This window comes from Pseudomonas sp. LF-5 (genome assembly GCF_037626295.1).
GTDB classification, from domain to species: domain Bacteria; phylum Pseudomonadota; class Gammaproteobacteria; order Pseudomonadales; family Pseudomonadaceae; genus Aquipseudomonas; species Aquipseudomonas monsensis.
In genome coordinates this window covers 57,672-171,508 of the sequence record NZ_JARKMT010000004.1, presented here as the reverse complement: position 1 = coordinate 171,508, position 113,837 = coordinate 57,672, and the positions used below count along the sequence as shown (strand labels likewise).

General features: G+C 60.7%; 110 protein-coding genes, 6 tRNA genes and 1 pseudogene (2 of these 117 cut by a window edge). 26 read left to right on the top strand and 91 right to left on the bottom strand.

What is annotated here, in order from left to right; genetic code table 11:
• The 9 genes from PseuLF5_RS15600 to PseuLF5_RS15560 all read right to left on the bottom strand — a co-directional run.
• Window positions 1-151 carry the 5' end (the start) of an START domain-containing protein gene (locus tag PseuLF5_RS15600; protein WP_123466714.1) on the bottom strand. Its footprint begins 455 nt before the window's first position, so the window shows 151 of its 606 coding nt (coding positions 1-151); the start codon lies at window positions 149-151; its stop codon lies beyond the left edge, outside the window.
• A gap of 41 nt (window positions 152-192) precedes the next feature.
• Window positions 193-447: a YkgJ family cysteine cluster protein gene (locus PseuLF5_RS15595; protein WP_340133948.1), complete on the bottom strand. Its 255-nt coding sequence runs from the start codon at window positions 445-447 to the stop codon at window positions 193-195.
• Between the two features lie 166 nt (window positions 448-613).
• Window positions 614-1,093 carry a translation initiation factor 2 gene (locus tag PseuLF5_RS15590; RefSeq protein WP_123466718.1) on the bottom strand — a complete coding sequence of 160 codons (480 nt, stop codon included), beginning with the start codon at window positions 1,091-1,093 and terminating at the stop codon, window positions 614-616.
• Window positions 1,094-1,171: 78 nt separating this feature from the next.
• On the bottom strand, window positions 1,172-2,611 hold the full coding sequence (locus tag PseuLF5_RS15585; RefSeq protein WP_123466720.1) for an aminotransferase-like domain-containing protein: 1,440 nt from the start codon (window positions 2,609-2,611) through the stop codon (window positions 1,172-1,174).
• Window positions 2,612-2,813: 202 nt separating this feature from the next.
• Window positions 2,814-3,626, bottom strand: coding sequence for an OmpA family protein (locus PseuLF5_RS15580; protein ID WP_340133947.1), 813 nt, complete (start codon window positions 3,624-3,626; stop codon window positions 2,814-2,816).
• Window positions 3,623-3,979, bottom strand: coding sequence for a DUF4398 domain-containing protein (locus PseuLF5_RS15575; protein WP_123466724.1), 357 nt, complete (start codon window positions 3,977-3,979; stop codon window positions 3,623-3,625). The genes PseuLF5_RS15580 and PseuLF5_RS15575 overlap by 4 nt, the downstream gene beginning before the upstream one ends.
• Window positions 3,980-3,988: 9 nt before the next feature.
• Window positions 3,989-4,810 carry a substrate-binding periplasmic protein gene (locus PseuLF5_RS15570; protein WP_222832311.1) on the bottom strand — a complete coding sequence of 274 codons (822 nt, stop codon included), beginning with the start codon at window positions 4,808-4,810 and terminating at the stop codon, window positions 3,989-3,991.
• 79 nt (window positions 4,811-4,889) lie between these two features.
• A complete protein-coding gene (locus PseuLF5_RS15565) occupies window positions 4,890-5,819 on the bottom strand; it encodes an electron transfer flavoprotein subunit alpha/FixB family protein (protein ID WP_340133944.1) in 930 nt (309 codons plus the stop codon).
• Complete coding sequence (locus PseuLF5_RS15560; protein WP_003226982.1) at window positions 5,820-6,569, bottom strand: electron transfer flavoprotein subunit beta/FixA family protein; 750 nt, start codon at window positions 6,567-6,569, stop codon at window positions 5,820-5,822.
• Between the two features lie 551 nt (window positions 6,570-7,120).
• On the opposite strand from PseuLF5_RS15560, the gene PseuLF5_RS15555 reads away from it, so the two are divergent.
• The gene (locus PseuLF5_RS15555) at window positions 7,121-8,785 is read left to right on the top strand and encodes an electron transfer flavoprotein-ubiquinone oxidoreductase (RefSeq protein WP_186744905.1); all 1,665 of its coding nucleotides are present in this window, start codon (window positions 7,121-7,123) and stop codon (window positions 8,783-8,785) included.
• 93 nt (window positions 8,786-8,878) lie between these two features.
• Here the strand turns inward: PseuLF5_RS15555 and PseuLF5_RS15550 are convergent, their stop codons facing one another.
• Entirely contained in the window at window positions 8,879-9,769 is an 891-nt protein-coding gene (locus tag PseuLF5_RS15550; RefSeq protein ID WP_123467312.1) for an AraC family transcriptional regulator, read from the bottom strand.
• Window positions 9,770-9,959: 190 nt separating this feature from the next.
• On the opposite strand from PseuLF5_RS15550, the gene PseuLF5_RS15545 reads away from it, so the two are divergent.
• On the top strand, window positions 9,960-11,012 hold the full coding sequence (locus PseuLF5_RS15545; protein WP_123466732.1) for an NAD(P)-dependent alcohol dehydrogenase: 1,053 nt from the start codon (window positions 9,960-9,962) through the stop codon (window positions 11,010-11,012).
• Between the two features lie 4 nt (window positions 11,013-11,016).
• Here PseuLF5_RS15545 and PseuLF5_RS15540 read toward each other — a convergent pair whose 3' ends face one another.
• The 6 genes from PseuLF5_RS15540 to PseuLF5_RS15515 form a co-directional block, all read right to left on the bottom strand.
• A complete protein-coding gene (locus PseuLF5_RS15540; protein WP_123466734.1) occupies window positions 11,017-11,820 on the bottom strand; it encodes an IclR family transcriptional regulator in 804 nt (267 codons plus the stop codon).
• A gap of 60 nt (window positions 11,821-11,880) precedes the next feature.
• On the bottom strand, window positions 11,881-13,191 hold the full coding sequence (locus tag PseuLF5_RS15535) for an MFS transporter (RefSeq protein WP_186744911.1): 1,311 nt from the start codon (window positions 13,189-13,191) through the stop codon (window positions 11,881-11,883).
• Between the two features lie 170 nt (window positions 13,192-13,361).
• Window positions 13,362-14,510 (bottom strand): galactonate dehydratase, encoded by a 1,149-nt coding sequence (dgoD, locus tag PseuLF5_RS15530; protein WP_016770960.1) that lies wholly within the window; start codon window positions 14,508-14,510, stop codon window positions 13,362-13,364.
• Between the two features lie 47 nt (window positions 14,511-14,557).
• Entirely contained in the window at window positions 14,558-15,178 is a 621-nt protein-coding gene (locus PseuLF5_RS15525; RefSeq protein ID WP_123466738.1) for a 2-dehydro-3-deoxy-6-phosphogalactonate aldolase, read from the bottom strand.
• A 19-nt stretch (window positions 15,179-15,197) separates the two neighbouring features.
• Window positions 15,198-16,187 (bottom strand): 2-dehydro-3-deoxygalactonokinase, encoded by a 990-nt coding sequence (locus PseuLF5_RS15520; protein ID WP_340133941.1) that lies wholly within the window; start codon window positions 16,185-16,187, stop codon window positions 15,198-15,200.
• Between the two features lie 303 nt (window positions 16,188-16,490).
• Complete coding sequence (locus PseuLF5_RS15515; protein WP_123466742.1) at window positions 16,491-16,970, bottom strand: GNAT family N-acetyltransferase; 480 nt, start codon at window positions 16,968-16,970, stop codon at window positions 16,491-16,493.
• Between the two features lie 227 nt (window positions 16,971-17,197).
• Between PseuLF5_RS15515 and PseuLF5_RS15510 the strand changes: the two genes are divergently transcribed.
• From PseuLF5_RS15510 to PseuLF5_RS15500, 3 genes are all read left to right on the top strand, one after another.
• Window positions 17,198-17,851 carry an HD domain-containing protein gene (locus PseuLF5_RS15510; RefSeq protein ID WP_340133939.1) on the top strand — a complete coding sequence of 218 codons (654 nt, stop codon included), beginning with the start codon at window positions 17,198-17,200 and terminating at the stop codon, window positions 17,849-17,851.
• A 97-nt stretch (window positions 17,852-17,948) separates the two neighbouring features.
• Window positions 17,949-18,293: a hypothetical protein gene (locus PseuLF5_RS15505; RefSeq protein ID WP_128614936.1), complete on the top strand. Its 345-nt coding sequence runs from the start codon at window positions 17,949-17,951 to the stop codon at window positions 18,291-18,293.
• 44 nt (window positions 18,294-18,337) lie between these two features.
• Window positions 18,338-18,601: a hypothetical protein gene (locus PseuLF5_RS15500; protein WP_123466748.1), complete on the top strand. Its 264-nt coding sequence runs from the start codon at window positions 18,338-18,340 to the stop codon at window positions 18,599-18,601.
• A gap of 134 nt (window positions 18,602-18,735) precedes the next feature.
• Here PseuLF5_RS15500 and PseuLF5_RS15495 read toward each other — a convergent pair whose 3' ends face one another.
• The 27 genes from PseuLF5_RS15495 to PseuLF5_RS15365 form a co-directional block, all read right to left on the bottom strand.
• Complete coding sequence (locus tag PseuLF5_RS15495) at window positions 18,736-19,665, bottom strand: PfkB family carbohydrate kinase (protein ID WP_340133937.1); 930 nt, start codon at window positions 19,663-19,665, stop codon at window positions 18,736-18,738.
• Window positions 19,658-21,124, bottom strand: a complete 1,467-nt coding sequence (locus PseuLF5_RS15490; protein WP_123466752.1) for a purine-cytosine permease family protein — start codon at window positions 21,122-21,124, stop codon at window positions 19,658-19,660. Before PseuLF5_RS15490 ends, PseuLF5_RS15495 begins: the two co-directional genes overlap by 8 nt.
• 211 nt (window positions 21,125-21,335) lie before the next feature.
• Complete coding sequence (locus PseuLF5_RS15485) at window positions 21,336-22,334, bottom strand: ADP-ribosylglycohydrolase family protein (RefSeq protein WP_123466754.1); 999 nt, start codon at window positions 22,332-22,334, stop codon at window positions 21,336-21,338.
• On the bottom strand, window positions 22,331-23,044 hold the full coding sequence (locus PseuLF5_RS15480) for a GntR family transcriptional regulator (RefSeq protein WP_123466756.1): 714 nt from the start codon (window positions 23,042-23,044) through the stop codon (window positions 22,331-22,333). The genes PseuLF5_RS15485 and PseuLF5_RS15480 overlap by 4 nt, the downstream gene beginning before the upstream one ends.
• A 669-nt stretch (window positions 23,045-23,713) precedes the next feature.
• Window positions 23,714-24,682, bottom strand: coding sequence for an L-arabinose ABC transporter permease AraH (araH, locus tag PseuLF5_RS15475; protein ID WP_285420712.1), 969 nt, complete (start codon window positions 24,680-24,682; stop codon window positions 23,714-23,716).
• A gap of 12 nt (window positions 24,683-24,694) precedes the next feature.
• A complete protein-coding gene (gene araG, locus PseuLF5_RS15470; protein ID WP_340133936.1) occupies window positions 24,695-26,245 on the bottom strand; it encodes an L-arabinose ABC transporter ATP-binding protein AraG in 1,551 nt (516 codons plus the stop codon).
• A gap of 32 nt (window positions 26,246-26,277) precedes the next feature.
• Window positions 26,278-27,282 (bottom strand): substrate-binding domain-containing protein, encoded by a 1,005-nt coding sequence (locus PseuLF5_RS15465; RefSeq protein WP_123466760.1) that lies wholly within the window; start codon window positions 27,280-27,282, stop codon window positions 26,278-26,280.
• Window positions 27,283-27,418: 136 nt separating this feature from the next.
• On the bottom strand, window positions 27,419-28,237 hold the full coding sequence (locus PseuLF5_RS15460) for an SDR family oxidoreductase (protein ID WP_123466762.1): 819 nt from the start codon (window positions 28,235-28,237) through the stop codon (window positions 27,419-27,421).
• Window positions 28,238-28,508: 271 nt separating this feature from the next.
• Window positions 28,509-29,384: an SMP-30/gluconolactonase/LRE family protein gene (locus PseuLF5_RS15455; protein WP_340133935.1), complete on the bottom strand. Its 876-nt coding sequence runs from the start codon at window positions 29,382-29,384 to the stop codon at window positions 28,509-28,511.
• 132 nt (window positions 29,385-29,516) lie between these two features.
• Complete coding sequence (locus PseuLF5_RS15450; protein WP_123466768.1) at window positions 29,517-30,233, bottom strand: FadR/GntR family transcriptional regulator; 717 nt, start codon at window positions 30,231-30,233, stop codon at window positions 29,517-29,519.
• 129 nt (window positions 30,234-30,362) lie between these two features.
• Complete coding sequence (locus PseuLF5_RS15445; protein WP_123466770.1) at window positions 30,363-30,923, bottom strand: DUF1285 domain-containing protein; 561 nt, start codon at window positions 30,921-30,923, stop codon at window positions 30,363-30,365.
• Between the two features lie 15 nt (window positions 30,924-30,938).
• Window positions 30,939-31,544, bottom strand: a complete 606-nt coding sequence (locus tag PseuLF5_RS15440) for a DUF4823 domain-containing protein (protein ID WP_123466772.1) — start codon at window positions 31,542-31,544, stop codon at window positions 30,939-30,941.
• Window positions 31,545-31,665: 121 nt separating this feature from the next.
• On the bottom strand, window positions 31,666-32,634 hold the full coding sequence (locus PseuLF5_RS15435) for a GTP 3',8-cyclase MoaA (RefSeq protein ID WP_123466774.1): 969 nt from the start codon (window positions 32,632-32,634) through the stop codon (window positions 31,666-31,668).
• A 137-nt stretch (window positions 32,635-32,771) separates the two neighbouring features.
• Complete coding sequence (locus PseuLF5_RS15430; protein ID WP_007908276.1) at window positions 32,772-33,410, bottom strand: TetR/AcrR family transcriptional regulator; 639 nt, start codon at window positions 33,408-33,410, stop codon at window positions 32,772-32,774.
• Between the two features lie 436 nt (window positions 33,411-33,846).
• Window positions 33,847-34,638 (bottom strand): TatD family hydrolase, encoded by a 792-nt coding sequence (locus PseuLF5_RS15425; protein WP_123466776.1) that lies wholly within the window; start codon window positions 34,636-34,638, stop codon window positions 33,847-33,849.
• Window positions 34,639-34,652: 14 nt separating this feature from the next.
• Window positions 34,653-35,009 carry a PilZ domain-containing protein gene (locus PseuLF5_RS15420; RefSeq protein WP_123466778.1) on the bottom strand — a complete coding sequence of 119 codons (357 nt, stop codon included), beginning with the start codon at window positions 35,007-35,009 and terminating at the stop codon, window positions 34,653-34,655.
• 42 nt (window positions 35,010-35,051) lie between these two features.
• Complete coding sequence (locus PseuLF5_RS15415; protein ID WP_340133933.1) at window positions 35,052-36,035, bottom strand: DNA polymerase III subunit delta'; 984 nt, start codon at window positions 36,033-36,035, stop codon at window positions 35,052-35,054.
• On the bottom strand, window positions 36,028-36,660 hold the full coding sequence (gene tmk, locus PseuLF5_RS15410; RefSeq protein ID WP_123466782.1) for a dTMP kinase: 633 nt from the start codon (window positions 36,658-36,660) through the stop codon (window positions 36,028-36,030). The genes PseuLF5_RS15415 and tmk overlap by 8 nt, the downstream gene beginning before the upstream one ends.
• 19 nt (window positions 36,661-36,679) lie before the next feature.
• On the bottom strand, window positions 36,680-37,855 hold the full coding sequence (mltG, locus tag PseuLF5_RS15405; protein ID WP_340133931.1) for an endolytic transglycosylase MltG: 1,176 nt from the start codon (window positions 37,853-37,855) through the stop codon (window positions 36,680-36,682).
• A gap of 3 nt (window positions 37,856-37,858) precedes the next feature.
• Window positions 37,859-38,674 (bottom strand): aminodeoxychorismate lyase, encoded by an 816-nt coding sequence (gene pabC, locus PseuLF5_RS15400; RefSeq protein WP_340133930.1) that lies wholly within the window; start codon window positions 38,672-38,674, stop codon window positions 37,859-37,861.
• Window positions 38,674-39,918: a beta-ketoacyl-ACP synthase II gene (fabF, locus tag PseuLF5_RS15395; RefSeq protein WP_123466788.1), complete on the bottom strand. Its 1,245-nt coding sequence runs from the start codon at window positions 39,916-39,918 to the stop codon at window positions 38,674-38,676. Before fabF ends, pabC begins: the two co-directional genes overlap by 1 nt.
• Before the next feature lie 108 nt (window positions 39,919-40,026).
• Window positions 40,027-40,263: an acyl carrier protein gene (acpP, locus tag PseuLF5_RS15390; RefSeq protein WP_003175607.1), complete on the bottom strand. Its 237-nt coding sequence runs from the start codon at window positions 40,261-40,263 to the stop codon at window positions 40,027-40,029.
• Between the two features lie 196 nt (window positions 40,264-40,459).
• A complete protein-coding gene (gene fabG, locus PseuLF5_RS15385; RefSeq protein ID WP_340133929.1) occupies window positions 40,460-41,200 on the bottom strand; it encodes a 3-oxoacyl-ACP reductase FabG in 741 nt (246 codons plus the stop codon).
• Window positions 41,201-41,216: 16 nt separating this feature from the next.
• Window positions 41,217-42,155 (bottom strand): ACP S-malonyltransferase, encoded by a 939-nt coding sequence (gene fabD / locus PseuLF5_RS15380; RefSeq protein ID WP_123466792.1) that lies wholly within the window; start codon window positions 42,153-42,155, stop codon window positions 41,217-41,219.
• Between the two features lie 123 nt (window positions 42,156-42,278).
• The gene (gene plsX / locus PseuLF5_RS15375) at window positions 42,279-43,289 is read right to left on the bottom strand and encodes a phosphate acyltransferase PlsX (protein ID WP_186744935.1); all 1,011 of its coding nucleotides are present in this window, start codon (window positions 43,287-43,289) and stop codon (window positions 42,279-42,281) included.
• Between the two features lie 4 nt (window positions 43,290-43,293).
• Window positions 43,294-43,476 carry a 50S ribosomal protein L32 gene (rpmF, locus tag PseuLF5_RS15370; protein ID WP_003179396.1) on the bottom strand — a complete coding sequence of 61 codons (183 nt, stop codon included), beginning with the start codon at window positions 43,474-43,476 and terminating at the stop codon, window positions 43,294-43,296.
• Between the two features lie 13 nt (window positions 43,477-43,489).
• Window positions 43,490-44,017, bottom strand: a complete 528-nt coding sequence (locus PseuLF5_RS15365) for a YceD family protein (RefSeq protein ID WP_123466796.1) — start codon at window positions 44,015-44,017, stop codon at window positions 43,490-43,492.
• A 105-nt stretch (window positions 44,018-44,122) separates the two neighbouring features.
• Between PseuLF5_RS15365 and PseuLF5_RS15360 the strand changes: the two genes are divergently transcribed.
• On the top strand, window positions 44,123-44,701 hold the full coding sequence (locus tag PseuLF5_RS15360; RefSeq protein WP_340133927.1) for a Maf family protein: 579 nt from the start codon (window positions 44,123-44,125) through the stop codon (window positions 44,699-44,701).
• An 84-nt stretch (window positions 44,702-44,785) separates the two neighbouring features.
• Here PseuLF5_RS15360 and PseuLF5_RS15355 read toward each other — a convergent pair whose 3' ends face one another.
• From PseuLF5_RS15355 to rluC, 3 genes are read right to left on the bottom strand one after another with little or no spacing between them, the layout of a single operon-like run.
• On the bottom strand, window positions 44,786-45,775 hold the full coding sequence (locus PseuLF5_RS15355; RefSeq protein ID WP_123466800.1) for a S49 family peptidase: 990 nt from the start codon (window positions 45,773-45,775) through the stop codon (window positions 44,786-44,788).
• 24 nt (window positions 45,776-45,799) lie between these two features.
• A complete protein-coding gene (locus PseuLF5_RS15350; RefSeq protein ID WP_267802636.1) occupies window positions 45,800-46,462 on the bottom strand; it encodes an HAD-IA family hydrolase in 663 nt (220 codons plus the stop codon).
• A complete protein-coding gene (gene rluC, locus PseuLF5_RS15345; protein WP_007950779.1) occupies window positions 46,449-47,411 on the bottom strand; it encodes a 23S rRNA pseudouridine(955/2504/2580) synthase RluC in 963 nt (320 codons plus the stop codon). Before rluC ends, PseuLF5_RS15350 begins: the two co-directional genes overlap by 14 nt.
• Window positions 47,412-48,110: 699 nt before the next feature.
• Here rluC and rne point away from each other — a divergent pair.
• A complete protein-coding gene (rne, locus tag PseuLF5_RS15340; protein ID WP_340133924.1) occupies window positions 48,111-51,362 on the top strand; it encodes a ribonuclease E in 3,252 nt (1,083 codons plus the stop codon).
• Window positions 51,363-51,467: 105 nt separating this feature from the next.
• On the opposite strand, the gene PseuLF5_RS15335 is transcribed toward rne, so the two are convergent.
• From PseuLF5_RS15335 to PseuLF5_RS15280, 12 genes are all read right to left on the bottom strand, one after another.
• Window positions 51,468-52,064, bottom strand: coding sequence for a nucleotidyltransferase family protein (locus PseuLF5_RS15335; protein ID WP_340133923.1), 597 nt, complete (start codon window positions 52,062-52,064; stop codon window positions 51,468-51,470).
• Complete coding sequence (locus PseuLF5_RS15330) at window positions 52,061-53,041, bottom strand: XdhC family protein (RefSeq protein ID WP_186744942.1); 981 nt, start codon at window positions 53,039-53,041, stop codon at window positions 52,061-52,063. The genes PseuLF5_RS15335 and PseuLF5_RS15330 overlap by 4 nt, the downstream gene beginning before the upstream one ends.
• A complete protein-coding gene (locus tag PseuLF5_RS15325) occupies window positions 53,041-55,362 on the bottom strand; it encodes a xanthine dehydrogenase family protein molybdopterin-binding subunit (RefSeq protein WP_340133921.1) in 2,322 nt (773 codons plus the stop codon). Before PseuLF5_RS15325 ends, PseuLF5_RS15330 begins: the two co-directional genes overlap by 1 nt.
• Window positions 55,359-55,829 (bottom strand): (2Fe-2S)-binding protein, encoded by a 471-nt coding sequence (locus PseuLF5_RS15320; RefSeq protein ID WP_123466814.1) that lies wholly within the window; start codon window positions 55,827-55,829, stop codon window positions 55,359-55,361. Before PseuLF5_RS15320 ends, PseuLF5_RS15325 begins: the two co-directional genes overlap by 4 nt.
• Before the next feature lie 310 nt (window positions 55,830-56,139).
• Entirely contained in the window at window positions 56,140-57,159 is a 1,020-nt protein-coding gene (gene murB / locus PseuLF5_RS15315) for a UDP-N-acetylmuramate dehydrogenase (protein WP_222832299.1), read from the bottom strand.
• On the bottom strand, window positions 57,156-57,620 hold the full coding sequence (locus tag PseuLF5_RS15310; protein ID WP_123466818.1) for a low molecular weight protein-tyrosine-phosphatase: 465 nt from the start codon (window positions 57,618-57,620) through the stop codon (window positions 57,156-57,158). Before PseuLF5_RS15310 ends, murB begins: the two co-directional genes overlap by 4 nt.
• Window positions 57,620-58,384 (bottom strand): 3-deoxy-manno-octulosonate cytidylyltransferase, encoded by a 765-nt coding sequence (gene kdsB, locus PseuLF5_RS15305; protein ID WP_186744947.1) that lies wholly within the window; start codon window positions 58,382-58,384, stop codon window positions 57,620-57,622. Before kdsB ends, PseuLF5_RS15310 begins: the two co-directional genes overlap by 1 nt.
• Entirely contained in the window at window positions 58,381-58,566 is a 186-nt protein-coding gene (locus PseuLF5_RS15300) for a Trm112 family protein (RefSeq protein WP_003174668.1), read from the bottom strand. The genes kdsB and PseuLF5_RS15300 overlap by 4 nt, the downstream gene beginning before the upstream one ends.
• Window positions 58,567-58,587: 21 nt before the next feature.
• Window positions 58,588-59,598 (bottom strand): tetraacyldisaccharide 4'-kinase, encoded by a 1,011-nt coding sequence (lpxK, locus tag PseuLF5_RS15295; protein ID WP_186744949.1) that lies wholly within the window; start codon window positions 59,596-59,598, stop codon window positions 58,588-58,590.
• The gene (locus tag PseuLF5_RS15290; RefSeq protein WP_123466824.1) at window positions 59,598-60,026 is read right to left on the bottom strand and encodes an ExbD/TolR family protein; all 429 of its coding nucleotides are present in this window, start codon (window positions 60,024-60,026) and stop codon (window positions 59,598-59,600) included. Before PseuLF5_RS15290 ends, lpxK begins: the two co-directional genes overlap by 1 nt.
• Window positions 60,023-60,658 (bottom strand): MotA/TolQ/ExbB proton channel family protein, encoded by a 636-nt coding sequence (locus tag PseuLF5_RS15285; RefSeq protein ID WP_123466826.1) that lies wholly within the window; start codon window positions 60,656-60,658, stop codon window positions 60,023-60,025. The genes PseuLF5_RS15290 and PseuLF5_RS15285 overlap by 4 nt, the downstream gene beginning before the upstream one ends.
• Window positions 60,659-60,759: 101 nt before the next feature.
• On the bottom strand, window positions 60,760-62,994 hold the full coding sequence (locus PseuLF5_RS15280) for a DNA internalization-related competence protein ComEC/Rec2 (protein WP_340133916.1): 2,235 nt from the start codon (window positions 62,992-62,994) through the stop codon (window positions 60,760-60,762).
• A gap of 136 nt (window positions 62,995-63,130) precedes the next feature.
• Here PseuLF5_RS15280 and PseuLF5_RS15275 point away from each other — a divergent pair, with 136 nt between their 5' ends.
• Window positions 63,131-63,649 carry a DUF2062 domain-containing protein gene (locus tag PseuLF5_RS15275; protein WP_123466830.1) on the top strand — a complete coding sequence of 173 codons (519 nt, stop codon included), beginning with the start codon at window positions 63,131-63,133 and terminating at the stop codon, window positions 63,647-63,649.
• Between the two features lie 163 nt (window positions 63,650-63,812).
• On the opposite strand, the gene PseuLF5_RS15270 is transcribed toward PseuLF5_RS15275, so the two are convergent.
• From PseuLF5_RS15270 to PseuLF5_RS15255, 4 genes are all read right to left on the bottom strand, one after another.
• Window positions 63,813-64,592 carry an ABC transporter permease gene (locus tag PseuLF5_RS15270; protein WP_222832296.1) on the bottom strand — a complete coding sequence of 260 codons (780 nt, stop codon included), beginning with the start codon at window positions 64,590-64,592 and terminating at the stop codon, window positions 63,813-63,815.
• A complete protein-coding gene (locus PseuLF5_RS15265) occupies window positions 64,589-65,521 on the bottom strand; it encodes an ABC transporter ATP-binding protein (RefSeq protein ID WP_123466834.1) in 933 nt (310 codons plus the stop codon). The genes PseuLF5_RS15270 and PseuLF5_RS15265 overlap by 4 nt, the downstream gene beginning before the upstream one ends.
• Window positions 65,522-65,654: 133 nt before the next feature.
• A complete protein-coding gene (locus tag PseuLF5_RS15260; RefSeq protein WP_340133915.1) occupies window positions 65,655-66,278 on the bottom strand; it encodes a glutathione S-transferase family protein in 624 nt (207 codons plus the stop codon).
• 43 nt (window positions 66,279-66,321) lie between these two features.
• Window positions 66,322-66,981, bottom strand: a complete 660-nt coding sequence (locus PseuLF5_RS15255; protein ID WP_128616055.1) for a transglutaminase-like domain-containing protein — start codon at window positions 66,979-66,981, stop codon at window positions 66,322-66,324.
• A 248-nt stretch (window positions 66,982-67,229) separates the two neighbouring features.
• Between PseuLF5_RS15255 and PseuLF5_RS15250 the strand changes: the two genes are divergently transcribed.
• Together PseuLF5_RS15250 and PseuLF5_RS15245 are read left to right on the top strand one after the other, a co-directional pair.
• On the top strand, window positions 67,230-69,677 hold the full coding sequence (locus tag PseuLF5_RS15250) for an acyl-CoA dehydrogenase (RefSeq protein WP_340133914.1): 2,448 nt from the start codon (window positions 67,230-67,232) through the stop codon (window positions 69,675-69,677).
• A gap of 74 nt (window positions 69,678-69,751) precedes the next feature.
• On the top strand, window positions 69,752-70,159 hold the full coding sequence (locus PseuLF5_RS15245) for a PA2817 family protein (protein WP_007967565.1): 408 nt from the start codon (window positions 69,752-69,754) through the stop codon (window positions 70,157-70,159).
• Window positions 70,160-70,238: 79 nt separating this feature from the next.
• Here PseuLF5_RS15245 and PseuLF5_RS15240 read toward each other — a convergent pair whose 3' ends face one another.
• Complete coding sequence (locus PseuLF5_RS15240) at window positions 70,239-71,237, bottom strand: LysR family transcriptional regulator (protein ID WP_128616053.1); 999 nt, start codon at window positions 71,235-71,237, stop codon at window positions 70,239-70,241.
• Between the two features lie 90 nt (window positions 71,238-71,327).
• Between PseuLF5_RS15240 and PseuLF5_RS15235 the strand changes: the two genes are divergently transcribed.
• From PseuLF5_RS15235 to PseuLF5_RS15225, 3 genes are all read left to right on the top strand, one after another.
• The gene (locus PseuLF5_RS15235; RefSeq protein WP_123466844.1) at window positions 71,328-71,954 is read left to right on the top strand and encodes an alanyl-tRNA editing protein; all 627 of its coding nucleotides are present in this window, start codon (window positions 71,328-71,330) and stop codon (window positions 71,952-71,954) included.
• Window positions 71,955-72,043: 89 nt separating this feature from the next.
• Complete coding sequence (locus tag PseuLF5_RS15230; protein WP_123466846.1) at window positions 72,044-72,814, top strand: 2OG-Fe(II) oxygenase; 771 nt, start codon at window positions 72,044-72,046, stop codon at window positions 72,812-72,814.
• A 1-nt stretch (window position 72,815) separates the two neighbouring features.
• Complete coding sequence (locus tag PseuLF5_RS15225; RefSeq protein WP_340133913.1) at window positions 72,816-73,454, top strand: LysE family translocator; 639 nt, start codon at window positions 72,816-72,818, stop codon at window positions 73,452-73,454.
• 51 nt (window positions 73,455-73,505) lie between these two features.
• On the opposite strand, the gene PseuLF5_RS15220 is transcribed toward PseuLF5_RS15225, so the two are convergent.
• From PseuLF5_RS15220 to PseuLF5_RS15190, 7 genes are all read right to left on the bottom strand, one after another.
• Window positions 73,506-74,867, bottom strand: a complete 1,362-nt coding sequence (locus PseuLF5_RS15220; protein ID WP_340133912.1) for an MATE family efflux transporter — start codon at window positions 74,865-74,867, stop codon at window positions 73,506-73,508.
• Window positions 74,868-75,058: 191 nt separating this feature from the next.
• Window positions 75,059-75,134: transfer RNA gene (locus PseuLF5_RS15215), tRNA-Gly, on the bottom strand.
• 2 nt (window positions 75,135-75,136) lie between these two features.
• Window positions 75,137-75,212 (bottom strand) — tRNA-Glu (locus tag PseuLF5_RS15210).
• A 59-nt stretch (window positions 75,213-75,271) separates the two neighbouring features.
• Window positions 75,272-75,347 (bottom strand) — tRNA-Gly (locus PseuLF5_RS15205).
• A 3-nt stretch (window positions 75,348-75,350) separates the two neighbouring features.
• Window positions 75,351-75,426: transfer RNA gene (locus tag PseuLF5_RS15200), tRNA-Glu, on the bottom strand.
• A 104-nt stretch (window positions 75,427-75,530) separates the two neighbouring features.
• Window positions 75,531-75,606: transfer RNA gene (locus PseuLF5_RS15195), tRNA-Gly, on the bottom strand.
• 2 nt (window positions 75,607-75,608) lie between these two features.
• Window positions 75,609-75,684: transfer RNA gene (locus tag PseuLF5_RS15190), tRNA-Glu, on the bottom strand.
• A 382-nt stretch (window positions 75,685-76,066) separates the two neighbouring features.
• On the opposite strand from PseuLF5_RS15190, the gene PseuLF5_RS15185 reads away from it, so the two are divergent.
• Window positions 76,067-76,825 carry a hypothetical protein gene (locus PseuLF5_RS15185; RefSeq protein WP_177490681.1) on the top strand — a complete coding sequence of 253 codons (759 nt, stop codon included), beginning with the start codon at window positions 76,067-76,069 and terminating at the stop codon, window positions 76,823-76,825.
• Between the two features lie 451 nt (window positions 76,826-77,276).
• A complete protein-coding gene (locus PseuLF5_RS15180; RefSeq protein ID WP_123466855.1) occupies window positions 77,277-77,540 on the top strand; it encodes a hypothetical protein in 264 nt (87 codons plus the stop codon).
• A 309-nt stretch (window positions 77,541-77,849) separates the two neighbouring features.
• Here the strand turns inward: PseuLF5_RS15180 and PseuLF5_RS28195 are convergent, their stop codons facing one another.
• From PseuLF5_RS28195 to PseuLF5_RS15165, 4 genes and pseudogenes are all read right to left on the bottom strand, one after another.
• Window positions 77,850-78,713: a methyl-accepting chemotaxis protein gene (locus PseuLF5_RS28195; RefSeq protein WP_445262418.1), complete on the bottom strand. Its 864-nt coding sequence runs from the start codon at window positions 78,711-78,713 to the stop codon at window positions 77,850-77,852.
• A pseudogene (locus PseuLF5_RS28190) lies at window positions 78,711-78,935 on the bottom strand (HAMP domain-containing protein); the annotation flags it as partial. The pseudogene PseuLF5_RS28190 and the gene PseuLF5_RS28195, both read right to left, overlap by 3 nt.
• A 990-nt stretch (window positions 78,936-79,925) precedes the next feature.
• Entirely contained in the window at window positions 79,926-81,326 is a 1,401-nt protein-coding gene (locus PseuLF5_RS15170) for an aminotransferase-like domain-containing protein (protein WP_186744963.1), read from the bottom strand.
• A 189-nt stretch (window positions 81,327-81,515) separates the two neighbouring features.
• The gene (locus PseuLF5_RS15165; protein WP_123466861.1) at window positions 81,516-82,277 is read right to left on the bottom strand and encodes an SDR family oxidoreductase; all 762 of its coding nucleotides are present in this window, start codon (window positions 82,275-82,277) and stop codon (window positions 81,516-81,518) included.
• A 238-nt stretch (window positions 82,278-82,515) separates the two neighbouring features.
• Between PseuLF5_RS15165 and PseuLF5_RS15160 the strand changes: the two genes are divergently transcribed.
• Complete coding sequence (locus PseuLF5_RS15160) at window positions 82,516-83,520, top strand: NADP-dependent oxidoreductase (protein ID WP_336347329.1); 1,005 nt, start codon at window positions 82,516-82,518, stop codon at window positions 83,518-83,520.
• Window positions 83,521-83,644: 124 nt separating this feature from the next.
• Here the strand turns inward: PseuLF5_RS15160 and pyrF are convergent, their stop codons facing one another.
• Complete coding sequence (gene pyrF / locus PseuLF5_RS15155) at window positions 83,645-84,343, bottom strand: orotidine-5'-phosphate decarboxylase (protein ID WP_177490680.1); 699 nt, start codon at window positions 84,341-84,343, stop codon at window positions 83,645-83,647.
• Window positions 84,344-84,638: 295 nt separating this feature from the next.
• Here pyrF and PseuLF5_RS15150 point away from each other — a divergent pair, with 295 nt between their 5' ends.
• The 3 genes from PseuLF5_RS15150 (at window position 84,639) to xopAW (ending at window position 87,429) form a co-directional block, all read left to right on the top strand.
• Complete coding sequence (locus PseuLF5_RS15150; RefSeq protein WP_123466867.1) at window positions 84,639-85,388, top strand: response regulator; 750 nt, start codon at window positions 84,639-84,641, stop codon at window positions 85,386-85,388.
• The gene (locus tag PseuLF5_RS15145) at window positions 85,388-86,437 is read left to right on the top strand and encodes a sensor histidine kinase (protein WP_123466869.1); all 1,050 of its coding nucleotides are present in this window, start codon (window positions 85,388-85,390) and stop codon (window positions 86,435-86,437) included. Before PseuLF5_RS15150 ends, PseuLF5_RS15145 begins: the two co-directional genes overlap by 1 nt.
• Before the next feature lie 143 nt (window positions 86,438-86,580).
• Window positions 86,581-87,429, top strand: coding sequence for a XopAW family type III secretion system calcium-binding effector (xopAW, locus tag PseuLF5_RS15140; protein ID WP_340133909.1), 849 nt, complete (start codon window positions 86,581-86,583; stop codon window positions 87,427-87,429).
• A 1,312-nt stretch (window positions 87,430-88,741) separates the two neighbouring features.
• Here xopAW and PseuLF5_RS15135 read toward each other — a convergent pair.
• From PseuLF5_RS15135 to PseuLF5_RS15095, 9 genes are all read right to left on the bottom strand, one after another.
• Window positions 88,742-89,794 carry an AI-2E family transporter gene (locus tag PseuLF5_RS15135; RefSeq protein WP_340133907.1) on the bottom strand — a complete coding sequence of 351 codons (1,053 nt, stop codon included), beginning with the start codon at window positions 89,792-89,794 and terminating at the stop codon, window positions 88,742-88,744.
• A 71-nt stretch (window positions 89,795-89,865) separates the two neighbouring features.
• Window positions 89,866-90,672 (bottom strand): DUF4892 domain-containing protein, encoded by an 807-nt coding sequence (locus PseuLF5_RS15130; RefSeq protein ID WP_340133905.1) that lies wholly within the window; start codon window positions 90,670-90,672, stop codon window positions 89,866-89,868.
• A 115-nt stretch (window positions 90,673-90,787) separates the two neighbouring features.
• Complete coding sequence (locus tag PseuLF5_RS15125; RefSeq protein ID WP_123466876.1) at window positions 90,788-91,642, bottom strand: alpha/beta hydrolase; 855 nt, start codon at window positions 91,640-91,642, stop codon at window positions 90,788-90,790.
• Window positions 91,639-92,445 (bottom strand): alpha/beta fold hydrolase, encoded by an 807-nt coding sequence (locus tag PseuLF5_RS15120; RefSeq protein WP_123466878.1) that lies wholly within the window; start codon window positions 92,443-92,445, stop codon window positions 91,639-91,641. Before PseuLF5_RS15120 ends, PseuLF5_RS15125 begins: the two co-directional genes overlap by 4 nt.
• 289 nt (window positions 92,446-92,734) lie before the next feature.
• On the bottom strand, window positions 92,735-93,178 hold the full coding sequence (locus PseuLF5_RS15115) for a hotdog fold thioesterase (protein WP_186744970.1): 444 nt from the start codon (window positions 93,176-93,178) through the stop codon (window positions 92,735-92,737).
• Between the two features lie 31 nt (window positions 93,179-93,209).
• Window positions 93,210-94,865 (bottom strand): AMP-binding protein, encoded by a 1,656-nt coding sequence (locus tag PseuLF5_RS15110; RefSeq protein WP_123466882.1) that lies wholly within the window; start codon window positions 94,863-94,865, stop codon window positions 93,210-93,212.
• Window positions 94,866-94,993: 128 nt separating this feature from the next.
• A complete protein-coding gene (gene sixA / locus PseuLF5_RS15105; RefSeq protein WP_123466884.1) occupies window positions 94,994-95,446 on the bottom strand; it encodes a phosphohistidine phosphatase SixA in 453 nt (150 codons plus the stop codon).
• Window positions 95,443-95,790, bottom strand: a complete 348-nt coding sequence (locus PseuLF5_RS15100) for a DUF4389 domain-containing protein (protein ID WP_003227139.1) — start codon at window positions 95,788-95,790, stop codon at window positions 95,443-95,445. The genes sixA and PseuLF5_RS15100 overlap by 4 nt, the downstream gene beginning before the upstream one ends.
• A gap of 18 nt (window positions 95,791-95,808) precedes the next feature.
• A complete protein-coding gene (locus tag PseuLF5_RS15095) occupies window positions 95,809-96,834 on the bottom strand; it encodes an NAD(P)H-dependent glycerol-3-phosphate dehydrogenase (RefSeq protein WP_128613915.1) in 1,026 nt (341 codons plus the stop codon).
• 196 nt (window positions 96,835-97,030) lie between these two features.
• Between PseuLF5_RS15095 and PseuLF5_RS15090 the strand changes: the two genes are divergently transcribed.
• The 6 genes from PseuLF5_RS15090 to PseuLF5_RS15065 all read left to right on the top strand — a co-directional run bounded on the left by PseuLF5_RS15090 (window position 97,031) and on the right by PseuLF5_RS15065 (window position 104,561).
• Window positions 97,031-99,154: a TonB-dependent receptor plug domain-containing protein gene (locus tag PseuLF5_RS15090; RefSeq protein ID WP_128613914.1), complete on the top strand. Its 2,124-nt coding sequence runs from the start codon at window positions 97,031-97,033 to the stop codon at window positions 99,152-99,154.
• The gene (locus PseuLF5_RS15085) at window positions 99,155-100,087 is read left to right on the top strand and encodes an ABC transporter substrate-binding protein (protein ID WP_123466890.1); all 933 of its coding nucleotides are present in this window, start codon (window positions 99,155-99,157) and stop codon (window positions 100,085-100,087) included.
• A complete protein-coding gene (locus PseuLF5_RS15080) occupies window positions 100,084-101,988 on the top strand; it encodes an ATP-binding protein (protein ID WP_340133902.1) in 1,905 nt (634 codons plus the stop codon). Before PseuLF5_RS15085 ends, PseuLF5_RS15080 begins: the two co-directional genes overlap by 4 nt.
• A 247-nt stretch (window positions 101,989-102,235) precedes the next feature.
• Complete coding sequence (gene fabA / locus PseuLF5_RS15075) at window positions 102,236-102,751, top strand: 3-hydroxyacyl-[acyl-carrier-protein] dehydratase FabA (protein WP_003227150.1); 516 nt, start codon at window positions 102,236-102,238, stop codon at window positions 102,749-102,751.
• An 11-nt stretch (window positions 102,752-102,762) separates the two neighbouring features.
• Window positions 102,763-103,983, top strand: coding sequence for a beta-ketoacyl-ACP synthase I (gene fabB, locus PseuLF5_RS15070; RefSeq protein ID WP_007968959.1), 1,221 nt, complete (start codon window positions 102,763-102,765; stop codon window positions 103,981-103,983).
• A gap of 389 nt (window positions 103,984-104,372) precedes the next feature.
• The gene (locus tag PseuLF5_RS15065) at window positions 104,373-104,561 is read left to right on the top strand and encodes a hypothetical protein (RefSeq protein WP_003227153.1); all 189 of its coding nucleotides are present in this window, start codon (window positions 104,373-104,375) and stop codon (window positions 104,559-104,561) included.
• Between the two features lie 69 nt (window positions 104,562-104,630).
• Here the strand turns inward: PseuLF5_RS15065 and PseuLF5_RS15060 are convergent, their stop codons facing one another.
• From PseuLF5_RS15060 to PseuLF5_RS15030, 7 genes are all read right to left on the bottom strand, one after another.
• The gene (locus PseuLF5_RS15060; RefSeq protein ID WP_340133901.1) at window positions 104,631-105,173 is read right to left on the bottom strand and encodes a DUF2058 domain-containing protein; all 543 of its coding nucleotides are present in this window, start codon (window positions 105,171-105,173) and stop codon (window positions 104,631-104,633) included.
• 25 nt (window positions 105,174-105,198) lie between these two features.
• On the bottom strand, window positions 105,199-106,032 hold the full coding sequence (gene mazG, locus PseuLF5_RS15055) for a nucleoside triphosphate pyrophosphohydrolase (RefSeq protein WP_123467314.1): 834 nt from the start codon (window positions 106,030-106,032) through the stop codon (window positions 105,199-105,201).
• A 129-nt stretch (window positions 106,033-106,161) separates the two neighbouring features.
• Window positions 106,162-108,405, bottom strand: coding sequence for a GTP diphosphokinase (gene relA, locus PseuLF5_RS15050; protein ID WP_123466896.1), 2,244 nt, complete (start codon window positions 108,403-108,405; stop codon window positions 106,162-106,164).
• Window positions 108,406-108,506: 101 nt separating this feature from the next.
• Window positions 108,507-109,880 (bottom strand): 23S rRNA (uracil(1939)-C(5))-methyltransferase RlmD, encoded by a 1,374-nt coding sequence (rlmD, locus tag PseuLF5_RS15045; protein WP_322376217.1) that lies wholly within the window; start codon window positions 109,878-109,880, stop codon window positions 108,507-108,509.
• A complete protein-coding gene (gene cysM / locus PseuLF5_RS15040) occupies window positions 109,880-110,782 on the bottom strand; it encodes a cysteine synthase CysM (RefSeq protein WP_177490603.1) in 903 nt (300 codons plus the stop codon). Before cysM ends, rlmD begins: the two co-directional genes overlap by 1 nt.
• A gap of 212 nt (window positions 110,783-110,994) precedes the next feature.
• On the bottom strand, window positions 110,995-112,419 hold the full coding sequence (locus PseuLF5_RS15035; protein WP_340133900.1) for a sensor histidine kinase: 1,425 nt from the start codon (window positions 112,417-112,419) through the stop codon (window positions 110,995-110,997).
• Window positions 112,406-113,131 carry a response regulator transcription factor gene (locus PseuLF5_RS15030; protein ID WP_340133899.1) on the bottom strand — a complete coding sequence of 242 codons (726 nt, stop codon included), beginning with the start codon at window positions 113,129-113,131 and terminating at the stop codon, window positions 112,406-112,408. Before PseuLF5_RS15030 ends, PseuLF5_RS15035 begins: the two co-directional genes overlap by 14 nt.
• A gap of 220 nt (window positions 113,132-113,351) precedes the next feature.
• On the opposite strand from PseuLF5_RS15030, the gene PseuLF5_RS15025 reads away from it, so the two are divergent.
• Window positions 113,352-113,837 carry the beginning of a response regulator gene (locus tag PseuLF5_RS15025; protein ID WP_123467316.1) on the top strand. 2,268 nt of this gene lie beyond the right edge of the window, so 486 of the gene's 2,754 nt are visible here — the first part of the coding sequence; the start codon lies at window positions 113,352-113,354; its stop codon lies beyond the right edge, outside the window.

Here is a 113,837-nt window from a genome sequence, read left to right as displayed (position 1 = left end):
AGGACTTGTAGTCCGACCCCGGCACTTCGCTCAGGGAAACCTTGATGCCGTCTTCGTTCTTGGCGACCTTCCAGTCTTCAGCCTGAACCGCCGAAGTAGCCAGCACGGCAGTCAAACCACACAACACAGCGATACGATGCAGCGAACCCATAGTCTTATTCCTTATTGTTGAAGTTCCGTTCGTTTGACACATCACGCCGCCGTCATTTGCTCCCACCAGCCGATCAACCTGATCGCCTCTTCCGAGTTGCTGCCACAGACTTCGATATCGGCGGCAAAACCGGAACAGACAGCGGGACGCTCCGGCTGGCCGAAAATGCTGCACAGGTTTTCGACCGAGAGTTGCACGCAACGTTCGCCGGCAGGTTTGCCATCAGGCATGCCGGGAATCGCCGAACTGATGGAAGGGGCAATGCAGCAAGCGCCACAGCCTTCACGGCATTTCATGACGGACAAATCCTCACGACGGGTAATGTGCTAAAGAGACGCGGAACAGAGTAACCGCTAAAACGGCTGTTTAAAATTCCCTGATCCGGGGTTTTTACCGATAAGTGAATGTGACTGACCAGTCTCCGACAAAGCGTCTGGTCTGCGGGTCACAGGTGAGCAGGAATTACTGCTTGAATTCGAAATCCAGCGCCGCGCCTTCGATTTCCCGGCGGTCTTCGTTGCGCAGTTGCAACTGCATTTCGTTGCTGAGCAAGCGGCCGTTGAGCTGGAATCCATTGTTTTTCTCGCCAAAAAACTGCGGCAGGATCTGATCGTGCTTCGGCAGCACCACGGTGCCGGGCGGTTTCAGCTCCTGAACCATCTCCTTGGGCAGACTCAGGTCGAGCCTGGCGGGCGGCAGCGGAGTGTTCACCAGTTCTTTGGCCGACTTTGATTTCGACGCAATCGGCGGGCGCTTCTTCACCGGGGCGGCTTTCTTCTGCTGCGATTTTTTGTCCGGGGCCGCTTTTGCGCTCGTTGCAGGCTTTTTTTCTGCGGTAGCCGTTGCCGGCTTTTCTTGAACGGCTGCCGCCAAGGCACTCGGCGCATGACTGATCAGTAGCAAACCCAAGATGACTCCGGCGGCAGAAAAAATCGCTTTCATGGACCCTACAACACTAACGGCAGAGGGCCATATGCTCGCTTGTTGAACGCTACAAGACAAGCACGAGCCACTGCTGGCTTAAAATCCGCCCGCCGTTTCCTGACACAGCTGAGTCGCCAGCAGGCCGAGCGTCATCAACGCCCGCTCCGCCTCGCGGTTCCACGGAATGCCGCAATTGAGGCGGATACAGTGGTTGAATTGCTCGGTATTACTGAAGATCAGCCCCGGTGCAATGCTGATGCCCTGCTGCAAGGCGCGGACATGCAATTCCTGGGTGTTGACCCTGCCCGGCAAGCTTACCCACAAGATGAAACCGCCCGTGGGCCGGGTCATTTGCGTGCCTTCGGGGAAGTACTGCTGCACTGCCAGCTGGAAGGCGCTGAGGTTTTTCCGGTATTCCTGGCGGATGTACCGTAAATGCCGGTCATAACCACCGTTTTCCAGATAAGCGGCGATCGCCATCTGCGTCACGCTGCAGGCCGAATGGGTGCTGAAGGTCTGCAGACGCTGGATTTCCTGCTGATACTTGCCGGCAATCATCCAGCCGATGCGCACCCCCGGCGACAAGGTCTTGGAGAAACTCGAGCAGTAGATCACCCGGTCAAGACGGTCATAGGCCTTAAGTGCCTTGGTGCGCCCCTGTTCAAACATCAACTCGCCATAGATGTCGTCTTCGACGATCTGGATGTCGAAGTCCGACGCCAGACGTAATAGCTGTTTCTGGCGCTCCTCCGGCATGGTCCCGCCCAGTGGATTGCTCAGGCGCGTGGTCAGCACCAGGGCCTTGATCGACCACTGGTTGGCGGCCAGTTGCAATGCTTCGAGGCTCATGCCGGTAGCGGGATCGCTGGGGATTTCGATGACTTTCAGACCGAGCAGATCGGCCAGTTGCAACAGCCCGTAATAGGTCGGCGATTCGGCGGCGATCAGATCGCCCGGACGGGTCAGCACCCGCAACGACATCTGCAAGGCATCGACGCAGCCGTGAGTGATCACCACTTCCGACGGGTCGATGACCACGCCAGCGTCGCGCATGCGGATCGCCACCTGCCGGCGCAGCGGTTCGAAGCCGGGGCTGAACATGTAGCTGAACGCCCGCGGGCTATGGAAACGCGTGACCTTGGCCAGTTGCTGATGCAGTGCGCGCACCGGCAGATAATCGACGCTTGGCACCGCAGCGCCGAGCGGGAAGACGCCTTCACGGCGTGACTCGACCAGAACCTGCTGAATGATGCTGCTGCGGGTGACCAATCCCGGCCGCTCGACCCGGGCAATGTCGGGCGTCGGCGCGGTCAGGGCGGGCGTCTGGTGGACGTAATAACCGGATTGCGGGCGCGCCCGAATCAGCCCCTGATCTTCGAGGTTGGCGTAAGCCTGCAAAACCGTGGCATGGCTGACGTTGAGCTGCGAACTCATCTTGCGCACCGACGGCACGCGTTCTCCCGGTTGATAGACGCCACGACGGATGTCTTCGGCCAGTTGCTGAGCAATACGTTGGTAGAGCAAGAGATTGGTCATGACGCAGCACTCGATTTCACGGGCATTTTATTCTTGTGTGAAACAATACCGGAACAGTTTAGAAGTGTACTGGGACAGTTGCCACATTACTCGACCATACAGTGCGGTGTCTGCCCCCGACTGTACGGATTTGCGAGCCATTCGACACACATAAAAAAGCCCGGCACTGCATGACAGGCCGGGCTTTCCAGAGACGCAACCCTCAGCGGGCGGCGCCGAGCTGGCCTTTTTCATCGGAGAAGACAATTTCCACGCGACGGTTCTGTGCCCGCCCGCGCTCGGAAGCGTTGGCGTCCACCGGGTATTCGTCGCCGTAGCCTTCGACCTGAATGCGTTTGTCGTCGATGCCCAGGTCCATCAGCACGTCGGCCACCGCTTGCGCGCGATCGCGGGACAGCTTGAGGTTTTCCTGCTTGCCGCCGGTGCTGTCGGTGTAACCCTCGATGCGCACCACGCGTTTGGGATTCAGTTGCAGGAACTGGACGATCTTCAGCACGACACGGTTGGCCGAATTCTTCAGCTCTGCTTCACCGGTATCGAACAGCACATCGCCGAGGGTCATCACCAGACCACGGTCGGTCTGGGTGGTGGCCAGCGCAACGATCTGCTCTTCAAGCCACTTGCCTTGCTGCTGCACGCTGAGCAACTTCGACTCACGCAAGGCCAGTTGCAGGCGCTGACGTTCCAGTTCGAGCTTGGCCGCGCGCTCCTCGTTGAGCACCTGATTGGTGTGCTCGCGGGCGATTTCGCTGTAACGCTGGCTCAGGTAGGCGTAATGCACCACGTCCGAACCGCTGCCCCAATAGGTCGACAGGCGATCGGCACGGGCCAGCGACTCACCGGCGCGGATCACGTCTTTCGGCGCGATACGCAAAACGTTGGAATCTTCCTTGACCTTCTGGAAGTCGGCGCTGGCTTCTTGCAAAGCGGATTCACTGTGTTGGCCGGCGCAGCCGTACAGACTGGCGCAACCGGCGAGGATCAGACCGCCGAGCACGTTGGACTTGCGGCTCATTGGGCGTCCCCCAGTTGTTTGCGCAGACGGATGATGCGGGTATTGAGCACGTTCACCTGCTCTTCGCTCTTTTGCGTCAGCACTTTGGCTTCCGCCAGACGCGCATCGAGTTCAGCCTGCTCGGACCGCATGCGTGCGTTGCGGTAAGACTCATCGGCCATGTTGCCTTTGGCGCGGTCGTATTTGGTTTCGGCCAGTTTCATTTCAGGCACTTCATCAGCGGTGGCGCCAACGGCCTTGGCCTGGGTGATGGCCTGCTCGGTCAAACGCATTTGTTCAATGGGTGCCGGATCGGTTGCGCAACCGGCCAGGGCCAGAACGGCCACAGCCGCGAAAAGAGGTCGAATACTCACTAAGAATCCCTACTGTTTTGGGGCGCTGACGGCTTGTTGCGGCTGTTGCTGCTGCGCCTTCCAGCGCTCGATATTGCGTTGCAGCGCGGCTTCCGTCAGTCCGGACGCGGGCAATTCTGTCATCTTTTTGGCCAACTGTCCGCGCAACCACGGATCGTTGCAGGCCGAGTTATGGGAAACCGCGAGGAACAGGCCCGGCCGGTCGATCGGTTGTTCGAAGGCCAACAAGTCATTGGCCATCCCCAGCGCCTGCGCGGCGGCCATGCCCGAGTAGCGGCCAGCGAGGACATATTCCACCTCGCCCAGCAGAAGTTTCTGAAAAGCCTGGGTGAGGTTGGCTGTCCGGGTCAGGGTCAGATTCTGCTCGGCGAAAGTGCCAAATGCCTGGGTCATGCGAGACTTTTCCGACAACGCGCCCGTGTGGCCGTGCAGGTCTTTGGCCTCGCTGTAAACCAGCGTCGAGCCTTTGCGGGTCCACACCAGATAATCGTTTTCCAGCAACGGCGGATGGATGTAGTCGAGGTTTTCCAGCTCATTGAGGGTCAGCGGCGCGTCGGCGAGCATGTCCATGCGCCCGCTGCGCACTTCATCAAGGGCTTGCGAGCGTTTACCGGCGTAGAGCAACTCGACTTTGATACCCAGATCCTTGGCGATCTGCTGTAACAAGTCGGCGCTGGCACCCATCAGTTGTTTGGGATTCTGCGGGTCCTGCCACAGATACGGCGGCGCGTCCGGGCTGCCGGTGACGACGAGGCGCTCACACTTGCCGGCGGCCGCCGCCATTCCCGGCAAGAGGATCAATCCCAATAACAACCTGCGGCGCAGATCCATGGCAACACGCTCCACTCAAATGCGAGACAAAAAAAAGCCCGACCAAAAGGTCGGGCTCTTTATAAGTGAAGCCGCCGGATTAGACCAGCTTCTCCAGCTCAGGAACGGCTTCGAACAGATCCGCCACCAGGCCGTAATCGGCCACCTGGAAGATCGGTGCTTCTTCGTCCTTGTTGATCGCAACGATCACTTTGGAGTCTTTCATACCAGCCAGGTGCTGGATCGCGCCGGAAATACCGACGGCGATGTACAGCTGTGGCGCAACGATCTTGCCGGTCTGACCGACCTGCATGTCGTTCGGGACGAAACCTGCATCGACCGCAGCGCGCGAAGCACCCACCGCTGCGCCCAGCTTGTCGGCCAGGGCGTACAGGTGTTTGAAGTTGTCGCCGTTCTGCATGCCGCGGCCGCCGGAAACGACGATCTTGGCAGCGGTCAGTTCCGGACGATCGGACTTGGCCAGCTCTTCGTTGACGAAGCTGGAAGTGCCGGCGTTGTGCGCAGCAGTAACGGCTTCAACAGCAGCCGAACCACCTTCAGCGGCAACCGGGTCGAAACCGGTGGCACGCACGGTGATCACTTTGATCGCGGCGGTCGACTGTACGGTAGCGATGGCGTTACCGGCGTAGATCGGACGCTTGAAGGTGTCAGCGCTTTCTACCGAGATGATCTCGGAGATCTGGTCAACGTCCAGCTGCGCGGCAACGCGTGGCAGGATGTTTTTGCCGTTGGAAGTAGCGGCAGCCAGGATGTGGCTGTAGCTCTTGCCCAGTTCGGCAACCAGCGGCGCAACGTTTTCCGGCAGCTGATGCGCGTAAGCGGCATTGTCAGCGTTCAGGACTTTGCTCACGCCCGCGATTTTCGCAGCGGCTTCAGCCACGGCGCCAGCGCCTTGACCTGCAACCAGAACGTGGACATCGCCGCCGATTTTGGCAGCAGCAGCCACGGTGTTCAGGGTGGCCGGGGCCAGCACTTTGTTGTCGTGTTCAGCAATAACCAAGATAGTCATTTAGATTACCTTCGCTTCGTTTTTCAGTTTCTCGACCAGTTCAGCCACCGACTTGACCTTGATACCTGCGCTGCGTGCAGCCGGCGCTTCGACTTTCAGGGTCTTGTTGGTAGAGGCGGTGGAAACGCCCAAAGCGTCCGGAGTCAGCACTTCGAGAGGCTTCTTCTTGGCTTTCATGATGTTTGGCAGGGACGCGTAGCGCGGCTCGTTCAAACGCAGGTCGGTGGTGACGATCGCTGGCAGTTTCAGGGAAACGGTCTGCGCGCCGCCGTCGATTTCGCGAGTCACGGCAACGCTGTCGCCGGAGACTTCGACTTTCGAGGCGAAAGTACCCTGACCGTAGCCGCTCAGTGCCGCGAGCATCTGGCCGGTCTGGTTGTTGTCGCTGTCGATCGCTTGCTTGCCAAGGATCACCAACTGCGGCTGTTCCTTGTCGACCACAGCCTTGAGCAGCTTGGCCACGGCCAGCGAAGTCAGGTCTTCAGCCGATTCGACGAGGATGGCGCGGTCGGCACCCAGAGCCAGTGCGGTACGCAGCTGTTCCTGAGCGGTGGACGGGCCGATGGAGACGACGACGATTTCAGTCGCAACGCCTTTCTCTTTCAGGCGTACGGCTTCTTCCACTGCGATTTCGCAGAACGGGTTCATCGACATCTTGACGTTGGCGAGATCGACGCCGGAATTGTCCGCCTTGACGCGAACCTTGACGTTGTAATCCACAACGCGTTTGACAGCTACAAGAACCTTCATGGATTCCTCGTTACTCTCCGGTGAAAAGAAAGTCGCCTAGGCGAACCTGGCGGTTGATGCTCATCAGGCTAAAGGGCACCTCTAAAAACGCCGACGTGGGTGCGGGGTGATTTCACGTTATGAACAGCGCTGACCGTTCGTCAGTGGTGACCGACCAGTCATTGCTCTTCACGCCATGTAAACTGCGCGCCGGACCTGCACTGCGCATCACCTTCTACGGCCTGTGCCCTGTCTTTAGAGGTGCTCTTGAAACCGCCAGTCTGCCTACGACGAGCGCAAAACCGCCCGTATCTTGACCGGAACGCCTATTCCGGTCAATACAGCAAAATGACCATTCATAAGCCGTGCTTCTTTGATTTCTCTGGGCTGGAGCCGATTCAAACAAACGTTTGTATTGGACGCTGAGAGTGGTGTAGATATAATGCGCCGCCTAGAGAGAAAGGTGGTTTGCCCATTATTACCCTTGACGTTAACGTAAAGGCAATAACGGATGCGTCACCGAACCTCCAAATTAGAAAAAAAACTGTTGAGCCTTGAGTAGGAGATAGCCTGTGGAACGCGAATACATGGAATTCGACGTGGTCATCGTCGGTGCCGGCCCCGCTGGCCTGTCCGCCGCCTGCCGTCTGAAGCAGAAGGCCGCCGAAGCCGGTAAGGAAATCAGCGTCTGCGTGGTCGAAAAAGGCTCCGAAGTCGGCGCACACATCCTGTCCGGTGCCGTGTTCGAACCACGCGCTCTGAATGAACTGTTCCCGGACTGGAAAGCACTCGGCGCCCCGCTGAACACTCCGGTTACCCGCGACGATATTTTCGTCCTGAAAAACGCCGACAGCGCGCAGAAAATTCCTGACTTCTTTGTGCCCAAGACCATGCACAACGAAGGCAACTACATTATTTCCCTGGGCAACCTGTGCCGCTGGCTGGCCCAGCAGGCCGAGAACCTGGGCGTGGAAATCTACCCGGGCTTCGCCGCTCAGGAAGCACTGATCGACGAGCAAGGCGTGGTTCGCGGGATCATCACCGGTGATCTGGGCGTCGACCGCGAAGGCAACCCGAAAGAAGGCCTGTACACCCCTGGCATGGAACTGCGTGGCAAGTACACGCTGTTCGCCGAAGGCTGCCGTGGCCACATCGGCAAGCAACTGATCAAGCGCTTCAACCTCGACAGCGATGCCGACGCCCAGCACTACGGCATCGGCCTGAAAGAAATCTGGGAAATCGACCCGGCCAAACATCAGCCAGGCCTGGTGGTCCACACTGCCGGCTGGCCGCTGGACATCATGGGCACCGAAAACACCGGCGGCTCGTTCCTCTATCACCTGGAAAACAATCAGGTGGTGGTCGGACTGATTGTTGACCTGTCCTACAGCAACACCTACCTGTCGCCGTTCGACGAGTTCCAGCGCCTCAAGCATCACCCGGTGCTGGCTCAGTATCTGGAAGGCGGCAAGCGCGTCAGCTACGGCGCCCGCGCGATCTGCAAAGGTGGCCTGAACTCGCTGCCGAAAATGGTCTTCAAGGGCGGTGCGCTGATCGGTTGCGACCTCGGCACCTTGAACTTCGCCAAGATCAAGGGCAGCCACACCGCGATGAAGTCTGGCATGCTCGCCGCTGAGTCGGTGGCTGACGCCCTGTTCGCCGAGAAAGATGGCACCGAAGAGCTGACCACCTACGTCGACGCGTTCAAGAAGAGCTGGCTGTACGACGAACTGTTCGCCAGCCGTAACTTCGGGCCGGCGATCCACAAATTCGGTGCCATTGTCGGCGGTGGTTTCAACTGGCTGGACCAGAACATCTTCGGCGGCAAACTGCCGTTCACCCTGCACGACACCAAGCCGGACTACGCATGCCTGAAGCTGGCCGCCGACTGCAAGAAGATCGACTATCCGAAGCCGGACGGCAAACTCAGCTTCGACAAACTGAGCTCGGTGTTCATCTCCGGTACCAACCACGAAGAAGAACAGCCGTGCCACCTGAAGCTGACCGATCCGAGCATCCCGATCAGCAAGAACCTGCCGCTGTACGACGAACCGGCGCAGCGCTACTGCCCGGCCGGCGTGTATGAAGTGATCACCAAGGAAGACGGCGAGAAGCGTTTCCAGATCAACGCCCAGAACTGCGTGCACTGCAAGACCTGTGACATCAAGGACCCTTCGCAGAACATCACCTGGGTCACGCCGGAAGGCGCTGGTGGCCCGACTTACCCGAACATGTAAGTCGTACCGCTGAACAACGAGGCTCCCGAGATGGGGGCCTTTTTGTTGCCCATGATTTCTGTTTCAACACTCCTACAAGGGATCCGCGCAGACTCAGGCCACGCGTTCGTCGCCAGGGCTGCGCTCGAAGTAACGTTTGTACTCGCGACTGAACTGCGACGTGCTCTGATACCCCACCCGATGCGCCACCTGCGCCACGCCCAGCCCTTCCGCCACCAGCAACGTCTGCGCCTTGAGCAATCGCAAGCGCTTCAGGTACTGCACCGGCGACAGCAACGTGCTGCGTTTGAAGTGCTCGTGAAAGGACGAAACACTCATGTTCGCGCAACTGGCCAGGGTCTCGACATTCAACGGTTCGGTGTAATGCGCATGCAGGTGACTGATCGACGCAGCGACCCGGGCAAATTGTCCTTGCTGCTCCACCAGTGCACGCAACACATCGGCCTGCGGCCCGCGCAGTGCGGTGAACAACAATTCGCGCACCCGCGCCGGTCCGAGAATCTGGCGCTCCAGCGGATCGTGCAGGCAGCGCAGCAAGCGCTCGACACAGCCGCGCATGTCATCATCGAGCACCACCGAGGTCATCGACTCCGGCGTCTGTGCCGGAATGTGCCGCCCCGGCGCCAGCCCCATGGCCAGCACCAACTCGCCGAGCAGCACCCGGTCGATGGCCACCGACACGCCCAGCAACGGCGCATCGGGCAAGGCAAAGGTTTCGCACTCGAACGGCACCGGCAGCGCCTGAATCAGATAGTGCCCGGCGCCATATTCCATGGTGCGCGGGCCGAGGAACGCCAGCTTGCTGCCCTGGGCGATGATCATCAGGCTCGGCTCATAAATATGCGGGCCACGCGCCACGTCGCAACTGGCGCGCAAGACCTGCACGCCCGGCAGCCCGGTCTGGCTGTAACCGTCGCCAAGCGCCAGCGGCTCGATCAGCGAAACCAGCGTGGCATTGGCATCAAGATGGCGGGTCAACTGCATCGGAGAGGTCTTCAAAAAAGTCACGGAAAAAGGCATGCAAGCATCATCGCAGATCCTTTTGCACATGCGTTCGCCGAAACCTGCATGCCGGAGGATTAGGCATGAGACCCGGAGGAATCGTCATGGCCGCCGCGACAGACGACGCCCAGAATGCGCCACCTCACCTGTCACTGCTTCTGCGAGGTTATTCATGTACACCGCTATCGGTTATGCCGCTCAATCGGCCACCACTCCCCTCGCCCCGATGAAATTCGAACGCCGCAGCCCTCGCGCTGACGACGTGGCGATCGAGATCCTGTATTGCGGCGTCTGCCACTCCGACATCCACCAGGCCCGCAACGAATGGGGCATCGCTGTGTATCCACTGATGCCCGGCCACGAGATCGTCGGGAAAGTCACTGCCATCGGTGCGAACGTCACCCAACATAAAGTCGGAGATCTGGTCGGCGTTGGCTGCATGGTCGACTCCTGCCGCACCTGCGCCGCCTGCCAGCAGAACCTCGAGCAATACTGCCTCGAAGGCCCGACCATGACTTACGCCACCCCGGACCGGGTCGACGGCAGCAACACCATGGGCGGCTATTCGGACAGCATCGTCGTCAGCGAGCACTTCGTGGTACGCATCCCGGAAAAACTCGACCTGGCCAGCGCCGCGCCGATCCTCTGCGCCGGCATCACCACCTACTCGCCGCTCAAGCACTACGGCGTGAAGGCCGGTGACAAGGTCGGGATTCTCGGCATGGGCGGCCTTGGCCACATGGGCATCAAATTCGCCAAGGCCCTGGGCGCGGAAGTGACGTTGTTCACCCGTTCGGCGAGCAAGGCCGAAGAAGGTCGTCGTCAGGGTGCCGATCATGTGATCGTCTCCACCGATGCCGAACAGATGGCTGCCGCCGCAGGCCAGTTCGACTTCCTGCTGGACACCATTCCGGTGCAGCACGACCTCAACCCGTACCTGCAAACCCTGCGTTTTGATGGCGTGCATATTCTGGTGGGACTGATCGAGCCGATCGACCCGCCGGTGCATGCCGCCAACCTGGTGCTGGGCCGTCGCGTGCTGGCCGGTTCGTTGATCGGCGGCATCGCCGAAACCCAGGAAGTGCTGGATTTCTGCGCCGAGCACAACATCACCTGCGACATCGAAATGCTCGACATCCGCCAGATCAACGAGGCTTACGCGCGGATGATCGCCGGCGACGTGAAATACCGCTTCGTGATCGACATGGCGACGCTCAAGGTTTAAGGCCTCACACCTTCAAGCCAAGCTCCGCCGACAGCCGGGCTGTGACCCCTTTGATCAGGGGGATCAGCTCGGCCATTTTTTCCAGCGGCATGTACGGCACGGTGCTGGCGATGCTGATCGCCGCCACAATGCGCTTGCTCGCATCACGAATCGGCGCCGCCACGCAGCGGATCGACGGTTCGTTGTCCTCCAGATCGAAAGCGTAGCCGCCGGCCACGTAATCGGTCATGCGCTGCTCAAGCTGTTCCCACGATTGCTGGGGATGTTGCGGCCAGAACTGACTTTTCCCACCCGCCGGCAGGCTGATGTCGTACAGGCGCTGCCAGTCTTGCGGCGAGTCATCGAGCATCAACGCCTTGCCGATCCCGGTTCGCGCCAGCGGCATGCGATGGCCGACCCGCGAACGCATTTCCGGGCCATTGCGCCCCGGATTCTTCAGCAGGTACAGCACCTCGTCGCCTTCACGAATACCCAGATGCACGGTGTCGCCGGTCAGCGCCGACAACTCATCCAGATACGGTCCGGCCAGACTCACCAGCGGCAACTCTTCGCGTGCCTGAAACCCCAGCTCGATCAGCTTCGGCCCCAGCAGATAACCCATTTGCGGGACCACGCGCAGGTAGCGCTCATCCACCAGACAACTGGCCAAGCGATGGGTGGTGCTGCGCGTGGTACCGATCAGCCGGGCAATCTCTTTCAGATCGCGGGCGCCACTGGCCACCGCCTGCACCACACCCAGGCCGCGAAGCAGTGTCTGAGTGCCGGTGGGTGCGGCGTCCTTGGTTTTTTCCGGGGCGTCTTCCTGCATATCCAGCCTTTACCGTTGAGCGAGGGAACGGGCGGCATTATGGTCGCCCGAGGCGGAGCACTACAACTCGATACGTTCGACCTTGCCCACCAGCAGCACATAGGACAACGCACCGATCAGCGCCAGAACCGCGATGTAGGTGATTGCCGGGGCGAACGAATCACCGCTGGCGAGGAAACCGATGACAATCGGCGTGGCAATTGCCGACAGGTTGCCGATGAAGTTGAACACCCCGCCGGTCAAACCGAGCAAACGTGCCGGAGCGAGGGTCGAAACCAGCGACCAGGTGATCGACGCCAGCCCGTTGCCGAAAAACGCCAGCGCCAGGAAGGCAATCACCAGCGGTGTCGATTCAACGAAATTGGCGCCGATGATCGAGGTAGAAATCAGCAGCCCGCCAATGATCGGCAACTTGCGCGCAAATCCGACGCTGCAGCCACGCCGAATCAACAAGTCGGAAAAGAACCCCGAGCACAGCACACCGACGAAAGCAGCCAGAAATGGCAGCGACGCCAGCAGGCCGGACTTGATGAAGTCCATGCCGCGATATTTCACCAGATAGGTCGGGAACCACGTGAGGAAGAACCACAGCGTCGAGTTCAGGCAGAACTGGCCGAGGTAGATGCCCCACAACTTGCGCTTGGTCAGGACGATACCCAGATCAGTCCAGCTGAACCTGGCTTTGACCTTGGCCGTCTCCTGCTGAATATCGACCAGCCCACCGCCCTCACGAATCAGGTCGATTTCGCCTTGGTTGACGCCTTTGAAGTCTCGCGGCTCGCGATACACCGCGTACCAGATCGCCGCCCAGACAATCCCCGCCGCACCGGTGGCGACGAACACCATGTGCCAGCCGAACTCATGTTGCAGCCAGGCCAGTACCGGGGTCAGAAACGCCAGCCCGACAAACTGCCCCGACGTGTAAAAACCAATCGCCGTGGCCCGCTCGCGCTCAGGAAACCAGGTCGTCACCACACGGCTGTTGATCGGATAAGCCGGCGCTTCCAGCGCGCCGACCGCCATGCGCAGCACGAACAGCGCAATGAAGCTGGCTGCAAAGCCGAGCATCACCGTGGCCAGCGACCACAGCAGCAACGCGACGCTATAAAGAATGCGCGGCGGCACGCGATCGACCAGCCAGCCGCCGGGGATTTGCATCGCGGCGTAGGTCCAGCCGAACGCCGAGAAAATCAGCCCGACGTGAACCGGATCAATGCCCAGTTCGCTGGTCAGCGCGGGCGCGGCAATCGACAGGTTGCTGCGATCGAGGTAGTTGATGACCACGGTGATGAACAGCAGCACCATGATGAAAAACCGCTTGCGGCTGGGCGTGACTAAAGACGCCTGCCCGGTGAGGGTTTGCGGTGGCATGGGGGGTGCCTCTTCTTATGATTATTTGAGGTCGGCCTGTGGCCTGCACTGCACCCTGTGGGAGCGAGCTTGCTCGCGAAGACGGCGGCACATCCTGCATCAATCTGACTGACCTGCCGCATTCGCGAGCAAGCTCGCTCCCACAGGGGGGGTGGTGTGTCAGAGACAAATCACCACTCGGCAAAACTGCCATCGGCATGGCGCCAGATCGGGTTACGCCAGCGGTGGCCGACGGCGGCGCGTTCGATCACGTATTCCTCGTTGATCTCGATACCCAGTCCCGGCCCGTTCGGAATCTTCACGAAACCCTGGTCGTAGTCGAACACCCGTGGGTCTTTCACGTAGTCGAGCAAATCGTTGCTCTCGTTGTAATGGATGCCCAGGCTCTGCTCTTGGATAAACGCGTTGTAACAAGCCGCGTCCAATTGCAAACACGCGGCCAGCGCAATCGGTCCCAACGGGCAATGCAGCGCCAACGCCACGTCGTAGGCTTCGGCCATGTTGGCGATCTTGCGGGTCTCGGTGATGCCGCCCGCGTGGGAGGCATCCGGCTGGATGATGTCGACGTAGCCTTCACTCAACACCCGTTTAAAGTCCCAGCGCGAGAACAGCCGCTCGCCGAGAGCGATCGGCGTGCTGGTCAATGGCGCCAGCTCCTTCAATGCTTCGTAGTTTTCGCTGAGCACCGGCTCTTCGATGAACATCAGCTTGTACGGATCGAGTTCCTTCATCAGCACCTTGGCCATCGGTTTGTGCACGCGGCCATGGAAGTCGACACCGATGCCAACGTTCGGCCCGACCGCATCACGCACGGCAGCGACGTTGGCCAGCGCCAGATCGACTTTTTCGAAGGTATCGAGGAATTGCAGTTCTTCGGTGCCGTTCATTTTCACCGCGGTGAAACCACGGCTCACCGCCTCTTTCGCCGCGCGCGCGGTGTCGGCCGGACGGTCGCCACCGATCCACGAGTACACGCGAATTTTGTCGCGCACCTGCCCACCGAGCAGGTCACTGACCGATACGCCGAGGGCCTTGCCCTTGATGTCCCACAGCGCCTGATCGATACCAGCCAGCGCACTCATGTGAATCGCGCCGCCACGGTAGAAGCCGCCGCGATACAGCACCGTCCAGATGTCCTCGATATTGCGTGGGTCTTTGCCGATCAGGTAGTCGGACAATTCTTCGACGGCAGCGGCCACGGTGTGCGCCCGACCTTCAACCACGGGTTCACCCCAACCGGTCACGCCTTCATCGGTTTCGACCTTGAGGAAGCACCAGCGCGGCGGGACGATGAAGGTGGTGAGTTTGGTGATTTTCATCTGTTTGTCTCTCTTGTTAGATGCAGCGCACGCAGCGCCAAAAAGTCTTAACCAAGCGCCTTCCACGCGGCCACGTAGGCCTCGGCGTTCACCGCCACTTGCTGCGGCGTCATGCCCGGTTTGAACAGCCCGGAACCGAGGCCGAAACCTTTCACGCCGGCGTCGGTGAACGCCTGCATGTTGTCCGGCGTGATACCGCCAACCGGCGCCAGAACCGTCCCGGATGGCAACACCGCCAGCCAGGCTTTGACGACCGCCGGGCCCATCTGCTCGGCGGGGAACAGCTTGAGAATGTCTGCTCCCTCCGCCAGCGCCGCGAATGCTTCGGTCGGTGTGGCCACACCTGGCGACAGAAACAGCCCCGCCGCTTTCGCCGCGCGCAAGACCTTGGCGTCGCTGTGCGGCATGACGATCACTTGCCCGCCGGCTTCTTTCACCAACTCGACCTGTTCCGGGGTCAACACCGTGCCGGCACCGATCAGGCAATCGGCGGGCAAGGTCTTGCGCAGGATGCGGATACTTTCGTACGGCGAAGGGGAATTGAGCGGTACTTCGATGACGCGAAATCCAGCTGCATACAGGACTTCTCCGACCGCAGCGGCTTCCTGCGGATGCAGGCCACGCAGGATCGCGATCAGACCGTTTTGCGCCAATGCTTGCTTGAGCATGTCAGGCCTCCAGTCAGGGTTAACGGGATGAGGAATCGAGCAGTCCGGCGGCCAGCGCCAGTTGCCACAAACCACGCTCGGTGGCCTGCTCGGCCAGCGTCACCGCGGCGAAACCGCAGGCGTCGAGGGCACGGCTGTAACGCGCGCAGAGTTGCGCATTGCCGATGAGGATGATCGAAGGAAGCTGCGCGCTGTTGCGGCGGCGGCGCTGAACCGTGGCGAGTGCCGCCAGTTCATGACCGATCAACAGGCCGGACAAATAATCAGGTTGCGCACTGGCGCCGAGTTCGCCGGTCAGCCCCAGGGTGCGGGCACTGAATAGCGTCGATAGAACGCCCAGCTCGCCGTCCACCGACAGCGCCACCTGCACGCCACGGTCGAACGCCGGGCCATCGAAAGCCGCGCTGTGCTGTTGGGTACGGCCAAGGATGCTGTGTTCGCTGAGCACGGCGAACACTTCGCCGGTCATGAAGGTATCGAAATGAGTGATGCAGCCATCGACCACCTCCACCCATTTGGAATGGCTGCCCGGCAGACCGATCAACAGATCGCCGCTCGCCTCGGCCGGCAGATTCTGCAGCACGCCGAGGACCTGGGTTTCTTCGCCGCGCATCACGTTGGGCAGGTGTGAACGCTGAATCACGCCCGGCACGATGTGCACCCGCGTGCCGCGCAGACTGACCAGTGTTTGTAGGGAATTTCCGAGATGGGCGACGTTCGCCGGTGTTTCGCAGTAGGCCGCTTCGCGCCAGCCTTGGGCGCTGCCGACCATGCCGCAGGCGATCACCGGCAGATCCGGCTGCGCGTCGAGCCAGTCGCCGCACGCGTCATCAAAGGCCAGTTCAAAACCGTCAGTGCATTCGCGACCGTTGATGACTCGCGCAGTCGCGGGCAACTGCATGATCCCGGATGCCAGCGCACGCTGCTCCAGCACCACACCACCCGCCGCGAGTTTGTAAGCACGTAATGAGGTCGTCCCCCAATCGAGCGCGATCAATTGCGCCTGCATCGCTTCACCTGTTTTGTTTTTGGCAGTGAGTGCGACGGACTATAGACCTCTCAGACGGTAAATCTCAATATGTAATTTTGCATCCCATATTTTGGGATTAATTCGCCTCACCCTACCTCGAACAGGTTCAGCCATCCCTGCCATCAGAATGCCTGCTTATGCTGTATCGCCTGGATAAAAGCGCTGGCAGGAACATCCATCGACTCTGAGTAATAAGGGCCGTAGGAATAAGCGGCAGTCCTGAACTTACAAACGACAACTTTACGCAGCTTCAAATCAGCACGGGGTCGCCAACATTGTTGTTCAGCCCTCGGCGAACTCGCGCAACACTTTGCCGTCCATGCGATAGCGCACCCATTCTTCCTGCGGCTGCGCGCCGAGGGATTTGTAAAAGTCGATGGCCGGGGTGTTCCACTCCAGCACGCTCCACTCGAAACGGCCGCAGTCGTTGTCGCAGGCGATTTTCGCCAAGTGCCGCAACAGGGTTTTGCCGGCACCGCCGCCGCGTTGCTCCGGGGTGATGTAGAGGTCTTCGAGGTACAGGCAGTTGCTGCCCAGCCAGGTCGAATAGCTGAAGAAGAACACCGCGAAACCGATCGGCAAGCCGTCGCGCAGGCAGATCAGACCGTGGGCGGTGGCGCCTTCGCTGAACAGGCTGCGCTCGATGTCGGTGACGCTGGCGATCACTTCGTGGCGGGCCTTTTCGAAATCTGCCAGTTCGGTGATGAAGGCGAGGATTTGCGGAGCATCGCTGGGGGTCGCCGGGCGGATTTCGATCGTCATGGACGGGCCTTGTCGGAAATGGAAAGCGCCATACTAAAGCTGCATGGCTTTTGTGGCGAGGCAGCTTGCTCCCGCTGGGTTGCGCGCGGCCCCAATTCCATCCAATGTGATCTATCAGACAGGGCTTGTTTTCCAGGTTTTGCGACTGCTGCGCAGTCGCGCGGAACGGCGCGACGATTCGACAAGCTCCCTCGCCACAGAAGCTCAACTCAACTGAAAGAACACTTATGTCCGCCAACGCTTTTGCCCCTCTGATCTCCCTCGCCCGCGAATTGCTGCCCCACGCCCTCGAACCCTCCGAAGACGGCGCCCATGACCTCTCCCACCTGCAACGGGTCTGGCACAACGTGCGCACCTTGCAGGCCGAGGAAGGTGGAGACCTGGAAGTGTTGCTCGCCGCCGTGCTGCTGCACGATTGCGTGTCCGTGGAAAAGAACTCGCCGCTGCGCTCACAGGCTTCGCGTCTTGCCGCAAAGAAAGCCGCCAATGTGCTGGCCGGGCTGGACTGGCCCGAAAGCAAGATCAGCAGCGTCGCCCACGCCATCGAAGCCCACAGCTTTTCCGCCAGCATCAGCCCGCTCACGCTTGAGGCAAAAATCGTCCAGGACGCCGACCGGCTCGACTCATTGGGCATGCTCGGCGTTGCTCGCACGTTCTACGTCGCCGGGCGCATGGGTTCTGCGCTGTATGACCCACATGATCCCGAAGCAAAAGAGCGCGACTACGACGACATGCGCTTTTGCCTCGACCACTTCCAGACCAAACTGCTGCACCTGGCCGAGGGCTTCCAGACCGCTGCCGGTCAAGGTCTGGCGCAGATCCGCCATCAACGCCTGAAGGGTTTCATGGAGCAGTTCAAGGAGGAAATCGGCATCGGCTGATCGTCCTGCGACTCGACCGTTCGTCGTTAATCAGGCACCAATCGGACAAGAGGGCAGACCAACGACAGGTAAGGATTTCAATCACTGGAGACGCCCTATGATCCCGTCAAGGTTGACTGCCCTCGTTTTCGCCGCCCTGCTGAGTCCCGCGGTTTTTGCCGCTTCTACCACCGCAGCGGGCACCGGCCCCACCGATCCGACTCCGGCTCCGCGAGCCCCCGTTATCAACAGTGCCCCCGGCATGAACACCGATGGTTCCGGTGTTCCGTTGATCAACCAGCCACCGGCCACCGGCACCGACCCACGCACCCAAGGCAGCGATCCCGGCCGCCAGGGTGGCATGAACACCCCTGACTCCCCCGCTACACCCGATAACGCCGGCCACGGCATCGGCTCGAAAACCACCACCGGTGGTTCGGGCTCCGAAGGCGGCAGTCAGTAGTTCGCCGACGCGAGCGTCCTGTTCACATCCATGAAGAGGTAACCATGAACGTCGATAAAAACCTGGAAAAAGAAGTCCTCACCCGCCTGCTGCACGCTCACCCCAGTGGTCTGGGCAAGGAGGTGCTGGACAATTATCGCGGCGAAAAAGTCGTCGCCAGCGCCCTCGCCGCCCTGCAGGATCGCGGATTGATCCACCATGGTCATGTGACCTGCAACGAGGCCGGCGAACACTCGTTGAACCTGCCGATCAAGCTCAGTGCGGCCGGGGTTGAAGCGGCGCGAAAGCTCGACGACCCGGCGCGGTGATTGTGTGAACGCGTGATCATGCCGGTGCTGCTGCACGCTGCGATCTTTTGATTTCCGGATCAACGGATCGCAGCCTGCGGCAGCAGTTCACCATCAAAACCTGTGGGAGCTGGCAAGCACGCGATAGCGACAGATCAGTCGCCGAAGGGCTCGCGGATAAACGCATCGACTTCAGCAGCCCCCGGCGAAGTCGCCGGCCCCCACCGGGTCACCGCCAGAGCCGCCGCTGCATTCGCCCTGCGTGCCGCCTCATGCGCGCTCAATCCCTGCGCCAACCCTGCGACAAATACTCCGGCGTGCGCATCCCCAGCGCCATTGCTGTCCAGCGCTTTAACGGCAAACCCCGGCACATGCCGGCGCTCGCCATGCTGTTGAATCCAGCAGCCTTGCGGACCGTCGCGGACCACCATCAACACGTCTTTGGGTAGATGCTCAGAGAGACGATCAAGTGCAGATGCAATCTCTTCAGCGCCGGTAAACCGCAGCGCTTCGACACTGTTGCTGGTCCACACGTCGATGCGCGGCAACAGCGCCTGCATCAGCGGTGAGTCCGGTGATTCGACCAAAGGCCCCGGATCGAACACCACGTTGATCGTATCCGCCAACGCCAACGTCCAGTCGAGTAACGCTTGCGCCTTGCCTTCATGCAGCAGACTGTAACCGCTCACATAAACGTAATCACCCGCCTCGGCTGCCACGCTGTTCAAGTCCTCTTCGGTGACCTCACCTTCAGCGCCGATATAGGAAATGAAACTGCGCTCAGCTGACGCATCGGTCAGTGCCACGCAAATCCCGGTGTCGCGTGGCGCAGGCGTCTGGATGCCGATATGAATGCCTTCGTCATTCATCGCCTGACGCGCCAGGTCACCGAAACGCCCGGTGCCATGGCGACCGAGATAAACCACTGGCAAGCCATTGCGCACGGCAGCGGCCATCACGTTGAAACCGCCGCCGGCTTCGAAACCGGCCGATTGCGCCAGCACATCACCGCCGACCTGCGGCAATTTTTCCACGGCCATGACCAGGTCGATGATGACCTGGCCGGTGTGCAACATCTTAGGCATGAGCACGCTCGACTTGCGCAGCGCGGCGGTCTTTCGCCCCGCCGAGGACGAAGTAAATGCCACCGGCCACCACGAAGGTCACGATCCAGCCCAGACCGTTGTGGCCCAGCCACGAGTCGGACAGAAAGCCCTTGAACCAGACGTTCTCGGCAGTGGTGCCAATGGTGGTGAAACTGAAGCCGAGCACGATGGCAATCGCCCATGCGCCGAACGCACGCCATTCAATGCCGCCGCGATACCAGTAAGCGCTGCTCGGGCTGACGTCGAGCAGGTCTTTGGGGCTGTAGTAGTGGCGGTGAATCAGATCAACCACGAAGATCCCGACCCACGCGGTGATTGGCACTGCCAGCAGGGAAATGAAGGTAATGAACGGGCCGTAGAAGCTATCCGCAATCAGCATGAAGTAGATCGAACCGGCGAAGATCGCGACGATGTCCACCACCACCGCGTAGACGCGTTTGACTTTGAGGCCGAGGGTCAGCGTGGTCAGGCCGGCGGAGTACACCGACAGGTTGTTCGACAGCAGCAGGCCGCCGAATGCAGTGATCAGGTACGGCACGGCCATCCACGTCGGCAGCATGTCGCGGATCGCCACGATCGGGTCAGTCGCCGACGCCAGATCATTGTTGCCTACCGACAACAGGCCGCCGAGGGTAATCAGCAGCACCAGCGGAATCCCGGCGCCGAACGCGGCAGACGCCACCAGACGCACGGCTTTGACGCTGCGGTGCTGATAGCGCGACATGTCGGCACCGGCGTTGGCCCAACCAATCCCGGTGCCGGCAGCCATGGTGCCGATACCGATGATCATTGCGCTCAGCGGCGCCGGGGTGGCGTTGAACACCGCGCTCCAGTCGATGGTCGCGCAGAGAAAACCGCCGACCAGGATGTTCAGCGCGCCGAACACATAAGTCGCCCACTTCTGGATCACCAGCAGGGTGGCGTGGCCGAGGCCGGAAACCGACAGTGTCAGCAGGACGAAAATCGCGATGAAGATCAGCGTCAGCACTGGCGCACTCTTCGCTTCCACCGGCGAGCCGAACAGGATCGAGCACAGCGACAGCAGCACGAATGCCGCCGTGGTGGTGTTGACGGTTTCCCAGCCCAGTCGCGACATCAGTGAGACCAGCGTCGGGCCAATGTTGCCGCGCACACCGAAGATCGCTCGCGACAAGGTCAGGCTCGGCGCACGGCCACGACGGCCAGCGATCGAGATGATCCCCACCACCGCGAACGAACCGGCTGCGCCGACAATCGCAACGATGATCGCCTGCCAGATCGCCAGCCCGCGAAACGCAACCAGCGTGGCGCCCAGCGGCAGACCGAGAATGGAAATGTTGGCGGCGAACCAGACCCAGAACAGTTGCAGCGGATGGCCGTTGCACTCGGCTTCCGGCACCGGTTCGATACCCCGGGTCTCCAGCTGTCCGGCGCTTTGCCCGGCGTTTGATGAACTCATGAACTGTGCTCCTGTTTGCCTTTATTGTGGTTGTGGCAATGATGCAGAACGACAAGACATCCCGGCCGTCCTCGGCCTGTCTGCGCGATCCATTGCGGGTTGAAAATTCGATTATGCGGTGCGCCTATCGCTGGCAAGCCAGCTCCCACAGGTTCAAAGTTAACCTGCCCAATCCCTGTGGGAGCTGGCTTGCCAGCGTTGGCGTAGCCCGTCAACGCAGGGCCAACAGCCCCTGCACCAACGGCTCAAGCTCCAGATGATTGACCGCTTTCACCGTGGCAATCATCGGCACCGGCCAGCTCTCAAGGCCCAGGCAGGCCCCGAGCATGGCGCCGAGAATCGCCGCGATGGTGTCGGTGTCACCGCCCAGGCTGGCGGCCATGCACAATGCATCGAACGCGCTCATCTCGCCGACCGCCACTTGCTGCGCCAGGGCGAACGACACCACCACCGATTCCTGCGACGCCACCGACGTGCCGATCACGTCGTACAGCAAGTCCGCCAACAACGCCTTGTCACTGTCGACGCTGATGCTGCGCGCCCAACTGATCCGCGAAGCGATACGCCCACCGGCGACCCAGTGCCCGTGCGCTTCGGCCTGTTGCGCAATCTGCTGTCCGAGGTTCAGCGCTTCGCCAAGGTCCATGCCGTTGATCCCGGCCGAGACCACCGCTGCCACCGCCGCGGCACTGGAAATCCCCAGCGTGGTGTTGTGGGTGACCTGACAGGCCTGTACCACGGCGGCGATGAAGCGCTGGGGCTCGGCGACGTCCGCCGCGATCCCTACCGGAGTAATGCGCATCGCTGCGCCGTTGGTGGTGCCGTAGCGCCCGGCCTCTTCGGCCGAATGCCCGGCGAGGATCATCTCGATGGCACGTTTGGTCGAGGGCCCGAGCAAATCCTGCGAACCCTTGGCCTGCATTTCGGCTTCCCACTCGATCAGACGCTGCGCGAGGATCGCCGGCTCGATGCGGCCCTTGCCTTCGATCAGCAACTCACCGACCAGAATCGCCTGTTCGGTGTCATCGGTGATCGACCCCTTGGGCATATTGGCGGCGATCGGTTGCAAGGGACCGGCGTCCTGCAGATCGGTGATCCGGCCGAAGCGGGTCTTGATCGTTTCGCGGTTCAGCGACTGCGTCGGCATGCCCAGCGCATCACCGAGGGCCAGGCCGTAAAACGCACCGAGAGCACGGTTGAACGCGGTCATTTCGATTCTCCAAACTGCAGGTGCAGGCGGAAATGCACCGGATCGAGCAAGCTTTCGACCTGCTCCATGAAACGGTTCTGCCGGTCGTAGGTGGTGCGCAAGGCTTTGAGGAAAACGGTGCCCACCGGACGCCCGAGCAGTTCGGCGTCCACGGCATTCAGCGGTTCGGCGCCGATCCACTGATCGCCGCGCTCGCCGATGTAGCCATAGGCAGCCAGGGTGATGGTCAGGGAATTGTCGATCAGACCGACGCGCGGCAGGCTTTCCAGGCCGCCGGTGGCCGGCATCAACGAACGTTCGAGAGACACCAGCGTGCCGTCATTGGAGCGCCGGCGACGGTCGAGGGTGATGAATTGGTCGGTACCGAAACGCGAGAGCAGATCGGGCCGGGTCACGGCTTCGAGGCGCAGCACTTCGGTGTTGATCAGCGCGCCGCTGTCGGCCAGCGCCTGCGCCCAGCCACTGCGCTGGTCGAGCACCACACCGTCGAACGTGACGATCGAGCCGACCCCGCTTTGCGTGGCGATGTAATTGCGCCGCTTCAGTTCGGCCAGCGCTTCGCGCAGCGTGCCACGGCTGACCTTGAATTCTTGAGCCAACTGATGCTCACCGGGCAACAGAAAGCCGTCCTCCATGAGGCCGCTTTCGATGCGCCGGACGAGTTCGTCGACCACCCGTTGTTTCTTGTCAAATCGTACCTGTCTAATCATGTACAAATTGATACCCGAAACGGATGCGGGCGAGCAAGTTAAATTTAGGGGGGGCGGACAGAAGGCGACAAGATCAAAAGCCCCTCACCCTAGCCCTCTCCCGGAGGGAGAGGGAACTGAATGGGGGATATTTGGGAGATACATCGACTTGAAAGTGGCTTACTGAATCCATAATTGACCCAATCTTTCAGGTCGATGCATGACGAATCCATAATCGACGAGAACTCTCAGGTCGACGGATTACGCAAGACACCTCGGTCGGTCCCCTCTCTGGCCCTCTCCCGGAGGGAGAGGGAACTGAATGGGGGATATTTGGGAGATACATCGACCTGAAAGTGGCTGACCGAATCCATAATTGACCCAATCTTTCAGGTCGATGCATGACGAATCCATAATCGACGAGAACTCTCAGGTCGACGGATCACGCAAGAAACCTCGGTCGGCCCCCTCTCTGGCCCTCTCCCGGAGGGAGAGGGAGCTGAATAGGGGATATTTGGGAGATACATCGACCTGATAGTGGCTTACCGAATCCATAATTGCCCCAATCTTTCAGGTCGATGCATGACGAATCCATAATCGACGAGAACTCTCAGGTCGACGGATCACGCAAGACACCTCGGTCGGCCCCCTCTCCCTCTGGGAGAGGGCTGGGGTGAGGGGCTCTTGATTTTAGCGCTGCTTCAGACGGTCAATCACGACGGCCAGCAACAGAATCGAACCGCGAATCACATACTGGTAGAACGTATCAATGTTTTTCAGGTTCATCGCATTCTCGATGATCGCCAGAATCAACACCCCGGCAATCACATGCCGGATCATGCCGATCCCACCGCTCAGCGACACCCCGCCCAATACGCATGCCGAAATCACCGTCAGCTCGAAACCCTGACCGATCATTGGCTGCCCGGAGGTCATGCGCGAAGCGAGGATCACCCCGGCCAGCGCGCCGATCACACCGTGCACGGCGAAGATGATGATCTTGGTCCGGTCAACGTTGACCCCGGCCAGCAATGCCGCTTCCTGGTTACCGCCGATGGCCATGGTGTTGCGCCCGTAGGTGGTGTAGTTCAGCAGCCAGCCGAAGAACAGGAAGCAGACGATGGTGATCAGGATCGGCACCGGTACGCCAAACAACTGGCCGTTGCCGAAGACGAAGAACGATTCCTGCGACACGCCCACCGCTTTGCCGTTGGCAAAAATGTAAGCCAGGCCACGGACGATCTGCATCGTCGCCAGCGTGGTGATCAGCGCATTGACGCGCAGCTTGGCAATCACGATGCCATTGATCAGCCCGACAATCAGGCCCATTACCAGCGCCGCGCTGACGCCGAGGAACACGCTGTTGGTGTCGCGCATCACCACCGCCGCGACCACCCCGGCGCAGGCAATCACCGAGCCCACCGACAGGTCGAAATGCCCCGACGCCAGGCAATACAACATGGTGCACGCGGCAATGCCGGTGGTGGAAATCGCCAGGCCCAGGCCACGCATGTTCAGTGGCGAAAGGAAGTTGTCGATCAGCAGCGTACAGGCGACAAAGATGCCGATCGCCGCCAGCAACATGACCCAGTCATCGAGGAAACGGCGCAGGTCCAACGGTTTGCGCGCGGTTGGCAGAGTTTCGTTTTGGGTTGTCATCATAGTCACCTCTCAGTTCGCCACGCCGTCAGCGCGGTGGCGCGGCAAAGCCAGTTGCAGCAGGTTGGATTCATTGGCCTGATCGCGGCTGACTTCGCCGCGCAAGGCGCCTTCGCAGAGCACCAGAATGCGGTCGGAAATACCCATCACTTCCATCAGGTCGCTGGACACCACGATCACCGCAATGCCATCGGCGGCGAGGTTATGGATGATCTGGTAGATCTCGGCCTTGGCGCCGATGTCGATGCCACGGGTCGGTTCGTCGAGCAGCAGGACCTTCATCGGCATCGACAGCCAGCGGCCAAGAATGGCCTTCTGCTGGTTGCCGCCGGAAAGGAATTTGATCGGCTGGCCGGCGTGGGGCGTTTTCACTTTCAGTGCCTTGATCTGCTTGTCGGCGTTGCCCTTCTCCCACATTCCGCGCAGCAGGCAGCCAAGGCCGGAGTTGGCGCCACGGGCGCTGATGTTGATGTTCTCGGCCACGCTGGCCAGAGGAATGATGCCCTCCTTCTTGCGGTCTTCCGGGCACAGCAGAATGCCCGCCGCAATCGCGTCGCGCGGTGAGCGCAACTTCAATTCATGGCCGCGTAATTCAAGGCGTCCGGCGGTATTGCGCTGCAGGCCGCTGAGCAATCGAAACAGCTCGGTACGCCCTGCCCCGACCAGACCGAACAGGCCGAGAATCTCGCCCTTGTGCGCCTCGAAACTGACCGGCTCGCGCAGCCCCGGACCCAGCAAGCCATCGACTTTCAGCGCCACTGCGCCACGCGGGCGATGGCGATGGCGATAATCGTAGATGTCCTGAATGTCGCGACCGACCATGCAGGTCACCAGTTGATCGTGGGTCAACTGGCTCATGTCATCGAAGGTGCGCACGTAGCGACCGTCCTTGAACACCGTAACGGCATCGCAGATACGGAACACTTCTTCCATACGATGGGACACGTAAAGCACGACTTTGCCCTCGTCGCGCAGACGCCCGATGATCGCCATCAAACGGTCGATTTCGCGGGCCGAGAGGCTGCTGGTCGGTTCGTCGAACGCAATCACATGGGCACCGCGCGACAGCGCCTTGGCGATCTCGACCAGTTGCCGCTGGCCAAGGGACAAGCGCCCGACCCTGGTCTGCGGATCAATTTCATCGGCCAGGCCTTTGAGGCAATTCAACGCCTGCTGGCGCAGCGTGGCGCGATTGATCAAACCGAAACTGGCCGGCAGATGACCGAGAAACAGGTTCTCGGCCACGGTCATTTCCGGCACCAGATGCAGCTCCTGGTGGATCACCGCGACGCCGTTGCCGATGCTGTCGGCCGTGGACTTGAAAGCCATCGTCCGCTCGCCGATCTGCAACTCGCCGCTGCTCGGAATGTAGGCGCCACCGAGGATTTTCAGCAGGGTCGATTTACCGGCGCCGTTCTCGCCCATCAAGGCGTGAACCTGACCTGGATGGGCGACGAAGCTGATGCCGTCCAGCGCTTTCACCCCGGGAAAGGTTTTGCCGATCCCGTTGAAGCGCAGGCTGCCGGCGCGGCCCTGTTCATGTGTCTGTACTTGCGCGTGCATAAAGCCACCTCTTCACAGCGTTCGAGCAGCCGTCAGTTCCACAGGCCGATTTTTTCCAGCTCTTGCTTGAAGTTCTCGCGGGTGATCAGGGTGACATCGTCCATCGCCGTGTACTTCGGCGGCTCTTTGCCGGTGGTGACCCACTCGTACATCATCTCGGCAGTTTTATAGCCTTCGATGTGCGGGCTCGGCAGCATCGAACCGAAGAAGCCGCTGTTGGGTTTCTTCAGCTCGCCGATGGCGTCAGTGCCGTTGATGCCGATGCCAATGACGTTGGCGGCCGCGAACCCGGCGGCTTCGGTGGCGCGCACGCCGCCGAGCACGGTGTTGTCATTCATGCCGCCGATGATCAGGTTCTTCGCCGCGCTCGGCAGTTTCACCAACGCCGAGTTGGTGGCGTCCATGCTGCCCGGCACATCAAGGGTTTTCAGCGCCGCGAAGAGGATGTGATCCTTCGGCATACCGGCGTCTTCCAGGGATTTGACCGAACCGTCGGTGCGCTTCTTGCCAGTGTCGAGTTCGTTGTAGGTGTTGACCACCGCGTAGGTGTCTTTCCAGTCCCAGTTGCGTTTCTTCGCTTCGGCAACCATGGCGTTACCCTGCTTCTGGCCGACTTCGAACGCGGCCATGCCGAGGTACGGCACGTCTTCCATGAACTTGCCGTTGGCGTCGACGAAGCGGTCATCGACGGCAATCACTTTGAGGTCATTGAGTTTGGCCTTGGCCATGATCGCCGGGCCGAGCGAGACATCCGGCGGGCAGATGACAAAGCCCTTGGCGCCATTGGCCGCCAGGCTGTCGATGGCCGAGAGAGTTTTCTCGCCATCCGGCACGGCGATCTTGATCAGTTCAAAGCCCTTGTCCTTGGCGGCTTTTTCGGCGAAGGCCCACTCGGTCTGGAACCACGGTTCTTCCGCCTGCTTGACCAGAAAACCGATCTTCACGGTGTCGGCGGCGAGCAGCGCACTGCTCAGGCTGAACGCGGTGACCGCCAGGGCAGCACTGCACAGGGTACGAATCCCGAAACGACGTTTCATAAGCTGACTCCTTGTTATTTTTTTTGAGCAATGTTTGAAAAGCGTTAAAGCGTGTTCCTGCAAAACCTGTCGAAAATAGTCATATCGTATGATGATTGGATTTCAAACGGACTTTTCCGCCTGAAAGCCGCTGCGTTCAGTCGTGGTACATCACCGAGCGCCCGCCATCGACGGTGATACACGCGGCGTTGATGAACGGCGCTTCATCACTGGCCAGGAACACCGCCGTCATCGCCACTTCGATCGGCTGGCCGATGCGCTTGGGCGGATGCAGATCGAGTGCGCGCTGGCGTTCGGCCTGCGGGTCGGCAAAGCCGTTCCAGTAATCAATGTTCAGTTGCGTCTCGATGTAGCCCGGGGCGATGGCGTTGACGCGAATGCCCTTCGCCGCGTATTCGATACCGAGGGCGCGGGTCAGGCCAAGCAGGCCGTGCTTGGCCACCGGGTACGGGAAGCAGCCGGGAATGATGTGGCTCGAATGGGTCGAGGCGATGTTGATGATGCTGCCGACACCTTGCTCAATCATCTGCGGCAGCACGGCCTTGCACCCGTACCAGGCGCCGTCGAGGTCGATGGCGAAGCAGCGATGCCAATCGTCCTCGGTCATTTGCAACGGATCGCGGAACACATTGACTCCGGCGCAGTTGACCAGCACGTCGATGCGCCCGTGCCGCTCCACAGCCAGTCTGGCCATCGCATGCAGATCCTCCTGGCGCGACACGTCAGCCTTGAGCGCCTGCACGTCATGGCCCTGCTCGCGCCAGTGCGCGGCGACCCGCTCGACTTTCTCGGCCTGGATATCGCTGATCACCAACCTGGCTTGCTGCGTGGCGAACGCCGCGACGATGGCTTCGCCAATGCCTTGCGCGGCGCCGGTGAGCAGCACAACCTTGTTTTTCAGACGCTCGCCCTTCGGCGGTGCGGGCACCGGCGGCAGGGAAAGGGGTTCAGCCATGGATCAGGACTCCTGTTTCGCAGGCACAAAAAAACCGGGCATCTGCCGATGTCCGGTCTGGAAGGCGTGTGGAACGAAACAGGCAGGCGCCGCTGACGGCTGTGGGCCGTTGCAAGACGCGGACTCCGCTCGGGAGTGCGAGATGGATTCGCTGCATCACTTCACCTGTTTTGTTCTTTTTAAGTGTGAGTGCGTGTTACTGCTGGAGCCGACTATAAACCCGACCGACAAATAATCTCAATATATAATTTTGCATCCCATATTTTGGGATTTATCCCGCAAACCGGGAGCACGGTTTACCGGCCACCTCGACGCGCATCGACAACACCGCGCCGTCCAGCGGGTGGTTGAGCGGGCTACTGGCACTGGTGATGTACAGGGTTTTCAGGTCTTCACCGCCAAACACGCAACTGGTCGGTCGGCTGACGGGCAAATCGATCTTGCGGTCAACGTCGCCATCCGGGGTCAGGCGCAACAGGCAACTGCCATCCCAGCGCGCATTCCACACGTAACCTTCGGCGTCCATCGCCGAACCGTCCGGTCCGCCGTGCTGATCGGGGCCGTACCAGACGTAAGCAGTGTCGAGGTTGCCGTCGGTGTGAATGAAATAGCGATAGAGCGTGCTGTCGAGGCTGTCACCGAACAGCAGCGTGGTGCCGTCATTGCTCCACAACAGCGTGTTGGGAATCCCCAGACCGCGCAGCAAGGGCGTCACACGTTGATCGGCATCGACCCGAAACAGACCGCCAGAGCGCCGAATGATCGGCAGATCCTCGCCCTGCTCGCCGATGTTGTTTTGCATGGTACTCAGCCACAGTCGACCCTGAGCATCGCAACGAGCCTCGTTAGCACGGTTGCCCGGTTGCGGGTCGGCGACGCAGAACAAGGTCAGGCGCGGTTCGAGGCCCGGGGAATCAAGGTCCAGGCGATAGACACCGCTGCTGAGGGTGACCAGGGCATCGCCGCTGGCACAGGGAATGAACGCGGACACGTGCTCCGGCATCTGCCAGATCTGCACGTTCTGGCCGATCAGCCGCAGGGCCTGTTTGCCGGCGATATCGACCCAGTACAACGCCTGGGTCGGCGCGTCCCAGAACGGACCTTCACCAAGTCGGGCGCGGTGTTGGGTTACGGCGGTCCACGTCATGTTGAATCCTTCATGTTGTTGTTTTTACTGTAGGGGCGAGCCTGCTCGCGATGGCGTCGGGTCAGTCGGGATGTCTGGCACTGATAAATCGCTATCGCGAGCAGGCTCGCGCCTACAGGGGGATTTGGGTTGTCAGCTGGCTTTTTTGTCGGCCATCACCTTCGGGTAGAAGCGCTTGATGGCCAGGTCGGCGTTATCAATCAGGGTCATGCACGCCCACACCCCGCGCGCCGAATCCCGGGCAGCGATGGCCTCGGCCATGTCCTTGTGGATCGGCAAGGTACGGCGCAGCTCATCCGGGTCGGCAGCCGAGACCTCGAACGACACCGCCAGCAAGGCGCCGAGGGCCGGGACCATTTGCTCAATGAACTGGTTATGACTCGCCGCGAGAATGGACTCGTGAAACGACTGGTCGGCACGGTTGTAATCAACGCCGCTGTCCACGGCTCGCTCCAGGGCGTTGTAAGCCAGTTGCACCGTCTCGATCTGTTCCACGGTGGCGCGCTCGCAGGCCCAGCGCACGGCCATGGGCTCGATGGTGCGGCGCAGATCGAGCAAGTCATCGACGAAGTTTTCCGGCAAACCATTACGCGACAGCCAACCGACGACTTGCGGATCGAACAGGTTCCAGCGCCGTACCGGCAACACCCGCGTGCCGACCTTCGGCCCGACTTCGAGCATGCCTTTGGCCGCCAGGGTTTTGATCGCCTCGCGGATGACGGTGCGGCTGACGCCAAGTTGTTCACCCAAATCCGCTTCGACCTTGAGGGTCTGCCCCGGTTTGACCTGGCCAGCGGCGATCCAGCTGCCCAGCCAGTCGACGGTCGACACATGAAAGCTGCTGGACATGAACACCTCAAAGCGGTTCGCGATGGGTGTTCACGCTAATGATCATATGATTGGGTGTCAATCAGGATTTACTGCGGAAACGCAAAACAAATGCAGCAGGCGCACTCCTGCAGATTTTTTTGTTTTGGATCAGGGTTCGAGGCCGATGCGGAAGAACTCGCCGCCGCTCCACACGCCAAGCCAGCGTTGGCCATCGACTTCACGACTGACCGCCAGCTCCACCAGTTGGTAGAACACATTGCGATGGATCAGCGCTTCAAGGTTGGTGCGCACATGCACATACGGCGCCGGTTCCTGTGTCGCCGGGTCGATCTCGACGCGGATTGGATGCTCGGGCCCGGCCTCGGTCGTCTCATCGACATTGGTGGTAAATCGCAGCACCTGCGCTTCACCCTCGCCTTCGACTTCCACGGTGATCGCCACGAACGGCGCATCATCGACCTTGATCCCGACCTTCTCGACCGGGGTGATCAGGAAGTAATCATCGCCGTCGCGGCGCATGATCGTGGAGAACAATTTGACCATCGGCTTGCGCCCGATCGGCGTACCCAGGTAATACCAGGTGCCGTCGCGGGCGATGCGCATGTCGATGTCGCCGCAGAAGTCCGGGTTCCACAAGTGCACCGGCGGCAGGCCTTTGGTTTTGGGGATCTGTCCCAACAGGTCATTGGCTTTTTGCGGGCCACTCATGGCGTTCTCCTTGGCTTATTGGTCGCCGACTCCCAGCAGGCTGCGCGCGTATTGCGCCAGTGGCGGGCCGATCAGGTCTTCAGGCTTGTTGTCGTGGAACGTCAGTAAACCGCCACGACTCTTGATCCGTGCAGTATCAATCAAATACTGGGTGCTGGTCTCGATCAACATGATCTGAATCACCCCGCCGTCGATGCCCACGCGATCCACGGCTTCCTGATCGAGCCACTCGTCGGAGTTGCCGATGCGGTCGTCAGCCTTGGCAAAACGGGTGTACAGCAAATAATGCGCGCCAGCATCGCGGGCTTCGCCCATCGCCTGATCGAGGCCTTCCGGCGCACGGGCGCGACGAACCATCGGGAAGTATTCCACAAAGCCCTTGAAGGCTTCTTCGGCGACCACGTTCGGCCGTGGATAGGAACCACCCGGCGGTGCGAACGAACCCTGGGCGATGTAGATGAACGAGTCCGGCTGAATGCGGAAGTTGTTCACCCGGCGGCTGTCGCTGTGATCCAGCAGCCCCGCGTCGCTCATCTGATAGCGAGTGCCCTCGGCCATATCGCTGACAGTCATACAGCCGCCAAGCGCCAAAACGGCCAGCAGCAAAACCAGGCTACGCATCCTCATCCTCCAGAAGCCGGTGACGGAAAACCGGCGAATGGCCGTTGAATGCAGCTTTTGCGCCAGCTCACAGAAATCTACAGGTATCGAATTTGAAATGAGGCTTTTGTGGCGAGGGAGCTCAGCCGCCAATAATCTTCATGACCGTCGCGCCACCGGAAAAAGCCACTTCCTGCTTGTCACCCAACGCCTTGACCAGCAGGCGCTGTAACGCCGGCAGAGCCTGATGGCGCGGCTTGTCGAGCAGATCGCCGACATAGTGGCGGTTGCTCGACGACAGGCAGCCATGCAGCCAACCGGTGGACGACAGGCGCAAACGCGAGCACGTCCGGCAGAATGGCACGCTTTCATTGGCGATTACGCCGAAGTGACCGACGCCCGGGATCGCATAACGCACAGCGGTGGCGTCCACCGGCGCATCGGCCTGGGCGTATTCGTAGCGCTCGCCAATCAGGCTCAGCAGTTGCTGCAGGCTGACAAATTGTTGCAGGAAGGCATTGGAGTCGGTGGCGAGGTGGCCCATGCGCATCAACTCGATGAAGCGCAACTCATAGCCACGTTCCAGGCAGTAATCGAGCAGTGGCATGACCTGATCGAGGTTCTGCCCGCGCAATGGCACCATGTTGACCTTGATCTTCAGCCCCGCCGCTTTCGCCTGGTCCATGCCGTCGAGCACGCTCGCCAGATCGCCGCCACGGGCGATGCTGCGGAACGCACCGGCGTCAAGGGTATCGAGGGACACGTTGATCCGGCGCAGACCGGCATCCACCAGCAGCGGCAGTTTCTTCGCGAGGAGTTGGCCATTGGTGGTCAGGCTGATGTCTTCCAGCCCCATCCGGCCGACGGCAGTCATGAATGACTCGAGTTTGGGGCTGACCAGCGGCTCGCCACCGGTGATGCGCAAGCGCTCGATACCGGCGGCTTCTATCAGATACGCCACACCGCGTGCCATCGCTTCGGCCGACAGCTCATCCTGCGCAGCCACCAGCCGCTTGCCGTTGGGCACGCAGTAGGTACAGGCGTAATTGCAGGCGGAAGTCAGACTGATCCGCAAATTGCGAAAACGCCTGCCTTGACGGTCAACGATCATGATCACTCCGGCGATAGAAATTCGAGCCGCTAAAACTTGACTCACAAATCAAGTTTTAGCAAGCCCTATGCCTGAGTATATTCCTGCGGTACTGCGTCATGTAGCGAAATCATGGCGCTATCAGGTCGCTGAATGATTCAGCTGCTCGGGGTTTCCGGGTCGCGCTTGCGCTTGTTGCCCATCCGCACGCCGATGTCCATCAGGAACTGGAAGAAACCTTCCTGATCTTCCAGCACATTGCTCCAGAACGGCGAGTGATACAGCGCGACCGCGCCGTGCACCAGCGCCCAGGATGCGCAGTAGTGGAAGTACGGCGGCACGTCTTCGAGCTTGCCTTCGCTGATGCGGCCCTTGATCAGCAGGGTCAGGCGTTCGAAGTTCGAGGCACGGATCTTGTGCAGCTCCTCGACCATCTCCGGCACCTGATTGCCTTTAACCACCTTCTCTTCGAGACGGTCGAACAGGCGATAACGCTGCGGGTCGCGCATGCGGAATTCGAAGTAGGCACGGGACAATGCTTCCTTGTCCTTGTCGACATCGGCCGAATGCAGCAGCTCGTTCAAATCGCGCTCGTAATCGAGCATCAGCCGCAGATATATCTCGGCCTTGGACTTGAAATGCTTGTAGATCGTGCCTTTGCCGATACCCACGGCATCAGCAATCATCTCGACGGTGACACTGTCTTCACCTTGATCGAGGAACAGCTTGAGCGCGGTATCGAGAATTTCTTGCTCGCGGCGACGAAACTCACGGACCTTACGAGGTTCTTTGTGCATAAGAAAAGGTCTGAAGGGTCAAAATTCGAAGCCGCGTATTATGCCTAACTTGCACAAAAATGCACGGATCATCCGACCATATCTGTGTTTCCCGTTCGTTTTGAGAACGATTAGGGCGCAATGAGAACTCAACCGAAGCGAACGTATTCCAAATTTGTTTAAAAACCCCGACCGGCTAACTGGACTGAACGCCAGACTGATCAATACTTGAACTGTCGGGCGGCATCTCCCCCAAGTGCCGCGCCGATAAAGGTACCAAGGGACCGCGTGCCTTTGTTTTACTCCTAATGGTCTTAACCCGGATTCACCCCCCAGAACCCGGGTTTTTTTTGCCTGCGATTTGATGATCGCTCACCAGCAGGCGCTGCCGCAGGCTGCAATCTTTTGACTTTATCTCCCAAGAGCAAGATCAACCGATCACAGCCTTCGGCAACGCCTACATGGCAGATTTGACAGAGGCCAGCGGGAACAGCCGCTTGAAATTTTCAGTGGTCTGCTCGGCAAACCGTTCGTAGTTTTCCCCACGCAGCATCGCCAGGAACTCTGCCACTTCGCGCACGTATTGCGGCAGGTTCGGCTTGCCCCGATAAGGAATCGGCGCCAGATACGGCGAGTCGGTCTCCACCAGCAGGCGATCCGCCGGAACCTTGCTCGCGACGTCGCGCAGCGCATCGGCATTGCGGAACGTGACGATGCCCGACAGGGAAATGTAATACCCCATGTCCAGCGCCGCCTTGGCCATGTCCCAGTCTTCGGTGAAGCAATGCAGCACACCGGCCTGAGGCAGTGCCGCTTCGCGCAGCAGCTCAAGGGTATCGGCACGGGCGCCGCGAGTATGGATGATTACCGGTTTGCCGGTCTGCCGGGCGGCTTGCAGGTGCAGGCGGAAGGATTGCTGCTGCAACTCGGCAGCTTCCGGCTCGTAGTGGTAGTCCAGACCGGTTTCACCGATCGCCACCACTTTCGGGTGATTGAGTTCTTCCAGCAGCCAGTCCAGCGCCGGGGCCGCGCCAGGTTGCACGTCCAGAGGATGCACGCCGACCGAGCAATCGACGTCGGCATAACGCTCAGCCAGGGCTTTGACATCGGCAGCATTATCGGCACTCACGCCGATGCACAGAAAGTGCCCGACCCCGCGTGCGCGCGCTGCGTCGAGTGCAGCATCCAGCGAGCCGTCATGGGCGGCGAGGTCGAGGCGATCAAGGTGACAATGGGAATCTACGAGCATAAAAACACGGCTACTTACATCGTATGGGTGGGACGGTCGGACTTCAGGGCTCCGGCCAGATGGGTTTCGATGCGACTGCGGGCGGTGTTGTCGCCCTCGTTGAACTGCACGCCGACACCGGCAGCGCGATTGCCCTGCGCGCCCTTGGGCGTGATCCAGGTGACTCTGCCGGCGACCGGAATCTTTTCGGCCTCGTCCATCAGGTTCAGCAGCATGAACACCTCATCGCCCAACTTGTAGCTTTTGTTGGTCGGGATGAACAGGCCACCGTTCTTGATGAAAGGCATGTAGGCGGCATAAAGCACCGACTTGTCCTTGATGGTCAGGGACAAGATGCCGTTACGCGGCCCCGGGCTGGCGGGTTCATTCATGATGACCTCCACTGCTGATGTTCAGAGTCTAGGTACACATTCTTATCTTTGACCAGGCAATCCCGCCCATTGCACCAAGAGTGCCTCCAGCAGCAGGGCCGGATTGAGGTTGGCCTTGCTCAGGACTTTCTGGCGCTGGGCGAGAATCCAGTCCTGGATATCGAGCACTTTACCCTGGGCACTTTTCTGCGCCAGGTACTGCACGACCTTGCGCATATCGGTCAGGCCGAGGCCGGTTTCATCCTGAGTCAGTTGATAGCGCAGGATCAGGCTCGACCAGTCGCAGAACCAGTCGAACAGGCGCAACATCGGAATGTTTTTCCATTCCTCGGCCAGTTGCGTTGGGGATTGCTGTTGCTTGAGCAGCTTCTTTACACCTTCGACCACTTGCGCGCGTTGTTCGCGCACGCCTTGCGACTGCAGGCTGACCGCCGCCAACGGCGAACCGGCCGCCAGCGTCAGCAATTCGACACGCTCTTCTGCGGAACAGTCCGGCAATGCCTGGGCCAGCCATTGCAGGCTCATCGCCTCACCCGGCAGCGGACAGGCCTGCTGCACGCAACGACTCTTGATCGTCGGCAACAAACGGCTCGGCTGGTGACTGACCAGCAGCAGCACGGTATTGCCGGACGGTTCTTCCAGACTCTTGAGCAAGGCGTTGGCAGCATTGATGTTCATCGACTCGACCGGCTCGATCAACACCACTTTGCGCCCGCCCAGTTGCGCGGTCTGCACCACGAAGCTGACCAGATCACGCACTTGATCAACCTTGATGGCCTTGTCGGCCTCTTCCGGTTCGAGGATGTAATTATCGGGGTGACTGCCGGCCTTGAGCAGCAAGCAGGATTTGCACTCGCCGCAAGCCTCAGGCGTCGGGCGCTGGCACAGCAGACTGGCCATCAAGCGTTCGGCCAGCGCACGTTTGCCGATGCCGGCCCGACCATGCAGCAGGTAGGCGTGGGCGTGCTGGCTACGTCCGGCCAGTTGCTGCCAGAGGCTGTCCTGCCATGGATAGGCCTCAGCCACGGCTCAGCTCCAGCAAATTCGGAATCAGGGTATCCAGCGATTGTTGAACCTTGGCCAACGGCTGACCGGCGTCGATCCGCACGTAGCGCGCAGGATCGGCTTCGGCACGCTTGAGGAACGCGTTACGCACGGCCTCGAAAAATGCCCGGCCTTCCAGCTCGAAACGATCCAGACGGCCACGGGCACTGGCGCGGGCCAGGCCGATTTCCACCGGCAGATCGAAAATCAGCGTCAGGTCCGGACGCAGGTCACCCTGCACGAAGGTTTCCAGCGTGGCGATTCGCTCCAGCGACAAACCACGGCCGCCGCCCTGATAGGCGTAAGTCGAATCGGTAAAACGATCACACAGGACCACGGCGCCGCGGGCCAGTGCCGGGCGAATCACTTCGGCCAGATGCTGGGCACGCGCCGCGAACACCAGCAGCAACTCTGTATCCGGGTTCATGACTTCGTCGGCCGGGGCCAGCAGCACGTCGCGAATCCGTTCAGCCAGGGGCGTACCGCCGGGCTCACGGGTCAGCAACACCTCGACACCTGCGGCGCGCAGGCGCTCGGCGAGGTATTCACGGTTGGTGCTTTTACCGGCGCCTTCCGGGCCTTCCAGGGTAATAAACAAGCCAGTCACAGGCAGTCCTTAATCAAAGTCATTGCGCGTTTTTCGGGGCGGCGGCTTCCGGTTCCGGCGCGGGCTGCGGCGGCGTAACCGGTGGCAGTGCTTGCGGTGCGGTATCCGGTGATGCCGCAGGAATCGCTTCCTCGGTTGTCGGAGCCGCTTCAGGCGCAGTTGCCGGCGCCGGGCTCGAACGGTAATCGGCACGTCGCTTGAGCTGGAACTCGCGCACGGCACTGTTATGCGCATCCAGATCATCGGAGAACACATGGCTGCCATCGCCACGCGCCACAAAGTACAGACTGGTGCCGTCGACCGGATTCAGCGCGGCGTGAATCGCTTCACGCCCGACCATAGCAATCGGCGTCGGCGGCAAACCGGGAATCACGTAAGTGTTGTAAGGCGTCGGCTCTTTGAGATGGGCACGGGTCAGCTTGCCCGTGTAGCGATCGCCCAGCCCGTAAATGACCGTCGGATCGGTCTGCAACTGCATGCCCAGGGCCATACGGCGCACAAAGACGCCGGCAATTTCCCCGCGTTCCTGTGGCACTCCGGTCTCCTTCTCGACCAGCGAGGCCATGATCAGCGCTTGATAGGGCTCGGTGTAGGGTGCATCGGCGGAGCGCTTTTCCCACTCCCTGGCCAGCACTTCATCGAGTCGATCGAACGCCTTCTTCAGCAGCTCGGCATCAGACATCCCGCGCACGAAGCGGTAGGTATCCGGGAAGAACCGCCCTTCCGGGAACACCCCTTTGTGGCCGATCTTTGTCATGACGTCGCTGTCGCTCAAACCGTTGAGGGTCTGCTCGATCTTTCCGTCTTTCGCCAACGCGGCGCGCACTTGATGGAAATTCCAGCCTTCGACCAGGGTCAGGCTGTACTGCACCACTTCACCGCGCTTCCACAAGTCGATCAGGCCGTTGACGGTCATGCCCGGCTGCATGCGGTATTCACCGCTGTGGATCGGCGTGCCGGCGAGATTGAAGCGCCAGTAAATCCGCAACCAGAAGGCATCCTTGATGACGCCATCGGTTTCGAGTTCGAGGAAAGTACGGGTCGGGGTCGAGCCTTTCGGCACATCCAGCAGTTCTTCCTGCGTGATGTTCAGGGGCTGTTCCAGTGCGGAGTGAATCTTCCAGGCGCTGGCGCCCATCAGCAGCCCTGCCAGAACCAGTCCGGTTTCCAGCAGCAGCAAAAGTTTACGTCTCACGAATCAGGCATCCAGTAGGGCGCGGGCAATGGCTTGCAGTTTACGGGTGAGCGGGCCAACCGGCCAGCTCAGCGCAGCATAGGCACGAACCGGCCAGACGCCATACACGCTGTTACAGACAAAAACTTCATCAGCCCATTGCAGCTGTTCGAGGCTGATATCGGCGATTTGGGTGGGAATGGCCAGTGACTTGGCCTGAAACAATATTTCGGCACGCATCACGCCGGCGACACCACAGCGCTTCAGATCCGGCGTGATCAGCACCCCGTCGCGCACCACAAAGACATTGCTGAACACTCCTTCGATGACGCGACCGGCCTGATCGAGCATCAAGCCTTCGGCGTGTTCGCTGTCCTGCCATTCGGCACGGGCGAGAACCTGTTCCAGTCGATTGAGGTGTTTGAGCCCGGCAAGCAACGGCTGCTTTGATAAACGCGTGCTGCACGGAAACAGGCGGATGCCTTGTTCAGCATGAACCACCGGATAAGCCGCAGGAGGATTGCCTTGCAGAATGCGTCGGCCAGACGCCGTCGGATCCGGCGCGTAACCGCGCAAGCCGTCGCCACGGGTGAGGATGAGCTTGAGCACGCCCTCGCCCATCGCCGCCGCATAAACGAGCAGTTCGTGGCGAACCTGATCGAAGTCCGCCGCGATGGCCAGGCGCGCACAGCCATCGGCCAGACGCGTCAGGTGGCGATCCAGCAACAGCGGCTGGCCGCTGCGCACGGCGATGGTCTCGAACAGACCGTCGCCGTAAGCCAGGCCGCGATCTTTCAGCGACAGAGTGTCAGCCGGTTGACCGTCGACCCAGCTGTCCATCAGCCTGCGAACCGGCGGAATGCCAAGGTGCCATTGGTGCCGCCAAAACCGAAGGAGTTGGACAGCACGACATCAATGTCCATGTTGCGCGCCGTGTGCGGAACGAAGTCGAGATCGCAGCCTTCGTCCGGCTCATCGAGGTTGATGGTCGGTGGCGCCACCTGGCTGTTGATCGCCAGCACGCTGAAGATTGCCTCGACCGCACCCGCCGCACCCAACAGGTGACCGGTCATGGATTTGGTGGAGCTGACCGCCATTTTGTAGGCATGGTCACCGAACACGGACTTGATCGCGTTGGCTTCGGCGAGGTCGCCAGCCGGGGTCGAAGTACCGTGGGCGTTGATGTATTGCACTTGATCGACGTTGATCTTCGCGTCGCGCAATGCATTGGTGATGCAGCGCGCAGCACCGGCGCCATCGGCGGGTGGCGAGGTCATGTGGAAGGCATCGCCACTGGTACCGAAACCGATCAGCTCGGCATAGATGGTCGCGCCGCGTGCCTTGGCGTGCTCCAGCTCCTCGAGGACCAGGGCGCCGGCACCATCGGACAGGACGAAACCATCACGGCCCTTGTCCCACGGACGGCTGGCGCGGGTCGGCTCGTCGTTGCGGGTCGACAGCGCACGGGAGGCACCGAAGCCGCCCATGCCGAGGCCGCAAGCAGCCATTTCGGCACCGCCGGCAATCATCACGTCGGCTTCGTCGTACATGATGTTGCGCGCCGCCATGCCGATGCAGTGCGTACCGGTGGTGCACGCGGTGGCAATGGCGTAGTTAGGCCCCTGTGCCCCCAGATGGATGGACAGGAAACCGGAAATCATATTGATGATCGAGCCTGGCACGAAGAATGGCGAGATTCGACGCGGACCCGTTTCATGCAGGGTACGGCTGGTTTCTTCGATGTTGGTCAGACCGCCAATGCCCGAACCCATGGCCACGCCAATGCGTTCACGGTTGGCATCGGTAACTTCCAGCCCGGCATTGCGCACGGCTTGAAAGCCTGCCGCGAGACCGTACTGGATGAACAGGTCGAGCTTGCGTGCTTCCTTGACCGACAGGTATTCCTCGACATTGAAGCCCTTTACCGAGCCGCCAAAGCGGGTGGAATAGGCAGAAAGGTCGGTGTGTTCGATCAGACCAATGCCACTGCGGCCAGCCAGAATGCCCTGCCAACTGCTCGGCACATCCGTGCCCAGTGGCGACAACATACCCATACCGGTGACTACGACGCGTCTACGCGACACAGCACTCTCCTTTTTCAAATGACGATTTTGCATCAGGCCTAAAGAAAAAACCGCACGCCATGATGGCAGTGCGGTTTTTCCATGACAGCAAACAACGATTACAAACTATTACGCCTGGTGGCTAGTAACGTAGTCGATTGCAGCTTGTACAGTAGTGATCTTCTCAGCTTCTTCGTCAGGGATTTCGGTCTCGAATTCCTCTTCCAGAGCCATCACCAGCTCAACGGTGTCAAGGGAGTCGGCACCCAGGTCTTCTACGAAGGAAGCGGTGTTGACCACTTCTTCTTCTTTAACACCCAGTTGCTCGGCAACGATTTTCTTGACGCGCTCTTCGATGGTGCTCATACCTTGTTTTCACTCCTAATGGACAAATTCAGGCAGCTGGCCAGTGGGTAAGTGTATAGAAAGACTTTTCAGCTTTTCAACTGAAAGCTTCACTCCTCAAACCCTGCGGCCCTCTGCCTATAAATAGATTGCAGCTTTATAACGGATTTTAGACAGCTCGTATGACATTTTTTTGAAGCAATCCGTCACATTTTACTTACATGTACATCCCACCGTTCACCGGGATTGTAGCCCCAGTGACGTATGCCGCACCGTCGGATGCAAGAAAAGCGACCACAGATGCGATCTCTTGAGCCTGCCCCAGACGACCCAGCGGAATCTGCGTCTGCAAGGCTTCACGCTGTGCTTCAGGCAGTTCACGGGTCATATCGGTGTCGATGAACCCAGGGGTCACCGAGTTGACCGTAATCGAACGAGAACCGACTTCACGCGCCATCGCCCGGCTGAAACCTTCCAGACCGGCCTTGGCGGCTGCATAGTTTACTTGGCCTGCGTTGCCCATGGCACCCACCACCGAGCCAATACTGATAATTCGACCCCAACGCGCCTTGGTCATGCCGCGCAGAACGCCCTTGGACAGGCGATACAGACTGTTCAGGTTGGTATCGATCACGTCGTACCACTCGTCGTCTTTCATGCGCATCATCAGGTTATCGCGGGTGATGCCGGCGTTATTGACCAGGATCGCCGGCGCACCGAACTGCTCCTGGATGCTCGCCAGCACCTTGCTGACCGATTCGTCGCTGGTGACGTTGAGTTCCAGACCGGTGCCCTGAATGCCGTGCTCTTTCAGCGTGGCGGCAATTGCCTCGGCACCTCTGGCGGAGGTCGCGGTACCCACGACGATGGCGCCCTGACGACCCAGTTCCAGCGCGATAGCCTGGCCGATACCGCGGCTTGCACCGGTGACCAGTGCAACTTTACCTTGCAGACTCATGCAAGCTTCTCCTGATTCAGGCTTGCGCTGCGCGAGCGGCAGCGAAAGCGTCTGGGGTATTGAGGTTGGAAGTCGAAACGCCTTCGGCGCAACGTTTGTTCAGACCGGCCAGGACTTTGCCCGGGCCGCATTCGACCAGACTGGTCGCGCCTTTGGCGGCCAGGGTCTGGACCGATTCAACCCAGCGCACTGGCTTGTACAGTTGTTCGAGCAGATCACGCTTGAGGGTTTCCAGATCAGCCGGCACTTGCGCGCTGACGTTCTGTACCACCGGGATCTGCGGCGCCTGCCAGTCGATGGCGGCGATGGATTCGGCGAAGCGCTCGGCGGCCGGGCGCATCAGTTCGCAGTGCGACGGCACGCTCACCGGCAGCGGCATGGCACGCTTGGCGCCACGGGCCTTGCAGCCTTCGATGGCGCGTTCAACGGCCGCCTTGGCACCGGCGATGACCACCTGGCCTGGCGAGTTGAAGTTGACGGCGCTGACCACCTCGCCCTGCGCTGCTTCAGCACAGGCCGCCAGTACGTCGGCATCTTCCAGACCGAGAATGGCCGCCATGCCGCCCTGCCCGGCCGGAACCGCTTCCTGCATCAGTTGACCACGGCGCTCGACGAGCTTCACCGCGTCAGCCAGCGTCAGGCTACCGGCAGCGACCAGCGCACTGTATTCACCCAGGCTGTGACCGGCAACAAAGGCCGGACGCGCGCCGCCTTCCGCCAGCCACAGACGCCACAGGGCGATCGAAGCGGTCAGAATGGCCGGTTGGGTTTTATCGGTTTGATTGAGCAGCTCTTCCGGACCCTGCTGGGTCAGCGCCCACAGGTCATAGCCCAGAGCCTCAGAGGCTTCTTTGAAAGTTTCGAGGATCAACGGATATTCCGCGCCCAGCTCGGCCAGCATGCCGAGGGACTGCGAACCCTGTCCTGGAAAGACGAATGCGAGGGAAGCAGACATGTAACAAGCCCCTAATGATCTTGTCGTCGAAAAATGACGCCCCACGTGGGGACGCAAGAAACTGACAGTTGGATGGCCCTTTGAACCGGGCGGTCACATTTAAGCATTGTCCGACGAAAACGCCTAAGACAACAAATCCTCCAGACGACCATGAAGGCGCTCAGGAAGATTTTCCTGGATCTCGATCAAGGCCCGCTGAATCGCACTCTGAAAACCCTGAACCCCGGCCGAACCGTGACTTTTCACCACGATGCCCTGCAGACCGAGAAAACTTGCGCCGTTGTGTCGCGCCGGCGCCAGATCGGCCTGCAAGCGCTTCATCAATGGCAACGCCAACGCCCCGACAACCCGGGACGCGAGGTTTTTCCTGAACAGCGCCTCGATGCGCGCCGCGATCATCGTCGCCAGGCCTTCGCTGGACTTGAGCAGGATATTGCCTACAAAACCGTCACACACCACCACGTCCGCTTCACCGCGATACAGGCCATCGCCCTCGACGAAACCGATGTAATTGATACCTCGCGCCGCCTGCAACAAGGTCGCTGCCAGCTTGACCTGCTGGTTACCCTTGATGTCTTCGGTGCCGATATTGAGCAACGCCACTCGTGGCCGGGCAATGCCCAGCGTCTGCGCTGCCACCGACCCCATCACCGCGAACTGCAGCAGATGCTCGGCACTGCAATCGACATTGGCACCCAGGTCGAGCAACTGGCAATAACCCGTCTGCGTCGGAATCGCCGCCACCATCGCTGGTCGATCAATGCCCGGCAACGTCTTGAGCACGAAGCGCGACAACGCCATCAGCGCACCGGTATTGCCGGCACTGACACAGGCCTGAGCCTTGCCATCACGCACCAGTTCAAGGGCGACACGCATCGACGAATCCGGCTTGCCACGCAAGGCCTGGGTCGGTTTTTCGTCCATGGTGATGACTTCGGACGCCGGAACAATCGTCAGGCGCGCGCGATCGGCAGCCGATTGGCCGTGGATCAATTCTTCAAGGAGGGAGGGTTGACCGACGAGGGTCAGGTGCAGCGAGGGCGTAGCAGAAAGGCAAGCAAGGCTGGCCTGAACAATGCTGCGGGGACCGAAGTCCCCGCCCATTGCGTCAATCGCGATGACTTGAGCGGACAAGTGATTACTCGTCAGCGCCCTTGTCGATCACTTTACGGCCACGGTATACGCCTTCTGGCGATACGTGGTGACGCAGGTGAACTTCACCAGTGGTTTTTTCTACAGACAGAGTGCTAGCCTCGAGAGCGTCGTGCGAACGGCGCATGTCACGGGCAGAGCGGGATTTTTTGTTCTGCTGAACAGCCATAATTGATTAACTCCTAAACGTTTGGGTCACGCTTTAACTGCGCCAATACACTGAACGGGTTGGACCGCGTTACCTCGTCCTCGCTCGATACGGGTTCATCTGCTCCCGCCGGCTGCTGGCATTCTTCCGGATGATGAGCAGGCACAATGGGCAAGGCGAGCAGAAGCTCCTCCTCGATCAGTGACTGCAGATCCAATGGATCTTCGCCCAGTTCCAGCACGTCATAACCTTTCGGTAACGACTGGGTATTCGCACCCTCCTTCACTACAGCGTAACTGCATTCGCTGTGGATCGGCAGGGTGACCAGCTCAAGACAACGCTGGCAAACCATTTTGACTTCGGTGTCGATAAAGCTGTGGATCACCACAGATTTACGTTCATCTCGTTCAAAAACGAATTTGGCCTGCACCGTACCGACATTGTCGGAAAGCGGGTCGCAGAGTCTCTTCAAATCGGCCAGCAGCAGTTCACCTTGAAGGGTGGTGCCACGGTCAGCCAATTTGCGCGGGTCAACGTGAGGTGGAATCGGGTCATTCAACATAGGCGCAGCATTATAGGGATGCACCCACCCATGTCAAAGGAAATTGTGCCCTGTCCGTCACTTGCGTGCCTCCGCTAGAATTCGCGCCTGCCTCAGGAGACGCCAATGCTGCCTTTATTACTTGCTTCAAGCTCGACTTATCGCCGGGATTTGCTCGCCCGCCTGCACCTGCCGTTCGTCTGCTGTTCGCCGGATATCGACGAAAGCCATCGCCCTGGCGAATCAGCCATCGAACTGGTCAAACGTCTCGCCGAACAGAAAGCCCGGGCACTGGCCGCCAGCCACCCCGACCATCTGATCATCGGCTCTGACCAGGTCGCCGTGCTTGGCGAGCAGATCATCGGCAAGCCGCACACCTTCGACAAGGCCTGCGAACAATTGATGGCCGCCAGCGGCGCAAGCGTGACCTTCCTGACCGGCCTGGCCCTGCTTAACAGCCAGACCGGCCAATGCCAGGTCGACTGCGTGCCGTTCACCGTTCACATGCGCAAACTGGACCAGGCTCGCGTTGAGCGCTACCTGCGCATTGAACAGCCTTACGACTGCGCTGGCAGCTTCAAGGCTGAAGGGCTGGGCGTGAGCCTGTTTCAATCCACCGAAGGGCCTGACGCGACCAGCCTGATCGGCCTGCCGTTGATTCGCCTGATCGACATGCTGCTGGCCGAAGGCGTGCAGATCCCTTAAAGCAAAAGATCGCAGCCTGCGACAACTCCTACACCGATCTCTGTAGGCGCTGCCGCAGGCTGCGATCTTTTGACTTGAAACGAATTAACGCAACGAAGGCCCGTGGAAACCCATCCACATCGCCAACTGCTCAGCCACGCTGGCACCCAGCTTCTTCGAGAAGCGATCAAACGGCGATTCCTGAACGGTGAAATCCACCAGCTCTTTCTCGCCGATCACATCCCGCGCCACCGAACTGGCGTTACCCAGGCCATCAATCAGCCCCAGCGGCAGCGCCTGCTCACCGGACCAGACCAGCCCGGAGAACAGCTCCGGATGCTCTTTGTCCTTGAGGCGATCGCCGCGCCCCTGCTTGACGCTGTTGATGAACTGCTTGTGCGTGGTGTCCAGCACGGTCTGCCAGAACGCCGTCTCGTCAGCTTTCTGTGGCTGGAACGGATCGAGGAACGACTTGTGCTCACCCGAGGTATACGTACGACGCTCGACACCTAGCTTGTCCATCGTGCCAACAAAGCCGTAACCCGCCGCCGTCACACCGATCGAACCAACCAGACTGGCCTTGTCGGCATAGATCTGATCCGCCGCACTGGCGATGTAATAGGCACCGGATGCCCCGAGATCGGAAATCACTGCATACACCTTGGTGTCCGGGTGCAGACCCCGCAGACGCTTGATCTCGTCATACACGTAACCCGACTGCACCGGACTGCCGCCCGGACTATTGATGCGCAGGATCACACCCTTGACCTTCTTGTCCTCGAAGGCCGCCCGCAGACTGCCGACGATGTTGTCAGCGCTGGCCGGCTCCTTGTCGGCAATCATGCCGGTGATGTCGATCAGCGCTGTGTAGTTCGAAGAACGGGTGGCGCTTTTTTCCATGTCCATCAGCGGCGTGAACAGAATCAGCGCAACAAACAGATAAACAAACGTCAGCAGCTTGAAGAAAATCCCCCAACGCCGCGAACGACGCTGTTCCTGCACGCCGGCCAGCAGGGTTTTCTCCAATAGTTTCCAGCTTTTCTCGTCACCGTCGTCGGCACTTGCCTTGGCCGGTGCTTTCCATTCGTCGGTCATGCGCTGTACCCCAGCAAAAACGTATTAAGCCTGCTGCCCCAGCCAGGCGTGCAATTCACTAAACCGGTCGATCGACAGGCGCGGCTCGAACTGCTGCAGCGATTCAATCGACTGCGCGCCATAACTCACCGCCACAGACGCCATGCCCGCGTTACGCGCCATCAACAGGTCGAAGGACGAATCCCCTACCATCAACGCCTGCTCGGGGCGCACACCGCAATGCGCGAGAATCTGCTCAAGCATCAGCGGGTGCGGCTTGCTCGCAGTCTCGTCGGCGGCGCGAGTGATATCGAAATAGTCTTCCCAGCCATTGGCCTTGAGCACCCGATCCAGTCCGCGACGATTCTTGCCGGTCGCGACTGCCAGGTGATAGCCCTGCTCGCGAAACGACGCCATCGACTCGACTACGCCATCGAACAACGGCGAAGGCACGGCTTCTGCCGCGATGTAGTGATCGGCGTAATACTCGCGAAACAAGGTCATCTCGGCATCGCTGATGTCCGGATACAAGGTGCGGATCGCCTCGGGCAAGCCCAGGCCGATGATGCCTTTGACGGCAAAATCATCACGCAACTCGAAACCGGAACGCGCGGAGGCAGAGTGCATCGCCTCGACAATCCGACCAATGGAATCGGCGAGGGTGCCGTCCCAATCGAAAATCAGCAGTTTGCAATCAGATGGGCGCACTCAATCGCTCCACGGTCTTGGCCCACATTTCATCGACCGGTGCCTGCAACTTGAGTTCACCGCCATCGGGCAGCGGCACGGTCAGCATGTAAGCGTGCAGGAACAGGCGTTTGCCGCCCAGATCTCGGATTTCCTTGCTGAAACCGTCATCGCCATACTTGGTGTCGCCGGCAATGCAATGCCCGGCGTGCAACGTGTGGACGCGGATCTGGTGCGTGCGGCCGGTGATCGGCTTGGCCTCGATCAAGGTGGCAAAGTCGCCAAAGCGACGCAGGACCTTGAACACGGTCACCGACTCCTTGCCCTCCTCCTCATCGACCTCGACCATGCGCTCGCCGGAGCGCAGATTGCTCTTGCCGAGCGCCGCACGGACTTGCTTGATCGAAGTTGCCCAGTTGCCGCGAACCAGCGCCATGTAGCGCTTGTCGACGCCGTCACCGCGCAATGCGGCGTGCAAGTGCCGCAACATGCTGCGTTTCTTGGCGATCATCAGCAGGCCGGAGGTATCCCGGTCAAGTCGGTGAACCAGTTCCAGCTCCTTGGCATCCGGGCGCAACTGACGAAAGGCTTCGATGACGCCGTAATTCAAGCCGCTGCCGCCGTGAACCGCAATGCCGGCGGGCTTATTGATCACGATCAGGGCTTTGTCTTCGTAGACAATCGAGGCTTCCAGACGCTGCAACAAGCCTTGCGCCAGAGGCACCGGTTCGTCGCGCTCAGGCACGCGAACCGGCGGCACGCGCACGATATCACCGGCCTGCAGCTTGTATTCGGGCTTGATCCGCCCCTTGTTCACACGCACTTCGCCTTTACGCAAAATGCGGTAAATCAAGGTCTTGGGCACGCCTTTGAGCCGGGCGAGGAGAAAGTTGTCGATTCGTTGGCCGGCATACTCCGGCGAGACTTCAAGCAGTTGAACGCCTGGAGTCGAAGGGGCAGTAGTTGTCATGTCGCGGATGATAACAATTTTTATGGATTTGAAGCACTTAATCATTGCTGCTATAGTCGCGAACGCCGCCAAAAGCGGCCTGGACAGCGGAACCACGGTCAAAAACCGGCCCTGACCAACGCAATTCACCAGGACGCGAGGCCGTCCTACGGGGCTTTCGCTACGTAACGGTGGAGTTTGCAGTTGTAACAAGCGCAGGTGACATGAGGCCTGAATTACACCGTCGAGCAGAGTTTTCACTCGCCTGACAGGCAAATATTCGAGGCCAGTTCACAAAGTGCAGTCAGCTGCAGATGACCCCGAGCGAATGTTTCGGAAACATCGCCTGAATTAGCCATGATGCGTGACCTCCCCTTTCGGAGCTCACGGTAAATGCCAACCCGCTGCGGATTCTGCGCGCGGCAGCACCCGAATTATCAGGGATACGTGTAGGGTGGAGATGCACAACCGCCGGACTGTGTAGCAATAGGCTTTATCAAGACGCTTCATCTCGTCCACAGCCGCTGGTTGATTCCTCCTCCTGACTGAGTGCTTATGTAGCCACAGCAAGCAGGACGCGTACGTCGCGGTATCGGCCCAATTGGCCTGACATCGCTGGACACGGGAATGGCCAACCATTCCCGACGCACCTGACACCGACCGTGAGAAGTCGTGTGTGCCGAACGCCGTTTCCGGCAGCCCGGAAACCGACGGTACTACATGAAAAGAATGCTGATTAACGCAACTCAACCCGAAGAGTTGCGTGTTGCACTGGTAGATGGCCAACGCCTCTACGACCTGGACATCGAATCCGGTGCACGCGAGCAGAAGAAGGCCAACATCTATAAAGGCCGTATCACTCGCATCGAACCAAGCCTTGAGGCTGCCTTTGTCGATTTCGGCTCCGAGCGCCACGGCTTCCTGCCCCTCAAAGAAATCTCCCGCGAATACTTCAAGAAAGCCCCTGAAGGCCGCGTCAACATCAAGGACGTCCTGAGCGAAGGCCAGGAAGTCATCGTTCAGGTCGAAAAAGAAGAACGTGGCAACAAGGGCGCCGCCCTGACCACCTTCATCAGCCTGGCCGGTCGTTACCTCGTGCTGATGCCGAACAACCCGCGTGCCGGCGGTATCTCCCGTCGCATCGAAGGCGAAGAGCGCAACGAACTGCGTGAAGCGCTGAATGGCCTGGTGGCACCAGCCGACATGGGGCTGATCGTGCGCACTGCCGGCCTTGGCCGCAGCAGCGAAGAAATGCAGTGGGACCTCGATTACCTGCTGCAACTGTGGACCGCCATCAAAGAAGCCTCGCTGGATCGCTCCGCGCCTTTCCTGATCTACCAGGAAAGCAACGTGATCATCCGCGCCATCCGCGATTACCTGCGCCAGGACATCGGCGAAGTGCTGATCGACAGCGTTGAGGCTCAGGACGAAGCCCTGACCTTCATCCGCCAGGTGATGCCGCAGTACGCCAGCAAGATCAAGCTGTACGAAGACAGCGTGCCGCTGTTCAACCGTTTCCAGATCGAAAGCCAGATCGAGACCGCTTTCCAGCGCGTCGTTGAACTGCCTTCCGGCGGCTCCATCGTTATCGATCCGACCGAAGCCCTGGTGTCCATCGACATCAACTCGGCGCGCGCCACCAAAGGCAGCGACATCGAAGAAACCGCCCTGCAGACCAACCTTGAAGCGGCCGAAGAAATCGCCCGTCAGTTGCGCCTGCGCGACATCGGCGGCCTGATCGTCATCGACTTCATTGACATGACCCCTGCCAAGAACCAGCGCGCCGTGGAAGAGAAAGTCCGCGAATGCCTGGAAGCCGACCGCGCTCGCGTGCAGATCGGCCGCATCTCGCGCTTTGGCCTGCTGGAAATGTCCCGTCAGCGCCTGCGTCCATCCCTGGGTGAAAGCAGCGGCATCGTCTGCCCGCGTTGCAACGGCACCGGCATCATCCGTGACGTTGAATCGCTGTCGCTGGCCATCCTGCGCCTGATCGAAGAAGAAGCCCTGAAAGACCGCACTGCCGAAGTGCGCGCTCAAGTGCCGATTCCGGTCGCCGCGTTCCTGCTCAACGAAAAACGCAACTCGATCACCAAGATCGAACTGCGCACCCGTGCCCGTATCGTCATCCTGCCGAACGATCACCTCGAAACGCCGCACTTCGAAGTTCAGCGTCTGCGTGACGACAGCCCGGAAGCCGCGACCAACCAGTCCAGCTACGAGATCGCTGCTGCCGCTGCCGAAGTCGAAGAAGTCCAGCCAGCCGCCGCGACCCGCACCCTGGTTCGCCAGGAAGCTGCAGTCAAAACCGCTCCGGCCCGCGCCAACGCTCCGGTGCCGACCGAAGTCGCCGCACCTGCGGCTCCAGCACCGGCACCGGTTGCCGCGCCAGAGCCAAGCCTGTTCAAAGGCCTGGTGAAATCGCTGGTCAGCCTGTTCGCCACCAAGGAAGAGCCAGCCGCTCCGGTCGTGGTTGAAAAACCGGCCACCGAGCGTCCGGCCCGCAATGAAGAGCGTCGCAACGGTCGTCAGCAGAGCCGCAACCGTAATGGTCGCCGCGATGAAGAACGCAAGCCGCGCGAAGAACGTGCGCCACGTGAAGAACGTGCACCGCGTGAGCCGCGTGAAGAACGCGCCCCACGTGAAGCCCGTGAAGTCCGCGAGCCGCGTGAAGCCCGCAGCGAAGCACCAGCCGCCCGCGAAGAACGCGCACCACGCGCTCCGCGTGAAGAACGTGCACCGCGTGCCCCACGTGAAGACCGCAAGCCACGTGGCGAGCGTGAAGAGCGTGTGCGTGAACTGCGCGAACCTCTGGACGCCGCTCCTGCCGCTCCAGCCGCCGCTGCTGCTGTCGTTGCCGAAGAGCGTCCGACTCGTCAGCCGCGTGAAGAGCGCGCGCCGCGTCCGCCGCGTGAAGAGCGTCAGCCACGTGCCGAGCAGGCCGCTGCTGCCGTTGCCGAAGAAGAAGTGACTACGAACGAAGAGCAACTGCCGGAAGACGGTCAGGACACCGCCGAAGGTGATCGTCCGCGTCGTCGCTCCCGTGGTCAGCGTCGTCGCAGCAACCGTCGTGAGCGTCAGCGTGATGCCAACGGCAACGTAATCGAAGGTTCGGAAGAATCCGAGTCTGGCGAAAACGCTGAAGCACCAGGCACTGCCGATCTGGCTGCCGGCCTGGCCGTCACCGCCGCTGTTGCCAGCAGCGTGATCAGCGCTCCGGCTGAAGCACAGGCTCACGAGCAAGCCGAACGCGCCACCGCCGCCACCCTGGAAACCGCTCCAGTGGAAGCGCCGGTTGTCGAAGCGACTACGCCGGTAGAAGTGATCGCCGCTCCGGAAGTCGAAGTGGCACCGGTTCGCGAAGCTCAGCCTCAGGTTGAAGCTGCTGCCGAGCCAGCGCCGGTTGTCGAAGCCCCAGCTGTGGTGGCAGAGCCGGTTGTTGAAACCGTCGCTGAAACCGTGACTGAAAGCGTGCGTGAAGTTCGTGAAGAACAAACCGCATTCAACTGGGTGGCCGAGCCTGCCGTCGCTGAAACCCCGGCGCCCGTAGTCGAGGCCCCAGCCGCTGAAGAAGCCAAGGCTGCCGAACCCGTAGTGGAAGCCGTTCAAGCTGCTCCAGCGCCAGTCGTTGAAGCGCCGGTTGTCGAAGCGCCCGTGGTAGCAGAAGCTCAGGCCCCGGTGGTTGAAGCTGCAGCACCGGTCAGCGCCCTGACGCCAAACGGTCGCGCGCCTAACGATCCGCGTGAAGTGCGTCGTCGCAAGCGTGAAGAAGAGCGTCTGGCCAAAGAAGCCGAACTGGCTGCTGCGGCAGCTCCAGCGGTCGCTGCTGAAGTAGTCGAGGCAGCCCCTGCCCCGGCCGCAGAGGAAGCTGTCGTTGAGTCGGTGATTGCTGAAGCCCCACGCTCCGTTCAGGACGCGGTCGAGCAGCACGAAGTGGCCCAGGAAAAAGAACACGAGCCTAAACCGCTCGTCTGATTCCAACAGCCAGTAAAAAGCCCCGCCTGAGCAATCAGGCGGGGCTTTTTTTTGCCTTCGTTTTCGACATCACTGCCCGCTACCACAAGGTCATCCGTTCAGGCCTCAGGACCGGGAAAACACCAACGCTTCAGGCACGTCGATATCCCACAACACTCCGGGATCATCCACCGCCACTTCCACCACCCGCCCCTGCTTGAACAGCGGCCTGGCCCCGCGATCGCCACTCAACCCCAACAACGCCGGGCCAAACGAACGCCCAAATCCCACCGGATGGCCAAACTCACCTGCCTGCACTGGCACGCTTACGGCATCGTCCGCCATGGCCGCGACCACCCGCTCAAGCGTCGACGGCAAGATAAACGGCATATCCCCCAATACAATCAGCCAGCCATCGGCTTTCGGGCACGCAGCAATTCCGGCAGCAATGCTGTCGCCCATTCCCGTGGTACCTATGGAAACCACTTCACAGGCGTAGGCCTGCGCCATACGCATCGCTTGCGGTCGCGCCTCGGTGGTCACCAGCACACGCTTGTCGAGGCTGGCGGGCAGATTCACCAACACCTGCTCGATCACTGATCGCACCGCGCCATCGCGCCCGGTGCAGTCGGCCAGTAACTTGTCCCTGTCCGCGCCGGCCACCTGGCGAAAGCGGCTGCCCTCGCCCGCTGCCAGCACGATCACTGCAATGGATCGACTCATGTGCCCTCCGCCGGCTTTTTCTGTTTCAACGCGATGCCGTTCTTGACCGCAACAATCTCCGCCAGCAACGACAAGGCAATTTCCGCCGGCGAATGGCTGCCAATGTGCAGACCGATCGGCCCGTGCAATCGCGCAATGGCTGCTTCTGACAAGCCTAGCTGAGCCAGATTCTCCCGGCGTTTCTGACTGTTGACCCGAGAGCCGAGCGCACCGACATAGAAGGCGGGCGAATCCAGCGCCGTCAGCAATGCCATGTCGTCCAGGCGAGGATCATGGGTCAGCGCAACAATCGCCGTGCGCTCGTCGGTTTGAATGCTCAATACCGCGTCATCGGGCATGCCCGGAACGAAACGGCCCTGTTGCTCTGCCCAGCCGTAAACGAACTCGGTGCGCGGGTCGCAGATCAGCACCTCGAAATCCAGCAACCGCGCCATCTCTGCCACGTACCGCGACAGCTGTCCGGCGCCGATCAACAGCAGACGCCAGCGCGGACCGTAAATCGCCCGCAGGGTTTGACCATCGAACTGCAGCGAATCGGCTGGGCTGGCGGGCGTCAGCAGCACCTCACCGGTGGCGATGTTCAGCTCACGGGCGACGATTTCATGGGCCTCGCATCGAGCGAGCAGTTCGGCTACCCAGGCCGGATCGCCGACCCGCTCCTCAGTCAGGCGCAACGTGCCACCACAGGGCAAACCGAAGCGCGCCGCCTCTTCACGGGTGACGCCATAAGTAATCAACTGCACCGGCGGGCCGTCGCTCGCGATCCGTCCGTCATGCAGGCGCGCGATCAAGTCATCCTCGACACACCCGCCCGACACCGAACCGATCACCACGCCATCCTCGCGCAACGCGAGCATCGCACCGGGCGCGCGGGGCGCAGTGCCCCAGGTCTGCACCACGCTGAACAACACCACGCGCTGCCCGGCGCGGCGCCATTCCAGCACGCTGCGCAGGACGTTGAGATCAGCGCTGTCCATTACGCCTGCGCCTTCTGCCAGCCTTGCAACTGGTAACGCACTGGCAAGTCACGGATGCGTTTGCCGGTGGCGGCGAAAATCGCATTGCACAGCGCCGGTGCAATCGGCGGCACGCCTGGCTCACCGACACCGCCCAACGGCACGTCACCCGGTGGCGTCACCAGATGCACCGCGACCTCCTTGGGTGCCAGCGACATGCGCGCCACCTCGTACATATGGAAGTTGTCCTGCTGGACCTTGCCATCCTTGAAACTGATTTCCCCCAATACCGCATTGCCCAGGCCCATCACGCAAGCGCCCTCGAACTGCGAGCGAATACGCTCCGGGTTGATCTGCGGCCCGCAATCGACGGCGATATCGGCCTTGTGCACGATCAGCGTGCCGTCGTCCTTGACCTCGACTTCAATGACCGCCGCCACATAAGTGACAAAGCTGTAATGCACCGCCAGCCCCAGCCCGCGGCCCTTGGGCAATTGGCGACCCCAGCCGGCTGCCTTCGCCGCCGTCTCCAGCACTGCGCGCATGCGCCCGGTATCAATTGGATAACGCTCGGGAGATTCGCCGTAGTTCCACTCTTCGCTGAGGGTGCGCGGATCAATCTGCCGGTCCGGGCCAAGCAGTTTGATCTGATACTCGAGCGGATCGACGCCGGCCTTGTGCGCCAGTTCATCGACGAAACTCTGGATCGCGAAGCCGTGAGGAATGTTCGACACCGAGCGATACCAGCCCACCCGGGTGTGCACCGTCGCTTCGGGGTTTTCCAGGCGCACGCTGGGAATAGCATAGGCCATGTTGGTAAAGCCCATGCCCAGTTCGAACGCCGCCTCATGGTTCATGCCCGGCGCGAACAACGCGGTGATGCTCGGCGCCACCGTGCGATGCAGCCAGCCCGACGGCATGCCATCCTTGCCGACGCCGGCCTTCAGGTATTCGGCCGACACCGTGTGGAAATACGAGTTATGGATGTCGTCTTCCCGCGTCCACTGCACCCGCACGGCCTTGCCGGGAAATTCCTTGGCGAGGATCGCCGCTTCTACGACGAAATCCGGTTTCGACTTGCGCCCGAAACCACCGCCCAGCAACGTGACATTGAAGGTGACGTTATCGAAAGGCAGGCCAAGGCGCTCGGCAATCCGTTCACGGGTCACCTGTGGCGCCTGACTTGGCGCCCAGGCTTCGCAAGTGCCGTCCTTGTACCGGGCGATGGCGACCATCGGCTCCATCGGCGCCTGCGCCAGGTGCGGCAAATAGTAAGACGCTTCCAGCGTACTCGCGGCGCCACTGAGGGCCTTGTCGATATCACCGGTGTTGCGCACCACTTTGCCGGGTTTCAGCGCGGCAGCTTCCAGTTCCTTGCGATAGGCTACCGAGTCGTAACTGGCATTCGGGCCATCGTCCCATTCGATCTTCAGCGCCTCGCGGCCCTTGATCGCTGCCCAGGTGTTGCTGGCGATTACGGCCACGCCACCCAACGGCTGAAACTCCGACGGCAACGGACGACTTTCGATCTGAATGACTTTAAGCACACCCGGGACTTTCAGCGCGGCGCTGTCATCCACCGACTTGACCTTGCCGCCGTACACCGCCGGGCGAGCGACAGTGGCGAACAACATGCCGTCAAAATGCACATCGGCGCCATACACCGCACGACCGTTGACGATGTCGTCGCCGTCGATGGCTTTGGTGCCTTCCTTGCCGATATAGCGGAACTCCGCCGGTTGCTTGAGGCGCAGACTGTCGCGCGCCGGCACGGCCAGCGCACTGGCGGCAGCGGCGAGCTCGCCATAACCCAGTTCACGACCGGACGGTTTGTGCAGGACTTTGTGCAACTGCGCATGGCACTCGCCCACCGGCACTTTCCATTGTGCAGCAGCGGCTTGCTCCAGCATGGTCCTGGCCGCCGCACCGCAACGGCGCATCGGCTCATACCAGTGGCGCATGCTGCGCGAACCGTCGGTGTCCTGGTTGCCGAACCGCACTTCATCGCCCGGCGCTTGCCGGACTTTGACCTTGGCCCAATCGGCGTCCAGTTCATCGGCGACGACCATGGTCAGGCTGGTGCGCACACCCTGGCCCATTTCCGAACGGTTGCAGACCACGGTCACCGTGCCGTCCGCAGCAATGCTGACGTAGACCTTCGGATCGTCGACCCAGCCGTTGGGCATGCCGTCAGCGCCGAATTTCTTCGGTGCATCTTCGGCCAACGCGTCCTGCCAGCCCCAACTGGCGGCCAGCACCAATGCGCCAGTGGCGCCGACACCCTTGAGGAAACCACGGCGACTGAGGTTGCTCAGGGCAAAATCATTCGGCAAACGGCTCATGCCTTGGCCTCCTTCAGATGAGTGGAAGCCTGGCGGATCGCGGTTTTGATGCGGTTGTAAGTACCGCACCGGCAAATGTTGCCGACCATCGCCTCTTCAATCTGCTCATCGCTCGGGTTCGGGTTGGTCTTGAGCAACGCGGTGGCGGACATGATCTGCCCGCCCTGACAGAAACCGCATTGGGCCACGGCGCTGTCGAGCCAGGCTTGCTGGACGACTTGCCCGACCGGATCGGCATGCAGGTTGTCGATGGTGGTGACGTTTTGTCCGACCACCGAGCCTATGGGGGTGATGCAACTGCGGGCGGGCAAGCCGTCGATGTGAATGGTGCAGGCGCCGCACAGGCCCATGCCGCAGCCGAATTTGGTGCCGTTGTAACCGGCGACATCACGGATGGCCCAAAGCAGCGGCATGTCTTCAGTGACATCGAGAGGATGGTCTTGACCGTTGAGTTTCAGGGTAATCATGGGCACGCCCGCATATTCTTGGTGGTTATGGGGTCGAGCAATCTGCCGCCGGAGGCTGGCGATGGTTCACGCAGATCGACTCAGGCTAATAGGCTCTCTCGTGCCGACGCGAACGTCTGCACCGGGCCTTTGGTGAAGCAAATGACGGTTATCGTTAGCTGGCTAAGTTAACCCATCGTTAACAAAAAAGCCCTGCTGAGACAGGGCTTTTCAGTTGCAAGTTTCTCGCTACAAGCTGCAAGCAAAAGCAGGAGCTGGCTCACGATCAAGATTGTAGCTCGCCGCTAAAAACTTGAGGCTCGTAGCTGCCTTAATAGCGGTTGGGCTCCATTTCCAGCTCGACATTGAAACGTTCGGCAATATCTTTCTGGATGCGTTGCGCCAGCTCCAGCAGTTGCAGGCCGGTGGCCGCGCCGTAATTGACCAGCACCAACGCCTGCAATTTATGCACGCCGGCATCGGCCTCACGGAAACCCTTCCAGCCAGCGCGCTCGATCAGCCAGCCAGCGGCCAGCTTCATCTGCCCGTCCGGTTGCGCATAAGCCACCAGATCCGGGTGCTGCGCCTTGATCTGCTCAACCAGGGCGGCCGATACCAGCGGATTCTTGAAGAAGCTGCCAGCATTGCCGAGCACCGCCGGGTCCGGCAGTTTTTCGCTGCGAATGCTGCAGATCGCCCGGCTGACGTCGCTAGGCGTCGGTTGCTCGATGCCCTGCTCGGTCAGGCGCTGACGCACCGGGCCGTAGTCCAGATGCAGATGGGCGACCCGGTCGAGCTTGAAGCGCACGCGCAGGATCAGCCAACGCCCCGGCTGCTGCTTGAACAGGCTGTCGCGGTAGGCGAAGTTGCATTCTTCCAGGCTGAAGTCGCGCAGCTCACCGGTCTGGCGATCCAGCGCAGTCAGCCCGGCGAACACGTCCTTGATCTCGACACCGTAGGCACCGATGTTCTGCATCGGCGCAGCGCCGACGGTGCCGGGGATCAGGCTGAGATTTTCCAGACCGGAAAAACCCTGCGCCAGCGTGTGCTGGACAAACGGATGCCACGGTTCGCCGGCCTCAGCTTCGATCACGACGTGATTGCCGTCATCGTTCACCACGCGAATGCCGCGAGTGGCCATGCGCAGCACCAGCGCCGGAATGTCTGCGGTCAGCAACAAATTGCTGCCACCGCCAATCACCAACAACGGCATGTCATGCGCAGCAGCATAAGCCAGCGCTTCACGGACATCGGCATCGCTGTGGGCTTCGGCAAACAGTTGCGCGCGAACATCCACGCCAAAACTGTTGAACGGTTTCAGGGAAACCTGCCGTTGCAGTTGCACGCTCATAACCGGCCCTTCACTTCGATCAACAGTTGGTCGCAGGCCGCTTCGATGAGATCCAGCACCTGTTCGAAACCCTGATCGCCGTCGTAATACGGATCCGGCACTTCATCGACCACCCCGGCATAACGGCGCAGGAACAGATCCAGTTCGGCCTTGGCGGTGGACGGTTGCAGCGCCTTGAGGTTACGCAGGTTGCTGTTGTCCATGGCCAGAATCAGGTCGTAACTGGCGAAATCGGCCCGGCTGACCTGCTGCGCGCGTTGCGCCGACAGGTCATAGCCGCGCACTTTGGCGGCGGCCTGGCTGCGCTTGTCCGGCGGGTTGCCGACGTGCCAGTCGCCGGTGCCGGCGGAAGCCACCTCGACTCGATCCGCCAGCCCGGCTTCGCGCAGTTTGTGGCGCAATACGCCTTCGGCGGTGGGCGAACGGCAAATGTTGCCCAGGCACACGAACAGAACGCGCATCAGGCCTCCAGCAGGCGACGAACGCGCTCGAGGTCTTCGACGGTATCGACGCCAGTCGGCGGTGCGATCAATGCATCGGCGACATGAATCCGCACGCCGTGCCACAGGGCACGCAGTTGCTCGAGGGATTCCGTGTTTTCCAGCCAGCACGGGCCCCAGCTCACAAAATCCTGCAGGAAACCGGCGCGGTAGGCATAAATGCCGATGTGGCGACGGTACGGCACACCCTCGGGCAACTGCTCGCGGCTCTTGGCGAACGCATCGCGCGCCCACGGCAAGGTTGCGCGACTGAAGGTCAGCGCCAGACCGTTGAGGTCACTGACAACCTTGACCACGTTCGGATTGAACAGGGTCTGCACGTCCTCGATCGGCTCGGCCAGGGTGGCCATGCGCGCTTCGGTGTGGGCGGCAAGGTTGGCGGCGACCTGATCGATCACGCTCGGCGGGATCAGCGGCTCGTCGCCCTGCACGTTGACCACGATCGCGTCAGGCTCAAGGCCCAGTTTCGCCGCGACTTCGGCCAGGCGGTCAGTGCCGGAATTGTGGTCTTCACGGGTCAGTACCACTTCGGCGCCGAAACCCTGGCAGGCCTCGACAATGCGCGCATCGTCTGTCGCCACGACCACGCGGCTGGCGCTGCTTTTGCTCGCCTGTTCCCAGACGTGCTGGATCATCGGCTTGCCGGCAATATCCAGCAGCGGTTTACCCGGCAGACGGGTCGAGGCGTAACGCGACGGGATGACAACGGTGAAGGCAGTGGTCATTTATCCAGACGCTCGTCGGTGGTCAGGGTGCGCGCTTCGCTTTCGAGCATCACCGGGATGCCGTCGCGGATCGGGTAGGCCAGGCCGGCGCCCTTGCTGATCAGTTCGGTCTTGTCGGCGCTGAGCTTGAGCGGGCCTTTGCAGATCGGGCACGCGAGGATGTCGAGCAATTTGGTGTCCATGAACATTCCCTGGATAAAGAGTTAAGGCAAAAGGCGATCGGGCAACAGGCGCATCAACTGTGTGTCGAACCAGGCCACGAAGGCCGGTGACGGCACGGCATCGACCGCCAGATACCACCAGTCGTCAGCCGCAAAGGCACGGCACTTCACCGCGTCCTTTTCGGTCATCACCAACGGCAATGACGGTGTGAAATTCAAGGCCTGCACGCTGTATTGCGCGTGGTCGGCAAACGCATGGGGGATTGCCCGCCAGTCTAGCGCTTCGAGGGTATTGAAGAAACGTTGCGGATTGCCGATACCGGCCACTGCGTGCACCGATTGACCGGGCGCAAAATGCTCGAGCGGCTTGCGCTCGCCACTGCGCAGATTGACCAGCGCGGTCGGTTGCAGGCGAAACGCGAAGCCATCGTCGCGGTCGGCCGTGGCGCCGTTGAACAGCACACCGTCGACGCTTTGCAGGCGCTCGATCGGCTCACGCAAAGGACCGGCCGGCAGGCAGCGTTTGTTTCCGAGGCCACGGGCGGCGTCGATCAGTACCAGTTCCAGATCCCGGGCCAGGCGGTAATGCTGCATGCCATCGTCGGAGAGAATCAGGTCCAGCGGCTCGCTGGCGAGCAAAGCTTTGACGGCGGCGCTGCGATCAGGGTCGATCATCAGCGGCACCCCGGTGCGCTGGACGATCAGCAGCGGTTCGTCGCCGGCGATGGCGGCGTGCTGGTCGGCTTCGACCCGCCACGGCAATTGCGGCGGCTTGGCACCGTAACCACGGCTGACCACGCCCACGCGCAAACCGCTGCGCCGGCAGTGCTCGATCAGCCAGAGGATCATCGGTGTCTTGCCGGTACCGCCGACGGTGATGTTACCCACGACGATCAGGGGCACCGGCGGCTGATAGATTGCGCCTTCACCATCAAGAAAGCGCCGACGTTTATTGACCACCACGCGGCGATACAACATTTCCAGCGGCCGCAACAGCGTCAGGGCCGGGTGCCCCTGATACCACGCGGCGAGCAAGCGATCGGACAGGCTCATCAGGATTTGGGCGCCGCCTCGACCGTGGTCATGCGCAGATGGCTGAAACCGAGCTTGCCGGCCGCATCCATGGCGGTGATCACTGATTGGTGCTGAGTCTTGCCATCGGCACTGATCGACAACGGCATGTTGGTGTCGCCGTTGGCTTCTTTCTGCATGGCTTCCATCAGCGTCGCCAGGTCGTTCTTCGGCAGAATCTTGTTGTTCACCGAGAACACGCCTTCGGCGCTGATCGCGACATCCAGTTGCTTGAGCTGCTGGTCTTCGGCGGGCGAACCGCTGACTGACTCTGGCAGATCGACACGCAACTGGGTCTCGCGGGTGAAGGTGGTGGTCACGACGAAAAACAGCAGCAGGATGAACACCACGTCAATCAGCGACGCGAGATTGATGTCCACCGTTTCCCGGGGTTTGCGACGGAATTTCACGCTCTTTCCCCGGCCAGATCGACGTCACGGTCGCCCTGCACCACTTCGACCAGTTTGATCGCTTCCTGCTCCATGCCCACCACCAGCTCGTCGATGCGGCGTTGCAGGAAACGGTGGAAGAACACCGACGGAATACCGACCATCAGACCCGCCGCCGTGGTGATCAGCGCCTTGGAAATACCGCCGGCCAGCACTGATGCATTGGTGGTCATACCGGAGCCGGTGAAGGCACTGAAAATATCGATCATGCCCAGCACCGTACCCAGCAGGCCGAGCAGCGGCGCCATGGCAGCAATGGTGCCCAGCGCGTTGACGTAGCGCTCCAGCTCATGGATCACCCGCCCGGCGGCTTCTTCGATGCATTCCTTCATGATCTCGCGACCATGCTTGGAATTGGCCAGGCCCGCGGCGAGGATTTCACCCAGCGGCGAATTGGCGCGCAATTCCTTGAGTTTTTCTTTATTGAGCTGCTTGTCCTTGATCCACACCCAGACCTGGCCCAGCAGATGCTCGGGGGTGACGCGACTGGCGCGCAGGGTCCACAGGCGCTCGGCGACAATCGCCATGGCCGCGATGGAACTCAGAATGATCGGCAACATCATCCAGCCGCCGGATTTGACCAATTCCCACACAGTGACAGTCCCCTCGAAAAAGTGCGCCACTTTACCATACCGCTTCGCGATCAGGACCCGCCGGCCCGACGACCGTGATGGTGCATTCAAGCGTGCTCCGATCAACGGGCCAATACTGGCGAATCACGCCAGAAACGCCGGTGTTGACGCATCGTCCGCGCCGGTTTGAACCTGCCCAGTTGCAGATGAATCGCGCCGTGCTCGGCGCTGTCGTAAATGCGCAGGCCCTGTTTGCGATAGCGCGCCAGTACCGTGGGATGAGGATGGCCGAACGAATTGCCATGGCCGCGGGAAATCAGCACCGTTTCAGGATTCAACACCTTGAGCAGGGCCATCGAGGAAGAGGTGCGGCTGCCGTGATGGGGGGCCTGCAGCCATTGGGTCGGGACTGCCAGCGCGCTATCGAGCAGAACCCGTTCGGCGTGAAGGTCGATGTCGCCGGTGAGCAACAGGCGTTCGCCATTGGCCTCGACCTGCAACACGCAGGAACGCTGGTTGCTGTCGTCGGCATCGGCCCATTGCCAGAGACGAAAACGGACGCCATCCCACTGCCACTGCTGTCCACTTTCGCAGGCTTGGGCACTCAATTCGGCAGGCAGGCCCGGCGGATCGCCGCTGATGACTCGCGCCACCGGCAAGCCGCGTGTGATCGCCAGCGCGCCGCCGGCATGATCGGCGTCGGCATGGCTGAGCATCATCAGATCAATGTGTTCCACGCGCAGTTTGCGCAACGCCGGCACTACCACCCGTTCACCGAGGTCGAAATCGCCGAAACGCGGCCCGGCGTCATACAGCAACGTGTGATGACGCGTGCGGATCAGAATCGCCAGGCCCTGACCAACATCCAATTGCCAGACATCCGCCAGGCCGTGTGCCAGTGGCTCGCGTGGCGGCAGCGCCAGGATCAGCAGTAGTGGCCAGCCCAAAATCCTCATGGGCACGCCTCGCGGCAGCAGCAACAGCAACGCGCCAAGTGCGCCGATCGCCCAGACCCACACCGGCATCGAAGCTGCCACCCAGGCCGGCCAGTGTCCGGCAATGAGCGCCAGCCCGCGAAACAGCCCGTCGATCAAGACACCCGCCAGCCACAGCAAACCTTCGCCGACATACGGCAGCGGTAACAACACCGTGCCAAGCAGCGCGGGTGGCAGTACCACCAGACTGACCCAAGGCACCGCCAACAGATTCGCCACCGGCCCGCTGAGGCTGATCGGCAGGTTCAGCGCCAGCAACACCGGACACAAACCGATCGCAATCAGCCATTGCGCCCGTGTCCACGTCTGCCACCAGCGCCAGGCACCGAGGCGTCCGCCAAAGGTGAAGATCAGCACCGCCACTGCCGCGAAGGACAGCCACAACCCCGGCCGCAACCCGGCCAGTGGATCGAGCAACAGCACGCCATTGAACGCCAGCAACAGCGGCCACCACGCGCCCAGATGACGAAAGCGCAGGCGCCACAGCAACACCAGCCCCACCATCACGCAGGCGCGTTGCACCGGCACGTCAAACCCGGCCAGCAACGCGTAGCCGAGCGCCGCCGCGAACGCCAGACCGCAGGCCCACGGCAGCCATGGCCAGCGCAGTGGCCACACGCCCAGACGGGCCAACCCGGCGACCAACAGGTACATGACCGCCGCCAACAGGCCGATGTGCTGGCCGGAAATCACCAGCAAATGCACGGTGCCGGTGTCTTGCAGAATGCGCCAATCCTCGCGACTGAGCCCCGAGCCGTCACCCAGCACCAAAGCCGCCAGCGCTCCGGCCCGCCCCTGCGCATCCACCGCCAGCACACGCTGGCGAATGCTGTCACGCCAGGCCCAGTGTGCCTCGCGCAGACGCTGCCCGTCCTTGACCGTGCCGGTCGCACCGACGCCTTGGGCCAACAACCAGGCTTCATGATCGAAGGCATCCGGATTGAGCAGCCCACCGGGGCGCTTGAACTTCACTGCCAATCGCCAGCGCTCGCCGCTGTTGACCGGTGGCCCGGCATACCAGGCCAGCCGCAGCAACGTTGGCAGTTTCTCGTGACGCGAGCGGGCATCGGCAAGTTCGAAGCGCACGACGCCATCGCTGGTTTGCGGCAATCCCGTCACCCGCCCTTCGATCCAGCGGGTTTCGCCGTCCAGCACTGGCGAGAGTCGATCATTCAACGCCCACTGCGCACCGACGCAGCTCCAGGTGAAGCCGAACAGCAGAAACGCCACTGGATAGCTGCGAAACGGCAACACCATCAACGCCACCACCGGCAGCAGCACCACGACCCCGACCGGCGGTAACGCCGGCATAAAAAGCGGCACCAGCAGACCGACTGCCAGCGCCATCATCCCTGTGCGCATAAGCCCGTCCTTGAGAGTCCCGTACTTAGGCATAGCGGTTGGCGGGCACGACCGTCGTCAACAATTGTCACAAAGTCTGAATGGGCGCTTCGTAGAATCCAGACATACTTGCCGCCTTAACCGACCGAGAAGCCTTATGCCCCGGCGCTTATTCAAACGTTACATGCCCGACCCGACGAGCATCAGGGAACACAAATCCTTACGCTTTCTCGGCAAGTTGCTGCACGACCCGAACCTCTGGCACCTCAACCGCCACTCGGTGGCCCGTGCGATGGCCGTCGGCCTGTTCGCTGCATTTCTGCCGATTCCGGCGCAGATGCTGGTGGCCGCTGCGCTGGCCATTACCGTGCGTGGCAATCTGCCGATCGCCGTGAGTCTGGTCTGGCTGACCAACCCGATCACCATGCCGGCGGTGTTCTTTTGCACCTATCAGGCCGGGGCATGGTTGATGGATGTGCCTGCCCGGCATCTGCCCGATGAGTTGACCTGGGAATGGATCAGCGGCCAATTGTCGACGTTGTGGCAGCCGTTTTTGCTGGGCTCGGTGGTCTGCGGGCTGGTACTCGGTGCCCTCGCCTACTGCATTGTGATGATGTATTGGCGCTGGTGGGTGGCGCGGCAATGGGCGCGGCGCAAGAAAAGCCGCATGCGCTGAATGCAAAACGGCCTCCGCATTGGAGGCCGTTTTTTGTAGCGTCTGAATGAACCCCATCGCGGGCAAGCCCGCTCTCACAGAATCGGGTTTGCCCGGAATTATGTGAACGACACAATCCCTGTCGCAGCGGGCTTGCCCGCGATGGCAGCGACGCGGTTTGGGATCAGGTCCGCATCCCGCGCCCACTCACCAGCAACCGCGCACAACCAACATACAGCACCACGGTCGCCACCAGCATGAAGGTGATCGCAATGCCGATACGGATATCCGACACACCAAGAATGCCGTACCGAAAGGCGTTGACCATGTGCAGCACCGGGTTGGCCAGCGACACGGTCTGCCAGAACGGCGGCAGTAGCGTGATCGAATAAAACACGCCACCCAAGTAAGTCAGCGGCGTCAGCACAAACGTCGGGATGATCGAAATATCATCGAAGTTGCGCGCAAACACGGCGTTGATGAAGCCCAGAAGCGAGAAGATCGTCGCCGTCAGAATCACCACCAGCAAAGTCACGCCGAGGTGATGCACCTGCAGATGGGTGAAGAACAACGACAAAATCGTCACGATCACCCCGACCATCAAGCCGCGCAGCACGCCGCCAATGGTGTAGCCGATCAGGATGGTGTGCGGCGATACCGGCGACACCATCAGTTCTTCGATGGAGCGCTGGAACTTGCTGCCGAAAAAGCTCGACACCACGTTGCCGTAGGAGTTGGTAATCACCGACATCATGATCAGCCCCGGCACGATGTACTCCATGTACGTGAAGCCACCCATGTCGCCGATCTGCCGGCCGATCAGGTTACCGAAGATCACGAAATACAGAACCATGGTGATCGCCGGCGGCAGCAGGGTCTGCGGCCAGATCCGGGTAAAGCGCCGGACTTCCCGATAAACAATGGTGTTGAGGGCGACGAGGTTGGGACGGAATTCGGAACTCATACCGCCACCTTCGACAGATTTTTCTCCACCAGGGACACGAACAGCTCCTCGAGGCGATTGGTTTTGTTACGCAGGCTCAGCACTTCGATGTTCTGCTGCGCCAATTGAGTGAACAGCGCGGTGATGCCCATGGACTTGTCGACCTGGACTTCCAGGGTATGGCTGTCGATCAACCGGGCGGGATAGCCGAGCAATTGCGGCGCCACGTTCAAGTCGGTTTTCAGGTCCAGCAGAAAGGTCTCGACGTGCAGCTGGCCCAGCAGTTGTTTCATGCTGGTGTTCTCGACGATGGTGCCGTGGTCGATGATGCCGATGTTGCGGCACAGCTGCTCAGCCTCTTCCAGATAGTGCGTGGTGAGGATGATGGTGATGCCCTTCTCGTTCAGTTCGGTGAGGAACGTCCACATCGACCGGCGCAGCTCAATGTCGACGCCGGCGGTCGGTTCGTCGAGGATCAGCAGGCGCGGTTCATGCACCAGCGCCCGGGCGATCATCAAGCGACGCTTCATGCCGCCGGACAGCGACCGCGACGGCACATCGCGCTTGTCCCACAGACCGAGTTGGGTCAGGTACTGCTCGGCGCGTTCCTTGGCGATTTTCGCCGGAATGCCGTAGTAGCCGGCCTGGGTCACGACGATGTCAAAGGTCTTTTCGAACTGGTTGAAGTTGAATTCCTGAGGCACCACGCCGATCGAGCGCTTGAGCGCTGCCGGGTTCTTGTCCAGGTCATGGCCAAAGATATTCACCGTACCGCTGGTCTTGTTCACCAGGGTCGAGAGAATGCCGATGGTTGTGGATTTGCCGGCACCGTTGGGGCCGAGCAAGGCGAAAAAGTCACCTTCGGCGACGTCCAGATCGATACCACTCAAGGCCTGGAACCCGTTGCCGTAGGTTTTGGTTAGCTGCCGGATGGACAGAGCGGAACTCATATCGGATTTACGCACCAAGAAGGGAAGAAAAGGAAAGATTGGGCCGGGCGGCGAACAAAACAACCACGGCGCGCGAACGCAATGGTGCTTGCCGCCGCCACACAAGTACAGTCAAGTGTGTCGATAGTTATTATCAAGTCAACGCGGTCATGACTGCTTTCTGATACGCCGGACGCTGCTTCAACCGGGTATACCACGCTTCCAGATACGGCTGTGCGGCACGCTCGATGGGCATTTCGAACCAGGCATAAATGAAGGAGCCGAGGGGAATGTCACCCATGCCGATTTCGCTTCCGGACAGGTAAGGCTGGCTGGCAAGCGCCTGATCGGCCATGTTCAACAGCTCGGTGCATTCCTTGATCGCAGCGTTGATTGCCGGCCAGTCCTGCTTGTCGGCGGGCGTGCGCAATACGCCCCAGAACACGGTACGGAAGGGACCGGCAAAACTCGAGGTGGTCCAGTCCATCCACTTGTCAGCGCTGGCTCGTGCCTGTGGATCGGCCGAGTACCACGCACTGTTCGGCGCATGTTTGGCCAGCAGATAGCGCACGATCGCGTTGGATTCCCACAGCACAAAGCCGTCATCCTCGATCACCGGTACCCGGCCGTTCGGGTTCATCGCCCGATATTCAGGCGTATCGACCACACCGAAGGCGCCACCGGCATCAATCGCCTCATACGCCAGACCCAACTCCTCGGCGGCCCACAGCGGCTTCCGGACATTCGATGAGTTTTTCCGTCCCCAGATCTTCAGCATGACCGCCTCTTTTCAAATGAGTGGGCAGGCAGCATACGCCGGATCAGACACGGCTCAAATCACTCTGCATATCGCCCAACACCGTCGCCTGTTTATCGCCGAACAGATGCGGGTAGCACTTTTTCAGGTGTTCGAAGAAGAACTGTTCCGGCACATCGGCGAACTGGCCGTGATCGACCAGGTACTCCATCAACTGCGCGCCGTCACGGTTGAACGGGTGGAAAACACTGTCGTGGATGCCGTCGAATTCCAGCGGCGCGACGTTGAACAGTTCGCAGAGTTTCTGGTTGAAGGCCGGTGTAGCCTTGACCCAGCGCCCGTTCAGGAACAGTTCGGTGTAGCCGTGCATGGCGAACACGTCGCTGCGCAGCAACTCCAGCAGACGCGGGGTCGACAGATGATTTCTGACATCGGCCAGACCGATGCGCGCGGGAATCCCGCAATGCCGCGCGCACCCGGCCAGCAACGTGGCCTTGGGCACGCAATAACTCTCCCCCGTCGCCAGGGCATAGCTGCCGCACAGGGTTTGCGGGTCGAGACTGAAGGTGTAGGGGTTGTAGCGCACCGCCTCGCGCACGGCGTAGTAAAGACTGACCGCCTGCGCGAGCGGATCGCGGCTGGCTCCACGGTACTGTTCGGCGAACTCCACCACGGCGGGGTGGTCACTATCGATGAAGCGGCCGGGACTCAGATACTCGTGCATGACGACATTCTCCTGGGTGAGCCCCGAGTCTAGCGACAGCCCAAGCACAGAGATAACGACGTTTCGGCCAAACTTGGACGCAAAGGCGCGGGATGAGCGAACGATTTCCCACACGTGTTGCCCACCGAACCTACGAAAACCATCCGGGGTTTCCCACGATTTCAATCACCTTGCTCTGACCACCCGGTTTTACAGATGCCGTCTAAGCTCTGGAGGGTCGATTTGCCTTGGTTCACGGAGGACTGAATATGCTGTTGTTGTGGATACTGGTTTTGATCGTTGGCGTGGCGTATCTCGCCCACCGGCGCGTCGCCCCGCTGCCGGCGTTGGGCATCGTTGCCGTCTATCTGCTGGCAATGGGTATTTTCAGTCATGCACCGGGCTGGCTGCTGGTGGTGCTCTGGGTCCTGTTGGCGGTGGTCGCCGCACCGTTGCTGCTGCCTGACCTGCGCCGCCAACACTTCACCGCGCCGCTGTTCCACTGGTTTCAGAAAACCCTGCCGCCGATGTCGCAGACCGAGCGCGACGCGATCGATGCCGGCACCGTATGGTGGGATGGCGAACTGTTCAGCGGTCGTCCGGACTGGGAAAAACTGCTGGCCTATCCCAAGGCGCAACTGACCGAAGAGGAACAGGCGTTCATCGACGGTCCGACTGAAGAACTCTGCGCCATGGTCACCGACTGGCAGATCGGCCAGTCGATGGACCTGCCGCCTGAAGCCTGGGCGCACATCAAGGAGCACGGCTTCTTCGCCCTGATCATTCCCAAGGAATTCGGGGGCAAGGGGTTCTCGGCCTACGCTCACTCGCAAGTGGCGATGAAACTCGCCACCCGCAGCGGCGACCTCGCCTCCACCGTCATGGTGCCCAACTCCCTCGGCCCTGCCGAACTGTTGCTGCATTACGGCACCGACGAACAGCGCAATCACTACCTGCCACGGCTGGCCCGTGGCGACGACATCCCTTGCTTCGCTCTCACCGGCCCGCTCGCCGGTTCCGATGCCGGGGCAATGCCCGACACCGGGATCATCTGCAAAGGTCAGTGGGAAGGTCAGGAAGTCATCGGCCTGCGCCTGAACTGGGAAAAGCGCTATATCACCCTCGGCCCGGTCGCGACCCTGCTCGGCCTTGCGTTCAAGGCCTACGACCCGGAGCATCTGCTGGGCGACAAGGAAGACCTCGGCATCAGCCTCGCGTTGATTCCGACCGATACCGCCGGCGTGGAAATCGGCCGTCGTCATTTGCCGCTGGGCGCGGCATTCATGAATGGCCCGAACTCCGGTAAAGACGTGTTCATCCCGCTGGACTTCCTCATCGGTGGTCAGGAAATGCTCGGCAAGGGCTGGATGATGCTGATGAATTGCCTGTCGGTCGGCCGTTCGATCTCGCTGCCAGCCGTCGGTACGGGTGCGGCCAAGTTCACCAGTCTGGTAACCGGCCAATACGCGCAGATTCGCGAGCAATTCAACGTGCCACTGTCGGCGTTCGAAGGCATCCAGGAAGCCATGGCGCGCATCGGCGGCAACGCGTGGATGATGGACGCTGCGCGGATGCTCACCGCCAACGCGGTGGACCTCGGTGAGAAACCGTCGGTGCTGTCGGCGATCCTCAAGTACCACCTGACCGAACGCGGCCGCGAGTGCATCAGCCACGCCATGGATGTGCACGGTGGCAAGGCGATCATCATGGGCCCCAACAACTACCTCGGGCGCAGCTGGAACGGCGCGCCGATCTTCATCACCGTGGAAGGCGCGAACATCCTGTCACGCAACCTGATGATCTTCGGTCAGGGCGCGATTCGCTGCCATCCGTTCGTGCTCAAGGAAATGACTCTGGCCGGGCGCGAGGACAAGGATCAGGCGCTGAAAGAGTTCGATGGCCTGCTGCTCAAACACATCGGTTTCGCCGTGAGCAATGCCGCCAGCACACTGGTGCTGAACCTTGGCTTCGGTCACTTCGAACACGCACCGGGCGACAGAATCAGCCAGGGCTACTTCCGTGCCCTCAACCGCCAGGCTGCGGCGTTCGCCATGCTCGCCGACTTCAGCATGATGTTGCTGGGCGGTGAACTGAAGCGCCGCGAGCGCCTGTCGGCACGTTTGGGCGATGTCTTGAGCAACCTGTATCTGGCTTCCGCCGCGCTCAAGCGTTATCACGATCTGGATTCACCCGCGCACATGGAACCGCTGTTGCGCTGGGCGATGGAGGAAAGCCTCGGTCAATCGGAACGGGCGCTGGATGAACTGCTGAGCAACTTCCCGAACAAAGTCTTCGGCTGCCTGCTACGGGTCATCGTGTTCCCGTTCGGTCGTCGCCACAAAGGCCCGTCGGACAAACTGGGTGCCGAAGTCGCCGGGGTGATTGGTCGCGCGAAAGGCGATCCGGCGCTGGAAGAGCTGCTTGCCGGCTGCTATCGCCCGCAATCGGCAGACGATGCGGTCGGCGCATTGCAACACGCCAGCGATCTGTTGCACGCCGCGCAGCCTCTGCACAAAAAACTGCACACCTCGCTGAAAAGCGGTCAGGTCAAACCGGCCGCAGGCGAGCATGCCATTGATGCCGCACTTGAAGCGGGGGTGTTGCAACCGGCGGAAGCGCAGAGTCTGCGCGATGCCGAAGCGGCACGACGCAAGGTGATCGACGTCGATGATTTCGACAAAGAGGAGCTGAAACAGGCAGAGGGGAAAGTCCGCTGATCCCCTCAAACATATAAAAACGGGCGCGGGAGCTTTATACTCCCGCGCCCGTTTTGCTCTTGAGGACTTATCTCGTGTCCAACGTCGTTGCCGATCATCTTGTTTTGCTCGACCACCTGCGCAGTATCCTGGTCGCCGTAGGTGAGGCCGAACAGGTTCCCGAAGAAAGCCATGCCTTGTTCCTGGAGCGCTTCGACGAACTGCTGGCATCCTTGCCGATCGATCCGATCGAAAGCCAATACCTGGGCCAGGACATCCTGACTCAAGTGATTACCCGTTACCCGCAAATTGCCCACCTGATCCCGCGCGATCTGCTGTGGTTCTTCGCCGGCGACTGCCTGCACTACCTGTCCGATGAAGAGATCGACCTGTATCAGGCTCTGGAAGAGCGTCGCTACGAAGCCGAACAGAACGACGAACCGTTCGACTGGAATCAGGAAAAACAGCTGCTGGCGATGTCCGCTCAGGACAGCAAGCACTAAGTTTCCACAGATCAAAAGATCGCACCTTCGGCAGCGCCTGCATGGATTGCAGGCGCTGCCGAAGGTGCGATCTTTTGCTTTATAGAAGCCCCTCACTTTCCGGCAGTTCATACGCCATCGCCAGATTGTTCGGCGCCCCCGTCTTCGCTGGCTTGCTCAACGTCGGCTCCTTCTCCAGGCACTCAACCAGAAAATCGATAAACACTCGCAACTTGGGTGGCAGATAACGCGTCGGCGAATGTAACAGCCACAGTCCGCCATGGTAGGAAGCGAGGAAGGTCCAGTCCGGCAGCACCTGCACAATCAACTTCTGTTCGAGTGCATATCGGGCAGTGAAATACGGCAGGCTGCCAATGCCCAGGTGCTGCAACACCGCGCCCAGACGCACCCCCGTGTGGTTCGCGGCGTATCGTCCACGTACTCCCACCGTCACCGCCTTGCTGCCTTTCTTGAACTTCCAGCGCGCATCGCTCGGCGTTTCCCCCAGATAAATGCAGCTGTGCTTGAGCAAATCGTGAGGGTGCGTCGGCGTGCCGTGTTCAGCTAGGTATTGCGGTGTGGCGCACAGTAGATGGTCAATAGTCAGCAACTGCCGCCCGACCAATCCGGCCGGCGGCCGATCCGTGATACGAATCGCCAGATCGACATGGTCGTCGATCAAATCAACCTGTCGGTCTTCGAGCAGCAGTTCGACATCGACCTTGGGGTAACGCCGCAGGAATTCGGGCATGTGCGGGTGAATCACGAAGCGCCCCACCGCTTTCGGTACGCTGACCCGCACCAGGCCTTCCGCTTCATGGGTGAACTGGCCGCTGATTTCCATCACCGATCTGGCAGCACTGACCATCTCCTGACAACGCTTGAAGACCTCTTCTCCGCCGTCACTCAAACGCAATTTGCGGGTAGTGCGCTGCAACAGTCGCGTGGCCAGGGCCTTTTCCAGTCGCGAAATGCTGCGACTCACGGCTGACGGCGAGGAGCCAAGCTGACGGGCCGCTTCAGAGAAGCTTCCGGTCTCGACAACCTTGACGAAAATCGCCATTTCACCGAGCAGAGGTAGCGGGAGATTTATGCTCACAGCGCACAAGTCCTTTGATGTTTGAACGGATTATCACGTTATTGCACGATTCATATAATAAAAATAGAAATTTTAATAAGGGCATGGAATATGACGCTTCGCCTCTTTTTCCATAGTGATGAGCTCAAGGCCAATGTGGAAGTCCTCGACTGCACGCCCCACGAGAACGAATTTGCCGTGGTGCTGCGCGCCACGTTGTTTCATCCGCAAGGCGGCGGTCAGCCTTGCGACACTGGCTGGATAGATGAAAGCCGGGTTCTGCGCGTAGTGCAGGAACCCGACCGGATCGTGCATTACGTGGATCAGCCGGTGAAGCCTGGCATGACGCAGATTCGCGTCGATGAACAACAGCGTTGCTTCAATTCCCGCATGCATTCGGCCGGCCACCTGATTGGCCACTTTATCCAGGCAATGGGCTGGACGCCGATCAAGGCGCACCACTGGCCAGACGAAGGCCGGGTGCAATTCAAACCGGCAGAAGGTGCCCGGGAAGTCGATGCGCAAAGCGTCCAATACGGCATCAACCAATGGATAGAACACGACCTGCCACGCCTGACCTCGTTGCGCGAAGGAGTGCGTGAAATCGGTTTCGGTGAGCTGCCCGCCTACGGCTGTGGCGGCACCCATGTACGTAGCCTGAAGGATCTGGGCACAGTCACGATCGCGTCCCTTGCGCAGAAAAAGGGCACCTTGTCGGTCCACTACAGCGTGGATTAAGGATTTTGGGCGGTGCAGCACGCATCGCCCGACGCCGGGGAACCGCATTCGCAGGTTCCGTTGACTACCGATAGATGGACCTACAAAAAATGATGCTAGACGTCGAGCGTCTCGATGAGACGTGCATAAAAAAACTGGCCAACGAAGAAGTCCTCGCCATCCGCGTCAAAGGCTTTTTGCCCGAAGCATTGGCAATCCAGATTGGCGACAAAATCCTCGCTCCAGGCTTTGAAGGCTATATCAACGCACCGAGCATCGGCCGCATCGGCATGGCGTTCTATGAGGCAGAAAACCAGCCGCTGCTGATCGAAGACTATTTCGAGCGTGCAACCAGCAACATCGCTGAATTGCGTAACCGTTGCGCGCCCTACTCCTCTCCCGTCGACACGCTGCGCTGCATGCTCGATGAGTCATGGCCGGCCGGTGCGCATCTGGAAAACCTGTACGGGCGCAAAATGTATGTCGGGTTGTCACGCGTAGTGAAACCGGGAGTGTGCTTCCTCGCGCATCACGACATCTTTGCCAAAGACGCCCCGGACAGCTTTCAGGCTCGCAGCCTGGAAGCACAGTTTGCCTGCAATGTTTACCTGAACATGCCAACCGAAGGCGGCGCATTACAGATGTGGGATGACGACATTTCTGCTGACCGGTTCGACGAAATGCGTGGCGACAGTTATGGCATCGACCCTGCCCTGCTCGGCCCTCCGACCCTTGAAGTACGGCCGAATCCCGGAGATTTCATCATGTTCAATTCACGCTGCATGCACTCGGTAACCCCGGGTGTGGCAGATCCGCGCTTGAGCCTTTCGTTCTTTGTCGGCTACCGCGGCAATGCTTCACCCCTGACTTTCTGGAGCTGAGATGTTATCGAACTACCTGGGCGAATTTCTGGCATTGGCCACCATTCATTTTCTGGCCGTGGTCGCCCCCGGACCGGACTTCGCCGTCACTATCCGCCAGAGCGTGCGTTTCGGCCGAGTCGTGGGCATTTGCACGGCGCTGGGGATCGGCGCGGGCATCTCCGTGCACGTGCTGTATACATTGCTCGGCGTCGGCGCATTGATGCACACCACCCCTTGGCTGCTGACCGTGGCCAAGGTCATCGGTGGCGCCTACATCCTGTATCTGGGTGTCAGCCTGTTGCGCAGCAAACCCAAGTCGGCAATTGAAGGGGAAAAAGCTGTCGACGAGCCGGCAGTCGAGCAGACCCTGCTCAAGGCTTTCACCACCGGCTTCCTGACCAATGCCACCAACCCGAAAGCCACACTGTTTTTTCTGGCGATCTTCACCACGATCATCAGCGCCAGCACGCCGCTGAACATCCAGGCGCTGTACGGCCTGTGGATGTGCTTTGTGAACGCATTGTGGTTCGTCATCGTTGCGCTGTTTTTCTCCAGCGCCAAGGTGCGCCTGCTGTTCCTGCGCATGGGGCACTGGTTTGAGCGCACCATGGGTGTCGTGCTGATCCTGTTCGCCGGTCGCCTGATGATGTCCTGGTAACTCACCGACAAACAAAAGGCCCGCCGATGTTCATCGGCGGGCCTTTTTGTTTCAACTGATGGCAGTCACCCGGACCCGGCTGCTATGGATAAATCGCGCGCCCATCAAAAGCGTCGCCAGGCTCAGCGCCGTGATCAATCCCGTCCAGATCCCTTGCGGCCCCCACTCCAGTCCAAATGCCAAACCCGCGCCGAGTGGTACACCGACGCCCCAATAACAGAAAACCGCCAGCCACATTGGCACGCGCGTATCCTGCAGACCACGCAACGCACCCGCCGAAAGCATCTGCAAGCCATCGGGAAACTGCAAAGCGGCGGCAAACAACAACAGCGTCGAGGCCAATGCCGTGACGGCGATGTCGGAGCTATACAGGCTGGCAATCGCTTCATTGCCCAACAACAAGATGACGACCGATACGCTCTGCGTCAGCAACACAATCACGCAACCGGCCCAAGCGGCTTGCCGGACACGCTGGAGATCGCCGCGCCCTGACGCATGGCCCACGCGAACCGTTGTCGCCTCCGCCACAGCCACCGGGATCATGAAACACAGCTGCGCGAGGTTCACCGCAATCTGGTGCGCCGCGAGAAACGTCGAGCCCAATCGCCCGATCAGCAACGAAGTCACAATGAACAGGCTGCCTTGCATCAGAATCGCAATGCCGATCGGCATGCCGGTGCGCAACAAATTCATGATCCCAACGCGACTCGGCAGATCGAAACGTGCAAACAGCTGCAAATGCGCCAAACGCTTGCCAAACCAGAGATAGCCAGCAAACAGCAATGCCTGCAGCCACATCATCACGGCCGAAGCGATCCCCAGCCCCTGCGCGCCCAACTCGGGAAAGCCCAATTTGCCATTGGTCAACACGTAGCCCAGCGGCGCCAGCACCCATAGACCGCCGAAACTGAACATCATCGTCGGACGCATCCAGTGCATCCCTTCACACAGATAACGCATGCAGAAAAACAGCGTCAACGCCGGACTGCCCCAACGCACTGCATGCAGGAACGCCTGAGCGCCGGGAATCATCTGCTCGGCGATCCCGGCAGGCGCGAGCAACAGGGGCACAAGGCTCAGAAATGCAAACATCAACAGCCCCATGAACAGCGCCAGCCACAATGCCTGGCGAAAGATCGGCGCGATTTCATGGGTACGATCCGCCCCCTGTAAACGCGCGACCGACGCCGTCAACGCAATCAACGTACCGATCGGCACCAGCATCGGCAGCCACAACAATGCGGTGCCCAGCGTTACCGCCGCCAGCGTGTCGGTGCCGTGGTTGCCGGCGATCAGGTTGTCGACGAAGGCAATCAACCCGGCGCAGACATGGCCGACCATCAGAGGTAGCGCGAGAAGCGCGGTGGCACGGATCTCGGACAAACTGCCGCGCGACACTGATTTCAATGACATTGAAGGATCTCCGGAATCAACAGAAAAAGCTCGGTGAGCAAGGCCAGTCGTTATCCCAGAATTGCCTCGCGCTGACTGTCAGACGCGTCCTGATCTCACGGATCGGCTGTAGGAAAATTGTAAAAGGCAGGGCAAACACAAAAAACGCGCATACAAAAACGCCGCTCTATTGAGCGGCGTTTTTGTGAATATGGAGCGGGAAACGAGACTCGAACTCGCGACCCCGACCTTGGCAAGGTCGTGCTCTACCAACTGAGCTATTCCCGCAATGGCGTCCCCTAGGGGACTCGAACCCCTGTTACCGCCGTGAAAGGGCGGTGTCCTAGGCCACTAGACGAAGGGGACAGGCTACAACTTTCACTTAAATAAAAACGCCGCTCTTAGCCGAGCGGCGCTTTTGAATTTGGAGCGGGAAACGAGACTCGAACTCGCGACCCCGACCTTGGCAAGGTCGTGCTCTACCAACTGAGCTATTCCCGCAAATGGCGTCCCCTAGGGGACTCGAACCCCTGTTACCGCCGTGAAAGGGCGGTGTCCTAGGCCACTAGACGAAGGGGACACGCTACCCGGAACACATGGTGTGTGTTTCGGTGTCCAGATCCGCATCCTGAGATTTGGTTCTGGTTTCACTCAGCCCCGCCCGAAAGCAGTGCTGTTTAAAATTGGAGCGGGAAACGAGACTCGAACTCGCGACCCCGACCTTGGCAAGGTCGTGCTCTACCAACTGAGCTATTCCCGCATTGGCGTCCCCTAGGGGACTCGAACCCCTGTTACCGCCGTGAAAGGGCGGTGTCCTAGGCCACTAGACGAAGGGGACACGCTACAACATTCACTCCCTGCCGCGTTTCGCTGTGTGCTTTACGCTGCAAGTGGCGCGCATTCTATGGATGGATTGGAAGGTCGTCAACCCCCAGATATAAATTTATTTAAATCAATGACTTCGACGTCGTTTACGGGAGCAATCGGGGTTTTGCGTCGCCCGACGATTGACGCCTATATTCCGCCACTCGCCAAGGCGTTATAGTCCACCCCAGTGATGGCAATCTGCACATCAAGCGCCAGCATTCATATAAACCATGCGCGGCCGATACAGGTTGAACCTGCCGAATCAACACGTCGAGCGGTGCTAGGCACCTAAAAGGCCAACCACTACACTCGCATGCGAACCCTATAAAGAGGTCTTACCGGTGACACCACTCATGATCACCCTGCTTGTCATAGCCGGGATCGCAATTCTGATCGCCATTGGCTACATGAACCATGTGGTGGAAAACAACAAACTGGAGAAGGCCCGCACCAAAGTCGAACTCAATGACCGCCTGCGCCGCTGTGGCGAATTGACCGAGACCTTCCCCGGCCAATTCATGACCCCGGCACTGAAACTGCTGTTGACCCGTCTGGAACTGAACGTCTGCCAGCGCCTGCTGAACCTGGAAAAAACCAGCGCCACGACCAAGGCCCGCATCACCGAACTGAGCGCGCTGGTGGCCCAGGGCGAATCGATTCCGGTCAACAACCCGCCAGCACCGATCCTGACCGAAGCCAAGGCCAAGGACGTACGCTTCCTCCTCGAAGCCCTCCACGGCCAGATCACCCGCGCCGCCCACGATGGTTTCCTGCCGCCGAACGAAGCCAAACAGTGGGTCCGCGAAGTCCGCCACATTCTGGTACTGCTGCATATCGAGTTCTTCAACAACCTCGGCCAACAGTCCCTGCAACAAAACCAGCCCGGCCAGGCCCGCCTCGCCTTCGAACGCGGCGTGCAATACCTGCGCAAACAGCAGGATCCCCAGATGTACTCCGAACAACTGCAATACCTGGAAAAACTGCTGGCCCGCGCCAACGCCCAGGTCATGGATAAAATCGCCCCGGTTGAAGGCGAAGAAAACCAACTGACCGCCGGCCTCAAAGACGTCGAAGCCGATGCGGACTGGAAGAAGAAAGTGATTTACGACTGATTGCAGAAGTTGAAAGAGAAGCCACCGAGAGGTGGCTTTTTTGTGGGCTCGCGGCTGGGAACCCGATAGGGACTGGATGAATGTCGGGGCGCTTTCACGAGCAGACTCACTACCGCAGGGGGGCCGGGTGTATCTGGTCGGGCGGGAAGCCTCCATCGCAGGCAAGCCAGCCCACAGGGTTGATCATTCCCACACACAGCAAACTCGGTACACGCGTTAAACATTTCGAAGCTGAAACACACCTCCCTCTGCGCTACTGCTTATTTATCCCCCCGAGAAAACAGAGAAACACCCTACAGATAAAGAGGAGTGGTCTTCTGTTTCCACTCAAATCCGCTGCCCAGAATGGCTGTCGAACAGAACTGCCTGGAAGCCCATTCGATCTTTTCAGTTGAATTCACGAGATCGCATATTTGGCAACCTTCATTCATAACAAAATGGACACGTCACTATGGACAACCTAGCTGCACAGTCGCAACTCACTGCCATCGGTCCGGGCAATAAAGTTTATCTGCAAGGGCATTTTGATTTTCAGAACAGCATCACCAGCCGCTACGCAAAAATCGTCAGCATTGATACCGCCACCGTAATCATCCAAAACCCGACTCTTCGAGCCAACCAGACAGAAGTCATCCGCCATCAAGCCATCACCCACATCAGCCTTGTCCCCCCGTACAAAACATTCGAAAGCGACACAAGCCCCATTCTCGGATAAACCAAAACCGAAACAGGTAAGCGCAGGCAATGCCAAGTCCACAACCTTTGGCAGCGCCTGCAGAGAATGCCTTCGTCAGGAAAATACCGGGCTGACAGACGGGCTCGCGCAATGACCGAACCTGCCACAAGGCCGAGTGGCAGCTCGCCTGCGTTTGACTTTGATCTGCAAGGTCCCAACGACAGGCTGAGTGGTGGAATTCATCCGGGGACGTCTGGCGAAACCAGACACATCGAAGAGGAGGTGCAACGAAGCACACCGGAGGCGATGCCCCCGGATGAATCCCGCAGCGGCCCAGAGGCCGCCAAGTCAAAGCCGAAAGTGCCCAACCATCCCCTTAAGCTCACTCCCCAACTGAGCCAGCTCAACACTCGAAGCCGCATTCCCCTGCATCGCCAGCGAAGACTGATCCGCACTTGCCCGAATACTCGTGACACTGCGGTTGATCTCTTCAGCCACCGAACTCTGCTCCTCGGCCGCCGCCGCAATCTGCTGATTCATCTGCTGAATCAACGACACTGCCGCCGCAATGCTGCCCAGCGCACTCTCGGTCTGCAGCGCATCGCTGACCGCCAGCTTCACCAGTTCACCGCTGCTCTGAATCTGTTGCACCGAGGAGTGCGCCGCCGCACGCAACGCACTGACCAGGCGCTCGATTTCCTCGGTCGATTGCTGCGTACGCCGGGCCAACGCGCGAACCTCATCGGCCACCACTGCAAAGCCCCTGCCCTGCTCCCCGGCCCGGGCCGCCTCAATGGCCGCGTTCAACGCCAGCAGATTGGTCTGCTCGGCGACGCTTTTGATCACCTCGAGCACCGTACCGATGTTCTGGATCTGCGCACTCAGGCTGTCGATGCTGGAACTGGCCGACGTCGCCGAATCCGCCAACTGCTCGATCCGCGCCATGCTCTGGCGCACCACTTGCTGACCGCTCTCAACCTTGTCATCCGCTGTCTGCGCCGCCAGCGCCGCTTCTTCGGCATTGCGCGCGACATCATGCACCGTCGCTGTCATCTGGTTCATGGCGGTGGCGACCTGCTCGGTTTCTTCCTTCTGGCTGCTGACCTCAAGGTTGGTCTGCTCAGTCACCGCCGACAGCGATTGCGCCGAACTCGCCAGTTGCTCGATCCCCGCCTGCAGACCGCTGACAATCGTGCTCAGCCCGGCGCCCATCTGCTGCATGGCCAGCATCAACTGGCCAATTTCGTCGCGACGGTTGACCTGCACCGTCGCACTCAGATCACCGGCCGCGATCTGCTGCGCAACCTGAATCACACTGCGCAGCGGCGCAACGATCAACCGGGTAATCACCCACGCGGCAATCAACCCGACCAGCAACGCCAGCGCCGATGAGCCGATGATCAACAGCGAGTTTTTCTTCAGTTCGGCCTGCATCGCCGCGTCTTCGGCGACCGACGCTTGATCCACCCGCTCCACCACTTGTGCGGCACGTTGATGCAATTGCTCGTAGACCGTTTTTTCCTGGGTCAGCAGCCCAGTGTATTCGGCCAGTTTGTCGTTGAAGCCGGCAATGTGCCCGGAGACTTCGTTGAGCACCGTCAGATAGCCTTCGTCCTTGACCGTCAACTTCAGCGCCTCGGCCTGCGTCTGCGCCTGCGCCGCTTGCTCGATATTGCCCTTGCCGGCACTGTCGGCATCGCCCTTGCGACTTTGATCCAGACGCACCCGCGCCTCGTTCATCGCTTGCAGCATCAGCATCGACACCTGACTGACCTGCCCGGCCTGCTCGATAAACTGCGCGCCGTCCTTGCCCTCGGTGTCTTTCAAGGTATACGCGCCATCATCGGCCAGCCCGGCCTGCAACACATCGAGGTTGTTGGCCACGCTGGAGACCGACCAACTGGCCATTTCCAGGGCAAGGTCCTTCGCCTGGGTCAACGAAACGAATTCATCGAACGCCTTGCGATAAGCCCCCAGCGACTGCTCGACATCCGTCATCACTGTCACGTAGGCCGGCGATTGCGCCTTGAGTTCGTTGGCCTGAGCGACCAGCTCGTCCACCCCCTTGCGCAAGGCATCGGCGGTTTTCGGATTGCCGCGCAAGGCGTATTCCTGCTCGAGCAGACGCACCTTGAGCAGGCCGCTGTTGAGCGAGGACATCTGTTTGAGCCCTTCGAAGCGCTGGCTGATGGTTTGCAGGGACCAGACACCGATAGCTGCAACCAAAGCGGTCAGCAGCAAAACCAGCACAAACCCGACACCCAGTTTTTTCGCCATACCGAGGTTGGCAAAACGTCCTTGCACGGCCGAAATCATTGCGCGTAGCCCTCTGCCTTAGTCTGTTGACGAAGATTCGCAATGGCCAATCACCGGCACAAGTCTCTGGCGTCGGAATAATGGCAAAAAGCTAGGTCTGCGTCGTTTTCAGAACACTGGAGGTCGATCCACACCGGTATTGCGGAAAAACTGCCGGGCGCGTGGATCGCAGGCGAAGGCGATGTTGATCCGATGCCAGTCGCTGGTCTCACCACTGGGACTGAACGCCTCCGGGGCGGCCAGCAACACACCGCTGCGTTGCGCCTGCGTTCGTACGCGGACTGGATCGGCCAGCGGCGCACGCGCCCAGATAAACAACCCGCCCGTCGGCTTGCCGAAAACCTGCCAATTGGCGTCCTCCAGCGCCTGCAGTGCTGCGGCGCGGTCGGCATTCAAGCGCTGACGCTGGCGCTGCACCAGTTTGCGATACGCGCCAGACGCCATCAGGCTGGCCAGCACCGCCTCGGAGAACCCGCTGCCACCCAGGCCACTGATCATCTTGACCTGGGCCAGGCGCACCAGCAGTTCGCGGTCGGCCAGGACAAATCCGACCCGCAGCGAACTGCTCAGAGTCTTGGAAAAGCTGCCCACGTAAATCACCCGCCCCTCATCGTCCAGCGCGGCCAGGCGTGTACCGTTGCCAGTATGCAGATCGGCGTAGACATCGTCTTCGATCAAACGCACATCGTAGGTTTTGCTCAATTGCACAAGACGCTGGGCGATGGCCAGTGTCAGGCAACTGCCGGTGGGGTTGTGGTGGTGGCTGTTGACGAACAAGGCGCGGGGCCGATACTGGCGCAGCAACGCCTCGAGCGCCTCGACATCCGGCCCGCTCGGCGTGCGACGCACTTCGAGCATGCGCAGCCCATGCAAGCGCAGGAGGTCGAACAACCCTGGATAGCCGGGTGTCTCGACCACCACGCAGTCACCGGCCTTGAACAATGTGCGCACGATCAGATCCAGTGCATGACTGGCGCCGTTGGTGCTCATCAGCTGGGTGCTGCGCGCCTCGATATCGAACAGTTTGAGACGTCTGGCGATCTGCTCGCGCAGCGCCGGAAGGCCCAGTGGCGAGCTGTAGTCGAACAGGCTGGCCATATCGGTGCGCGCCACTTCACGCAGTGCGTAGCTGAGGTCGTCCGGCTCACGCCAGCTTTGCGGCAAACCACCGCTTCCAAGCTTCAGGCCACGGGGGCCGCCACACACCGCACCACACCGGGCCTGCTGGCTCTCCAGCAAGCCAGATTCATCCTCGACACTCAACAGCGATGGCGTTGCAGCGACGATAAACCCCGCGCCCTGACGCGCACTCAGAACCCCCTGCGAGACCAACCGCTCGCACGCCTCGACGACACACGACTGGCTCAGCAGATTGTCGCGGGCGATTTGCCGCACGGAGGGAAGTCGGGTCGTCGGTGGTACGTCATTTTGCAGGATCCATCCCGTCAATCCATCCACAATCTGCTGCACCACCGGCACCATTGCCTGTCGGTCAATTCTCAATTCCATGAGCAAGCAAACTCCTGTCCGTTTTGCTGCCCGCAGTAAATCACAGCCGCGGCGCACAGGCTGTGCGACAACGCCGCCAAAAGCCCCCGTTCTAACCCTTTGATACACATTGTTTAGCGGTTTAATGGAACCGATCCGCGCCCATAAAAAAACCCGCACGCAGGCGGGTTGTTTTCTGGCAGGACGGTTTCAGAACGCGGTCACGCCGCCGTCCACCGCCAGGGAATGCCCGGTGGTGAACGCCGCACCGTCGCTGCACAGATAAAGCACGGCACTGGCGATTTCTTCGACCTTGCCGATACGGCCGACCGGATGCATGGCGTTGGCGAATTCGCCTTTCTTCGGATCCGCCTCATAGGCGCGGCGGAACATGTCGGTGTCGATCACCGCCGGGCACACTGCGTTGACGCGGATTTTCTTTTTCGCGTATTCGATGGCCGCCGACTTGGTCAGGCCGATCACTGCGTGTTTCGAGGCTGCGTAGATGCTCATTTTCGGCGCCGCACCGAGGCCGGCCACGGACGCCGTGTTGACGATCGCGCCGCCGCCCTGAGCCAGCAACAGCGGCAACTGATACTTCATGCACAACCAGACGCCTTTGACGTTGACGCCCATGATCGCGTCGAACTCGTCCATCGAGCCCTCGGCCAGCTTGCCCTTCTCGATTTCGATACCGGCATTGTTGAAGGCGTAGTCAAGACGACCGTAGGTATTGATCACCTCGTCCATCAGACTTTTCACTTCGCTTTCAACGGTTACGTTGCAACGCACGAAGGTCGCTTCGCCACCGGCTGTACGAATCAGCGCTACGGTGCCTTCGCCCCCCGCCGTGTCCAGATCGGCCACCACTACTTTCAGACCTTCGGCGGCGAACGCCTGGGCGGTCGCGCGGCCGATGCCGTTGGCAGCGCCAGTGACCACGGCAACCTGACCGGAAAACGTCATGCTCATTGTTATGTCCTCGAAGGGATTGGATGCAGAGGGTGTGCAGACTTGCAGCATAGCCACCGGGGGCTGTCGGGCGTCAGCACTATCAAACGGCTGTTTAGGTGCCCATGCGTCACAGTGATAAACCTGTGCGGGTGACTATCACTGCACTGGATCGACCAGCATTCGCCCCGGCAGCCAACCTTGCGACATCGTCGATGAAGGTCTATCAACAAGGCTTCATTCCGTTTGAGTGCCTGCCATGACTTCCCAGACCAATCGCCAGTTCCTGCTCGCCAAACGCCCGGTGGGTGCCGCAACCCGCGAGACTTTCACCTATCAGGAAGTGCCGGTCGGCGAACCGGTGCAAGGCCAGATTCTGGTCAAGAACCAATACCTGTCCCTCGACCCGGCCATGCGCGGCTGGATGAACGAGGGCAAATCGTACATTCCACCGGTGGGCATCGGTGAAGTCATGCGTGCCTTGGGTGTCGGCCAGGTGATCGCCTCGAACAATCCGGGTTTTGCGGTCGGGGACTACGTCAACGGTGCCATTGGTGTGCAGGATTATTTCCTTGGCGAGCCCAGAGGTTTCTATAAAGTCGATCCGAAACTGGCGCCGCTGCCGGTGTATCTGTCCGCGCTGGGCATGACCGGCATGACCGCCTACTTCGCCCTGCTCGACGTGGGCGCACCGAAGGCGGGCGACACCGTGGTTCTCTCGGGTGCCGCGGGTGCGGTGGGCAGCATTGCCGGACAAATTGCCAAGATCAAAGGCTGCCGCGTGGTCGGCATTGCCGGTGGCGCCGACAAGTGCAAATTCCTTGTCGATGAACTGGGCTTCGACGGCGCCATCGACTACAAGAACGAAGACGTGATCGCCGGGCTTAAACGCGAATGCCCGAAAGGCGTAGACGTGTATTTCGATAACGTCGGCGGTGACATCCTCGACGCGGTGCTGAGCCGTTTGAACCTGAAGGCACGGGTGGTGATCTGTGGCGCCATCAGCCAGTACAACAATAAAGAAGCGGTCAAGGGCCCGGCCAACTACCTGTCGCTGCTGGTCAACCGTGCGCGGATGGAAGGCTTTGTGGTGATGGACTACGCGGCGCAATACGCCAGTGCTGCACAGGAAATGGCCGGCTGGATGGCCAAGGGGCAACTCAAGAGCAAGGAAGACATCGTCGAAGGTCTGCAGACCTTTCCGGAAACGCTGATGAAATTGTTCAGCGGGGAGAACTTCGGCAAGTTGGTGCTGAAAGTCTGAGGCCACCACCCGACAATTGCGGGGGTGAGCCTGCTCGCGATAGCGGTGTATCAAGCAACGGCAATGTTGACTGATACACCGTGATCGCGAGCAGGCTCACGCCTACGGGTTTTGCGGTGTTTGCTTAAGCGATTTCGGCCACGACCGAAGCCAGTGCCTTGGCCGGATCCGCCGCCTGGCTGATCGGACGGCCGATCACCAGATAATCGGAACCTGCATCCAGCGCCTGACGCGGGGTCAGAATGCGACGCTGATCGTCCTGCGAACTGCCCGCCGGGCGAATCCCCGGGGTCACCAGTTGCAGCGACGGGTGCGCGGTTTTCAGTGCCGTGGCTTCCAGCGCCGAGCACACCAGACCGTCCATTCCGGCCTTCTCGGCCAGCGCCGCCAGACGCAGCACCTGCTCCTGTGGCTCGATGTCCAGACCGATACCGGCCAGATCCTCGCGCTCCATGCTGGTCAACACGGTCACGCCAATCAGCAATGGCTGCGGGCCGCTGCGTTTGTCCAGCTCTTCACGGCAGGCCGCCATCATGCGCAGGCCACCGGAGCAATGCACGTTGACCATCCACACACCCATCTCGGCAGCGGCTTTCACGGCCATTGCGGTGGTGTTGGGAATGTCGTGGAATTTCAGGTCGAGGAACACCTCGAAGCCTTTGTCACGCAGGGTGCCGACAATTTCCGCGGCGCAACTGGTGAACAGTTCCTTGCCCACTTTGACCCGGCACAGTTTCGGGTCCAACTGGTCGGCCAGCTTCAGTGCGGCGTCACGGGTGGGGAAATCCAGGGCGACGATGATAGGAGTCTGGCAGGCGGACATGGATGGGCTCTCAGGCAAGTCGAAATCGGCGCGCATTGTAGCGGAACCGGCGGCGGCGCGGCACCCGATGATCGGTAAATCGTCGCGCCGGCCGTGATCAGCATAGCGCTCGCTGCTATTGTGTCGATCCCGATACACAACCGACACGCCGCCAACAAGCGCCCACGCTAGCCTCGCCAGCCGCAACACGTCCTTACATCAGCACTTCCCGCCTCACGGCAGGACGCCTATGCTGAAACCACCACCTCGCAGCCCATCTTTGTGGTTGGCGGCCTACTGGCAGATGAACAGCCCCATGCACAACACCCAAAGCACCATGACGGATGAGCATAAAGACGACAAGCGCTGGAGCATCCGCGCCCTGATCGTCGACGACGACGTGCCGATCCGTGAGTTGATGATCGACTATCTGGCCCGTTTCAACATTCACGCCAGCGGCGTCACCGACGGCGCAGCCATGCGTCAGGCGATGCTGGCCGAGCATTTCGACGTGGTGGTGCTCGATCTGATGCTGCCTGGCGAAGACGGCTTGTCGCTATGCCGCTGGCTGCGCGCCGAATCGGACATCCCGATTCTGATGCTCACCGCCCGTTGCGAACCCACCGACCGCATCATCGGCCTGGAACTGGGCGCCGACGACTACATGGCCAAACCGTTCGAACCACGGGAGCTGGTGGCACGGATCCAGACCATCCTGCGCCGGGTGCGCGACGACCGTACCGAGCAGCGAGCCAACATTCGCTTCGACAACTGGCGCCTGAACAGCGTCTTGCGCCAGTTGATCGCCGACGACGGCCTCGTGGTGCCACTGTCCAACGCCGAATTCCGTCTGCTCTGGGTGTTTATCGAACGCCCGCGCCGGGTACTGAGCCGCGAACAATTGCTCGATGCCGCCCGTGGTCGTTCGATCGAAGCGTTCGACCGCAGCATTGATCTGCTGGTGTCGCGCCTGCGGCAGAAACTCGGCGACGATCCCAAAGCACCGCAGTTGATCAAAACCGTGCGCGGTGAGGGTTACCTGTTCGACGCCAGGGACATCGGCTGATGCGAGCGCGCTTCGACACGTTGTTCGGCCGCCTGTTTGGCGTGCTGTTCGTGGCGATTGTCCTGGCGCACCTGCTGGCCTTTGCCTGGTTTCACCATTACGGTCCACCGCCCCCACCACCGCCCCCGGAGTTTGCGCAAAATGCCGAGGGGCAGCCGCTGCCAAGGGACCTTCGTTACCCGCCACACCCACCGCGCCCATGGTTCGGCGGCCCGGTGGTGCCCCTGACGTTTCAGTTCATCACCCTGATGATTGCCGCGTGGTACGGCGCCAAGTTGCTCAGTCGACCGATCCAGCGCCTGAGCGACGCCGCCGAGCGCCTCAGCGAAGACCTCGACAGCCCGCCGCTGGACGAGTCCGGCCCACGGGAGGCGCGGCAAGCGGCACACACCTTCAACCTGATGCAGCAACGCATTCGCGAACAGGTCCAGCAACGCGCGCGGATGCTCGGCGCCGTCTCCCACGACCTGCGCACACCGCTGTCACGCCTGAAACTGCGCCTGGAAAACATCAGCGACGACAAGCTGCAAAGCCAGATGCGTCAGGATCTGAACGACATGATCGACATGCTCGACGCCACCCTCACCTACCTGCACGAACAGCGCACCAGCGAGGCGCTGCAATTGATGGACGTGCAGGCCCTGGTCGAATCGCTCTGCGAAAACGCTCAGGACCAGGGCGCGGACGTGCAGGTCAGCGGCCACTGCGCACCGTTGCCCGTGCAGCCGATGGCCTTGCGTTCGTGCATCAACAACCTGATGGACAATGCCTTGCGCTATGCCGGACAGGCACGCATCGAATTGCAGGATCAGCGCGAGCAACTGCTGATTCGCGTGATCGACCACGGCCCGGGGATTGCCGAAGACAAACGTGAGGCGGTGTTCGAACCGTTTTATCGCCTGGAAGGCTCGCGCAACCGCAACTCCGGCGGTGTAGGTCTGGGCATGACCATCGCGCGCGAGGCGGCGCAGCGGCTGGGCGGGCAGCTGAATCTGGAAGAAACACCCGGCGGCGGCCTGACCGCCATCATCCGCCTGCCGCGCACCTGAGAACACCACCGATCGTTGTAGGTTTGCGTGCGCTGCCAATCTGTGTAACCACCGGTACAAAGTCCAAACACCCAGGACACGTTGCCCCTTGAGTCTGCATAAGCCGGTACACCACCGGTTTTCCATCCCAGGGAGTGAGTCCGATGATCGGTAGCGTCAGCAACTACACGAGCTATACCAGTACCAGCAGCACCTCCACGCAAAACGCCCGCAGCCAGCAACTGCAAAAGCAACTGTTCGCCACACTCGACAGCAACGGCGACGGCGCGGTGAATCAGGACGAACTGAATAGCGCCCTGTCGGAGAAATCCGACGATGGCCTGCTGGTCAACCTGAGCAAACAGTTCGGTGATCTGGACAGCGACGGCAGCGGCAGCCTCAGCGCCGAAGAAATGACCGCGATGACGCCGCCGCCACCGCCCCGCGACCAGGCCCCGAACACCGACCTGGCCGACGCCCTGATCAGCGCCCTCGACACCGACAGCGACGGCGCCATCAGCAGCGACGAACTGAGCAGCGGCCTGACCAGCGCCGGCAGTAGCGCCGACAGCAACCAGATCTTCTCGGCCCTGGACAAGAACAAGGACGGTACTGTCAGCCAGGACGAACTCACCGCCAGCCTGACCCCGCCGCCTCCACCGCCAGAAGCGAACAGTGACGAACTGTTCAGCCAGCTCGACACCGATGGCGACGGCAGCGTGACCGCTACCGAACTGAGCAGCGCGCTGCAGACCCGCGACAGCACCTCGACCACCAGCACCGACAACAGCGCCGCGCTGCTCAAGGTGCTGGACAGCGACAGCAGTGGCGGTGTCAACAGTGATGAGCTGAAAGCCGCTTTACAGGCAGGTGGTGAACGGCCGGATGAAGAGCAGACGGCTTCTGTGCAGACGACTGCCGAAGCGCTGAACCGTATGATTGCCAACCTGAGCAAGCAGTATTCACTGACCAGTACGGCACCGGTGGGCAAATATCTCAACGTTGCCACGTAATGGCTGTGTGAGCTGCCGAAGGCTGCGATCTTTTGGTTTTTTTTGGGAGCTGGAGTGCGCAGTATTCGGCAGTTATTGGGTTGGAATTCGGTTGGGGTTTGGGGGTTTTTGAGCATATCCGTTGCTGCGGGTGTTGCTGATTACGGTTCCGCCCTTACGGCGGGTCACTTTTTCCAGACGCCGAAAAAGTAACCAAAAAGGCTTCCCCTGACGTACGGCACTTCGCTGGGGCTCAGTGTTCCCTCGCTACGGTGTCCACCAGGGGGCATCGCCTCCGGTTTGCTTCGCTGCACCTCCTCTCGATGAATGCGGCTTCGCCGCACGGCGCTGCGCGCCTACCCCCCTGATGAACACCTCCGCTCGGCCTGCCGATGGGGTGGCAGATCAAAAGCAACATCAAAAGCCAGAGCCAAAGCCAGAGCCAAAGCCAGAGCCAGAGCCAGAGCCAGAGCCAGAGCCAGAGCCAGAGCCAAAGCAAGATCAAAAGATTGCAGCTTTCGGGAGCTTGCATCGGATTGGGGGCATTCGGTTAGGGATTGGTCGGTTGTCAGGCCGCCATCGCGAGCAGGCTCACTCCTACAGGTGCATCGCGGGCAGTCTGCAAGAGGTTGGTTGGCTGGTAGGCCGCCATCGCTGGCAAGCCAGCTCCCACAGTGGGTTGGGGGCATTCAGTTAGGGATTGGTTGGTTGGCTGGCCGCCGTCGCGAGCAGGCTCACTCCTACAGGTGGATCGGGTACATCAGTAAAAGATTGGTTGGCTGGTTGGCCGCCATCGCTGGCAAGCCAGCTCCCACAATGGGTTGGAGGCATTCGGTTAGGGATTGGTTGGTTGGCTGGCTGCCATCGCGAGCAGGCTCACTCCTACAGGTGGATCGTGGGCAGTCTTGCAAGCGCTTGGTCGGCTGTCAGGCCGCCATCGGCTGGCAAGCCAGCTCCCACAGAAAAGCAAAGGCAGCACACAGCCCTTGCTTCTCACCACTCAACACGATGAGCGTTAGCTCGAGTACCGCTTTTGATCTCAGCGCCCGTCGGCAGGCTGAGTGGAGGGATTTAGCCGGGGGTGGGAGCGTAGCGACCGTTTGGCGCAGCCAAACACATCGAGAGGAGGTGCAGCGAAGCAAACCGGAGGCGATGCCCCCGGATGGATCCCGGAGCGAAGGGACCCGAGCCTAGGCGAGGGCCGAACGTCAGGGTAAAGCCTTTTTGGTTACTTTTTCGGCGTCTGGAAAAAGTGACCCGCCGTAAGGGCGGAACCCTAAGCCGCCATTACCGCAGCAACGGATATGCCCCCCCCCAAAAAAGCCCAAAAAAATCAACGCCGATCCTCAGCCCGAACCTGACTCTTACTCCAATCCGTCAACAAACTATAAGCCACCGCCAACAGCGTAGGCCCAATAAACAACCCGATAAACCCAAACGCAATCAACCCGCCAAACACCCCTAGCAACACAATCACCAACGGCAGATTACCGCCACGGCTGATCAGATACGGCTTGAGCACGTTATCCACGCCACTGATGATGAACGTCCCCCAGATCCCGAGAAACACCGCCATCCCATACTCACCCTTCCACGCCAGCCAAGCCGTGGCCGGTACCCAGACCAGCGGCGGCCCCATCGGAATCAGACTCAGCAGAAACGTCACGATCCCCAACACCAACGCCCCGGGAACTCCGGCAATCAAAAACCCGATCAGCGCCAGCACGGCCTGTGCCGCCGCCGTCCCGATTACCCCGTTGACCACCCGCTGCACCGTACCGGCCACCAGTTCGATGTAATAACCCGCACGTTCGCCGATCAAGCGCTGCAGCAACCCATGAACAAACGCCGCCAGTCGCGGCCCGTCACGGTAGAAAAAGAACACAAAGACAATGCTCAGGGCCAGTTCGAGAATCCCGCCACCGATCTGCGCACTGCGCGCCAGCAGCCAGTTGCCGACCTGCCCCAGATAGGGTTTGACCGACACCATCAGGGCCGCGCCCTGCTGATCGATGCTGTTCCAGATGCCCACCAGCCGTTCGCCCACAAATGGCAACGTGCCGAGCCAGGCCGGCGCTTCGGGCAAGCCGTCCACCTGTACATCCTTGATGAACGCCGTGGCATCGCGCACATGATCGGCCAGATTGAACCCCAGCCACACCAGCGGCACCGCCACCAGCAACATCCAGCCCAGGGTCAGGATCGCCGCCGCCAGGGATTCGCGACCATTGAGCCAGCGGGTCAGCAGGCGCATCAGTGGCCAGCTGGCAAACGCCAGTACTGCGCCCCAGAACAGCGCCGACCAGAACGGCGCCATCACCCACAGACTGGCGCCAAACAACACCAGCAGCAGGATCTGCACCAGCAGTCGATCGTTATTGAGCATGTAAGGTCTCGAAAAAAAGTCAGTCAGGCCAAGAGTAGGCGAACACGCGGTACGTGCTCGCCCGCCAGAGCTTATCGCAACAGCTCGATGCGCAGGCCAGCGCCGTCGACGCTGCCGGTTTCCATCCGGGCGGCACGCACACCCTGATTGATCAGGGCCTGGCGCCAGGCCTCGGCTTTGGGCCCGGAAACCGTCACCCGCTGGGTGGTATCGAGGTTCAGGCCACGCGAAATCAGGCGTAACCAGGTGTCATCGGGCTCATTCACCAATTGGGGAAAATGCAGTTCGCCGGTGCTCTTGAGCTGGCGCAGCAAGGTCGCCGAGGTTGGCAGCAGCTCGCCCAGCGGCGCCATCGCCTCGAACTGCTCGACGTGCAGATAGGCTTTGCGATTGCCGCGGGTGATGCTGTAAAGCGCCACCAGTGTGTTGTCTCGTGGTGCCGCCAGCCTCAACAGCAGATACGCCTGCTGCTCGTCGGCACCGTACAGCTTGGCGTTGCCGAATACCTCGTTGGCCCACAGGCTGCTTTCGCCGCAATCACGGGCCTGGCACCAGAACAACAACCCGGCGCCCTGTTTTTGCAGGGCTTCACGCGCGGCGGTGAACGCCTCGGTAGCGGAATGTTCCGGGGGTAATTCGTAGGTCACCGAGGTGGTCTGGCCACGGGCAGTGACCTGCCCGTCGAAGCGCAACTGCCCGCTGATCTTGCGAATCGAGCCCAACGGGTAGATCCGCTCCAGCTCGACCGGAGGCCGATAATCGACGATTTGCGCATCGGCCAGACGCGGCACGATCTGCAGATCCTGACTGCCCGGCACATCGGCGGCGAATGACAAGGAACTGCAACAGCACAGCACCAACAGACCGAGTGAGCGCATAGTCCGGCTCATCGGATAGACATGTCGTGGCGGATCGGGGTCGCAGCGGTATAGCAATCCATCGTGGTTGTCTCCCATTTCAACCCGACCAGCCTCGACAGTTGCCCGCAGCAAGTCAAGGAATGGCGAAGAACCGATTGAAACAGTCTGCGACAAGGTCGGCACCGGCCTCGTCGTTCAGGTGCAAATGATGCCCACCCGGCAGCTGTTCCCGGCTAAAGGGTAGACGCTCCAGCAGCGCCGGGTGTCTGGCCAGCATGCCGTCCGCCGCGACCACCAGGTGCGCCGGACACTGGATGCGCTGAACGAATGCCATCGCCTGTTCCTCGGTCAGGCGCAGCGGCGATGGCAGGGTCAGACGATTATCGGTGCGCCAGGTATAACCGCCCGGCACCGGCATCAGCCCTCGTTGCGCCAGCAACTGCGCGGCCTCGCGACTGACCGCCACCAGGCCTTTCATTCGCGCTTCGATGGCCCGGTCGAGGGTGTGGTAGACCGGTTTGCGCTTTTCGCGCAGGTCCAGTTGCGCCTGCAGGGCCATGCCCATGCGCTCGGCGGCATTTTCGCCTTTGTCGGTAGGAGGAATCACCCCGTCAATCAACGCCAGGTGGCTGATGCGTTCCGGCAGCGAACCCGCCAGCACCAGCGAAACAATGGCGCCCATCGAATGCCCGAGCAGGCCGAAGCGCTGCCAGCCCAGTTGTTCGGCCACTTGCAGCACGTCATGGGCATAGTCCCAGAGTGCATAACCGGCGCCGTTCGGACGATGCCCGGAATGGCCGTGCCCGGCCATGTCCAGGGCAATGATGCGCAGGCCTTTGAGCTTCGGGGCCAGCCGCGCGAAGCTGTTGGCGTTGTCGAGCCAGCCATGCAGTGCGATCACCGGCAGACCGTCCTCGGGGCCGAACAAATGCGCCGCCAGCTCGATATGCGGCAGGCTCAGGCGCACTTCTTCGAAGGTCGGGCTCATGCGCAATCCTTGTCCTGACGGGCTTCCCAACGGTTGAACAGGTTCTTCAGCAAGCGTGCGGTGTCTTGCGGGCGCTCAAGCGGGAACATGTGGCCACCGGGCATGCTCAACGCCTCGCCCTGGGCGAGGCGCGACACGAAGCGGGTGTGATGGCGCATGACCACATTGCTCTTGTGCCCGCGCACCACTGCCAGTGGCACCTGCAATTGTCGCGTGCGGCCGGGACTGGTGTGCGGCACGCCGCGATAGATGCTGATTTCGGTGGCCGGATCGAAACGCAGGCGCAGCTTGTCGCCAACCTTGTGCAAACCGTGTTGCAGGTAGGCGTCGAAGCACTCCGGATCGAAACCGCGAAACAGGCTCTTGCCGGCAAAATAGCTGCGCGCGCTGTCGAGATCGGCAAACTCTTCACGACGTCCCAACGTGCGTCCGGCGGGGGTCAGTCTGTCGATGAAACCGAAGCGCTTGGCAGCGCGGATCACCCACTGGTCAGTACGGGTCAATACCGGCGAATCGAGCATGACCACGCCGCGATACAGTTCCGGGCAACGCAGCGCCGCATGCAAGTGCAACACGCCGCCGAAGGAATGGCCCACACCCCACACCGGTTGATCCTGCTGTTGCAAATGGTGGATCAACTCGTCGACCAGGTTGTACCAGTTGTCATCCGCCGGGAAACGCGGGTCATGGGCATGCTGCTCCAGATGCGCGACCCGGTACTCGGGCGCCAGCGCCGCGAACAACTTGCCATAGGTACCCGAGGGGAACCCGTTGGCGTGGGCGAAAAAGATCGGTTGCGACATGCGGGTAAATCCATGAGCGGGAAACGTGGCGTTGATTGTCCGTAAGACCGCGCCTCCCGGCAATGACCGTAACTGCCAGGAATGATGACAGTCTGGTCAGCGTGATGGTGCGTCCGGGAGATCGCTGCCCCCTCACCCCGACCCTCTCTCCCAGGGGGGCGAGGGGTGGGAGCAGATCTTCATGGCTTTCAAAACCGATACTCGACTCGATCTTTCAGGTCGATGGAGAACGTGAAAACCGCACGTCCGGCCCACGGGCCGGGATGAGGGCATCACTGAATAAACCGACTCAACGCGCCGGTGGCTGCTCGCCCAACGGCACCACCGCCATGGTCAACCGCGAAACACAACTGGCCTTGCCTTCATCGCTGGTCAGGCGGATATCCCAGACATGGGTGGTGCGGCCGATATGAATTGGTGTGGCCACCGCCGTCACTCGCCCACTGCGCAAGCCGCGCAAATGGTTGGCGTTGATCTCCAGCCCCACGCAATAAAACTTGCTGGCATCAATGCACAGGTAACTGGCCATCGAGCCGACGGTTTCCGCCAGCACCACCGAGGCGCCGCCATGCAGCAGACCGTAAGGCTGGTGGGTGCGGTGGTCGATGACCATGCTCGCCGTCAGCGATTCCTCGTCGAAGGACTCGAAACGGATATCCAGCACTTCGCCGATGGTGTTTTTCTGGATTGCGTTCAACTGCTCGATGTTCGGAGTGGTGCGCCACAAGGTCATCGCAGGCTTCCTTTGTTATTTTGATCGTCACTCAATCCTGCCACAGCACCGCCTCGCTGCGCTCGCTCCATTCTTCGAAGCGCGCGCCGTAAGTGTCTTCGATGACATTGCGTTTAATTTTCAACGTCGGCGTGAGGAAACCGTTTTCCACCGCCCAACTGTCCTTGACCACCACCAGCCGGCGCAGGCGCTCATGTTTGTCGAGCACCGCGTTGACCTCTTCCAGCAGCTTCTCAAGGCTCGAATGCAGGCTCGCCCGCCCCTCGTCCTGATTGACCGTCGACAACACACACAGGCCCAGCGGCGCACTCAGGCCGTCACCGACCACACACACCTGCTCGATCCGTGAATGCACCGCCAGGCGGTTCTCGATCGGTGCCGGAGCCACGTATTTCCCTTTGCTGGTCTTGAAGATTTCCTTGAGCCGCCCGGTCAGGCGCAAGCGCCCCTCGGCATCCTGCTCGCCCTTGTCGCCGGTGCGCAGAAAGCCGTCCCCGGTCAGGGTTTCAGCGGTTTTCTGCGGCTCCTTGAAATAGCCGAGCATGTTCGCCTGACTGCGCACCTGCACTTCGCCGGACTCATCAATGCGCACCTCGACCTCCGGGCACGGCTTGCCGATCCAGCCCTGTTTGTACTGGCCTGGCAGGCAGATGTGCGAGTAGCCGCAACTCTCGGTCATGCCGTAAACCTCCAGCACCTCGAGGCCGAGCGTCTGATACCAGTCGAGCAGGGACTGCGGCACCGGCGCTGCGCCGGACAACGCCACACGCAAGGCATCCAGCCCCAGCCCCGCGAGCACTTTGTGCCCAACCCGCTTGCCAATGAACGGCAGTCCGAGGAGGAAATCCAGACGTTTGGCCGGGATCTTGCCGTACACACCCATCTGGAATTTGGTCCAGATCCGCGGCACACCGAACATCGCCGTGGGCCGCGCCCGCTGCAGGTCGGTGATGAAGGTGTCGAGGCTCTCGGCAAAGAACACCGTCTGCCCGGTGTAGATCGACGCCAGTTCGACGAACATCCGCTCAGCGACATGGCACAGCGGCAGGTACGACAGCAACCGGTCGTTCTCGTTGAGCCCGAACAGTTGCGTGCCATGAGTCGTGGCAAACCCAAGGTTGGCGAAGCTGTGCATCACGCCCTTGGGCAGGCCGGTGGTGCCGGACGTGTAGATGATCGTTGCCAGTTGCTCGCCAGCAGGGCGCGGATCGTCACGGATCGGCGAGCTCTTTTGCAGGTCGTCCCAAGCGAAATCGAACGCGCCGGGCGGATGCAGCGGCAGGCTGATGGTCGGCAGCCCCTGCGGTATGCCTCGGGACATGCCGGGCCAGTCATCGAGCTTGCCGATGAACGCCAGTACGCTGTCCGAATGCGTGAGAACCTGATTCACGGAGTCGGCGGTGAGGTTGGGATACAGCGGCACCGAGACATGCCCGGCCATCCAGATGGCGAGATCGGCGATGATCCAGTGCGCGCAGTTTTTCGAGATCAGGGCAATATGGCTGCCTTGCGGCAACTCCCGGGCGCGCAGCCAGTGCGCAGCGCACCGGGCCTGATGGCCAACATCGGCCCAGGTCAGGGTCTCGACCTGCCCGCCACCGATGGGCTGTACCAGAAAGCGCTGGCGCGGATGCCGGGCCTCGCGTTCGTAAAACACGTCCAGCGGCAATCGGAAGGCAGCAGACATGCGACTCGCTCCTGTTTTTTGGGTCTGGAGCAAGCGTAGTCAACCAAGCAAGTGCTTGGTTGGAAAATTCAGACAAATAATTTCGTCCGCACGCGGACCCTGCAGGAGTGAGCCTGCAGGGAACGGTGTTATGGGTGCTTGAGGCTGTTAAGCGTCATCGAGCCAATCAGCAGCTCAGGACTTTCCAGCTCGGCCAGCCCCGCGGTGCTGACTTTCTCCGGCGGATACCCGGCGCCATGTTGCAGATAGCTGAGCAGATGGCCCACCAACGGGTTGTGACTGACCAGCAGTACATTGCTGACCGACACCAGTTGCTCGGCGACTTTGTCCGGGTCGGACTCCGGCGTCAGCCATTCGACAGTGCGAATTTCCGGCTCGAAACCCAGCGCCTCGCGAACAATCTGCGCTGTCTGCTGTGCACGCAGATAGGGGCTGGCGTAGATCGCCGTCAGCGGCTGACCGATCAACCGGGCTGCACTCTTCAAGGCTTCCTGACGACCGTGTTCAGTCAGCTCCCGCTCGGAGTCGGGGCGCGAGCCATAAGGCTCGGCCTCACCATGACGCAATACCCAGAGTTTCATAGCTTGGGTTCCTCATCTCGAGCCGGATGCGGTGCCGGTGGCACGGCGTGCGGCGCTTCACCTTCCGGGGTGCGCGGCGTTGGCCAGTCGGCGAATGGCCACGGTTTCTGGTCACTGTGAAAACTGCCGAAACGCCCGATCTGCGCGAGAAACTGACTCAGGCTGTCGCCGAAATTCATCAGGCCGGCGCTTGGAGCGCCATAAATCAAACGATAGATCAGTTGCACCAGCACCACCGCGCCGAGGATGAACTGCGCCACTTGCCAGACCAGCACGTAGACGATCATCCACAGCACCCGCAGGAGGATGGATTCGTACTTGGCTTCGGTTTTCGGATCGTTCATGGTTCGCTTCCTGTTGAATCAGTTGAAACCGCTGGTGGAAATAAAGTCGACGTCGGTTTTCGGCTCGGCACGCATCAGTAGACCGATCACCTGTTCCAGCGTGCGTCCTTCGAACAGGATCGCGTGCAGCCCGGCGACCAGCGGCATGTACACACCGACCTCCTGGGATTTGGCCTTGAGCACTTTCAGGGTATTGACGCCTTCGGCCACCTCGCCCAGACGCGACACCGCTTCGTCGAGGCTCAAGCCCTGGCCGAGGGCGAACCCGACCTGATAGTTGCGGCTCTTGGGCGAGGAGCAGGTGACGATCAAGTCACCGACCCCGGCCAGACCGAGGAAGGTCATCGGGTTGGCGCCCTGATTCACTGCAAACCGGGTCATCTCGGCGAGTGCGCGGGTGATCAGCATGCTCTTGGTGTTCTCGCCCATCTCCAGCGCCACCGCCATGCCGGCAATGATTGCGTAGACGTTTTTCAACGCCCCGCCCAGTTCGACACCAAAGCGGTCGGCACTGGCGTAAACGCGGAAGGTGCGACCGTGCAGCGCGGCTTGCACCTGCTTGCACAAGTCTTCGTCTTCACTGGCGACCACCGTGGCGGTCAGCGCGTGCTCGGCGATTTCCCGCGCCAGGTTCGGCCCGGACAGCACGCCGATGCGCGCCTGCGGGGCGATTTCTTCGAGGATCTGGCTCATCAGCTTGAAGGTCTGGGCTTCGATGCCCTTGGTCAGGCTGACCAGCATCTTGCCGCTCAGGCGCTCGGCGTGGGGGGCCAGCACCGTGCGCAGTGCGCTGGAAGGCAGCGCGACGAAGCACAGTTCGCAGGCGTCGAGGGTTGCCTGCAAGTCGGTGACGGCGGTCACTCCCGGCAGAATCTTGATGCCCTTGAGGTAACGCGGGTTCTCGCGATTGACCCGAATGGCCTCGGCCTGCTCGGGGTCACGCATCCACTGCCGGACTTGATGGCCGTTCTCGGCCAATAGATTGGCCACGGCGGTACCAAAACTTCCGCCTCCCAGGACCGCAATCGGGCGCTGTTCAGTCATATGCAATCCGTTAATCCATACCAGTGGCGATGCCGGCATTATACGGGGCGACCGAGTCGCGGCCAGCCCCTGCGTCAATTACCGACACTTGTAGGAAGAAGACCAATAAAACCTAGGAAAATGCCTGCAACGTGACTGGAAAAGTCGCTGCCCTCGGTTAACATGCGCGCCAATTCTTCGCTATCTAGGTTGTGCCGTGTCTTTTGGCCCTTCGTCTGCGCGTTCGTCGGTGTTACTGGCGCTGTTGTTCAGCCCGGTATTGCTGGCGGACGACCTGTTTCTGGACAACGACGCACTGCCCCAGGTACTGACGGCCACGCGTCTGAAACAGACACCGGCGGAAGTACCGGGCAGCATGACCGTGCTCGACAGCGAACTGATCAACGCCAGCGGCGCCCGCGACATCAGCGAACTGCTGCGTCTGGTGCCGGGGATGATGGTCGGCAACATCAGCGGCAATCAGGCAGCGGTCAATTATCACGGGACCAACGCCACCGAGGCGCGGCGCATGCAGGTGCTGATCGACGGTCGCTCGGTGTACCGCGCCGGTCTCGCCACGGTGGACTGGAGCGATATTCCGGTGGCCATGGAAGACATCGAGCGCATCGAAGTGTTTCGCGGCCCGAACACCGTCAGCTACGGCGCCAATGCGCTGATGGCGGTGGTCAACATCATCACCCGCCACCCCGCCGACAGCCACGGCACGCGGTTGAAGTACACCCGTGGTCAGCGCGGCATCAACGACTTTTATGCCAGTCAGGGCACCGGCTGGAATGGCGGCGATTTGCGTCTGTCGTTGTCCGGGCAGGAAGACGACGGTTTCGACAGCGATCGCAACGGTGCCGATTACCGCGACAGCCGCCGCTTGAACCGCTTCAGCCTCGCGGTCAGCCACACCCTCAGCGACAACCAGAGCCTCGACTGGCAGGTCAACGCCAAGGACGGCACCAACCAGCGGCCCTACACCTACCGCCCGGTGTTCTCGGGGATTACCGCCGCCGGGGACAATTCCGACGTGGTGGCCAAGGATTATGCCGGCTCGGTGCGCTGGAATCTCGACCTCAATCCCGAGCACAGCGTCTATATCCAAGGCTCGGCACAGCATTGGGACCGTCAGCAGGTGTGGCGCGCCTGCGATGCCGAAGTGTCGTTCAGCCCTGAATTGACGCAGTTGTGGCAGCTCAACCCGAACTACACCGAACGTCTGGCGCGCAACATCACCCGTTTCACCGGTCCCGGCGCCGCGCCCGGCACGCCGCAGGAAATGGCCTTGGCCAATCAGGTGCTCGATCAGTGGCGCAACGGTGCCAGTCGCACCCTGTGCGGCGATATCGACCAGAGCGCCCGGGAATCGCGTTACGACCTCGAAGTGCAGGACACCCTCAGCCTGTCCGACAGCCTGCGACTGGTCAGCGGCATGAACTATCGTTACGACCGTGCCGATTCCGAGACCTATTTCAATGGCACACTCGACGACACCACGTGGCGGGCGTTCGGCCAACTGGAGTGGCGCGCGACTGACCACTGGCTGTTGCAGGGCGGCGCGATGTTCGAAGACACGCAACTGATCGGCAGTTCGCTGACGCCGCGCTTTGCGATCAATTACCTGATCAACCCGCGCCACGGCCTGCGCGCGGTGTACTCGGAGGCGATCCGCTCGCCGGACATGTTCGAGAACAATGTGAACTGGAGTTATCTGGTCAAGAATCTACAGCCGTCGGCCTACGGTCAGTCGTCGGCACGCTATTTCGTCAAGACCCGCGGCCCGGGCGACCTCGAACAGGAACACATGCGCTCGCGGGAGCTGGGCTATAACGGCTACTTCGCCGAACTGGGGCTGGCCGTCGATGTGAAGCTGTTCTACGACGAGATCACCGGCATGATCAGCGAACCGCTGCGCAACAACCAATACATTGCCAGCAACGCCAACAGCTCGCGTTTTCGCGGCACGGAAACCCAGCTCGACTGGCGCCTGAGCCTGGCCGACCGTTTGCGCGTCACCTACGCCTATGTCGACGCCGAGGCGAGCAATCCGCTCGATCAGCAATTCACCGCGAGCAACAGCGGTTCCGCCGGCTGGTTACGCGATTGGGGCCACGGCTGGAACAGCGCCCTCTTCTATTACGGCGACAACGCACTCAACGGCTACCGCTTCGAGCGGGTCGACACACGCATCGCCAAACGCATCGCTCTGGGCAAGGCGCACCTGCAACTGGCCGGGGTGCTGCAACAGCGCCTCGATAACCAGCCGACCACCTTCGTCGACAACCATTACGACGAACGCCGGGTGATGTACTTCAGCGCCGAGCTGGAGTTCTAGATGCGCGGCAGCCTGTTTCACAAGACGCCAACCCTAGGCCACTGGCTGGCGGGTTTGTGCCTGTTTTTGACCGCGTGGCTACATGGCGTGGCGGTGCAGGCCGCTGACATTCTGCTGACCGGCGCCGAAGAAAGCGCCGGCGTGCAGGCGTTCGTTCAGGCGCTCAGCGAGTTGCGGCCCACCGATAACGTGCACTTCCAGCCGCTGGCGAGTCTGCCGGCACCGGGTAAATTGCCGTCCAGCCTGCGCCTGATTCTGCTCGACCTGCCCAGCCTCGACTGGCGCCTGCAGGATGCCCAGGGCCCGGCGACGCTGGTGCTGCGCATCAGCCGCCTGCAGGCGCGGCAACGTCTCGGCACTGCGCAACCGCCGCACTTGAGCCTGCTATGGAGCGATCCGCCACTGAGCCGGCAGTTGCAATTGATCCGGCGGATTCTGCCGCAGGCACGGCGCATCGGCGTGCTGTTCGATCAACACAGCGAATTTCTGCTCCACGAGCTGAGCCTGGCCGCACAACCGCTGAATCTGGAAATTGTCAGTCAGCGCTGGGACAACATTCACGACAGTCGCCCGCTGCAATCGGTGCTGAAAAACAGTGACGTGTTGCTGGGGCTCGACGATCCCGACCTGTACAACCCGAAAACCGCGAAAAACCTGCTGCTCAGCAGCTACGCGCGGCAAGTGGCGCTGGTCGGTCCCAACGTCGCCTTCGTCCGCGCCGGCAGCCTCGCCAGCAGTTACAGCGACCAGAACGACTGGCTGACGATCCTCGATCAATTGCTCGACCAGCCACCGGCCAGTTGGCCGCGAACGCTCTATCCCGAACGTTTTAAAGTCTCAAGTAACGCGCAGGTCGCTCGTTCCCTAGGGATCGAACCCTTGAATGATGCGTCTGTTGCCAGAGCACTGGCCGAAGGAGAACGCCGTCCATGATTTTCCGTCGCCGTTGGGACATCAACACCCGCACCCAGTTGATCAGCCTGGGCCCGGCGCTGTTGCTGACTCTACTGTTGATCAGTTTCTTCACCTTCGTGCGTATTCAGGATTTGCGCCAGGAGCTCAATCACACCGGCCAGCTGATCGCCAACCAACTGGCGCCCGCCACCGAATACGGCGTGATCTCCGGCAATAACGAAGTGCTGGAGAGTCTGCTCAAAGCCACCCTGGCCACGCCTAACGTGCGGTTTCTCGAAGTACAGGACAGCGCCAACCGGATTCTGGTGTACGTCGAACAACCGGCCGCCGCCCACAGTCACGCACATCAGGTGGAAGTGTTTCAGGCACCGGTACGCCTGCAACGGATCGCCCTGCACACTGATTTTTTTCAGGATGGCAAAGTCAACAATGGCGGCGCCAGCGAGGACTATCTGGGACGGGTAATCGTCGGGCTGTCCAACGATGCCTTCAGTCAGCGCCAGCAGGAAATCCTCCTCAAGGCCGGGATCCTCGCGCTGTTTGCCCTGCTCTTCACCTTCGTATTGGCGCGGCGCCTGGCCAGCAGCCTGTCGCAGCCGATCCGTGATATCGGCAATGCGGTCAAGGCGATTCAGGACGGCGACTACAAAACCCCGCTGCCGATCGTCGATGACACCGAACTGGGCGCCCTGTCGCAGCACATCAACAACCTCGCCCAAGCGCTGGAACAGGCCAGCCGCGAACAGCAGCAGGCGATGGCGCAACTGATCCAGACCCGCGAGGAAGCGGAAAAGGCCAACACCGCCAAATCCGATTTTCTGGCGATGATGAGCCACGAACTGCGCACACCCATGAACGGCGTGCTGGGCATGTTGCAGTTGCTGGAAACCACCGACATGACCGAGGAGCAGATCGAATATGCCGCCCTTGCGTCGGAGTCCACCGAGCACTTGCTGAAGGTCATCAACGACATCCTCGACTTCTCCCGGATCGAGCGTTCGGAACTGGAGCTGGAGCACATTCCTTTCAATCTTGCCGAACTGATCGGCGCCTGCGCCCAGTCGTTCCAGCACAGTGCGGTGCAGCGTGGTCTGGCATTGAACCTGCGCATCCCCGAGGACATGCGGGCGTTGCAGGTGCAGGGTGATCCGACGCGGATCCGGCAGATTCTGGTCAACCTGGTCGGCAATGCCTTGAAATTCACCGAGCGCGGGCGGGTCAGCATCGAAGCGCAATGGCAGTCGCTGGATCACGAACTGCTCTGGTTCACCTGCTCGGTGCGCGACAGTGGCATCGGCATTTCGGCCGAAAGTCTGGAGCTGATGTTCAACGCTTTCCAGCAGGCCGACAGTTCGATTTCCCGGCGTTACGGTGGCACCGGCCTCGGTCTGCCGATTGCCCGTACCCTGGCCGAACGCATGGGCGGCACCTTGCGCGCGCAGAGTGAGGAAGGTCGTGGTTCGGTGTTCACCCTGGAAATTCCCCTAGCCCTTTATAAGCAGGCGTTGCCGCAACTGGCCGCACCGCGCGCACTGAATGGCAACGACCACGGTGAAGGGCGCAACGTGTTGCTGGTGGAGGACAACCCGGTCAATCAGACGGTGATTGAAGCGATGCTGCGCAGCCTGGGCTTTACTGTCAGTGTGGCAACCGATGGCGTGCAGGCGGTGCGCAGTGCCGAGGGCAGCGAATTCGAAGTAATTTTGATGGATTGTCGCTTACCGATCATCGACGGTTACGAGGCGACCCGGCAGATCCGTTTGCTGCCTGGACGCCGCGAGGTGCCGATCATCGCGTTGACCGCCAACGCCTTGCAGGGCGACCGCGAAACTTGCCTGTCGGCAGGCATGAACGATTATTTGGCCAAACCGTTCAAACGCAATGACCTACAACAGATTCTGCAACGCTGGGTGCAGTAGTGACGGTTTTTCGACCATCTGCGACTGGCGTGAAAAGCGAAAGTGCGGCAGTCTTAGGCACCCGAACAAGCCTCAAAAGGGGCTTGAATAAAAATTTCAGTGCACAAGTGTACATTCATGTCCTTGGTGCTGTGACTTTCACCACAACGCAATAGTCTATGAGTAGGCTGCCGGTACGAGGCATGAACGCGTCGATCGGCCGGGAAGATTTGCCCCACCTGCCGCATGGGATTATTGAGGAGCTCGCATGACCAAACAAAACGCCTTTACTCGGGAAGATCTGCTGCGCTGCAGTCGCGGTGAGCTGTTCGGCCCAGGTAACGCGCAACTGCCCGCCCCGAACATGCTGATGGTGGATCGCATCACCCTGATCAGCGAAGAAGGCGGCAAGTACGGCAAAGGTGAATTGGTCGCCGAGCTGGATATCAACCCTGACCTGTGGTTCTTCGCGTGCCACTTCGAAGGCGATCCGGTGATGCCGGGCTGCCTCGGTCTGGACGCCATGTGGCAACTGGTCGGCTTCTTCCTGGGCTGGCAAGGCCTGCCGGGCCGTGGCCGTGCGCTGGGTTCGGGCGAAGTGAAATTCTTCGGTCAGGTGCTGCCGACCGCCAAGAAAGTCACCTACAACATTCATATCAAACGCGTCCTCAAGGGCAAGCTGAACCTGGCCATCGCCGATGGTTCGGTGACTGTCGACGGTCGCGAAATCTACACCGCCGAAGGCCTTCGCGTCGGCGTTTTCACCTCCACTGACAACTTCTAAGGGTTATTCGCATGCGCCGCGTCGTTATCACTGGTCTGGGCATTGTTTCGTGCCTGGGCAATGACAAAGAGACCGTCTCCGCTAACCTGCGTGCAAGCCGCCCTGGCATCCGGTTCAACCCGGAATATGCTGAAATGGGTCTGCGTAGCCAGGTTTCCGGCTCCATCGACCTCAACCTTGAAGAGCTGATTGATCGCAAGATCTATCGCTTCGTCGGCCACGCTGCGGCTTACGCCTACCTGGCCATGAAAGACGCCATCACTGACTCCGGCCTGACCGAAGAACAAGTGTCCAACCCGCGTACCGGCCTGATCGCCGGTTCGGGTGGTGCGTCGACCCTGAACCAGATGGAAGCGCTGGACATCCTGCGCGAGAAAGGCGTGAAACGCGTTGGCCCATACCGCGTCACGCGGACCATGAGCAGCACCGTTTCCGCGTGCCTGGCCACTCCGTTCAAGATCAAGGGCCTGAACTACTCCATCGCTTCTGCCTGCGCCACCAGTGCTCACTGCATCGGTACCGCCATGGAACAGATCCAGATGGGCAAGCAGGACATCGTCTTCGCCGGTGGCGGTGAAGAAGAGCACTGGAGCCAGTCGTTCCTGTTCGACGCGATGGGCGCCCTGTCCAGCAAGCGTAACGACACCCCGGAACAAGCCTCCCGCGCCTACGACGCCGACCGTGACGGTTTCGTCATCGCTGGCGGTGGCGGCATGGTCGTGGTTGAAGAGCTGGAGCACGCTCTGGCCCGTGGCGCCAAGATCTACGCCGAAATCGTTGGCTACGGCGCAACGTCCGACGGCTACGACATGGTTGCCCCGAGTGGCGAAGGCGCGATCCGTTGCATGCAGATGGCAATGTCCACTGTTGATACGCCAATCGACTACCTGAACACCCACGGCACTTCGACTCCGGTCGGCGACGTCGCGGAAATGAAAGGTGTGCGTGAAGTGTTCGGCGACAAGGCACCAGCGATCAGCTCGACCAAGAGCCTGTCCGGTCACTCCCTGGGCGCCGCCGGCGTTCACGAAGCGATCTACTGCATGCTGATGATGGAAGGCAACTTCATTGCCGGTTCCGCCAACATCGACGAGCTGGACCCTGAAGTGGCCGATCTGCCGGTGCTGACCAAGACCCGCGAAAACGCCACTATCAACACCGTGATGAGCAACAGCTTCGGCTTCGGCGGCACCAACGCCACGCTGGTCCTGAAGCGCTGGGAAGGCAAGTAATTCCCCCCGCTTGAGCCACACCTGAAAACGCCCCGACTGGTTCGGGGCGTTTTTTTGCCTGAAGCAATCAGCCGGCACACCGCTGATCCCTGTGGGAGCTGGCTTGCCAGCGATATCGGAGTGTCAGGTAACGAAGATGTTTGCAGTGCCGACGTCATCGCTGGCAAGCCAGCTCCCACAGGGTTCGAGGGTGCTCTGAAAATGAAACTTCTGTCATGAAACCTTTCGCCCTGCGACCGAATGTCGCGGATTACGCGGGCTGCAGCACTGTTGCAAAAAACGCAACAACACCTTGCGCAAATCAAGCGTTTACTTAGCAAGCTAACAAATCATATAAAAGAGTCCTGCACACGCCTTGCTGCAGATAACTTGAGATTTGGAGCTAGCAGATGACTGTAAAAGTAACTGAACGCGACGATTCACACATGTCCCATGAAGGCGTAGCCGCCGGTGTACGGATCTGGGATGTGCATCAACAAGACTTGCTGGTCGGCATGTTCCACAACGAAATCGACGCCCACAACTACAAGGCCGAACTGGAACTGCAAGAACAGCAGCGGGATCTGAAATCCGCCTGATTCAACCACAGCATTAAAAACGACAAACCCCGCCATGAGCGGGGTTTGTGTTGTTACAGCTTTATCGCTTTACCACATCAGGTCATCAGGGATCTGATAGGCCGCGTACGGATCGTCCTCGGTGCTGACCTCTTCAGTCTGCACATTGAGCTGAACGATGCGTTGCGGGTCGCGCTCCTGGATCTTCAGGGCCGCCTCACGCGGGATCACTTCATACCCACCGCCGTGGTGCACGATCGCCAGCGAACCGTTGCTGAGCTTGTTGCGCATCAGCGTGTTGACCGAAATGCGCTTGACCTTCTTGTCGTCGACGAAGTTGTAGTAATCCTCGGTGTTCAGCTTCGGCAGACGCGAGACTTCGATCAGTTGCTTGACCTGCGCAGCACGGGCCTTGGCCTCGATTTTCTCTTGCTGCTGACGGTTCAGCTCCTGGTCGCGCTTGACCTTCTCGGCCATGGCTTCCTGGGCGGCGCGCTGCTGCGAATCATCCAGTTCGATCTGGCCTTTGTGCGCCAGACGCTGCTGCTTCTGCTTGTCCTTGCTGACCTGTTTGGCCTGCTTTTGGTTGACCAGCCCTGCTTTGAGCAACTGATCGCGAAGGGAAATACTCATGGTGCTTACTCACTTGGGCAGTTGCTCAGCCGCAGCTGGGCACATTCTTTTCCTGGCGTTTGGCTTCGCCCCACAGGGCGTCCAACTCTTCGAGGGTGCAATCTTCCATGGGACGGTGGGTGTCGCGCAATGCCTGTTCGATAAATCGGAAACGTCGTTCGAACTTGGCGTTGGCGCCACGCAACGCCGTTTCCGGATCGACCTTCAGGTGCCGGGCCAGATTGACCACGGAAAACAGCAGGTCGCCGATCTCGTCAGCCACTGCTGCGGGATCATTTTCGGACATGGCTTCGAGAACTTCATCGAGCTCTTCGCGCACCTTGTCCAGCACTGGCAAGGCATCCGGCCAGTCGAAACCGACCTGCCCGGCACGCTTCTGCAGCTTGGCCGAACGTGACAAGGCCGGCAGCGTGGCGGGCACGTCATCGAGCAGTGACAGTTGTTCGGGTGTAACGGATTTCTCGGCGCGCTCTTCGGCCTTGATCGCTTCCCAGCGCTGCTTGACCTGTTCCTCGCTCAGACGCGGCACGTCCAGCGGCGCGTACAGATCACCGGTGGGGAACACGTGTGGGTGACGGCGAATCAGTTTGCGGGTGATGCTGTCGATCACCCCGGCGAATTCAAAGCGCCCTTCTTCCCGGGCCAACTGGCTGTAATAGACGACCTGGAACAACAGATCGCCCAGTTCGCCCTGCAAGTGATCGAAGTCGCCACGCTCAATGGCGTCGGCCACTTCGTAGGCTTCTTCGAGGGTGTGCGGGACGATGGTCGCGTAGGTTTGCTTGATGTCCCACGGGCAACCGTACTGCGGGTCGCGCAGACGGCTCATCAAATGCAGCAGGTCTTCAAGGCTGTACATCATTTATCTCTCACCACAAAACCATGTGGGAGCTGGCTTGCCAGCGATGCAGATACCTCGGTGAATCAGGACAATCGAGGTGATGCAATCGCTGGCAAGCCAGCTCCCACAGTTGATCGGGGTTGGCCATCAAGGCGTGCGGTTACGCCGCGTCTCGATGATGTTCGGCAACTGCGAAATCCGCCCCAGCAAGCGCCCCAGCGCATCCAGCCCGGGGATCTCGATGGTCAGCGACATCAGCGCAGTGTTGTCTTCCTTGTTCGAACGGGTGTTGACCGCCAGCACGTTGATGCGCTCGTTGAGCAGCACCTGCGAGACGTCACGCAGCAGACCGGAACGGTCGTAGGCGCGGATGACGATGTCCACCGGATAGGTGAGCACCGGCACCGGGCCCCAGCTGACCTGGATGATCCGCTCCGGCTCGCGCCCGGCCAGTTGCAGCACCGAGGCACAGTCCTGACGGTGGATGCTCACACCGCGGCCCTGGGTGATGTAACCGACGATCGCATCGCCCGGCAGCGGCTGGCAGCAGCCGGCCATCTGCGTCATCAGGTTGCCGACGCCCTGGATCTGGATATCGCCGCGCTTGCCCGGCTTGTAACCGGTGGCCTTGCGCGGGATCAGCTCCAGCTGTTCGTTGCCGCGTTCCGGCTCGACCAGTTGCTGCGCCAGGTTGACCAGTTGCGCCAGACGCAGGTCACCGGCACCGAGGGCGGCGAACATGTCTTCGGCGGTTTTCATGTTGGCCTTGTCGGCCAGCTTGTCGAAATCCACCGCCGGCAGACCGAGGCGATTGAGCTCGCGTTCGATCAGGGTTTTACCGGCCGCGACGTTCTGGTCACGAGCCTGCAGCTTGAACCAGTGAACAATCTTCGCCCGCGCCCGCGAGGTGGTGACGTAACCAAGGTTCGGGTTCAGCCAGTCGCGGCTCGGCGTACCGTGCTTGCTGGTGATGATCTCGACCTGTTCACCGGTCTGCAGGCTGTAGTTGAGCGGGACGATCCGGCCGTTGATCTTCGCGCCACGGCAGTTATGGCCGATTTCGGTGTGCACGCGGTAGGCGAAGTCCAGCGGCGTTGCGCCCTTCGGCAAGTCGATGGCGTGACCGTCAGGGGTGAAGATGTAGACCCGGTCCGGCTCGATATCGACCCGCAACTGTTCCGCCAGACCACCGATATCGCCCAGTTCTTCGTGCCACTCGAGGACCTGACGCAGCCAGGAGATTTTCTCTTCGTAGTGGTTCGAACCGGATTTGACGTCAGTGCCCTTGTAGCGCCAGTGCGCGCAGACGCCGAGTTCGGCTTCTTCGTGCATCGAATGCGTACGGATCTGGACTTCCAGCACCTTGCCTTCCGGGCCGATCACCGCGGTGTGCAGCGAGCGGTAGCCGTTCTCTTTCGGGTTGGCGATGTAGTCGTCGAACTCTTTCGGGATGTGCCGCCACAGGGTGTGGACGATGCCGAGCGCGGTGTAGCAGTCGCGCATTTCCGGCACCAGCACGCGCACGGCGCGCACGTCGTAGATCTGGCTGAATTCCAGGCCCTTGCGCTGCATTTTGCGCCAGATCGAATAAATGTGTTTGGCCCGGCCACTGATGTCGGCGTCGACGCCGGTGGCCTGCAATTCGTCCTTGAGCTGGGTCATCACGTCGCTGATGAAACGCTCACGGTCCAGCCGCCGCTCATGGAGCAGCTTGGCAATCTGTTTGTATTGGTCGGGTTCCAGGTAACGGAAGGACAAATCCTCCAGTTCCCACTTGATATGACCGATGCCGAGGCGATGCGCGAGCGGCGCATAAATGTCGAAGACTTCCCGGGCGACGCGGTTGCGTTTTTCGTCGTCGGCGGTTTTCACCGCACGGATCGCGCAGGTCCGTTCGGCCAGTTTGATCAGGGCGACGCGCACGTCGTCGACCATCGCGACGAGCATCTTGCGCAGGTTTTCCACCTGCCCTTGCGTGCCCATCACCATCGACTGGCGCGGGCTGAGGCTGGCACTGATGGCCGCCATGCGCTGCACGCCGTCGATCAGCTTGGCCACCACCGGGCCGAAGCGCTGGCTGACGGCCGCGAGCTCGATCTGGCCTTCGCGCACGCCACGGTACAGGACCGCCGCGACCAGCGAATCCTGATCGAGTTTGAGGTCAGCGAGAATTTCGGCGATCTCAAGGCCGGTACTGAAACTGCCGGTGCCTTCGGACCACAGATTCTTCGCGGCGTTGGACTGTTGTTCGGCCTCGCGAGCGAACTCGCAGGCTTCTTTCAAGGCTTCGCGATCCAGTGCCAGATCGACACTGACCGCGTGATCGAGCCAAGCCTCGAGATTGATACTGCCGTCAGTGTTGATCGGCTGGTGTGCTCTCACCTGTACCATCTTGCTTTACCTTCCCTACGACGCAGATTCAATGCGTCAAATCGCTGACCTTCATTGCCCGTTTGCGCTCGCGGGGCTCGAGCGAGCGCTGCCAGGACAGGTCAGACGGATGACGAGCCATCCTGGCTCGCTTCAAATAACGCCATGGCCTCGACATGTGCCGTCTGAGGAAACATATCGAGAATCCCGGCACGTTTTAACCGGTAGCCCTGTTTGATCAATTCGACCGTATCGCGCGCCAGAGTTGCAGGGTTGCACGACACATACACCAACCGCTTCGCGCCCAGGGTCGCAAGCTTGCGCACCACCTCGAAAGCACCGTCACGCGGTGGGTCCAAGAGTACCGCAGAAAAGCCGTTTGCGATCCACTCGGCATCGCTCAAAGGCTGGGATAAATCGGCTTGAAAAAACTTTGTGTTATGCAAATTGTTACTAGCGGCATTCGCCGCAGCGCGCTCGACCATGGTCTGCACACCTTCGACCGCCACCACTTCCCGCACGCTTTTGGCCAGCGGCAAAGCAAAGTTGCCGAGGCCGCAGAACAGATCCAGCACGCGTTCGTCGCTGCCGGGTTTCAGCCAGTCCAGCGCTTGCGCAACCATCGCTTCGTTGACGCCGGCGTTGACCTGAATGAAATCCCCCGGGCGGTACGCCAGATCGAGATCCCACTGTTCCAGGCGATAGCCCAGCGACTGCGAAGCATCGACCGGTTGCGGCTCGCCTTCGCCATGCAGCCACAATTGCGCTTCATGGAACTGGCAGAACTCCTTGAGGATCGTCAGGTCCGCTTCGGACAACGGCGCCATATGACGCAGCAACACCGCCAGCGCCGAGCCGCTGAACAACTCGACATGCCCCAGCGCCTGCGGTTTGCTCAACCGACGAAGCATCTCCGGCAACCGGGTCATGATTGGTTGCAAGGGCTGTACCAGCACCGGGCATTCGCTGATCGCGACGATGTCCTGACTGCCGGCGGCGCGGAAACCGACTTCGAGTTTCTTCGCCTTCATGTCCCAGCGCACAGCGATGCGGGCGCGACGGCGATAGCCGAATTCAGGTCCGGTCAGCGGTGCTGCCCATGCTTCAGGTTCGACACCGGCAACGCGCGACAATTGCTCGGCGAGCATGCGCTGTTTCAGGGCAAGCTGTTCGCCGTGGGGCAGATGCTGGACGCTGCAACCACCGCAACGACCGGCGTGCGGACAGGGTGCCGGGCGGCGCAATTCGCTGGCCTTGAACACGCGCTCGGTGCGCGCCTCGACCACTTTGCCGTGGGCGCCGAGCACCCGCGCCTCGACCTCTTCACCCGCGAGGGCGCCGAGGACAAACCAGGTGCGGCCTTCGAAAAACGCGATACCGCGACCGTCATTGGCCAGACGCTCGATGGTCAGGCGCTGCTTTTTGCCGGTCGGAATTTGCGCGGCCTTGCTGCCGCCGGTGGGCTGGAAGCGCAGGCCTCTCTCATGCTTGGCCATCAGTTGGGCGCGTCGAAAATGCCGGTCGACAGGTAACGGTCGCCACGGTCGCAAATGATCGCGACGATCACCGCGTTTTCAACTTCTTTGGACAGGCGCAGCATCGCTGCCACCGCACCGCCCGAGGACACGCCGCAGAAGATGCCTTCTTCGCGGGCCAGACGACGGGTGACGTCCTCGGCTTCGCTTTGCGCCATGTCGACGATGCGGTCGACGCGGTCGGCCTGATAAATCTTCGGCAGGTATTCCTGCGGCCAGCGGCGGATGCCGGGAATGGCCGAGCCTTCCATCGGTTGCAGACCGACGATCTGCACGTTGTCGTTCTGCTCTTTCAAGTAGCGCGACACGCCCATGATGGTCCCGGTGGTGCCCATCGAACTGACGAAATGGGTGATGGTGCCCTGGGTCTGGCGCCAGATTTCCGGGCCGGTGGTGGTGTAGTGCGCTTCCGGATTGTCGCCGTTGGCGAACTGATCGAGCACCTTGCCACGGCCTTCGGCTTCCATGCGCTGAGCGAGATCGCGAGCGCCTTCCATGCCCTCTTCCTGGCTGACCAGAATCAGCTCGGCACCGTAGGCGGTCATCGCTGCCTTGCGTTCGGCACTGGAGTTGTCCGGCATGATCAGGATCATCTTGTAACCCTTGATCGCGGCGGCCATCGCCAGGGCGATCCCGGTGTTGCCCGAGGTCGCTTCGATCAGCGTGTCGCCGGCGTGAATCTGCCCGCGCAACTCGGCGCGGGTGATCATCGACAGCGCCGGACGGTCCTTGACCGAACCCGCCGGGTTGTTCCCTTCGAGCTTGAGCAAAAGGGTATTGCTGGTGGCGCCAGGCAGGCGCTGCAAACGAACCAGCGGAGTGTTGCCGACGCAATCGGCGATGGTTGGGTACTGCAAGGTCATGGCGTATTCGCAATCCAGACGTGCGGGGGCGCCTATCATACCGGCAAACCTGCGCAGGCCATATCACGCAAAGTGCGGTGCTTATGGTTTATGGGAATAAGGGATTGAAAGTCGCACCAGTGGTGCGACTTTGCCGTGGGTCACCTTAGTGGGCGGTGATGCGTATGGCCTCTTCGCGAGCAGGCTCGCTCCCCCCGGGGGATCAGCGTTGATCACACAATCTGCGGCGAACCGGGTTCAACTGTGGGAGCGAGCTTGCTCGGAAAGGCGTCAGTCGGCCCAACACCGTCATCAGCAACCAAGCGCAAATTCAAGCGCAACCCCGCCCCGCTGTTCTCCGCCCAAATACTTGCGCCCTGACGCTGCACGGCATTGCGCGCGATGCTCAACCCCAAGCCAAATCCACCGTCTCCGGGCCGCGAGCCGTCGAGGCGGGTGAACGGCGAGAAGATCCGCTCCAGATCCCCTTCCGCCACTCCGCCGCCCTGATCCTCCAGCCACAAATGCCAGTAATCGCCGTCACGCCGTCCGTCGAGGCTCACGATGCCGCCCTCGGGCGAATGTCGAATGGCATTGCGCAGGATGTTCTCCAACGCCTGCGCCAAGGTGTTGAGGTTGCCGCGCACCCAGCACGACGACGGCACCGCACACTGCAATTGCAGGCTCGGCCAGCCGCTTTCATAACAGGCGTTATCCGTGAGCATTTCCCACAGAGCCTGAATCTGGATCGCCTCGTCGGGCAACGGCGTGCGGTCGGTGTCGAGCCAGGCCAATTGCAAGGTGTCCTCGACCAGCCGCTGCATGCCGTCGACTTCACGGCCGATGCGATCGCGCAGTTGCCGCAGATCCTGCTCGCTTTCGCTGGCCACACGCAGCCGGCTCAGAGGCGTGCGCAATTCATGGGACAAATCGCGCAACAGTTGTTGCTGCAAGGCAACGGTCGATTGCAGGCGCTCGGCCATCGAGTCGAAGGCGCGGGCCAGTTCACCGAGCTCGTCCGGCCGCTGGGTGATGCCGCTCGACAGCCGCACATTCAGTTGATCGGCGCGCCAGGCGTTGGCCTGTTCGCGCAGGTTGTTCAGCGGCACCACCAGCAGGCGATACAGGCCGACGCACAGCAATAAAGTAAACAGTCCAGGGATCACGCCGTTGGTGATCACCCGCCAGAACACCCGGTACTTCCCCGGCAGAAAACGTTCGGGCAGTTCAATCACTAAACTGCCGGTAGCAGGATCATGGGGAAACGGCACGCGCAACCACGGTCGGCCCTGCTTGTGGATTGGCCAGTCAAGCCCGCGCAAAAACGTCAGGCGCTGCACTTCCTGATCATTCAACGGTTCGCTGCTCAGCGACTGCAAGTTGCGGTCGATCACGCCAGCCCAAGCGGCCTCACGCAATTCCATGCTCTGCAACCAGCTATCAATACCGTCACGCTGACCGCGCTGCCAGGCCCGTTCGGCCTCAGCCGCATACCGGGTAAGCGTGCCGCGCGCCTCATCGGAGAGAAACTGATTGCGCTCCTCCATGTAGCGACCCCATGACCAGCTCAGCCAGATCATCAGCAGACAGAACGCGACCAGCAGACACGCCAGTTTCCAGAACAGCGAATGGCGCCCCGGCAATTCAGAGCGCTTCATCGGCACGGCCACTCAATACGTAGCCCTTGCCCCACACCGTGCGCACTTCCCGCTCGGTGTAGCCGATGGCCTTGAGTTTGCGGCGGATCTGGCTGATGTGCATGTCGAGGCTGCGATCGTGTGCCGCATAGCCGCGTTGCAGAACGTGCTGATAAAGGAAGGCCTTGCTCAAGACTTCCTCGTCATTGCGCTCGAGGGTTTCCAGCAAGCGGAATTCGCTGCGGGTCAGGCCGGCCGCCTGGTCGCGGAAAAACACCTCGCACTGTGCGTCGTCAAAGCGCAGGGTTCCCGTGGTCAACGGCGTTGCAAGCGCCGGCGGACGCCGATCAAGGGCCACCCGTCGCAGGATCGCTTCGATGCGCACGTGCAACTCGGCAATGCTGAACGGCTTGGGCAAATAATCATCGGCGCCCAGGCGAAAACCACTGATGCGATCCGCCTCGGCGCCCAGCGCCGACATCAGTAACACCGGCGTCGAATGGCTCTGGCGCAATTGCGTCAGCACATTCAGTCCGTCCAGCCCGGGCAACAGAATGTCCATCAACACCACGTCGAACGGCTGGCGTCGGGCGATGCTCAGGCCCTCCTGGCCGTTCTGGCACCAGGTCACCAGAAAGCCGCTGCGGCCCAGCTGTTCGTGAACGTAGGCGCCGAGGACCGGATCGTCTTCGATGGAAAGAATGCGCGGCTGGCCAACGGAAACAGGAGTCATGAGTATCTGCAAGTCATTCTCAGTTGAGCGGCGATTATTCAAGATTGCCGGGCGTGGGGCAACACAAGCTTGACCTGCCGGACAAACGCGCACCGGCGCGGCGACCGATGGCGCGCGCATTTTTCCGGAGATTGCCTGCGAGCAAATCGCTACACTGCGCCCATGTCGCGTGCCGGATGCACGCATGAGTCAACGGATCAGCGGGATGCAGGAGATGGGCGTGCTCAAAAAACTGGGAATCAAAGGTCGCGTGTTGTTGCTGACCCTGTTGCCGACCAGCCTGATGGCGTTGGTGCTGGGCGGTTACTTCACCTGGACGCAACAGTCCGACTTGCAGACCCAATTGATGCAGCGCGGCGAAATGATCGCCGAGCAACTGGCGCCGCTGGTCGCCCCCGCCATGGGCCATGGCAACAACGACCTGCTCGAACGCATCGCCACCCAATCCCTCGAACAACCGGACGTGCGCGCGGTAACCTTTCTGGCGCCGGATCGCTCGCCGCTGGCCCACGCCGGCCCGACCATGCTCAATCAGGCCCCCACCGGCGACAGCACGCAGTTGCAACGGCGCAGTGGCAATGACGCGACCCGCTACCTGATGCCGGTCTTCGGCAAACACCGCAACCTCGCCGGCGAACTGATTCCAGCCGAATCCGACCGGTTGCTCGGCTGGGTCGAACTGGAGTTGTCGCACAACGGCATGTTG

Coding starts and splice junctions, on each gene's coding strand:
- PseuLF5_RS15270 (WP_222832296.1), bottom strand. CDS start 64,592: ATGAGTTCCGAATTCCGTCCCAACCTCGTCGCCCTCAACACCATTGTT.
- PseuLF5_RS15115 (WP_186744970.1), bottom strand. CDS start 93,178: ATGACCTTGTGGCGCACCACTCCGAACATCGAGCAGTTGAACGCAATC.
- rne (WP_340133924.1), top strand. CDS start 48,111: ATGAAAAGAATGCTGATTAACGCAACTCAACCCGAAGAGTTGCGTGTT.
- PseuLF5_RS15300 (WP_003174668.1), bottom strand. CDS start 58,566: ATGGACACCAAATTGCTCGACATCCTCGCGTGCCCGATCTGCAAAGGC.
- pabC (WP_340133930.1), bottom strand. CDS start 38,674: ATGGACAGCTGGGTCGACGGTCAACCGGCTGACACTCTGTCGCTGAAA.
- PseuLF5_RS15165 (WP_123466861.1), bottom strand. CDS start 82,277: ATGAGCATGACGTTTTCCGGTCAGGTTGCCGTGGTCACTGGCGCTGCC.
- PseuLF5_RS15490 (WP_123466752.1), bottom strand. CDS start 21,124: ATGAGTTCATCAAACGCCGGGCAAAGCGCCGGACAGCTGGAGACCCGG.
- PseuLF5_RS15545 (WP_123466732.1), top strand. CDS start 9,960: ATGTACACCGCTATCGGTTATGCCGCTCAATCGGCCACCACTCCCCTC.
- PseuLF5_RS15255 (WP_128616055.1), bottom strand. CDS start 66,981: ATGCACGAGTATCTGAGTCCCGGCCGCTTCATCGATAGTGACCACCCC.
- PseuLF5_RS15275 (WP_123466830.1), top strand. CDS start 63,131: ATGCCCCGGCGCTTATTCAAACGTTACATGCCCGACCCGACGAGCATC.
- PseuLF5_RS15120 (WP_123466878.1), bottom strand. CDS start 92,445: ATGTCGCAACCGATCTTTTTCGCCCACGCCAACGGGTTCCCCTCGGGT.
- pyrF (WP_177490680.1), bottom strand. CDS start 84,343: ATGTCCGCCTGCCAGACTCCTATCATCGTCGCCCTGGATTTCCCCACC.
- PseuLF5_RS15035 (WP_340133900.1), bottom strand. CDS start 112,419: ATGAAGCGCTCTGAATTGCCGGGGCGCCATTCGCTGTTCTGGAAACTG.
- PseuLF5_RS15330 (WP_186744942.1), bottom strand. CDS start 53,041: ATGGACAGCGCTGATCTCAACGTCCTGCGCAGCGTGCTGGAATGGCGC.
- PseuLF5_RS15310 (WP_123466818.1), bottom strand. CDS start 57,620: ATGCGCGTTCTGTTCGTGTGCCTGGGCAACATTTGCCGTTCGCCCACC.
- acpP (WP_003175607.1), bottom strand. CDS start 40,263: ATGAGCACCATCGAAGAGCGCGTCAAGAAAATCGTTGCCGAGCAACTG.
- PseuLF5_RS15065 (WP_003227153.1), top strand. CDS start 104,373: ATGACTGTAAAAGTAACTGAACGCGACGATTCACACATGTCCCATGAA.
- PseuLF5_RS15095 (WP_128613915.1), bottom strand. CDS start 96,834: ATGACTGAACAGCGCCCGATTGCGGTCCTGGGAGGCGGAAGTTTTGGT.
- PseuLF5_RS15250 (WP_340133914.1), top strand. CDS start 67,230: ATGCTGTTGTTGTGGATACTGGTTTTGATCGTTGGCGTGGCGTATCTC.
- PseuLF5_RS15595 (WP_340133948.1), bottom strand. CDS start 447: ATGAAATGCCGTGAAGGCTGTGGCGCTTGCTGCATTGCCCCTTCCATC.
- PseuLF5_RS15265 (WP_123466834.1), bottom strand. CDS start 65,521: ATGAGTTCCGCTCTGTCCATCCGGCAGCTAACCAAAACCTACGGCAAC.
- PseuLF5_RS15230 (WP_123466846.1), top strand. CDS start 72,044: ATGATGCTAGACGTCGAGCGTCTCGATGAGACGTGCATAAAAAAACTG.
- PseuLF5_RS15030 (WP_340133899.1), bottom strand. CDS start 113,131: ATGACTCCTGTTTCCGTTGGCCAGCCGCGCATTCTTTCCATCGAAGAC.
- PseuLF5_RS15180 (WP_123466855.1), top strand. CDS start 77,277: ATGGACAACCTAGCTGCACAGTCGCAACTCACTGCCATCGGTCCGGGC.
- PseuLF5_RS15130 (WP_340133905.1), bottom strand. CDS start 90,672: ATGCGCTCACTCGGTCTGTTGGTGCTGTGCTGTTGCAGTTCCTTGTCA.
- PseuLF5_RS15335 (WP_340133923.1), bottom strand. CDS start 52,064: ATGAGTCGATCCATTGCAGTGATCGTGCTGGCAGCGGGCGAGGGCAGC.
- PseuLF5_RS15465 (WP_123466760.1), bottom strand. CDS start 27,282: ATGAAACGTCGTTTCGGGATTCGTACCCTGTGCAGTGCTGCCCTGGCG.
- PseuLF5_RS15235 (WP_123466844.1), top strand. CDS start 71,328: ATGACGCTTCGCCTCTTTTTCCATAGTGATGAGCTCAAGGCCAATGTG.
- PseuLF5_RS15170 (WP_186744963.1), bottom strand. CDS start 81,326: ATGGAATTGAGAATTGACCGACAGGCAATGGTGCCGGTGGTGCAGCAG.
- PseuLF5_RS15565 (WP_340133944.1), bottom strand. CDS start 5,819: ATGACTATCTTGGTTATTGCTGAACACGACAACAAAGTGCTGGCCCCG.
- PseuLF5_RS15550 (WP_123467312.1), bottom strand. CDS start 9,769: ATGCAGTTGACCCGCCATCTTGATGCCAATGCCACGCTGGTTTCGCTG.
- PseuLF5_RS15445 (WP_123466770.1), bottom strand. CDS start 30,923: ATGAGTGGCCCGCAAAAAGCCAATGACCTGTTGGGACAGATCCCCAAA.
- PseuLF5_RS15435 (WP_123466774.1), bottom strand. CDS start 32,634: ATGATCGTTGACCGTCAAGGCAGGCGTTTTCGCAATTTGCGGATCAGT.
- PseuLF5_RS15110 (WP_123466882.1), bottom strand. CDS start 94,865: ATGTCTGCTGCCTTCCGATTGCCGCTGGACGTGTTTTACGAACGCGAG.
- PseuLF5_RS15500 (WP_123466748.1), top strand. CDS start 18,338: ATGAACGTCGATAAAAACCTGGAAAAAGAAGTCCTCACCCGCCTGCTG.
- PseuLF5_RS15590 (WP_123466718.1), bottom strand. CDS start 1,093: ATGAAAGCGATTTTTTCTGCCGCCGGAGTCATCTTGGGTTTGCTACTG.
- PseuLF5_RS15485 (WP_123466754.1), bottom strand. CDS start 22,334: ATGACCGCGTTCAACCGTGCTCTCGGTGCGTTTTACGGCCTGGCCCTC.
- relA (WP_123466896.1), bottom strand. CDS start 108,405: ATGGTACAGGTGAGAGCACACCAGCCGATCAACACTGACGGCAGTATC.
- PseuLF5_RS15085 (WP_123466890.1), top strand. CDS start 99,155: ATGCGCGGCAGCCTGTTTCACAAGACGCCAACCCTAGGCCACTGGCTG.
- PseuLF5_RS15525 (WP_123466738.1), bottom strand. CDS start 15,178: ATGCTCAAGCAAGCATTGGCGCAAAACGGTCTGATCGCGATCCTGCGT.
- PseuLF5_RS15150 (WP_123466867.1), top strand. CDS start 84,639: ATGCACAACACCCAAAGCACCATGACGGATGAGCATAAAGACGACAAG.
- murB (WP_222832299.1), bottom strand. CDS start 57,159: ATGAGCGTGCAACTGCAACGGCAGGTTTCCCTGAAACCGTTCAACAGT.
- dgoD (WP_016770960.1), bottom strand. CDS start 14,510: ATGAAAATCACCAAACTCACCACCTTCATCGTCCCGCCGCGCTGGTGC.
- PseuLF5_RS15585 (WP_123466720.1), bottom strand. CDS start 2,611: ATGACCAATCTCTTGCTCTACCAACGTATTGCTCAGCAACTGGCCGAA.
- PseuLF5_RS15320 (WP_123466814.1), bottom strand. CDS start 55,829: ATGATTACCCTGAAACTCAACGGTCAAGACCATCCTCTCGATGTCACT.
- PseuLF5_RS15145 (WP_123466869.1), top strand. CDS start 85,388: ATGCGAGCGCGCTTCGACACGTTGTTCGGCCGCCTGTTTGGCGTGCTG.
- rpmF (WP_003179396.1), bottom strand. CDS start 43,476: ATGGCTGTTCAGCAGAACAAAAAATCCCGCTCTGCCCGTGACATGCGC.
- PseuLF5_RS15260 (WP_340133915.1), bottom strand. CDS start 66,278: ATGCTGAAGATCTGGGGACGGAAAAACTCATCGAATGTCCGGAAGCCG.
- cysM (WP_177490603.1), bottom strand. CDS start 110,782: ATGACCTTGCAGTACCCAACCATCGCCGATTGCGTCGGCAACACTCCG.
- PseuLF5_RS15480 (WP_123466756.1), bottom strand. CDS start 23,044: ATGATTAGACAGGTACGATTTGACAAGAAACAACGGGTGGTCGACGAA.
- PseuLF5_RS15510 (WP_340133939.1), top strand. CDS start 17,198: ATGTCCGCCAACGCTTTTGCCCCTCTGATCTCCCTCGCCCGCGAATTG.
- PseuLF5_RS15420 (WP_123466778.1), bottom strand. CDS start 35,009: ATGAATGAACCCGCCAGCCCGGGGCCGCGTAACGGCATCTTGTCCCTG.
- PseuLF5_RS15125 (WP_123466876.1), bottom strand. CDS start 91,642: ATGAGCCCGACCTTCGAAGAAGTGCGCCTGAGCCTGCCGCATATCGAG.
- PseuLF5_RS15355 (WP_123466800.1), bottom strand. CDS start 45,775: ATGACCGACGAATGGAAAGCACCGGCCAAGGCAAGTGCCGACGACGGT.
- sixA (WP_123466884.1), bottom strand. CDS start 95,446: ATGAAACTCTGGGTATTGCGTCATGGTGAGGCCGAGCCTTATGGCTCG.
- PseuLF5_RS15100 (WP_003227139.1), bottom strand. CDS start 95,790: ATGAACGATCCGAAAACCGAAGCCAAGTACGAATCCATCCTCCTGCGG.
- PseuLF5_RS15580 (WP_340133947.1), bottom strand. CDS start 3,626: ATGAGCCGCAAGTCCAACGTGCTCGGCGGTCTGATCCTCGCCGGTTGC.
- PseuLF5_RS15450 (WP_123466768.1), bottom strand. CDS start 30,233: ATGTCCAGCAGCTTTCATGTGTCGACCGTCGACTGGCTGGGCAGCTGG.
- PseuLF5_RS15560 (WP_003226982.1), bottom strand. CDS start 6,569: ATGAAGGTTCTTGTAGCTGTCAAACGCGTTGTGGATTACAACGTCAAG.
- PseuLF5_RS15135 (WP_340133907.1), bottom strand. CDS start 89,794: ATGCTCAATAACGATCGACTGCTGGTGCAGATCCTGCTGCTGGTGTTG.
- fabG (WP_340133929.1), bottom strand. CDS start 41,200: ATGAGTCTGCAAGGTAAAGTTGCACTGGTCACCGGTGCAAGCCGCGGT.
- PseuLF5_RS15080 (WP_340133902.1), top strand. CDS start 100,084: ATGATTTTCCGTCGCCGTTGGGACATCAACACCCGCACCCAGTTGATC.
- kdsB (WP_186744947.1), bottom strand. CDS start 58,384: ATGACCACTGCCTTCACCGTTGTCATCCCGTCGCGTTACGCCTCGACC.
- lpxK (WP_186744949.1), bottom strand. CDS start 59,598: ATGAGCCTGTCCGATCGCTTGCTCGCCGCGTGGTATCAGGGGCACCCG.
- PseuLF5_RS15570 (WP_222832311.1), bottom strand. CDS start 4,810: ATGGATCTGCGCCGCAGGTTGTTATTGGGATTGATCCTCTTGCCGGGA.
- PseuLF5_RS15365 (WP_123466796.1), bottom strand. CDS start 44,017: ATGTTGAATGACCCGATTCCACCTCACGTTGACCCGCGCAAATTGGCT.
- fabB (WP_007968959.1), top strand. CDS start 102,763: ATGCGCCGCGTCGTTATCACTGGTCTGGGCATTGTTTCGTGCCTGGGC.
- fabD (WP_123466792.1), bottom strand. CDS start 42,155: ATGTCTGCTTCCCTCGCATTCGTCTTTCCAGGACAGGGTTCGCAGTCC.
- PseuLF5_RS15520 (WP_340133941.1), bottom strand. CDS start 16,187: ATGCAGGCGCAATTGATCGCGCTCGATTGGGGGACGACCTCATTACGT.
- PseuLF5_RS15540 (WP_123466734.1), bottom strand. CDS start 11,820: ATGCAGGAAGACGCCCCGGAAAAAACCAAGGACGCCGCACCCACCGGC.
- PseuLF5_RS15495 (WP_340133937.1), bottom strand. CDS start 19,665: ATGCCTAAGATGTTGCACACCGGCCAGGTCATCATCGACCTGGTCATG.
- PseuLF5_RS15425 (WP_123466776.1), bottom strand. CDS start 34,638: ATGCTCGTAGATTCCCATTGTCACCTTGATCGCCTCGACCTCGCCGCC.
- PseuLF5_RS15440 (WP_123466772.1), bottom strand. CDS start 31,544: ATGCGTAGCCTGGTTTTGCTGCTGGCCGTTTTGGCGCTTGGCGGCTGT.
- fabA (WP_003227150.1), top strand. CDS start 102,236: ATGACCAAACAAAACGCCTTTACTCGGGAAGATCTGCTGCGCTGCAGT.
- PseuLF5_RS15515 (WP_123466742.1), bottom strand. CDS start 16,970: ATGACGATCGAAATCCGCCCGGCGACCCCCAGCGATGCTCCGCAAATC.
- PseuLF5_RS15430 (WP_007908276.1), bottom strand. CDS start 33,410: ATGCACAAAGAACCTCGTAAGGTCCGTGAGTTTCGTCGCCGCGAGCAA.
- PseuLF5_RS15185 (WP_177490681.1), top strand. CDS start 76,067: ATGATCACCCTGCTTGTCATAGCCGGGATCGCAATTCTGATCGCCATT.
- PseuLF5_RS15325 (WP_340133921.1), bottom strand. CDS start 55,362: ATGAGCCGTTTGCCGAATGATTTTGCCCTGAGCAACCTCAGTCGCCGT.
- araH (WP_285420712.1), bottom strand. CDS start 24,682: ATGACAACCCAAAACGAAACTCTGCCAACCGCGCGCAAACCGTTGGAC.
- PseuLF5_RS15160 (WP_336347329.1), top strand. CDS start 82,516: ATGACTTCCCAGACCAATCGCCAGTTCCTGCTCGCCAAACGCCCGGTG.
- PseuLF5_RS15455 (WP_340133935.1), bottom strand. CDS start 29,384: ATGACGTGGACCGCCGTAACCCAACACCGCGCCCGACTTGGTGAAGGT.
- PseuLF5_RS28195 (WP_445262418.1), bottom strand. CDS start 78,713: ATGGGCGCCGGGCTGAGCACGATTGTCAGCGGTCTGCAGGCGGGGATC.
- PseuLF5_RS15360 (WP_340133927.1), top strand. CDS start 44,123: ATGCTGCCTTTATTACTTGCTTCAAGCTCGACTTATCGCCGGGATTTG.
- rluC (WP_007950779.1), bottom strand. CDS start 47,411: ATGACAACTACTGCCCCTTCGACTCCAGGCGTTCAACTGCTTGAAGTC.
- PseuLF5_RS15280 (WP_340133916.1), bottom strand. CDS start 62,994: ATGCGCACAGGGATGATGGCGCTGGCAGTCGGTCTGCTGGTGCCGCTT.
- PseuLF5_RS15460 (WP_123466762.1), bottom strand. CDS start 28,237: ATGGCTGAACCCCTTTCCCTGCCGCCGGTGCCCGCACCGCCGAAGGGC.
- PseuLF5_RS15220 (WP_340133912.1), bottom strand. CDS start 74,867: ATGTCATTGAAATCAGTGTCGCGCGGCAGTTTGTCCGAGATCCGTGCC.
- xopAW (WP_340133909.1), top strand. CDS start 86,581: ATGATCGGTAGCGTCAGCAACTACACGAGCTATACCAGTACCAGCAGC.
- mazG (WP_123467314.1), bottom strand. CDS start 106,032: ATGTACAGCCTTGAAGACCTGCTGCATTTGATGAGCCGTCTGCGCGAC.
- rlmD (WP_322376217.1), bottom strand. CDS start 109,880: ATGGCCAAGCATGAGAGAGGCCTGCGCTTCCAGCCCACCGGCGGCAGC.
- PseuLF5_RS15225 (WP_340133913.1), top strand. CDS start 72,816: ATGTTATCGAACTACCTGGGCGAATTTCTGGCATTGGCCACCATTCAT.
- PseuLF5_RS15535 (WP_186744911.1), bottom strand. CDS start 13,191: ATGCCACCGCAAACCCTCACCGGGCAGGCGTCTTTAGTCACGCCCAGC.
- PseuLF5_RS15060 (WP_340133901.1), bottom strand. CDS start 105,173: ATGAGTATTTCCCTTCGCGATCAGTTGCTCAAAGCAGGGCTGGTCAAC.
- PseuLF5_RS15505 (WP_128614936.1), top strand. CDS start 17,949: ATGATCCCGTCAAGGTTGACTGCCCTCGTTTTCGCCGCCCTGCTGAGT.
- araG (WP_340133936.1), bottom strand. CDS start 26,245: ATGCACGCGCAAGTACAGACACATGAACAGGGCCGCGCCGGCAGCCTG.